The 115343-nt window shown below is 64.1% G+C and carries 96 protein-coding genes (2 of these 96 running past the window's edge); 12 read left to right on the top strand and 84 right to left on the bottom strand.

The features are described from left to right. From GE073_RS12465 to GE073_RS12405, 13 genes are all read right to left on the bottom strand, one after another. Positions 1-251, bottom strand: partial view of an alpha/beta hydrolase gene (locus GE073_RS12465; RefSeq protein WP_228551461.1) — the beginning only. The gene continues 844 nt to the left of window position 1, outside the view; 251 of the gene's 1095 nt are visible here — the first part of the coding sequence; its start codon is at positions 249-251; its stop codon lies off the left edge, out of view. After that, a complete protein-coding gene (locus GE073_RS12460) occupies positions 232-1068 on the bottom strand; it encodes a sugar phosphate isomerase/epimerase family protein (RefSeq protein ID WP_228551459.1) in 837 nt (278 codons plus the stop codon). The genes GE073_RS12465 and GE073_RS12460 overlap by 20 nt, the downstream gene beginning before the upstream one ends. 10 nt (positions 1069-1078) lie before the next feature. Beyond that, positions 1079-2467: an ABC transporter substrate-binding protein gene (locus GE073_RS12455; protein ID WP_028597695.1), complete on the bottom strand. Its 1389-nt coding sequence runs from the start codon at positions 2465-2467 to the stop codon at positions 1079-1081. Positions 2468-2804: 337 nt separating this feature from the next. Continuing rightward, entirely contained in the window at positions 2805-4334 is a 1530-nt protein-coding gene (locus GE073_RS12450; RefSeq protein WP_153783554.1) for a glycoside hydrolase family 43 protein, read from the bottom strand. A gap of 49 nt (positions 4335-4383) precedes the next feature. Further along, positions 4384-5331, bottom strand: coding sequence for a carbohydrate ABC transporter permease (locus GE073_RS12445; protein ID WP_153783553.1), 948 nt, complete (start codon positions 5329-5331; stop codon positions 4384-4386). 15 nt (positions 5332-5346) lie between these two features. Then, entirely contained in the window at positions 5347-6249 is a 903-nt protein-coding gene (locus GE073_RS12440) for a carbohydrate ABC transporter permease (protein WP_228551457.1), read from the bottom strand. Further along, positions 6246-8795, bottom strand: coding sequence for a DUF5696 domain-containing protein (locus tag GE073_RS12435; protein ID WP_153783552.1), 2550 nt, complete (start codon positions 8793-8795; stop codon positions 6246-6248). Before GE073_RS12435 ends, GE073_RS12440 begins: the two co-directional genes overlap by 4 nt. Before the next feature lie 18 nt (positions 8796-8813). Beyond that, positions 8814-9449, bottom strand: a complete 636-nt coding sequence (locus GE073_RS12430) for a Yip1 family protein (RefSeq protein WP_028597690.1) — start codon at positions 9447-9449, stop codon at positions 8814-8816. Then, the gene (locus GE073_RS12425) at positions 9430-10893 is read right to left on the bottom strand and encodes an NHL repeat-containing protein (RefSeq protein ID WP_153783550.1); all 1464 of its coding nucleotides are present in this window, start codon (positions 10891-10893) and stop codon (positions 9430-9432) included. The genes GE073_RS12430 and GE073_RS12425 overlap by 20 nt, the downstream gene beginning before the upstream one ends. Positions 10894-10910: 17 nt before the next feature. After that, entirely contained in the window at positions 10911-11786 is an 876-nt protein-coding gene (locus GE073_RS12420) for a carbohydrate ABC transporter permease (RefSeq protein ID WP_028597688.1), read from the bottom strand. Position 11787: 1 nt separating this feature from the next. After that, the gene (locus GE073_RS12415; protein ID WP_101809135.1) at positions 11788-12750 is read right to left on the bottom strand and encodes a carbohydrate ABC transporter permease; all 963 of its coding nucleotides are present in this window, start codon (positions 12748-12750) and stop codon (positions 11788-11790) included. 17 nt (positions 12751-12767) lie between these two features. Continuing rightward, positions 12768-15665, bottom strand: coding sequence for an extracellular solute-binding protein (locus GE073_RS12410; RefSeq protein ID WP_153783549.1), 2898 nt, complete (start codon positions 15663-15665; stop codon positions 12768-12770). Positions 15666-15751: 86 nt separating this feature from the next. Further along, entirely contained in the window at positions 15752-17140 is a 1389-nt protein-coding gene (locus GE073_RS12405) for an ABC transporter substrate-binding protein (protein WP_153783548.1), read from the bottom strand. A 266-nt stretch (positions 17141-17406) separates the two neighbouring features. On the opposite strand from GE073_RS12405, the gene GE073_RS12400 reads away from it, so the two are divergent. Continuing rightward, on the top strand, positions 17407-18162 hold the full coding sequence (locus GE073_RS12400; RefSeq protein WP_153783547.1) for a helix-turn-helix domain-containing protein: 756 nt from the start codon (positions 17407-17409) through the stop codon (positions 18160-18162). 174 nt (positions 18163-18336) lie between these two features. On the opposite strand, the gene GE073_RS12395 is transcribed toward GE073_RS12400, so the two are convergent. The 12 genes from GE073_RS12395 to thyA form a co-directional block, all read right to left on the bottom strand. After that, positions 18337-19356, bottom strand: coding sequence for an endo-1,4-beta-xylanase (locus tag GE073_RS12395; RefSeq protein ID WP_153783546.1), 1020 nt, complete (start codon positions 19354-19356; stop codon positions 18337-18339). Positions 19357-19408: 52 nt separating this feature from the next. After that, on the bottom strand, positions 19409-20290 hold the full coding sequence (locus tag GE073_RS12390) for an ABC transporter ATP-binding protein (protein WP_028597682.1): 882 nt from the start codon (positions 20288-20290) through the stop codon (positions 19409-19411). Between the two features lie 3 nt (positions 20291-20293). Next, on the bottom strand, positions 20294-23149 hold the full coding sequence (locus tag GE073_RS12385; protein WP_153783545.1) for an ABC transporter permease: 2856 nt from the start codon (positions 23147-23149) through the stop codon (positions 20294-20296). 58 nt (positions 23150-23207) lie between these two features. Continuing rightward, the gene (locus GE073_RS12380; protein WP_228551454.1) at positions 23208-24263 is read right to left on the bottom strand and encodes an efflux RND transporter periplasmic adaptor subunit; all 1056 of its coding nucleotides are present in this window, start codon (positions 24261-24263) and stop codon (positions 23208-23210) included. Next, a complete protein-coding gene (locus GE073_RS12375; protein ID WP_373864107.1) occupies positions 24226-24954 on the bottom strand; it encodes an ABC transporter ATP-binding protein in 729 nt (242 codons plus the stop codon). Before GE073_RS12375 ends, GE073_RS12380 begins: the two co-directional genes overlap by 38 nt. Positions 24955-25141: 187 nt before the next feature. After that, complete coding sequence (locus GE073_RS12370; RefSeq protein ID WP_153783543.1) at positions 25142-26608, bottom strand: glycoside hydrolase family 43 protein; 1467 nt, start codon at positions 26606-26608, stop codon at positions 25142-25144. A gap of 75 nt (positions 26609-26683) precedes the next feature. Continuing rightward, on the bottom strand, positions 26684-28315 hold the full coding sequence (locus GE073_RS12365) for a response regulator transcription factor (protein WP_153783542.1): 1632 nt from the start codon (positions 28313-28315) through the stop codon (positions 26684-26686). 1 nt (position 28316) lies between these two features. After that, positions 28317-30056, bottom strand: a complete 1740-nt coding sequence (locus tag GE073_RS12360; RefSeq protein ID WP_101809125.1) for a sensor histidine kinase — start codon at positions 30054-30056, stop codon at positions 28317-28319. A gap of 78 nt (positions 30057-30134) precedes the next feature. Then, on the bottom strand, positions 30135-31787 hold the full coding sequence (locus GE073_RS12355) for an extracellular solute-binding protein (RefSeq protein ID WP_228551452.1): 1653 nt from the start codon (positions 31785-31787) through the stop codon (positions 30135-30137). A gap of 179 nt (positions 31788-31966) precedes the next feature. Further along, entirely contained in the window at positions 31967-33454 is a 1488-nt protein-coding gene (locus tag GE073_RS12350; protein ID WP_153783541.1) for a glutamate synthase subunit beta, read from the bottom strand. Positions 33455-33652: 198 nt separating this feature from the next. After that, positions 33653-34162, bottom strand: coding sequence for a dihydrofolate reductase (locus GE073_RS12345; protein ID WP_028597675.1), 510 nt, complete (start codon positions 34160-34162; stop codon positions 33653-33655). After that, positions 34159-34953: a thymidylate synthase gene (gene thyA, locus GE073_RS12340; RefSeq protein WP_153783540.1), complete on the bottom strand. Its 795-nt coding sequence runs from the start codon at positions 34951-34953 to the stop codon at positions 34159-34161. Before thyA ends, GE073_RS12345 begins: the two co-directional genes overlap by 4 nt. A 1490-nt stretch (positions 34954-36443) precedes the next feature. Between thyA and GE073_RS12335 the strand changes: the two genes are divergently transcribed. After that, a complete protein-coding gene (locus tag GE073_RS12335; RefSeq protein WP_153783539.1) occupies positions 36444-37703 on the top strand; it encodes an IS256 family transposase in 1260 nt (419 codons plus the stop codon). A gap of 682 nt (positions 37704-38385) precedes the next feature. On the opposite strand, the gene lpdA is transcribed toward GE073_RS12335, so the two are convergent. The 4 genes from lpdA to pdhA form a co-directional block, all read right to left on the bottom strand. Beyond that, a complete protein-coding gene (lpdA, locus tag GE073_RS12330; RefSeq protein WP_028597673.1) occupies positions 38386-39801 on the bottom strand; it encodes a dihydrolipoyl dehydrogenase in 1416 nt (471 codons plus the stop codon). 4 nt (positions 39802-39805) lie between these two features. Further along, positions 39806-41140, bottom strand: a complete 1335-nt coding sequence (locus tag GE073_RS12325) for a dihydrolipoamide acetyltransferase family protein (protein ID WP_028597672.1) — start codon at positions 41138-41140, stop codon at positions 39806-39808. Between the two features lie 132 nt (positions 41141-41272). Next, the gene (locus GE073_RS12320; protein ID WP_153783538.1) at positions 41273-42250 is read right to left on the bottom strand and encodes an alpha-ketoacid dehydrogenase subunit beta; all 978 of its coding nucleotides are present in this window, start codon (positions 42248-42250) and stop codon (positions 41273-41275) included. 69 nt (positions 42251-42319) lie between these two features. Beyond that, positions 42320-43396 carry a pyruvate dehydrogenase (acetyl-transferring) E1 component subunit alpha gene (gene pdhA / locus GE073_RS12315; protein WP_174817673.1) on the bottom strand — a complete coding sequence of 359 codons (1077 nt, stop codon included), beginning with the start codon at positions 43394-43396 and terminating at the stop codon, positions 42320-42322. Positions 43397-43696: 300 nt separating this feature from the next. Between pdhA and GE073_RS12310 the strand changes: the two genes are divergently transcribed. Further along, positions 43697-44428, top strand: coding sequence for an alpha/beta hydrolase (locus tag GE073_RS12310; protein ID WP_153783537.1), 732 nt, complete (start codon positions 43697-43699; stop codon positions 44426-44428). 85 nt (positions 44429-44513) lie between these two features. On the opposite strand, the gene GE073_RS12305 is transcribed toward GE073_RS12310, so the two are convergent. Together GE073_RS12305 and GE073_RS12300 are read right to left on the bottom strand one after the other, a co-directional pair. Continuing rightward, entirely contained in the window at positions 44514-45002 is a 489-nt protein-coding gene (locus GE073_RS12305; protein WP_101809119.1) for a low molecular weight protein-tyrosine-phosphatase, read from the bottom strand. Next, complete coding sequence (locus tag GE073_RS12300) at positions 45002-45652, bottom strand: trimeric intracellular cation channel family protein (RefSeq protein WP_028597667.1); 651 nt, start codon at positions 45650-45652, stop codon at positions 45002-45004. The genes GE073_RS12305 and GE073_RS12300 overlap by 1 nt, the downstream gene beginning before the upstream one ends. A gap of 133 nt (positions 45653-45785) precedes the next feature. On the opposite strand from GE073_RS12300, the gene GE073_RS12295 reads away from it, so the two are divergent. Further along, on the top strand, positions 45786-46439 hold the full coding sequence (locus GE073_RS12295) for a thiamine diphosphokinase (RefSeq protein ID WP_101809118.1): 654 nt from the start codon (positions 45786-45788) through the stop codon (positions 46437-46439). 21 nt (positions 46440-46460) lie between these two features. On the opposite strand, the gene GE073_RS12290 is transcribed toward GE073_RS12295, so the two are convergent. Continuing rightward, on the bottom strand, positions 46461-48500 hold the full coding sequence (locus GE073_RS12290) for an endonuclease MutS2 (RefSeq protein ID WP_101809117.1): 2040 nt from the start codon (positions 48498-48500) through the stop codon (positions 46461-46463). Between the two features lie 547 nt (positions 48501-49047). Between GE073_RS12290 and GE073_RS12285 the strand changes: the two genes are divergently transcribed. Further along, complete coding sequence (locus GE073_RS12285; RefSeq protein WP_028597665.1) at positions 49048-50799, top strand: ABC transporter ATP-binding protein; 1752 nt, start codon at positions 49048-49050, stop codon at positions 50797-50799. Next, positions 50780-52651 carry an ABC transporter ATP-binding protein gene (locus GE073_RS12280; protein ID WP_153783536.1) on the top strand — a complete coding sequence of 624 codons (1872 nt, stop codon included), beginning with the start codon at positions 50780-50782 and terminating at the stop codon, positions 52649-52651. The genes GE073_RS12285 and GE073_RS12280 overlap by 20 nt, the downstream gene beginning before the upstream one ends. Positions 52652-52860: 209 nt before the next feature. On the opposite strand, the gene GE073_RS12275 is transcribed toward GE073_RS12280, so the two are convergent. Genes GE073_RS12275 through GE073_RS12260 form a run of 4 tightly spaced genes read right to left on the bottom strand, consistent with a single transcriptional unit; the run spans position 52861 to position 55948 of the window. Then, positions 52861-53694 (bottom strand): MBL fold metallo-hydrolase, encoded by an 834-nt coding sequence (locus GE073_RS12275; RefSeq protein WP_153783535.1) that lies wholly within the window; start codon positions 53692-53694, stop codon positions 52861-52863. A gap of 2 nt (positions 53695-53696) precedes the next feature. Next, positions 53697-54365, bottom strand: a complete 669-nt coding sequence (locus tag GE073_RS12270) for a GNAT family N-acetyltransferase (protein WP_153783534.1) — start codon at positions 54363-54365, stop codon at positions 53697-53699. Positions 54366-54397: 32 nt separating this feature from the next. Next, the gene (locus GE073_RS12265; RefSeq protein ID WP_153783533.1) at positions 54398-55063 is read right to left on the bottom strand and encodes a GNAT family N-acetyltransferase; all 666 of its coding nucleotides are present in this window, start codon (positions 55061-55063) and stop codon (positions 54398-54400) included. A gap of 24 nt (positions 55064-55087) precedes the next feature. Beyond that, entirely contained in the window at positions 55088-55948 is an 861-nt protein-coding gene (locus tag GE073_RS12260; RefSeq protein ID WP_153783532.1) for a carbon-nitrogen hydrolase family protein, read from the bottom strand. 191 nt (positions 55949-56139) lie between these two features. Between GE073_RS12260 and GE073_RS12255 the strand changes: the two genes are divergently transcribed. Further along, positions 56140-56622, top strand: a complete 483-nt coding sequence (locus GE073_RS12255; protein ID WP_028597660.1) for a C40 family peptidase — start codon at positions 56140-56142, stop codon at positions 56620-56622. A gap of 206 nt (positions 56623-56828) precedes the next feature. Here GE073_RS12255 and GE073_RS12250 read toward each other — a convergent pair whose 3' ends face one another. From GE073_RS12250 to metH, 13 genes are all read right to left on the bottom strand, one after another. Further along, complete coding sequence (locus GE073_RS12250) at positions 56829-58202, bottom strand: HAMP domain-containing sensor histidine kinase (RefSeq protein ID WP_028597659.1); 1374 nt, start codon at positions 58200-58202, stop codon at positions 56829-56831. Beyond that, on the bottom strand, positions 58199-58897 hold the full coding sequence (locus tag GE073_RS12245; protein WP_028597658.1) for a response regulator transcription factor: 699 nt from the start codon (positions 58895-58897) through the stop codon (positions 58199-58201). Before GE073_RS12245 ends, GE073_RS12250 begins: the two co-directional genes overlap by 4 nt. Positions 58898-58929: 32 nt before the next feature. Next, positions 58930-60486, bottom strand: a complete 1557-nt coding sequence (locus tag GE073_RS12240; protein ID WP_028597657.1) for an ABC-F family ATP-binding cassette domain-containing protein — start codon at positions 60484-60486, stop codon at positions 58930-58932. A 106-nt stretch (positions 60487-60592) separates the two neighbouring features. Further along, positions 60593-62218: a serine/threonine protein kinase gene (locus tag GE073_RS12235; protein ID WP_194843352.1), complete on the bottom strand. Its 1626-nt coding sequence runs from the start codon at positions 62216-62218 to the stop codon at positions 60593-60595. Between the two features lie 117 nt (positions 62219-62335). Further along, positions 62336-63352: an SAM-dependent methyltransferase gene (locus tag GE073_RS12230; protein ID WP_228551450.1), complete on the bottom strand. Its 1017-nt coding sequence runs from the start codon at positions 63350-63352 to the stop codon at positions 62336-62338. Next, on the bottom strand, positions 63349-64140 hold the full coding sequence (locus GE073_RS12225; protein ID WP_043110951.1) for an ABC transporter ATP-binding protein: 792 nt from the start codon (positions 64138-64140) through the stop codon (positions 63349-63351). The genes GE073_RS12230 and GE073_RS12225 overlap by 4 nt, the downstream gene beginning before the upstream one ends. A gap of 40 nt (positions 64141-64180) precedes the next feature. After that, entirely contained in the window at positions 64181-65029 is an 849-nt protein-coding gene (locus GE073_RS12220) for a deoxyribonuclease IV (RefSeq protein WP_028597654.1), read from the bottom strand. A gap of 2 nt (positions 65030-65031) precedes the next feature. Further along, a complete protein-coding gene (locus GE073_RS12215) occupies positions 65032-65850 on the bottom strand; it encodes an Fpg/Nei family DNA glycosylase (RefSeq protein ID WP_028597653.1) in 819 nt (272 codons plus the stop codon). A 49-nt stretch (positions 65851-65899) separates the two neighbouring features. Then, a complete protein-coding gene (locus tag GE073_RS12210) occupies positions 65900-66748 on the bottom strand; it encodes an HAD-IIA family hydrolase (protein ID WP_052332982.1) in 849 nt (282 codons plus the stop codon). Continuing rightward, positions 66745-68064, bottom strand: coding sequence for a ribonuclease H-like domain-containing protein (locus GE073_RS12205; protein WP_028597651.1), 1320 nt, complete (start codon positions 68062-68064; stop codon positions 66745-66747). Before GE073_RS12205 ends, GE073_RS12210 begins: the two co-directional genes overlap by 4 nt. Next, the gene (locus tag GE073_RS12200; RefSeq protein ID WP_028597650.1) at positions 68061-70343 is read right to left on the bottom strand and encodes a DEAD/DEAH box helicase; all 2283 of its coding nucleotides are present in this window, start codon (positions 70341-70343) and stop codon (positions 68061-68063) included. The genes GE073_RS12205 and GE073_RS12200 overlap by 4 nt, the downstream gene beginning before the upstream one ends. A gap of 212 nt (positions 70344-70555) precedes the next feature. Continuing rightward, positions 70556-71506, bottom strand: a complete 951-nt coding sequence (rnz, locus tag GE073_RS12195; protein ID WP_028597649.1) for a ribonuclease Z — start codon at positions 71504-71506, stop codon at positions 70556-70558. Between the two features lie 61 nt (positions 71507-71567). Continuing rightward, entirely contained in the window at positions 71568-75008 is a 3441-nt protein-coding gene (gene metH / locus GE073_RS12190) for a methionine synthase (protein WP_028597648.1), read from the bottom strand. A gap of 156 nt (positions 75009-75164) precedes the next feature. Here metH and GE073_RS12185 point away from each other — a divergent pair, with 156 nt between their 5' ends. Continuing rightward, a complete protein-coding gene (locus GE073_RS12185) occupies positions 75165-75707 on the top strand; it encodes a 1,2-dihydroxy-3-keto-5-methylthiopentene dioxygenase (RefSeq protein ID WP_028597647.1) in 543 nt (180 codons plus the stop codon). Between the two features lie 189 nt (positions 75708-75896). On the opposite strand, the gene GE073_RS12180 is transcribed toward GE073_RS12185, so the two are convergent. The 5 genes from GE073_RS12180 to GE073_RS12160 form a co-directional block, all read right to left on the bottom strand. Continuing rightward, positions 75897-76682: an HAD family hydrolase gene (locus GE073_RS12180; RefSeq protein WP_101809110.1), complete on the bottom strand. Its 786-nt coding sequence runs from the start codon at positions 76680-76682 to the stop codon at positions 75897-75899. 39 nt (positions 76683-76721) lie between these two features. Continuing rightward, the gene (locus GE073_RS12175) at positions 76722-77249 is read right to left on the bottom strand and encodes a hypothetical protein (protein WP_101809109.1); all 528 of its coding nucleotides are present in this window, start codon (positions 77247-77249) and stop codon (positions 76722-76724) included. 64 nt (positions 77250-77313) lie between these two features. After that, the gene (locus GE073_RS12170; protein WP_101809108.1) at positions 77314-78312 is read right to left on the bottom strand and encodes an aldo/keto reductase; all 999 of its coding nucleotides are present in this window, start codon (positions 78310-78312) and stop codon (positions 77314-77316) included. A gap of 1 nt (position 78313) precedes the next feature. Beyond that, a complete protein-coding gene (locus GE073_RS12165; protein WP_028597643.1) occupies positions 78314-78508 on the bottom strand; it encodes a DUF896 domain-containing protein in 195 nt (64 codons plus the stop codon). A 158-nt stretch (positions 78509-78666) separates the two neighbouring features. Further along, positions 78667-79149, bottom strand: a complete 483-nt coding sequence (locus tag GE073_RS12160) for a LysM peptidoglycan-binding domain-containing protein (RefSeq protein ID WP_084136657.1) — start codon at positions 79147-79149, stop codon at positions 78667-78669. A 207-nt stretch (positions 79150-79356) separates the two neighbouring features. Between GE073_RS12160 and lexA the strand changes: the two genes are divergently transcribed. Beyond that, entirely contained in the window at positions 79357-79980 is a 624-nt protein-coding gene (lexA, locus tag GE073_RS12155; protein ID WP_028597642.1) for a transcriptional repressor LexA, read from the top strand. Positions 79981-80142: 162 nt separating this feature from the next. Here lexA and GE073_RS12150 read toward each other — a convergent pair whose 3' ends face one another. The 3 genes from GE073_RS12150 to GE073_RS12140 form a co-directional block, all read right to left on the bottom strand. Beyond that, the gene (locus GE073_RS12150) at positions 80143-80721 is read right to left on the bottom strand and encodes a hypothetical protein (RefSeq protein WP_153783529.1); all 579 of its coding nucleotides are present in this window, start codon (positions 80719-80721) and stop codon (positions 80143-80145) included. 176 nt (positions 80722-80897) lie between these two features. Continuing rightward, a complete protein-coding gene (locus tag GE073_RS12145) occupies positions 80898-81167 on the bottom strand; it encodes a DUF6171 family protein (RefSeq protein WP_028597641.1) in 270 nt (89 codons plus the stop codon). A 6-nt stretch (positions 81168-81173) separates the two neighbouring features. Then, positions 81174-82673, bottom strand: coding sequence for an alpha-N-arabinofuranosidase (locus GE073_RS12140; RefSeq protein ID WP_153783528.1), 1500 nt, complete (start codon positions 82671-82673; stop codon positions 81174-81176). A gap of 173 nt (positions 82674-82846) precedes the next feature. On the opposite strand from GE073_RS12140, the gene GE073_RS12135 reads away from it, so the two are divergent. Then, a complete protein-coding gene (locus tag GE073_RS12135) occupies positions 82847-83788 on the top strand; it encodes an ArsR/SmtB family transcription factor (protein WP_028597639.1) in 942 nt (313 codons plus the stop codon). A 113-nt stretch (positions 83789-83901) separates the two neighbouring features. Here GE073_RS12135 and GE073_RS12130 read toward each other — a convergent pair whose 3' ends face one another. The 21 genes from GE073_RS12130 to GE073_RS12030 all read right to left on the bottom strand — a co-directional run bounded on the left by GE073_RS12130 (position 83902) and on the right by GE073_RS12030 (position 106809). Beyond that, positions 83902-84360, bottom strand: coding sequence for a GNAT family N-acetyltransferase (locus tag GE073_RS12130; protein WP_028597638.1), 459 nt, complete (start codon positions 84358-84360; stop codon positions 83902-83904). Positions 84361-84375: 15 nt separating this feature from the next. Continuing rightward, positions 84376-85704 (bottom strand): type I glutamate--ammonia ligase, encoded by a 1329-nt coding sequence (gene glnA, locus GE073_RS12125; RefSeq protein WP_028598351.1) that lies wholly within the window; start codon positions 85702-85704, stop codon positions 84376-84378. A gap of 48 nt (positions 85705-85752) precedes the next feature. After that, a complete protein-coding gene (locus GE073_RS12120) occupies positions 85753-86166 on the bottom strand; it encodes a MerR family transcriptional regulator (RefSeq protein WP_028598352.1) in 414 nt (137 codons plus the stop codon). Positions 86167-86258: 92 nt separating this feature from the next. Further along, positions 86259-87509, bottom strand: a complete 1251-nt coding sequence (locus GE073_RS12115; RefSeq protein ID WP_028598353.1) for a methionine gamma-lyase family protein — start codon at positions 87507-87509, stop codon at positions 86259-86261. A gap of 127 nt (positions 87510-87636) precedes the next feature. Then, a complete protein-coding gene (locus GE073_RS12110) occupies positions 87637-88656 on the bottom strand; it encodes an AAA family ATPase (protein ID WP_153784722.1) in 1020 nt (339 codons plus the stop codon). Positions 88657-88732: 76 nt separating this feature from the next. Further along, positions 88733-89512, bottom strand: coding sequence for a YdcF family protein (locus GE073_RS12105; RefSeq protein WP_228551448.1), 780 nt, complete (start codon positions 89510-89512; stop codon positions 88733-88735). Beyond that, complete coding sequence (locus GE073_RS12100; protein WP_028598355.1) at positions 89509-90066, bottom strand: ribonuclease FAU-1 family protein; 558 nt, start codon at positions 90064-90066, stop codon at positions 89509-89511. The genes GE073_RS12105 and GE073_RS12100 overlap by 4 nt, the downstream gene beginning before the upstream one ends. Before the next feature lie 244 nt (positions 90067-90310). After that, positions 90311-90649 (bottom strand): cytochrome o ubiquinol oxidase subunit IV, encoded by a 339-nt coding sequence (gene cyoD / locus GE073_RS12095; protein WP_153783527.1) that lies wholly within the window; start codon positions 90647-90649, stop codon positions 90311-90313. Between the two features lies 1 nt (position 90650). Continuing rightward, entirely contained in the window at positions 90651-91256 is a 606-nt protein-coding gene (locus tag GE073_RS12090) for a cytochrome c oxidase subunit 3 (RefSeq protein WP_028598357.1), read from the bottom strand. Beyond that, on the bottom strand, positions 91256-93226 hold the full coding sequence (locus GE073_RS12085; protein ID WP_028598358.1) for a cbb3-type cytochrome c oxidase subunit I: 1971 nt from the start codon (positions 93224-93226) through the stop codon (positions 91256-91258). The genes GE073_RS12090 and GE073_RS12085 overlap by 1 nt, the downstream gene beginning before the upstream one ends. Positions 93227-93252: 26 nt before the next feature. Next, entirely contained in the window at positions 93253-94239 is a 987-nt protein-coding gene (gene qoxA / locus GE073_RS12080; RefSeq protein WP_153783526.1) for a cytochrome aa3 quinol oxidase subunit II, read from the bottom strand. Positions 94240-94413: 174 nt separating this feature from the next. Next, a complete protein-coding gene (locus GE073_RS12075) occupies positions 94414-94644 on the bottom strand; it encodes a hypothetical protein (RefSeq protein WP_043111152.1) in 231 nt (76 codons plus the stop codon). A gap of 98 nt (positions 94645-94742) precedes the next feature. After that, entirely contained in the window at positions 94743-95453 is a 711-nt protein-coding gene (locus GE073_RS12070) for a peptidylprolyl isomerase (RefSeq protein ID WP_228551446.1), read from the bottom strand. Between the two features lie 46 nt (positions 95454-95499). Further along, on the bottom strand, positions 95500-98004 hold the full coding sequence (locus tag GE073_RS12065; RefSeq protein WP_153783525.1) for a transglycosylase domain-containing protein: 2505 nt from the start codon (positions 98002-98004) through the stop codon (positions 95500-95502). A 151-nt stretch (positions 98005-98155) separates the two neighbouring features. Next, the gene (gene hfq, locus GE073_RS12060) at positions 98156-98401 is read right to left on the bottom strand and encodes an RNA chaperone Hfq (RefSeq protein WP_028598361.1); all 246 of its coding nucleotides are present in this window, start codon (positions 98399-98401) and stop codon (positions 98156-98158) included. Next, positions 98398-99390, bottom strand: coding sequence for a tRNA (adenosine(37)-N6)-dimethylallyltransferase MiaA (miaA, locus tag GE073_RS12055; protein ID WP_153784720.1), 993 nt, complete (start codon positions 99388-99390; stop codon positions 98398-98400). The genes hfq and miaA overlap by 4 nt, the downstream gene beginning before the upstream one ends. After that, positions 99377-100174 carry a class I SAM-dependent methyltransferase gene (locus tag GE073_RS12050; RefSeq protein ID WP_028598363.1) on the bottom strand — a complete coding sequence of 266 codons (798 nt, stop codon included), beginning with the start codon at positions 100172-100174 and terminating at the stop codon, positions 99377-99379. Before GE073_RS12050 ends, miaA begins: the two co-directional genes overlap by 14 nt. After that, the gene (locus tag GE073_RS26055; RefSeq protein ID WP_416362090.1) at positions 100171-100689 is read right to left on the bottom strand and encodes a DNA mismatch repair MutL family protein; all 519 of its coding nucleotides are present in this window, start codon (positions 100687-100689) and stop codon (positions 100171-100173) included. Before GE073_RS26055 ends, GE073_RS12050 begins: the two co-directional genes overlap by 4 nt. Before the next feature lie 53 nt (positions 100690-100742). Continuing rightward, positions 100743-102341 (bottom strand): DNA mismatch repair endonuclease MutL, encoded by a 1599-nt coding sequence (gene mutL / locus GE073_RS12040; protein ID WP_153783524.1) that lies wholly within the window; start codon positions 102339-102341, stop codon positions 100743-100745. A 52-nt stretch (positions 102342-102393) separates the two neighbouring features. Further along, entirely contained in the window at positions 102394-105135 is a 2742-nt protein-coding gene (mutS, locus tag GE073_RS12035) for a DNA mismatch repair protein MutS (protein ID WP_101809103.1), read from the bottom strand. A gap of 231 nt (positions 105136-105366) precedes the next feature. Then, positions 105367-106809, bottom strand: a complete 1443-nt coding sequence (locus GE073_RS12030) for an aminotransferase-like domain-containing protein (protein ID WP_323744200.1) — start codon at positions 106807-106809, stop codon at positions 105367-105369. 143 nt (positions 106810-106952) lie between these two features. Here GE073_RS12030 and GE073_RS12025 point away from each other — a divergent pair, with 143 nt between their 5' ends. Beyond that, positions 106953-107591, top strand: a complete 639-nt coding sequence (locus GE073_RS12025; RefSeq protein ID WP_028598367.1) for a LysE/ArgO family amino acid transporter — start codon at positions 106953-106955, stop codon at positions 107589-107591. A 127-nt stretch (positions 107592-107718) separates the two neighbouring features. Beyond that, positions 107719-108738: an aminoglycoside phosphotransferase family protein gene (locus tag GE073_RS12020; RefSeq protein WP_101809102.1), complete on the top strand. Its 1020-nt coding sequence runs from the start codon at positions 107719-107721 to the stop codon at positions 108736-108738. Between the two features lie 142 nt (positions 108739-108880). On the opposite strand, the gene GE073_RS12015 is transcribed toward GE073_RS12020, so the two are convergent. From GE073_RS12015 to GE073_RS11990, 6 genes are all read right to left on the bottom strand, one after another. Then, positions 108881-110734, bottom strand: coding sequence for a putative amidoligase domain-containing protein (locus GE073_RS12015; protein WP_101809101.1), 1854 nt, complete (start codon positions 110732-110734; stop codon positions 108881-108883). A 173-nt stretch (positions 110735-110907) separates the two neighbouring features. Further along, positions 110908-111474, bottom strand: coding sequence for an outer spore coat protein CotE (locus GE073_RS12010; RefSeq protein ID WP_028598369.1), 567 nt, complete (start codon positions 111472-111474; stop codon positions 110908-110910). A gap of 188 nt (positions 111475-111662) precedes the next feature. Then, positions 111663-112658 (bottom strand): aromatic acid exporter family protein, encoded by a 996-nt coding sequence (locus GE073_RS12005; RefSeq protein WP_101809100.1) that lies wholly within the window; start codon positions 112656-112658, stop codon positions 111663-111665. A gap of 175 nt (positions 112659-112833) precedes the next feature. Then, positions 112834-113643 carry an ABC transporter permease gene (locus GE073_RS12000; protein WP_101809468.1) on the bottom strand — a complete coding sequence of 270 codons (810 nt, stop codon included), beginning with the start codon at positions 113641-113643 and terminating at the stop codon, positions 112834-112836. Between the two features lie 92 nt (positions 113644-113735). After that, on the bottom strand, positions 113736-114533 hold the full coding sequence (locus GE073_RS11995) for an ABC transporter ATP-binding protein (protein ID WP_028598372.1): 798 nt from the start codon (positions 114531-114533) through the stop codon (positions 113736-113738). A gap of 34 nt (positions 114534-114567) precedes the next feature. After that, positions 114568-115343, bottom strand: partial view of an ABC transporter substrate-binding protein gene (locus tag GE073_RS11990; protein WP_028598373.1) — the 3' portion only. The gene runs 220 nt beyond the window's last position; the window shows 776 of its 996 coding nt (coding positions 221-996); its start codon lies beyond the right edge, outside the window; it ends in the stop codon at positions 114568-114570.

The following is a 115343-nucleotide window of genomic DNA, read 5'->3' as shown; positions in this document are numbered from 1 at the left end:
AGGCTGCAGCGCTTGCGGATCGGCTCTCCGCGCACGACCTCCCTGCCGGCTTCCGCAGGATCGACGAATCTGGAGGAGACGAGCTGGCGGGCCGCATTGATGTAATGGCGCGCTTCATAATCAATTTCCTGGATCGAGCCCTGCCGGTCCGCCGGCAGCGGCTGCGTCAGCCCGTCCGGCACACCCGGCCGCTGCCCGTCCGGCCGCTCCCCGCCGCTCGCTTCCATCCGCCTACGACCAGTCGATTCCATGGGCCTCCAGCTCCTTTTTGAGCGCGCGGCTGGCGATGACGAACCGCTCCGCTCCGCTCTTTCCTTCCCACTCTCCTCGGGCCGGCAGATGAGGCTCGAGCGAGAGGAAGCCGGCATAGCCTTGCCCTCGCAGATGGGCGAGCAGCTCGCTCCACTGGCCGTCGCCTTCGCCGACGGGCGTCACCTGCCCGCTGCCCATCACGGCGTCTTTGACATGCACATAAGCGATATAACCGCTCAGCAGCGGGTAGGCGTCGTCCATCGGCCTGACGCCGCATTGCACGAAGTTCGCCGGATCGAACGCGGCCCGCAGGCGGTCCGAAGCGGCGCTCTCCAGCAGCTCGAGGCAGCGCTCCGCGGTGTCGCCGTAAATATGGCTTTCATTTTCATGCACCATCACGACGCCGGCCGACTCGGCCAGCTCGGCCAGCCGCTTCATCCGGCGCAGCGCCTCCTCGCGATGCTGCTCATGCTCTCCCTTCGGAATATAGAAGGAAAAGATGCGGACGAACGGAGCCTCGAAAAACCGCGCCAGCTCGACCGCGCGCCGAGCCCGCTGAACATGCGGCTCGAACGCCTCCCCGATGCCGATCTTGCCGAGCGGGGAGCCGATCGAGGACACGCCGAACCGTCGCTGCTGCAGCCGCTTCTTCACTCGCTCCGCTTCCTCGTCCGTCAGATCCAGCACGTTTTTGCCCAGAACCCCGCGCAGCTCGAGATAGCGGATCGATTCCGACTCCAGCACGTCCAGCTGCTCCTCCAGATCCGATGAGATCTCATCGGCGAATCCGGTCAACGTCATCCTTGCGATGTTCATCGCCCCCAGTCTACTTTTTCCAAACCTCGTTGATGGCGGCCTGGAACGGCTCCTTGTACTTCTCGATCGCCGTCGATACGGATACGCCCTGCATCAGCTCGTCGACGAACTCGTAGTACGGCATGCTCGGATAACCGTCCTTGCCGTCGACGACATTGATGCTTTCGCCGGCGATCTTCGCGTTGTTGATGTCGTCCTCGCTGCTGAACCAGGTTTCGAGCGAGGATTGCTTCGGATAGTCGTAGACGGAGTCGATGTCGTTCATCTTTTCATAGAGGTAGACCAGCTGCTCGGGATGCTCGACTCCGCTCGGGATCGTCAAGTAGTTCGGAATCGTCAGATGCGAATGGTACGCGGTCGCGCTCGGCCCTTTCGGGAACGGCAGGAAGCCGATGTCGTCCGTCATGTCCTTCTTGAAGCCGTCCATCTCATAGTCGGCGCCGGCGACCATCAGCGTATTGCCCTGGCGGAAAAACTGACCCGGCTCGGTCCAGTCCCCGCCCTCGGTCGGACGCGGGACCTTCTCCGTCACAAGCTTCGAGATGAAGTCGAAGGTTTCCTTCGATTTCGGATCCTCGAGGTTCTGCTTGTCGTCGATGACCAGGTTCGCCTCGTTCGCCGCCAGCGCCTGAATGACCATCGAGGCGCTGGCCAGCCCCCATGTATCCAGCTTTCCGTCATTGTTCGTGTCCTTGTTGCCTTGCTTGGCGACGTCGATGAACGTGTCCCAGTTCCAGTTGTCCTCGTCAACGTATTCTTGCAGCGGCTTGAGGCCGAGCTTGTTCATGAGCGTGCGGTTGTAGAAGATGCCTCCGGCGGCGCCCGCGCCTCCCGCCCGGAAGCCGTAGCCTCTGCCCTCGAAGCTCGAATACACATTCGTGTATTGCGGGAGGAACACGCTTTCATTTTTCGTGTACTCGTCGACCGGCGTGAACAGCTCCTGCTGCACCAGCGTCGGAATCATCCAAGGCCTGGCCACGCGGACGATGTCGCCGATCGGCTCGCCGGCGAGCAGCGACGCCGTCACTTTATTCGAATATTCGCCGTAATCGACCGTCACATATTCGATCTTGAAATTGTGCTTGGCCATCAGCTCGTCGAGCTTCTTCTTGCGCTCGATATTGTCCGGATTGTCTTCCTTGATCGACTCGTCGTACCACGACGCCCATTTGATCGTGCGGCCGCCCATGTCGAAGTCCATCTCGGCCGTGCCGGACGGCTCCTCGGCCGCGGCATTTTCCGCCGGCCCGCTTGGCGCCGGACTCGCAGCCGGCGCATTCGTGGCTCCGCCTGCCTGGCCGCCGTTTCCATTGCCCGAGCCGCTGCTGCAGGCGGACATGAGCGCGAGCAGCAGGCAGCTCGCAGACAGCATCATCTTGCGATTGTAATTGTTGACCATGAACAATCCCCCTTTTGAATCGGCTGCATCTCCGATGCAGCGCTTTCAATACCCCTTGCGAAGACAGCTTTTCTTCATTTTTCGGGTCAGATTTCATTCTTTTAGGTTGGCTTCCAGCCTATTCAAGCCTTGGGGCGCCGTCTATGTTCCGGAAGGCAGCGTCCGGGAAGCCTGCACGTTCAAGGTAACGCCGATGCATGCCTATCCGTTACACTTTTTTGGGCCGCGCCGCATCATGCCATTCACCTCCCCTTCAAGCCGGTGACCCGCAATGCCGTCACGCCGGAAATTCTCGGCTACGTCCGCGACTTCAACCAGGAACGGCCTGGCGCCGGCATCAGCCATCAGCCGCCGTCCGCCCGCTGACCTTGCGATAGCGGAAATAATCCAGGTCGGCGAAGCCTCCCGCATGCTCGGTCGCATAGCAGAACAGCCCGAAGCGGTAGCCCATGAAATGATGGAGCGTATACGCCATCTCCAGCGGCGGGCCAAGCCGCTCCCATGCCGCTCCATCCTCCGAATAGAAAAATTCCGCGATATCCTCTCCCTCCTCGAAGCGGCAGTCAAGCCGCAGAAAAATGCGGTCCTTGGCGTAAGGACGGCTCTCCCGCACAAGCTCCCCTCCGTCCTCGCCCTTCACCGCCATGACGACGCTTCGTTTCCCGTCCGCCTCCGCCCGCAGGCCGATCAGGCCGAACTGCGACGAGAGCGCGGCCAGTCCCGCCCGATCGCCGGGCAGCAGGCCGGCGGCGTCGAGCAGCACGCTCGCGCTGCAGGCCGGTCCTTCGGTCCGCTGCGTCAGCGTATTGCGGGCGTATTCGACGCTGCTGGCGAGCATGCCGGTCCGCAGCCGCAAATAGCCCGGCCGCTCGGTCACCGACCAGAGCCGCGGATCGGGATTATGGTTCCATTGCCAGAAAAGTCCGAGCCGGTCCGAGCCGTAGTCGAACTCGTCGCTTGCGGCAAGCGGCTGCGGCGCCGATGCGGGCAGCCCCGTCGCATAGGACAGCGGCGCCTTGGCATCGACGCCGAAGACCGGCCAGTCGTCCTCCCAGGTCACCGGCACGACGCACGGAACGCGGCCGACCGCGCCATGATCCTGGAACAGCACGGCATGCCAGCCGCCAAGGCCGTCGTCCACGATGCCGCCTTGGGCGACGCCGTTGTTGCGATAGCCGAGATCGTCGTCCAGCAGCTCGCGCCGCTCGTACGGTCCGAGCAGCCGCTCCGAGCGGTAGACGAGCTGGCGGCGCCGGCGATTTCCCGTGCGCGGCCATTCGATGAAGAACAGGTAATAGAAGCCGTTCCTCTGGAAAGCATGGCAGCCCTCGCAGCGCAGCCCGATGCCCTCGGACTCCGTCGCAAGCAGCAGCCGGTCGACGCCTCCCGGCAGCCGCGCCGTCGCATCGGCCGTCAGCTCCGTGATGCGGATGTCGCCGTTGCCGTGGATGACATAGACGCGCCCGTCGTCGAACAGCAGGCTCGGATCATGCAGCAGGCCGGGCATGACATGGCGCTCCCACGGACCGCGCTCGATGTCGCGCGTCCGGTACATGTAGAAGCGGTCCATGTCGTTGCTGGAAAAGCAGACATGGAACCAGCCGCCATGCTGCCTGAGGCAAGCCGCCCAGGAGCCTTTTCCGTAGATGCCCCGGCCGTCCTGCAGGCGATGGGCCTCGTTGTCCTCAAGCGTATCGTAGACGTAGCCGATCAGCTCCCAGTCCCGCAGGTTGACGGACTTCAGGATCGGACAGCCGGGCATCGAGTGCATGCTCGTGCTGACCATGTAAAAGGCGGAGCCGACGCGGATGACGCACGGATCCGGCACATCGGCCCACACAATCGGATTCGAGATGACTGCGCTCATAAGGATGCCTCCACGAAAATCGAATTCAACAAGCCGTCGATGCGCCGCGCTAGCCGACGATGCCGGTCCGCTCGATGCTCTCGACGAAGTAGCGCTGCACGAACAGATAAAGGACGATGAGCGGCAGGATCGCCAGCAGGATGCCCGTATCCTGGACCATGCTCAGATAGAACGGATCCGCCTGCGAAGCATCCCCGTCCTGCAGGAAGATGGCCAGGTTGTAGGGCAGCGACGAGAGCTGCGTCGACATGACCTTGCTCGAGGTGAGGTAGGTCGTCGTGAAGAAGCTGTCGTTCCACTGCCAGACGAACGAGAACAGCGTGACGGTGACGATGGACGGGACGGCGTTCGGCAGCATGATGCGCAGGAACGTCTGCACGACGCCCGCGCCGTCGATGTAGGCCGCTTCCTCGACCTCCTTGGGCACGCCTCGGAAAAATTGCCGGAAAATGAAGATGTACAGGCCGGCCTTCAACGAATTCGCCGTGATGCTCGTCAGGATGAACGGCCAATACGTGTTGAGCAGATTGACCGACTTCCCGGTCAGCAGCGGGACGATGCCCATCAGCGTGAAGTCCTTCAGATTGAGGTAGATCGGAATCAGGATCGTCGTTGGCGGCACCATGATCGTCAGGATGACGCCGGCGAACAGCAGGCCGCTGCCCTTGAACTTGAGCCGGGCGAAGCCGTAGCCGGCCAGCGCGCACGAGGCTGCGGCCAGCACCGTCGTCAGCAGCGACAGCGAGAAGGTGTTGAGCAGCGTATGCCAGTAATCCATGATTGAGATGGCCTGCTTGAAGTTGTTCCAGGAATAGGTTTCGGGTATCCACACGACGATCGGCGAATACAAGTCTTTTTTGTCCTTGATCGCAGTCGAGATCTTTTGAAGGATCGGATACAGGATGACGAACGACAGGCCGACGATGAGCGTCAGCCGGACGATGGACCATGACCAGCGCTTCCAGCTTTCCAGCGAAAACAAGCGGGCGGTTGTCACTTGGCTCTCACTCCCCTACTCTTGATAGAAGACCCGCTTGGAGACGATGTAGACGCTGAGCAGCAGAATGAGCAGGATCGAAGCGAAATAGATCCATGCCATCGCCGAGCTCAGGCCGAAGTTGAAGGTCGTGAAGCCGGTCTCGCGGATCAGGTCGGTCATATTGTTCCTGGCGAAGGAATCGATGATCGTATAGACCAGGTTCACCAGGATGAGCGGGCTGACCATCGGAAACGTAATCTTCCAGAACGCTTCGTAGCCCGTCGCGCCCTCCATCTTGGACGCCTCGTACAGCTGCGGCGAGATCGACTGGATGCCGGCGAGAAAGATCAGGATCTGCACGCCCGACTGGCTGACGATCTCATAGATGCGCCCGACCGCTTCCGTCAAATAAAGGACAATCGTCTCGTTGACGCCCGAGCGCAGCATCAGCCGCGCGAGCTCGTAGGCTCCGAACGAGTTCATCAGCCCGCCGGCCCCGGCCGCCTGGTCGTTGACCGCCTGCACGAGGCTGCTCGACTCCAGCGTCATGATGACGCCGGACGACAGGATGACCGGCAGGAAGAAGATCGAGCGCGCGATCGACCGGCCGAGGAACTTCTGGTTCAGCAGGACGGCCAGGAACAGGCTGAAGATGATGATGAGCGGCACGTTGACGACCATGTTCACGATCGACTCCGTCAGGATGCGGTTGAAGCTCGTATGGACGGTCAGCGCGTTGACATAGTTGGCGAAGCCGGCATAGGTGACGATGATGCCCTTGGAGTTGGCCTCGATCGTGCTGAGGCTGTAGCGGAACGACGTCAGGAACGGCAGCAGGAAGAAAAAGATGAATCCGAGCAGCCAGGGCAGCACGAACAGAAACCCCCACATCGCCTTTTGCTGCGCATAGGAACGCGTCCTCCATCCGATCCTCATGCCTGTCCGCCCCCTGTCGCATAGCTTCGCGCCTCGATCGTCCTGCCTTCGGCCTGCACCGGATGCGCGTTGTAGTTCACGATGACGGCCAGGCCGCTGCCGTACTCCGTCCGATATACGCCGTCCGCCAGCTTTTCATGGCCGACGATCGGGCTTTGGCCGGCCGGCCCGAGCGCCTCGTTCACTTCCTCGTACATCGCGGCGGCCTTGTCGAGCCACATGCCGTAGTTGACCGCGTACAGCCGGTGATAGTCACTGTCCTTGACGCTGCTGTTCGGCGCATAGATCCACTCGAACGAGACGCCCGCGCCGTACTCGATGCAGCGCAGCACATACAGGCGGTCATCCGTGTACGAGGACAGGTTGAACGGCCGGCCGGCGTAGCGGACCGAGCCGCGCACGACCATCTGGTAGAACGGAATCTCCTCGTCCTCCAGCTTGAAGCTGCTGTCGCCCATCGGCGCATGCGTCACGTCGGTCAAATACGGCAGCGCGTAAACGTTGCCTCCCTCGCCCATCATGCTCAGTCCGCGCTCCCGGAATTGCTGCAGCGCATCCAGCGAATAGCGCTCCGACTCGGTGCGGTCGATCTGATCCCGCTTGCGGTAATCGCTGTTCAGCTGGCTGGCCAGATCGGTCAGCGCGACGCCTCCGGCTCCGCTGTCCTTCAGGCTGTCGGCAAGCGTGCCCGCATAGCTCGGCGCGAACCGAGGCGAGACGACGTAGGACGGCTCCTGAGTGCGGTCGCGCCGATTCAGCGCGAGGTCGAGCGGATAGACGCGGGCCGGCACCGCGCGCAGCGTCCGGGCGGCGTCATCCGACTCATCGAAGCCTTTGGTCGTGCGGGCGACAAGCAGCGCGGCGGCCGGATACAGCTCGATCCCCTTGGCCTTGGCGAAGGCCGCGAAGCTCTCCAGTCCCTTGGCTCCGCCGACGGCCCGGTCGACCGAAACGCTCGACGGCACCTTATGGTCGAGACCGCCGTTGAACCAGCCGTCGTACTTCAGCCTGATCGAGCTGATGCGGCGCTCCTGCAGCCGCTCCACGATGTCCTCCGCCTGCTTGAACGTCGTCAGCGGCACCTGCGCCTCATAAGGAATGCCGAGGAGATGCTTCTTCTTGGAGATGCTGCCGACCAGCTGCAGGTAGAACGGCATGTCCTCGGCCTTCGCTTCGGCCGGCTTCGCCAGCGCGCCGCCGTCCAGCAGATAGCTGCGGTAATACCGCGCCATGCCTTCATAGGAGGCGTCCTCGCCGCTCAAAAAGACGTACCGCACCTTGAAGTCGCTTTTCATCGGCGCTTCCTGGAATTTCGGCAGCGAGCGCTGCTGTCCGTTGGCGTCGAGCGTCACTTCTCCCTTGTTGATCACATAGAAGCTCGGATAGACGTTGTTGTAGCTGTTCAGCCGTCCGCTTACATCCGCCTTGACAGCCGCGGCCGCAGCGCCTTCCTCGATGATGCCGAGGAACGCCCCCTTCTCCTTGATCAGGCCGAATACCGGCAGGCGGACCGGCTGCTCGCGGGCGTCGTCCTCGATCCGCTCCATCGTCTGGTCCGAGCCGTACACCATCTGCTGGTATGCCGGGTATTTGGCCTTTCCGTTGTTGAAATGGATCAGCGAGCCGGAGCCGTCCGGCACGAAGATCGAGCCCTGCTCCCGGGCGCTCCCCGCTCCGAAAAAGCTCAGCACGGAAATCGTATTCACCGGATAGGCCGCCGGAAACCGGATCTCGCCGACCGGCACATGCACGAGCAGCGAGCCCTCCTCCAGCGTATAGTTCACCGTCGCTTGGAAGACGCGCGGCGCGGCCTTCTCCTGCGTGAAGCCCAGCTCGGCCATGTCCTGCTCGAGCAGCTCCGGCGTATAGCCGGCCGTCTCCAGCGCCTGCAGCGCGCGCGTGAGCTGCAGGCCGTTCAAGGCGTCGTCGTTCCGCTCGAACACCGCCGTCTCCTTGTTTTCCGTATAGGCGATCTTCAGGGCGCGCTTGCCGGTATTGTCCAGCTTGGCGCTCAGCTCCTCCATCCGCTTGGCGCTCAGCCGCAGCGGCACGTCCTCCGCTGTTTTCTGAGCGGTGCCGAACTGGTAGGTGACGCTGACGCCGCCGTCGATCTTCTCCATCCGGAGCTGCTTGTGCTTGACGCTGTCCGTGAACGAGTTGATCGAGCTGATCTGGCCGAAGCTGTTGTAGAAATCAAGCTGCAGCTGCGAAGACAGCAGCTCCTTGTTGATGCCGGAGGCGAGCGGATCGGCGTCCGCCTCGGCCGGATTGCTGCGCCAGATCTCTCCCGACGCCTGATCGAGGACGGCGATCTCGCCCGTCTCGTCGTTCGCCAGCAGGCGCAGCCTGCCGTTCTCGGCGACGCCCTTCATCCCGCTCAGCCGGCTGTCGGCGAAGGACGCCTGCAGCGGCTTGCCCTTCGCGAACGCCTCCACAGCCGGCGCTTCCTGCCCCGCTCCGGCATCCGCGCCTTCGCCGGAGCAGCCTGCCGCCAGCAGGGCGGCCGCGATCGCGCCGGCAAGCAGCGCTTTTTGGATCTTGCTCATGTCCACCCCTCCTCTCTCTCAGCCGCGAAGCGCGATCTCTTGATAGATGATGCTGACGAACGACACGATCTGCTGGATCAGGCTGAAGAACAGCAGACAGAGGAACGCCATGAAGCCCATCGCGACGAGCGTCAGGATGATCATGCCGATCGTTTTCATCGGCGAATATTGATGCACGGTCATATTTCCGACGAACAGCAGGAACGCCGACCAGAGCAGCGCCACGCTCGTGGAGAACCGATAGAACGGGACCTCCTGCAAGGAGATGACGTTGCTCAGCCAGATCCACGGGAAATGAATGACGACGAGCGGCGCCAGCGCGAAGCAGGTCGAGGCGAAGATGTCGCGGAATTTTCCTTCGCCGTCCATGAGGGTCGTCAGCGACCAGTTGGCGACGCACCAGAACAGCACGGGGACAAAGACGTAGACGATCTCCATCAGGCTGTTGATGCTGTCCGGATAGACGAGGTTCACGACAAAGCCGCTGTACTGCGTCTGCAGGATGTTCGTGAGCGCCAGCAGGCACAGGATGGCGAGCGACAGGATCAGGTTCAGCCTCCGGCTTCGCTCGTACTTGAGGTCCCAATAGCCGTTGAACGGATGCAGGATGACATAAAACGGATAGCGCAGCGCTTCACGATTCCATTGCCGCAACCTTTCCCCCTCCTTTCGCCTTGCGGTATTTGCGGAATGCGACATAGCCGGCCGCCAGCGCGAGCAGGACGCTCATGATCGTCGCGAAGTGGCTGCGCAGCACCTGCTTGCGGTACAGCAGGAAGCTTTTGGAGTAGCCCTCCTGGTCCATGCTCTGCTTGAAGTAGGCCATCGACTCCCGATAGTCCCCTTGCCGCAGCAGCGCCTTGCCGATGCCGGAGTAGGCGAACTCGAGATTGGCGTTCATCTGGATCGTCTGGCGGTACTTCTCGTACGCCTGCTCCTCGTCGCCGCGATAGTAGCTGCGCACCGCTTCGTTCAGCGTGCGCCCGTATTCCGTCGTGCGGAATACGGTCAGCTCGCCGAGCGCTTTGTCGAGTACGAGAAAGTCCTCGCCGAGCCGATCGACGGCGGTCGGGTTTTTGAACTCCCCGAGCTGGTTGCCGATCCCGCCGAACACATACATGAAATGGCCGTCGCCGTTGTAGGTGAAGATCCGTCCGCGGCTCGCATCGAGGATGGAGTACATCTCGCTGTCGCCGACGTCGATGTCGACGAGACGGGCCGGCCCGTCCTCGATCGTGTAGTAGATGTCGCCCTCCGGGGCGAAGTAGCCCTCCCGGCGCAGGATGTCCGTCCCTTGCGCGTTCAGCTTGCGCACGCTGTCGGTCACCTGGCCGTTCGTCGCGTACAGGAAGCCTTCCTCGTCGATGTCGAGGTTCGTATATTCGGTCGGCGTGAACATGACCATCTGGCTGCGCTGCGCCTTGGTGGACAGCATTTTCCAGAGATGGTCCATCGGGTTGAAATAAACGCGGTTGGCGCCGATGAACGACGTGAAGTCTCCGCTCGAGCTGAACTCCATGAAGCCGTCGAACACGCCGGCCGCCATCACGTACATCCGCTGCGCCTTGTCGACGACGACCCGCACCGGGGAGAAGGAGAACCCTTCGGCGAGAAACTCGGAGGTCGGATTTTCGACGACCTGCCGCAGCCCGCCCTCGCGGTCGAGCCGAACGACCCGCTTGTGGCCCGTATCGGCGACGACAAGCTCCTTGTCGTCCGTGACGAACAGCCCCTGCGGATTCGAGAACGTCTCGCGCTTGCCGTCCCGCTCGAACGAGTCGATCACCCGATCGAGCTTGAAGCCGGGACCGAGCACGAGCACCCGGTTGTTGCCGGAGTCCAGCAGGTAGATCTCTCCGTCATCGGTCACATGCAGATCGCTCGGCTCCTTCAGAGCACCGGCGCCGAGATCGTCTCCGCCGAGCAGCTCCGTCGCCTGATAGGCGGCCGGCGCCGACACCGTGTCTCCCCAGAAGGAATAATTGTAGGAGCCCGCCGTATCTTCCGCTCCTGCGATCCCGCCGCCGAGACTGGTCCCCAGCAGGCAGGCCGCGGCGATCAGAAGATGGCTCTTGGTCCTTCGTAGCAATGCCAGCATCGCGCAACGGCTCCTTTCTATTCTTTCATCCCGGAGGTCGCCATCGTCTGGATGACGCTGCTCTGGGAGAGGATGAACAGCGTGATCGGCACGATCATCAGGATCAAGGCGACCGCAGCCCCTACGCCCGCCCGCGCGATTCCGCCCTGCGTGATCTGGCCGAGCGCGTAGTGAAGCGTCTTCAGGTTCTCGCTGTAGATGAAGCTGCCGCCGTCGGTGCCCCACAGCATCGGGAACTGCAGGATCATGAGCGTCAGCCAGGCCGGCTTGACGTTCGGCATGACGATCGTCCAGTAGATCCGGTACTCGTTCGCTCCGTCGATCTTGGCCGCCTCGATGAGCGCGTCGGGAATCTGCTCCATGAACTGCTTCATCAGGAACAGTCCGAGCGGAAAGGCGAGCGCCGGCACGATGATCGACGCATGCGTGTTGATCCAGCCGAGCCACGACATGACCATGTAGTTCGGAATCGCCGTGACGTGGCCCGAGAACATCAGCGACAGGACGACGATGGAGAACAGCGTCTTGCCGCCGGGCATCTTGTACTTGGCGAGCGGATAGGCGGCGGCGGACGCGAGCAGGATATGTCCGGCCGTGCCGACAAGCGTGATGAGCAGCGTATTGCCGATATAGCGGGACAACGGCACCCACGAGCTGCCCATCAGGGCGACCAGGTCGTAGAAATTGTCGAAGGTCGGATTGCTGACGAGGACGCGCGGCGGGAAGATGAACAGCTCGTCGAGCGGTTTGAAGGCGTTGTTGATCGCGTAGACGAGCGGCAGCGCCATGAAGGCGCCGAACACGGCCAGCAGCGCGAACAGGAGGAAGCTGACCGTCAAGGAGCGGTTCAGCCTTTTCGGCGCCCGCAGCGCCGGGATCATTTTCATGCTCATCTCACTCCCCTACCTTGCGCAGCAGTTTTTGCGTCAGCATGTTCGTGCCGATCATGATCCCGAACAGCACGGTCGCGATCGCGGAAGCGTAGCCCATCTCGAAGCGGATCGTGCCGTAGTCCATCAGATGCGTCACGACGGTATGCGCCGCGTAGTTGACGCTCGGGAAGCCGGCCAGCGCGATCGAGATGTCGGCAACCGCGAACGAGGACGTGATCTGCAGCACCGCCCCGAACAGCAGCTGCGGCCGCATCGACGGCAGCGTGATGAACCACAGCTCCTGCCAGCGGTTGCGGATGCCGTCCACCGCCCCCGCCTCGATCAGCGACTTGTCGATCGTCTGCAGGCCGGCGATGAAGGCGAGGAAGCTCGTGCCGAGGCTCAGCCACAGCTGCACGAGGATGACGATCGGCAGGATGTAGTTCTCGTTGGTCAGCCACTGGATCGGCTCCAGGATGAAGCCGTATTTGATGAGGAAGCCGTTCAGATAGCCGTAGCTGTCGCCCGAGAACACGATCAGCCAGATGAAGAACACGTTGCCCGAGATCGAAGGCGCGTAGAAGATGAGCGTCATGACCGCCCGCACCTTCGGCGACAGCTCGTTGATGATCCAGGCGAACAGGAAGCAGGCGACATAGCTGACCGGCCCGGTGATGACGGCGAACAGGAAGGTGTTCTTGAGCGCGATCATGAAGACGTCGTCGTTCAGCAGCAGGCGCGAGTAGTTCTGCCAGCCGACGAACCGCGGAAACTCCAGCATGTTGAAGTAGAAGAAGCTGAGGAGCAGCGAGAAGACGACGGGAATGACGGTGAAGAGGAAAAAGAGGATCATGTACGGACCCATGAGGATATAGGCATGCTTGTGCTTGCCTATTTCCTTGAGCGCGGGGCCGAGCCTGGACTTCTTCTCCGCCTTCCGGGCCAGGCCAGGCACGGCCCCGCTCGGTGTAGTCTCGGCTTGCATCGGACGTCGCCTCCTGACTAATACGGAAGGTTGAATTCCTTCCGCTTGATCTCGATTTCATCGTTGATGTAAAGCAGGTAGTCCGACAGCGCCTCGCGCGGGTTCTCCGCCTGGTTCACGACTTTGCGGAAGGCGTTGTCCAGATGGCGGCCCGTGAAGTAGCCGCCGGGCACCTGCGGGATGCCGCGCACCCACTCCCACTGGCTTTCCAGGTTGCGGTAGTCCTTGACCGGCCACGGAAGCTCCTCGAGCGCAGCGATGTTCGCGGTCGGATAACGGGCGGCCTCGCCCATCAGCCCTTCCATCTCGCGGCCGTAGGCGACCTGCGTCTCCTTGCCGGTCCACCATTTCATGAACGACCAGGAGGCGTCCTTGTCCTTGGCGTTCTGCAGCATCATGACGCCGGTCGTATGGCTCGCGACCTCATGGCTGACGCTGCCGTCCTCTTGCACCGAGCCCGGCACCATCGTGAAGTCCCACAGCCCCTTGATCTCCGGCGCCATGACCGTCAGCGAGTTGTAGGTCGTGTAGTCGGCGATGCCGATCGGCATCTCGCCCGTGCGGAACCGGTTCGGGAAGTCCGCGAGCAGCGGGAACTTGTAGTTCGTATAAAACTTCGTCCACGTCTTGAACGCGTCCATCGAGATGTCGGAGTCGAGGCCGCTCCGCTTGTCGTCGTCGCGGTAAAACTCGCCGCCATGCTGGAACAGCATCATCGAGAACGTCGCGTTCGGGACGAGCGTCGAGTTGTTGTTCACCGAGTCGATCGGCAGCCAGAACTCCATGTTGCTCTTCTGCAGCACCGAGATCAGGTTGTACACGTCCTGCCAGGTTTTGGGCGGCTCCAGCCCGAGGCTGCCGAGGATGTCCTTGCGGTAGAACAGCATCGGGAACGTCTGCTGCTCCGGCAGCGCGTAGAAGCCGTCCTGGAACGCATATGGGGTCAGAGCGCTGTCCCGAAAGCGGGAGGCGACCTGCTCGAAGTCGGCGAACTGCGTCAGATCGGCCGCTGCCGCGCGCATCGCATAGTTGACTGGCAGGTCCTCTCCGATCTGCATCGCGACATCCGGCCCTTCATCGGCCAGCGTGGCCGGCAGCAGGATGTTCGGCGGCACGAGCCGCAGCTTCACCGAGATGCCCGTGTCGGGCGTGAAGCTGTCGTCGATCAGGCTTTTCAGCACTTGCGCCTGGTCGCGTCCGGTCGTGATCCATACCGTGATCGACCGGCCGGAGTCGCCCGTATTGCCGATGCTGTCGTAATCCTCGGTGTACGAGGCGACGAATCCGCCCAGCTCATGCCTCGCCTTGTCCAGCAAGGTCGCCGCCGCATCCGGCAGCTTGCGGTCTGGCGAGCTGACGACGAGATAGTCGAGCGACAGCGGCTGCTCGCGCACGGTGAGGATCCAGGTGCCGAGGCCGCCGACATTGATCTTGTAGGAGCTCAGCCTGCGCGCGACCGTCTCCGGCTCGCTCTCCATCTCGCGAAGCTGGCGCACCATCGTATGGAGCACCGCGACCTTGTCGCTGACCTCGCCGGTCATCTCCTCGAGGTAGTCGGCGACGCTCTCGATCGTGTCCGCCTGCTTGCGGAACACCTCCGTCATTTCCGGAATGCGCTTCTCAAGCTGATAGTCCCGGTACGGGTCGGGCGTATTGGAGGTGATGACGAGAATCTTGCGGTAGATCTCGTTCAGCTGCAGCACGCTCGACTCGATCGTCTCGAGCAGCGGCGCCATCTGTCCGAGCGATACGGTCAGGCGGATGCGGTGCTTGCCTGCCGTCAGATGGAACAGGTACGGCTCCTCGGCGCCAAGCACCTGCATGCGCCAGTCCATGTCGAAGGGAAACGCGATCTCCTTCATTTCCTTGAATGGAACCTCGCCGTCGATCGTCAGGCTGCGCGTGCTGTAGACGCCGCGCAGCTGGTCCTGCTTGCGCTTGAGGGCGATCCGGTACAACCCGTCCGCCGGCACGTCGACCTCCCACTCGATCCATTGTCCCGGCAGCTTCCAGTTCAGGCCGCCGATCGCATTGACGCGGATCTTGGACACATCGTACGGCTCGACCGAAGGGCTCGAGCGGTCGGACAGCGGATACAGCGTCGGCGACGACTTGAGCACGGCATGCTCGGCCTGGATCTTCAGCTGCCGATCCTTCGCTTCGGCCAGCCCTTTCTCGGCGTACTCCTGCTTGAGCTCCGCATAAGTTTTGAGCGGCTGCTCCTGATAGAGCTCGATATAGTCGATGGCCATCGGCTCGCGCGCGGCGGTCAGCGTGAGCGTCTGCTCTCCTTGCTTGAAATGGAACCGGTACGGCTCATCCTCATAGCCCTCGCCGTCCTGGAGCGGCTCGAGCTGCCAGGCGGCCTTCTCGACCTGGCGCGGCCTCAGGTCGTTGCCCCGGTCGTCCCGGCGGACCGCTTCCTCGCGATTGCCCCAGATCCGGTACAGCGACAGCTTCTCCGCGCCGCGGAACGGCAGCTCGCCGCCCAGCGTCAGCTGCCGCTCAATCGCCGAGCTTTTGCCCTCGACCGGGAAATAATGGATCCGAATCTGGTAAAGGCCCGCTTTGTTCACGTTCACATTCCAGCTGATCGAACCCGTCTCGGGCGTGACGACCGCCGTCCCGTCCAGACCTTCATATCCTTGCTCGACCGTAAACCTGCCGCCCGCGGCATGCGAGAAGCTCTCGCCCTCGATCCGAATCGTCGCGTCCGGCCTCTCGTCCGAGGCGTGGCGTTCCAGATAGCGGCCGTAGCTCGCCTCATCCTGCTTGCCGACGATCGCCTCGAAGTCGCTCATCGCCTTCACGCTCGCCAGGCCGCTGCGGTCCGACGGGGCGAGCAGCCCGATCGAGACGGCCGCGACGATCAGCGCCAGCACGGCGATTCCGTATCTCTTTCGTTTCCGGGACATGATCTCTCCTCCTGTTGCGGCATCAGCCGAAGCGCGGACCGTTCCCTCCGCTTTGAAAGGAGACGGCCCGCGATCGGGCGGCTCGATCAGTTTTGGTACACTTCGTCGATCGCGGCCTGGAAAGCCGCCTTGTACTTCTCGACGACGGTCGAGACCGACGTGCCGGCGTTCAGCTCGCCGACGAAATCGTAATACTTGAGGTTCGGGAACGTGTTGTGATCGAGCACGATCATGTTCGGGGCGACCATCTTGGCGTTCTCGATGTCTTCCTCGGTCGTGAAGTTCGTCTCATACGAGCCCTGGTCGGGATAGTCGTAGACGGACTCGATGTCGTGGATCTTTTCCCAGATGTACAGCAGCTGCTCCGGATGCTCGACCGCCTTCGGAATCGTCAGCGACTGGAACAGCGCCTCGGCCGAGTGGTAGCTCGTCGCGCTCGGGCCTTTCGGGAACGGCACGTAGCCCAGCTCGTAATCGGCCATGTCGGTCTTGAAGCCGCCGAATTCCCAGAGCGCGCCTGCGTACATCAGCGTGTTGCCCTGGCGGAAAAACTGCCCCGGCTCCGTCCAGTCGCCGCCTTCCGTCGGGCGGGCCAGCTTTTCGGTGGCGAGCCGGGAGATGAAGTTCAGCGACTCCAGCGTCTTCGGATCGTCGAGGTTCTGCTTCTCGCCCAGCGTGAGCGCCGCTTCGTTCGAATACAGCGCGTGGTCCATCAGGTTCGAGTTGGCGAGCCCCCATGTATCGAGCTTGCCGTCGTTGTTCGTATCCTTGTTGGAGTCCTTGATCACCTGGATGAACGCATCCCAGTTCCACGCGTCCTCGTTCACATAGTCCTGGAGAGGCTTCAGGCCGAGCTGGTTCATTAACGTCTTGTTGTAAAAGACGCCCTGCACGAGATTCGCCTGGTTGTCCGTGAAGCCGTACCCTCTGCCCTCGTACTGCATGTACTCGTCCGTCACCTTTTGATTGAACGCCCGGGAGTTTTTCGTGTACTCGTCGACCGGCCAGAGCAGATCCTGCTTGACCAGCGTCGGGATCGTATACGTCTTGCCGAGCCGGACGATATCGCCGATCGGCTCGCCGGCCAGCAGCGAGGCGACGACCTTTTGCTGGTACTCTCCGTAGTCGATCGCGACGTATTCGACCTTGAAGTTATGCTTCTTCATCAGCTCGTCGAGATTTTTCTTTTTCTGGATGTTGTCCGGATTGTCTTCCGGAATCGTCATGTCCCACCAGGAGACAATCTTGATCGTGCGGCCGCCCATGTCGAAGTCCATCTCCGGCGTCGCAAGCTCCTCCGCCTCGGCTGCGCCTTCGTTTGCCGCCGGCGAGTTGGCGCCGGCCTCGTTGACGCCTGCATTCGCGCTTTCGGAGGCCCAATTCGTCGCGCCTCCGTTCGAGCTCGAGCTGCAGGCGGTCATGGATCCTGCGATGATGAGGCTGAGAAGCAGCGGCGTCCACTTGCTTGCTTTCATGTCCATCCCCCTCGGATTTAGGATTACACAGCAAAGTGTAGCGCTTACATTTGGAGCCATCAACCTGCCTCCCTGCAGGCCCGTCACCTGCCGAACTATAGGTTTCCCGTCCCCGCGCGGCCGCTTGGAATCCGCCTCGGGAAAAAAGTAAAGGATTGGTGAGCGTCCAAAGAAATGCACGTTGTCTGCGTTCGCGGATCGCGGCCATAATAGAACCATCCTTCATGGACGCTTGAAGAATATCGCCAGAAAGCGAGGTTCTTATCGTGGTTCAGGTACTGCTTTTGGATTCCAATGCCCGCTCGAGCCAGGCCTGCAGCAGCCTGCTGGACTGGAGCCAGTACGGCCTCGAATTGAAAGCGCTTCTGCTGCCGACGGTCGAAGCGATGATGGACGCCGTCGAGCCGCTGTCCTGCTCGCTGATCCTGATCGGCATGGGCAACCCCGACTTCGGGATGGAGCTGTGCGAGCGGATCCGCCGCATCAGCCGCGTCCCGATCATCCTGCTCGGCGGAAGAGGCGATTTTCCGCTCATGCGCCGCGCGCTGGCGCTGCAGGTGAGCGACTGCATCCTGCATCCCGTGCAGGCCCGCGACCTGCACGACAGCTTGAAAGCGCTGACAAAGAGGCTCGGCATCACGGCCGGCCCAGCCGCCGCTGACGGCGCGAGCGGCGAGCATGGCGTGTCGGCCGCAGAGCCGATCATCGAGACGGTGAAGCAGTATGTGGAGCAGGAGCTGCATCACAACATCACCCTCAAGAAAATCTCCGCCCTGCTGCATTTCAACTGCGCCTATCTCGGCCAGAAGTTCAAATGCCATGTCCACATGTCCTTCAACGAATATCTGCTGCAGCAGCGGATGGAAAAGGCCAAGGCGCTGCTGGAGAAGACCGACATGCGCATCTATGAAATCGCCAAGCGGGTCGGCTACACCGAGATCGACTGGTTCTACAAGAAATTCAAGGCGTATACCGGCGCGAGCGCCAACGAATACCGCAAGCAGCTGATCGATTCGGCCTGACGGCGCAGCGAAATCGCCCGGAGCAGGCCGCCGCGCGCAGCGCCGGAACGCGGAAGAAGCTGCGGACGTCCGTCGCGTCCATCGCGCGCAGCGCCGGAACGCGGAAGAACGAGCAAGGGGCAGCGCGGCCGGGTCCGATCGACCTGGCCGCGCTGCCCTTCGCCTCCTGAACCCTCAAGTCCGATCCGTGCCGAGCACGGCGCGCAGCGCCGCCTTCGGCCGCTGCCGCTCGTCGAACAGCAGCGGCCAGTTTTTGCGCCCCCGCACCGGAAAATCGTCCAGCCACGTATAGTCGTCGGCCGCCCCCCAGAACGTGACGCCGGTGATCGTGCCGCTGTACTCGCGGAACAGGTCGAAAAACTGGCGGTACCGCTGCTCCTGCAGCCGCAGCATTTCCGCGGTCGGCTCCGCGAGATCCGCGCGCCGGTCCTGGAACGCAAATACCGATACGTCCATCTCCGTAATCTGCAGCTGCAGGCCGAGCGCGGCATAGGCTTCGATCGCGGCCCGAATGTCGTCGAGCGGCGGATCCTGCACATTCCAGTGCGCCTGCAGGCCGATGCCGTGGATCGGCGTCCCCTCGTCCAGCAGGCTGCGCACGAGCCGGCAGATCTTGTCGCGCTTGCCCGGATTGCATTCGTTGTAGTCGTTGTAGAACAGCAGCGCGTTCGGGTCCGCCGCCTGCGCGAAGCGGAACGCCTGCGCGATGTAGTCCTCTCCGATGCCCTTCAGCCAGCGCGACGGGCGCAGCAGCGCCTCGCCTTCGTCCGTCACCGCTTCATTGACGACATCCCAGCCATAGACCGTTTCCGAATAGCGGCCCACGACCTTCTCGATATGGGCCTGCATGCGCTCCAGCAGCAGCTCCCGTCCGGCCTCGCCGCCCTGCCCGTCCTCGAACACCCAGTCCGGCGTCTGGTTGTGCCAGACGAGCGTATGTCCGCGCAGCTTCATTCCATGCTCGCGGGCGAAGTCCGCGATCCGGTCGGCCTCCTCGAACGTGTACGTCCGCTCCTGCGGGTGCACGCTTGCGAACTTCATTTCATTTTCAGCCGTCAAGCTGTTGTACTGCCCGATCAGCAGCTCCTTCTGGCTGACGATCGTGCGCGAGCTGACGGCCGCGCCGATATAAAAGTCCTTTTCGAACGCGCGGGCGAGCGAGCCCTCCGCGATGTTCCTCTCCGTGCTGGCCATGGCTGGATTCCACCTTTCTTCGATTGGGCGCGCCGGTTTCAGGCGACATCCGTCATTCCGCCTCATCCGGCGGGTAAAGCACGATCCGTCCCTCTTCCAGCTCGACGCGCACCTTGCCGCAGTCCTTGAAGCCGTCCGCCTCCAGCAAGCCTGTCGGTATCTGCAGGCGGCCGGCCTTGTCGAGCACGGCATACTCCGTATGGCTGTCCTCCTCCGCCCCGCCCGCGCTCAGCAGCGCCGGCTCCTCGGCATAGGATGCCTTCCGGATCATCTCCGCCGACGTCTTGCCGTCCCGGATCTGCACGACCCGGTCTACCTTGCGGGCAAGCGCCGGGTCATGGGTGACGATGACGATCGTGATGCCGAGCGAGCGGTTGAGCGAGCGGAACAAGTCGAGCACCTGCTCGGACGTCCTGCTGTCGAGCGAGCCCGTCGGCTCGTCGGCGAGCAGCAGCTTCGGCTCGTTGGCCAGCGCGATCGCGATCGCGACGCGCTGCTGCTCTCCTCCGGACAGCTCGCTGAGCCGGTTTTTCACCCGATGGCCGAGGCCGACCGCCTCCAGCAGCCCGAGCGCGCGCTCGCGCCGCCGCTTGCCGCGAAGCAGGATCGGCAGCTCGACATTTTCCAGCGTCGTCAAATAAGGAATGAGATTGCGGGCATTGTTCTGCCAGACGAATCCGACCGTCTCCCGCTTGTACTTCACCAGCTCCTTCTCGCCGCAGGACAGCAGCGGCCGGCCGGCGACGAGCAGCTTGCCGGCGGAAGGCTTGTCGAGCCCTCCCAGCATGTTGAGCAGCGTCGATTTGCCGCTTCCCGAGTTGCCAATGATCGCCATCAGCTCCCCTTGCTCGACGATCAGGTCGAGGCCTTGCAGCGCCACGACCTCGAGGTCGGCGGTCTTGAAGATCTTGACCAGTCCTTCGCAATGGATCATCGCTTACTCCTCTCCCAGCTTGAGCGCCTGCGCGATCCGGATCCGCGACAGCCGCCAGCCCAGCACGAGCAGGCCGACGGCCAGCGTGATGCCGACGAGGCTGTACAGCTGCAAGTAATCGGCGAGCCGGTAGACGACCGTGAACGGAGGCACCTGCGCCGTCGTCGCGAACGACATCTCGAACATCGGGACGAACAGCTCGCTGGACCAGCCTCCGATGAGCACTCCGATCAACGCCGCCGCCCCCGAGGTGAGCAGCTGCTCGCTGACGAGCATGAGGATGATCTGGCGGAACGGGATGCCCATCGCTCCGAGCACGCCGTACTGGAGCGTGCGGCCCGACAGCGTGAGCAGCCAGAACAGGAGGAAGCCGAAGAAGCAGATCAGCATCGAGATGACGAAGCCGAGCGTCATGACGCCGTTGATCGCGAGCCGGAACGGATCGTTGTTCGAGACGGCCAGCTGCCGGTTCGCGTCGGTCAGTCCGGAGATGCTCAGCTTCTGCGCGGCAAGCTCGTCGTAGATGTCCTGGCTGGCCGCTCCGTCGGCCAGCTTGAGCCACACCTCGTACGGCTCGACGGCCAGCCGGTTCTGGATCGCGCTCAGATGGCCCACGACCAGATAGGGAAGCTCCTCCTTGCCGGGCTCTCCGCTTTTAAGCGGACTCCAGCTCGGCCAGTAGTCGACGATGCCGTACACCGTGAACGCCGCCTGGTCGAGCCCGTCCCAGGAGAGGCGGATCGCATCGCCCGGCTTCGCCTTCGCCTTGTCGGCGAGCGAGCGGGAGATGAGCACCGCCTTCGGATTCGGCGCGATCAGGTTCAGGTAGCTGTTGATCGGATGCTCCAGCAATCCGTCCTTCATCCACGCCGTCTCGCCGAACGACTTCGTCTCGATGCCCATCAGCGTCGTTTTCCCGCTCGTCTTTCCGGCGGCGAAGCGCGCCTTGTCGCTCCGGAACACCTTGGCGGCCGATGCGGCTCCTTCCAGATTGGCGAACGGCTCGAACGGCGGCTCCGTATACTGGACTCTGCGGTCCGTCCCGGAGCTGGCCTCCGCCTCCGGTCCAGGCTCCGCTCCGGCCATCGCCGGCGGCGGGGCGTCGCTTGCCCAGCGGGTCGACAGCGCGATATCGGCGCCTGCCGCATAGCGGATCTTGCTTTCCATATTGTCGTTGATCGTACGGGCCGCATTGGCGCTGAACAGTCCGGTCGACACCGTCATGATGAGGAACACCTGGATCGTCAAGTATTGGCCGGAGGAGCGGCTGATCTGCACGAGCGTATGGTACAGCGACGGCGGCCACCAGCGGCGGCCGGCCCGATAGAGCAGGTGGAGGAGCCAAGGATAGACGCGCAGCAGCAGCAGCCCCCCGCCAAGCGCGAACATCGCCGGCATCAGGAACAGCAGCGGATCGATCTGGAGCGCGTCCTGGTCAAGGGCGAGCCGCTTCAGATCCTCCTGACGCTTGCCGAAGTTGTAGAGCAGGTACCCCGCCAGAGCGATCAGCACGAGATCGATGCCGGTCTTGTGCCAGAACGACATCCGCGGTTGGCGGGCGCTGCGCTGCTTGTGCGCCACGATATCGACGCGGGTCGCCAGAAAGGCGGGGAAAAGCACGAGCAGGATCGCCCCGCCGACGGCAAGCGCCGCGATCCGGTAGCTGCCGCTCGTCAGGCTGACCTCCAGCGCCGAGCGCTGCACGAACTCGAGGAATCCGCCCGACGCCCCAAGCAGCTTGGTGAATCCGACGCCGACGAACGGTCCGACCGCCAGCGCGGCCGCGCCGAGCAGCATGTTCTCCGCCGCATAGGCGGCCATGATCTGCGCGCGGCTGGCGCCGCGGCTGCGCAGGACGGCGATCTCGGTCTTCTGCCGGCCGATGACGAGGTTCGCCGCCATGTAGAGGTAAAAGGCGAGCATGAGCATGACCGGCGAATAAAGCGACAGCATCGTCACGTCCAGCCGGGCCTGCTTGCCGGCATACGAAGCGACGGTCGCAGTCGCCGGCACGTTCACCTCCTCGGCGCCGAGACGGCCGCGGAAGTAGCGCTTGATGTCGGTCGCCGCTTCGAGGAAGCGGTCGATCCCGCCGATCGACAGCTGCGCATAGTCGAGGGCGTAGCGCCACTCCAGCTCCGCGACCCGCACCTTGCCGCCCGCGGTGAACTCGCGCTCGAACGTCTTGAACGGAAGGAGCAGGCTGTTCTCGGCCTGTTCCGTCAAGTAGGGAAGATAGGGATCCGCGTCGGCCGACGTCGCCACGAGCCCGACCGGCACGACCCGCAGCGGCGTCTTGTCCGGCGCCTCCGCGATCAGCTCCTCCCCCAGGCTCCGCTTGACCGAGTTCAGGAACTTCTCCGTCACCAGCGCCTCGAGCGCGCCATCCTGCCGGTCCGCCGGAAGGCGTCCTTCGACGATCCGCACCCGCTGCTCCAGGCCGGACAGCGAGGCGAACGCCCCCGCCGTCTTTTGCGTCTTTTTCTCCTGCTCGGACGCATCCGCGCCGTATACCTTCAGCTTGGGCGTGAACCGCTGCTCGTAAAACGCCTGCGCGGGCAGCCCCGTCCGCTCCGGGATCGTCCGCACGAAGCGGTCGGCGCGGCCGATCGCCTGGATCGTCTTGTCGTCCATCTTCGTGGACGAGACGGTAGTCCGGATGCGGACATAGCCCGGATACGCCGAGCTCTCGCCCTGCACGAGCTGCAGCTCCCGCTGCAGCGTCCGCTGCAGAATCGCGTCCGAGTACAGCGGCATGGAGCTGAACAGCGCGACGCACAGCGTCAGCCCGAACCACAGGTTCAGCTGCAGCCATTTGTTGCTTGCCATCTTGCGAAGGATCATCGTCCCTAGTGCCATCCGCGCCACCTCGTCTTCGAAGCCCTCCGCCGAGCCGCAGCCAGCCGCGCAGGAGCCATCAATTGTTCAGGATGACCTGCTGGCCATCCTGCAGCCCTTTGACGATCTCGACTTCCGTCGGCGTCATGAGGCCCACCTCGACGTCCACTTCCTTGCGGCGCTCCCCTTCCGCGACCTGCACGTAGAAGCGGTTCATATAGGTGCGGAGCGCCGCGCGCGGCAGCACGATCGCGTTGTCCCGCTTCTGCAGCTGGATCTCGAGCTGCGCGCTGTGCCCGACCTGAATGCCCGCCGGCGGATCGTCGATGCCGATGTAGAGCGTGACGGCGTTTTTCTCCGCCTTGGCCGGATCGGTTCCGGCCGGCACGTTGCCCGGCGCCTGCAGCACCTTGCCGGTGTAGCTCTTGCCTTTGTAGGTCAGCGAGACCGGCATGCCGGTCTCGACGGCCGCGACATCCTTGCTGCTGGACGCGGAGTACGTCAGCTGCATGTCGGCCTGGTCCGCGACGGTCAGGATCGGCTGATAGCCGTTCACCCGGTCGCCGGTCTGGAGCGTCTCCGCGAAAATGATCGTGCCGGCGATCGGCGCGAGCAGCTTCGACTTGCCGAGCCTTTCTTCCATCGCCTCCAGCGACAGCCGCTCGCGCTCCAGATCGATCTCGCGCAGGCGCAGGTCGGTCGAGCTGGCCTGCGAGGCGCGAGCCTGGCTGTAGAGCAGCTCGGCCCGCTCGACGTTCAGGCGCTGCAGCCGCGTCTGCAGCTCCAGGTCGCCGGTCTCGAGCTCGGCGAGCAGCTCGCCGGCCTTCACCTGCTGGCCGAGCTTGACCGCGATCGACCTCAGCGTGCCGGCGTCCTTGAACGACAGCGCTTTCGTGTCCGCGGACACGAACGTCGCGTTGCCCTTGAGCGAGGTCTGGATGCTGCCGCGGGCCGCTTCGACGAGATCGAGCGCTTCCTCGGCCGGCTGCACGAGCGGCGGCTGAAGCGTCGTCTCCTCGACCGGAAGCAGCGAGCAGCCGGACAGGACGAGCGCCGACAGCAGCCCGAGCGCGGCAATCCGCTGCCGCGGCGAGCGCTCAGGCTTGGCGGGCTTGACGGGCCGTTTTCGAATCAATTCGACCATCCTCCAATGCAATGACATCATCGACGAGCTCCATCATGCCGGGATCATGCGTCGTCATGAGGATCGTCATCCCGGAGCGGCGGACGAGATCCCGGAAAACCTGCATCACCTGCAGGCCCATCACGCTGTCAAGCTCCGCCGTCGGCTCGTCGGCGATCAGCAGGCTCGGCTTGTGGGCGATCGCCCTGGCGATCGCGACACGCTGCTGCTCTCCGCCGGACAGCTCGGTCGGACGATGCTTCATCCGCTCCTTCAATCCGACCCGCTCCAGCGCCTGCTCCGCCGCCTCTTTGTTCCCGGCCTTGGGCGCACCGGCGATGCGGAGTCCGAACTCGACGTTCTCATACGCGGACATGAGCGGGATCAGGCCGAACGACTGGAAGACGAGCCCGATCTCCTTGCGGCGGACCGCGCTTCGCTCGGCTCCCGAGAGCCCGGTCAGCTCCCGATCCCGCAGGAATACCTTGCCCTCGGTCGGCTCGTCGAGCGAGCCTAAAATATTGAGCAGCGTCGTCTTGCCGGAGCCCGAGCGCCCCCGCAGCGCCACCATCGATCCTTCTCGCAGCTCCAGATCGATGTCCGCCAGCGCCGTGAACGCCTGAGCCCCTTTGCCGAACACCCGCTTGATGCCCTCCGCGCGCAGGATCGGCGCTCCTGCCGCCGGCAGCGATTCGTTCTGCATCGGCATACCCCCTCAAGTTGGATTCAACCGAATCGGCTGGGATGTTCCTCTTCGAGTGTAGACCGGCTCCTCCAGCCCGACAATCGGTCAATGGACAGCGAAAGACCTTACGGATTATAGAAGTTGGGCCGCGTCACGCCGCAAAAAAACCAAGGAAGCGCTGCGCGCCTCCTTGGTCCAGGTCGAATCATTCGCTGAATTGCCAATCCAGCAGCTGCAGCAGCGGCGCATCCGGCTCGCCGCGGAATACGAGATACAAGTCATGCACGCCGTCCGCTCCCGCAACGGCCGTCGACCGCAAGCTCCACTCTCCCTCTCCCTCTTCCTCTGCCGGCACTTCCAGCCGGCCGATCAGCGCGCCGTCAGGCTGATCCAGCCGCAGCTCGATCGCCCCGGCCGCGCCATCGCTGCGTACGGTCGCGGCGAAGGCGGACGCTCCGGCGCCGAAGTCGGCGCCGGCAAGCCCGATCCAGCCGCCGTCCTCGATGGCGGCGGCCGCTCTCGCTCCGGCGAGGCGAGGAGCGGGTCCGATCGAGACGCCTGCCGTCCAGGCCGACGTGCTTCCGCTCGTGCGGACATACGGATTCAGCGCCTTGACTGCCGGCACGCCGGCAAGATCGGCCTGAATCTCGCGGATGGCTCCATTCTCGTCGAACTCCACCCGATTCAAATGCGTCGAGCGATAGCCCAGCGGCACGCCCATCGCCTTGGACAGCGTCTGCGCATGGTAGGCCATATACCAGCTGCCTGCGAACTCGAACATCGCGTGATGGTTGTTGCCGCCGACGCCGAAAAACGCCGACGGGTTTCGGAGGATCGAGCGCTCGTACGTCCAAGGCCCGGTCGGGCTGCCGCTCGTCATGTAGGCGATCTCTCCGGCAGGAGGGCTGCCCTCCTCGCGCTCTCCCGGATGGAAGTTCGAGCAGTAGGAGAAATAATAGACGCCGCCGCGCTTGTTGATGCCCGCATCCTCGAACAGATACGGCGCCCGGATCGGCTGCGCCGTGCCGACGACGCTCGTCATGTCGTCGCCGAGCTTCATGACCCGCGCCGTATCGGGCCACTGTGCCCGCCCTTCGGGGATGCCTCCGCCAAAATAGATATAGGCGCTTCCGTCCTCCTCCACCAGCACGGCCGGATCGAACAGCCAGGTCACGTCCTCCACGCCCGGCGTCGAACGGGCGATCAGCGCCTCGCCGAGCGGATCGGCCCACGGACCGGTCGGCGAATCGCCCTCCAGCACGCCGATGCCGCTCGCATTGTTCGCAAAATAAAGGAAGAAGCGTTCCTTGCCGCCGATCAGCTTGCACGCTGCGGCCGGCGCCCACGACTGGGTGGCCCAGACGGCGGCTCCGTCCTTGCCGGCGACATGGACCTCTCCATGATCGGTCCAGTTGACCAGATCGTCGGAAGAAAGGATGCCGATCCGGTCGATCCGTCCATACGTATTGTCCTTCGCGTTTCCCTGCTCGTCGCGTTCCAGAATATCGTTGGTCATGTACAAATAGACCCGTCCGCCATGGACAAGCGCATACGGATCCGCTCCGAAGCGATGGGCGACGAGCGGATTGCCGTTCGGCGGCGTCTTGCCGACCGCCTGCGCAAGCGGCCTCCGAGCGGAAGGCTCCGCTCGTTTCGTTTCCGGTTGACTCATGCTGGACCTCCTTTGAATGTGGACCTGCTGCTGCTCCTGCTTGAAAAATTGCGCCTCGCCTGCAAGCGGCTCCGCTCAGCGGGCCTGCAGGCTGTCGCGGTATTCCTGCGGCGTCAGTCCGGTCGATTTTTTGAAAAAGCGCGTGAACGAGTGGGCGGCTTCATAGCCGACCGAGCCGGCGACCTCGCGGATTTTGAGCTCTCCGTTCCGCAGCAGCTCCTTCGCTTTTTTCAGCCGGCAGCCGTCGATGTACTCGGACAGGTTCATCCCGCTCTCCTGCTTGAAGAAGCGGGACAGATACGATGGGTTGAAATAGTTGATCTCGGCCAGCCGGACGAGCGACAGATCCTCCTCCAGATGCGTCTCGATGTAACGGCAGATGCGGTCGATGACGCTGGAGGCGCGGGCGATCTCGCTGCGATGCTTCAGCTCGAACAGGCGGCCGGCCAGCTCGCGCAAGTACGCGGCCGCCTCCTTCATCGACGCATGCTCATCGAGCCGCAGCAGCTTGCGGCAGTCGCCGATGTCGCGCCCGAGTCCCCAGCGCTGGATCGCCGCATGCAGCAGGAGGGCGACCGAATAGTAGCCCTCGACGGCGCGCTCGACCTGGATCTGCGCATCCAGCAGGCCGTCCGCAAGCTCGTGGAACGCTTCAAAAAAGAGCTCCCTGCGTCCGGCTTCCAAATGGGCCGCGAGCAGCTCCGTCCGCTGCGGCAGCTTGAGGTCGTCCTTGCCGCCGTCGGCTTCATCCGGCTCGAAGCGGTCGATCAGCACGGCCGCCATGCGTCCGGACAGCTTGACCTGGAGCAGCTGGCGCAGCCGGGCCGCCTGCGGCGTGACCGACCGCCACTCCGATGGACTGCCGCCCAGCGCAAAAGCGGCCGTCAAGCCGAGCTGCTTCTGGCAGGCTTCCTGGATCAGCTCCAGCATCCCTTCCAGATAACGCGCGAAGTAGCCGTCGAACTGGCGCTCGAGCGGAACGGCTGGCTGCAGCAGCCAGACCAGCTCGCCCTGCTTCTCGACGATGCCCGCGCGGCGGCTCTGCTCCGCCAGGAACGAGTCCCAGATCCGCTCCGCCGTGCGCAGCAGGCCGCTGCGGACGCTGTATCCGCTATCGTCCGGATACGCCAGCTGCCCGACCACCACATAGACCTGCTGCTGCGGATCGAGCTTGAGCCCCGCCTTGCGGAGCTCCGCGGCGAACGCCTCGCGGTCGCTCGCATGCGCGCCGCTGTCTTGGAGCAGATGGCGGATGAACTCGGCCTGCTCCATCACCTCGAGCGCATAGAGCTGCTCGCGCGACAGCTCGACGAGCGAGCCGATCTGGCTGCTCTCGTCGACTTCGGCGACCACCTCCTCGACGACCTCGATCACCTTGCCGAATCCCTCGGTCTTGAGCAAGTAGCGGGCGCGCGGCATCTGGATCGCCTTGTAGGCGTAGTCGAATTCGCTGTAGCCGGTCAGAAAGACGATCCGGCAGCGCGGCCAGTACAGCTGGATCTCCTCCGACAGCTCCAGGCCGCTCATGCCGGGCATGCTGATGTCCGTCATCACGATGTCGAAACGCGTCCTTTTCAGCCACTCCAGCGCCTCCTTGCCGGAATAAGCCTTGCATACGTCCAGGCGGTCCGGCATCCGCATGCGGAACACCTCGTACAAGCCGTCAGTGATGATCTCTTCGTCGTCTACGATCAGCAGCCTAAGCATTTCATACCGTCTCCTTCAGCCTGATGCGGATCGCAACCTTCAGTCCGCCCAGCTCGCTTCGCGACAGGCTGAGGCCGCTGCCTTCCCCGTAGGTGAGCAGGATCCGCCGGTGGATGTTGATCATGCCGGTCATTTCATACGAGTCCGAAGAGCTGTCGAGCCGCCGGCGCAGCTCCTCGAGCAGGCTCTCCCCGATCGGCTCGCCGTTGTTCTCGACGACGATGCGCGCCTCGTCCTCTTCCCGCTCGAACGATACGCGCAGCAGCCCCTCCTCGGTCACCTTCTCCAGGCTGTGCTCGTACGCATTTTCAATGATCGGCTGGATGATCAGCCGCGGCACGCTGATCGTCCGCATCGTCTCCGGCAGCTCGCCGAACTCGACCGCGATCCGCCTGGAGAAGCGCAGCTCCTGGATCTCGGTATACATGCGGGAATGCCGCGTCTCCTCGGCCAGCGGCACAAGATCCGCTCCGCTGCGCGTGATGAAGCGGAAGTATTCGCCCAGCATGTTCGTGAACTGCTCGATCCGGTCCGTATCTCCCGTGCGCGCGAGCGAGTTGAGGATGAAAAAGCTGTTGTAGAGGAAATGCGGATTGATCTGCGACTGCAGCTGCTTGAGCTCCGCCTTCTGCATCATCAGCTTCTGCTTGAAATCCTGATCGATCAGCATCTGCAGCTTTTTCAGCATGTGGTTGAACCGATGGTACAGATAGCCGAACTCGTCTTTCTGCTCATGCTCGATCGGACTGTCCAAGGCACCGCCCTCCATCCTTCTGAAGCTCTGTACGAGAAGCAGCAACGGCTTGTGCACGAATCGATAGGTGGAATAGGCGTAAATGAGGATCGTCATCAGCGTTGCCGCCGCGAACAGCCAGGCCCAGACCTCGAATTTGCTCAGCGGCTTGGCGACCGTCTCGGCTGGCATATAGATGAAGCCCGTCAGCCCCAGCTTGGCGGAGCTGACTTTGTTGAACTGGTACTCCTTCCCGTCCAGCTCGAGCCGGAACGCGCTTGCGGACGAGCTTCGGGCGAGCGCGGCGGATTGCCTCATCATCTCGCTCGAGCCGGGATCGCTCGCGATCGCGAACGAAGATCTGTCGTCCATGACGAACGAGCCGCTCTCTTCGTAGGAATTGAGCTGTTTCATCGACTCCTTCAGACGCTCGGCATCAAGCACGATCTGGACGATGAACAGCGGCTTGCCCCCCGCTTCTCCGCTGGCCTTCGACGCCCGCAGATGGAAGGTCTGCTGCCAGGTGATGAGCCTCGTCTTCTCCTTGCCGAGCGAGGCGAGCAGATCGTCGAAGCTGCCCTGCTGGAACTCGTACACATCATGCGCTGCGGACACCGTCTTGCGGATCGAATGCAGATGGACGTACACGTCCTTGATGTACGGACTGCTGTTCTTGATCGAGGTCAGGCGCTGGATCAAATAGTTCATGCCCGCCGTCCGCTCCACGCCGTTCATCTTTTCCCAGGCGACGGCCAGCTGGTTCAGCTCGTTGTCCTGGACGAGATCGTACTGCTGGATTTCAAGCCACTCGATCTCGCGGTTCAAGTCTTCCATATAATAGGACAGCTGCGTCGTTGTCGCCCGCGAGATTTCCTCGCGGGCATTTTTCGCGCTCCAATGGTACAGGTAGACGCCGAGCGCCAGAATAGGCAGGATGACGGACAGATAAGTCAGGACGAGCCGGATGAAGATGGAGTTGCGGATGGAGTTGACCGGGAATCGAAACAAGCTGAACCCTCCGTTGCGGCCGCTCCGCCAGCAGGGCGGCCAGTCTGATTGACGGCGACATGTCCTTGGGCGGCCGGTTCAAGGCGCGTTCGATTGCCGGAGCCACTCGTTTACTTCCCTCGTCATCCTCTCTCCCCCCAGGCTGTTCCAATCCTGGACGAACCGATCGAACTCCTCGATCGGGCGGCCCAGGATGATGTTCGCATACGTCTCGATCTGCAAGTTGTACAGCACGGACTGCTTTTCGATCATCGTCGATGTCTGCGGTCCGAGAAAACGCTCGTACAGCAGCTGGTCGTTCCGGATGTACTGCTCCAGGATCGAAAAGGCGCCGTCCGGCCCGTACGTCTTTTTCCAGCCCCAGCCCGCATCGCGGTTTTCCTTGCCCGCTTCGTAGATCTCGATATACTTCTGGATCGCTTTCGCTTCCGCCTTCAGGACGGAGCGGTCTCCCGTGCTGCGGAACTGCTCCAGCTGCCGGAAAGCCTCGAGATTTTTGAGCGCCGGGTACGGCGTGACGGGCGACAGCTTCCATACCGGCTGCGGCGTGCTGTAATACTTCTCATATTCGGCCGTCTCGCCCCAGTTTTTCTCCAGATGAAGGTTGAGCAGCTTGATCAGCGCTTCCGGATGGGGGTAGTCCTTGCGTACGGCCAAGTATTGATAGGTGCCTAGCGGAAGCGGCACCCGGACCGGCTCGCTCGTCGCCGATACGATCGGGTAGGCTTGCCAGTCCGACTCCGGGTCCTTGGAGCGGCTCGCCTGCGCGAGGAACGAGCCCCACTGCTCGCCATAAAACAGGCCGATCTTGCCGTCTGCGATCAGCTTCTCTTCCTGCACGCTGTTTTTGAAGCCGAACTCCGGATCGATCTGCCCGTCCTTGTACAGCCGCTGCAGCACCAGGAGCGCTTCCCGCATTTGCGGCTGGATGCCGCCGTAGACGAGCTGGCCGTCCTCGTCCTCGAGCCACATCGTCGGATAGGCTTCGTAGCCGGCCAGCAGTCCGCTGATTCCCATCAGAGGCGCCAGCAGGCTGCGGGTCAGGGCGATGCCGTACGTATCGTCGCGGCCGTTTCCGTCCGGATCTCTTTCTGTAAACGCTTTCGATATTTCCAGCAGATCGTTCATCGTTCGCGGCGGATCCAGCTCCAGCCGATCCAGCCAGTCCTTGCGGATCCAGATGTATTTCGCGCCCTCGATCGACGAGCCCGTAGCCGGGATCGCCATCAGCTTGCCGTCGATCGTCGCCCGTTGGAACGGGGCGCTGCCTTCCTGGTTCAGAATCGTTTTGGTGAATGGCGAGGCATATTGGTCATAGACCTCCGTCAGCTCCTGGATCAAGCCTTCGTTGTGGAGCGTCCGCAGCTGCTCCGCATTGACCTTGACGACATCCGGAATCGCTCCGGAAGCGAGCGCACCTCCCAGCTTCTGGTCATAGAGATCTCCTTTGGATACCCATTCGTACCGGATGCGTATGCCTAGCTCGTCTTCATACAAACGGGTCCAGCGGTTGTCCTCGAGCGTTTCTCCCGGCAGCTTCAGGATCAGGTCGTCCTCGGTCATGCGGACGAAGCTCAGCTCGATCGGGAGCGGCTCGATCCCTTCCGTCGGCTCTTCCGAAGCGACAGGCTTTACGGTTCCATTCGAATTGGCGTCGCATGACAGCAACACCTGAAGCAGCGCAAGCGCAGCCAGTCCCAGCTTTCCTTTGCTCCGACTCGCGACCTTCACCTGCTGCAGCCCCTTTCAAGGAAGAGTGGACAGAGATCTGCCTTTATTATCCGAGCCCTTTCGGCCCGCAACAACATCCATCTCTTGTTTTCGTTACCCGTTCTTTACCTGAAAGCGATTCCTCGCCGGAACGGGAAAAAGCGCCCGATCGCTCAGGCGCTTGCAGAATAGGCTCCGAATCAAGGAAGCATGCTGCTTCCCATCAAATACTTGTCGACCTCGCGAGCCGCCTCGCGCCCCTCGTTGATCGCCCAGACGACAAGGCTCTGGCCGCGGCGCATATCCCCGGCGGCGAACACCTTGTCGACGCTCGTCCGGTATTCGCCGTAGCGGGCTTTGACGTTCGTGCGGCGGTCCTGCTCGACCTCGAACGCCTGCACAAGCGTGTTCTCCGGCCCTTCGAAGCCGACCGCGATGAACACGAGATCCGCCGGCCAGATCTTTTCCGTGCCGGGAATCTCTTTGTAGATCTTGCGGCCGGTCTCGTCGACGATCCGTTCGATCTGGACGGTGTGGAGCTCCTTGAGTTGGCCGTTCTCGTCGCCGACGAACTTCTTGGTCAGGACGGAGAACGCGCGCGGGTCTTCGCCGTACAGCGCCTTCGCTTCTTCGTGGGCATAGTCCAGCGTGTACACGTTCGGGAACTGCGGCCACGGATTCGTGATCGGATCGCGCTGCAGCGGGGCCTTGGCATGCGTGCCGAACTGCGTGACCGACTTGCAGCCGTGGCGCAGAGCCGTCGCGACGCAGTCCGTGCCGGTATCGCCGCCGCCGATGACGATGACGTCCTTGTCCTTGGCGGAGATGTAGTTGCCGTCCTCCAGGCCGGAGTCGAGGTAGCTCTTGATCGTGCCGTTCAGGTAGTCCATCGCCATATGCACGCCGTTCAGATCGGAGCCTTCGATGTCGACGCCGCGGGCTTTCGTCGCGCCGCCGCACAGGACGATCGCGTCGAAGCCTGCCAGCAGCTCCTCGGCCGCGATATCCTTGCCGATCTCCGTATTCGTCACGAAGTCGACGCCCTCGGCTTCGAGCAGATCGACTCGCCGCTGCACGATCCCCTTGTCGAGCTTCATCGTCGGGATGCCGTACGTCAGCAAGCCGCCGATGCGGTCCGCGCGCTCGTACACCGTCACCGTGTGGCCGGCTTTGTTGAGCTGCGCGGCGCAAGCCATGCCGGCAGGTCCGGAGCCGACGACGGCGACCTTTTTGCCCGTGCGGAGCTGAGGCGGCTGCGGTACGACCCAGCCCTCGTCGAAGCCGCGGTCGATGATTGCCTGCTCGATCGTCTTGATCGTGACGGCATCGCCGATGAGGCCGACCGTGCACGAGCCCTCGCATGGCGCCGGACAGACGCGTCCGGTGAATTCCGGGAAATTGTTCGTCTTGTGCAGGCGCTCCAGCGCCTCGCGCCACAAGCCGCGATAGATGAGGTTGTTCCACTCGGGAATCAGGTTGTTGACCGGGCAGCCCGACGCCCCTCCGGCCAGCTCCATGCCCGTATGGCAATACGGGGTGCCGCAGTCCATGCAGCGGGAGCCTTGCGTCCGAAGCTGATCGTCCGGCAAATGCTTGTGGAACTCGTCCCAATCCTTGATTCTTTCCAGCGGACTGCGGTCTGCCGGCAGCTCGCGTTTATATTCCATGAACCCAGTTGGTGTCGACATCTTTCCCCATTCCTCCATCCTTTAGGTCCCGCTCCGTCTCTCTGTCACCGTTCTTCGGATGCAAGACCCGATGCGTCGCTACATAATATTGCATTCCAGCGCATACTTTGTACAACATCGTAGCATTGTTTCACAACTTAGCATAATGGAGTATGCGTACAATCATTTGCACTTTGTCGCATAACAGCGGCATAGAGATTACGAATTGCGCGCAGGCGCTGTTCGAATATACGTTTGGAAGGCGTAGGTCTCGCCTGCCGGTCCCTTTTCGAGACCGGCCGCGGAATCCGCGAGCTCCCACTCGCCGTCCGGCAGCTCAGGGAAGTAAGCGTCGCCGCCTCCGTAGGAGCGGTCGATCTCCGTCAGCAGCAGACGGTCCGCGCGGCCGAGCAGCAGACGGTAGATCTGCTCGCCGCCGATGACCATCAGCTCCTGCTCTCCGGCGACGGCTTGCAGCGCCTCCTCCGGCGTCCGGAACAGCTCCACGCCATCCGGTGCCTCGCCGCCGCCGCGGGTCAGCAGCAGGTTGCGCCTGCCCTTCAGCGGACGGCTGCCGAACGACTCGAACGTCTTGCGTCCCATCAGCACCGGCTTGCCCATCGTCTGCTCCTTGAAAAAGCGCATGTCCTCCGGCAGCTTCCACGGCAGGTCGTTGCCGCGCCCGATCAGCCGATCGCGGTCCATGCACGCGATCATCGTGATCCTCATACCGACACCTCGGCCTTGATCGTCGGATGATGCTCGTAGCCGACGATCTCGAAGTCCTCGTAGCGGTAGTCGAAGATGCTCGCCGGCTTGCGCTTCAGCACGAGCTGCGGCAGCGGATGCGGCTCGCGCGTCAGCTGCAGCTTGACCTGCTCGAGATGATTCGCATAAATATGCACGTCGCCTCCGGAATAAATGAGCTCTCCGGGCGCCAGATCGCATTGCTGCGCGATCATATGCGTCAGCATCGCATACTGGGCGATGTTGAACGGCAAGCCGAGGAACGTGTCCGAGGAGCGCATCGTGAACATGCAGCTCAGCTTGCCTCCGCTGACCTGGAACTGGAACACGAAATGGCAAGGCGGCAGCTTCATGCCGTCGACTTCGCCGACGTTCCAGGCGCTCACCATATGGCGGCGCGAGTCCGGATTCGTGCGAATCGACTCGACGACCGCAGCGATCTGGTCATGGACGCGGCCGTCCTTGCCTTCCCAAGCGCGCCACTGCGAGCCGTATACCGGACCGAGGTCACCGTTCTCGTCCGCCCACTCGTTCCAGATGCGGACGCCGTTTTCCTGCAGGTACTTCACGTTCGTCTCGCCGCTCAGAAACCAGAGCAGCTCGTGGATGATCGATTTGACATGTACCCGCTTCGTCGTGACGAGCGGAAAGCCCTTGGACAAGTCGAACCGCAGCTGCCGACCGAATACGGCGATCGTGCCGGTTCCCGTTCGATCGGAACGCTCCGTCCCGTTGTCCAGGATATCCTGCAGCAGCTCCAAATAATTTTTCATCGGTTACCCCCTAGCTCAGGACCGGCCGAACGGCCTGATGCCCCTCTATCTCGCGAACCTTTCTGTTAGTTTACCATCTTAAAGGCTCGTTTGTCTCTTATTTGTCTCTTCGTGCGGAACAAAATCAGCGGGACTCGGAATGCCGGAACCGGAATCCGAATCCGGCATTCGAATCCACAGCCGCTTCGCGGAGCGGGGACTCGTTCCGATCTCCCTGAAGCCCAGATTCCTTTGAATGTACTCTTCCGAAGCGGAAGGAATCCGGCCTTCAAGGGAACCGCTGACGCTTCTCCACGAGCCCCCGTCCGTCTTCGCTTTTTGGTTTCACTTCGCCTACGGCTCGCTTGAATGATTTACGCAAGCAAATCCGTTGCTCGCACATTGAGGACCGAAAGCTGCATCCGCATCGCGTAGCGCAGAACGGAAACTGCTATCGCTTTGCCGAATGGAAACTGAAACCGGCATCCGCTTCGCGAGCGGGGCTCGTTCCGATCTCCCTGAAGCCCAGATTCCTTTGAATGTACTCTTCCGAAGCGGAAGGAATCCGACCTTCAAGGGAACCGCTGACGCTTCTCCACGAGCCCCCGTCCGTCTTCGCTCTTTGGTTTCGCTCTTTAAGTTCGCTCGGTGCCTTCGCTCATCACCACTAGGCCCGTCACCAATAAAATCAGTTAGATGCTAATGCCGAACCCACCCTCGCTCCGCTTCGTAGTGACTCGTTCCGATCTCGATGCCCCCAGGATTTCTTTTATCGCATTTTCCAGAACCTTCGAAAGCTTCAATAACGAGCTGGAAAAACTGCAACCCGAATAAATCGGGTTAGAGTTTCTCGCAAGATCGTCTTTTAGGCCCTAACCGGAATAAATCGGGTTACAGCGACTCGACAGCCCGTATTTCAAACTGCAACCCGAATAAATCGGGTTAGAGCTTCTCGCAAGCCCGTATTTCAGACTCTAACCCGATTAAATCGGGTTACAACTGCTCGAACACCCGTCTTTCAAGCTCCAACCCGAATAAATCGGCTTACAGTTACTCACATGCCCGTCTTTTAGGCTGTAACCCGAACAAATCGGGTTACAGCCGCTTGCAAGCCCGTCTTTTAGAATCTAACCGATACGCCTGCCTGCCGGAGTTACTTGAATTGACCTCACAGCTCCGACCGCTTCGGCCTACGCTTGACCGAGTTACTCGGTTTTTCCGTGCAACTCCTTCTGGTTCCGCCCCTGCTTGCTCCAGTTACTCGGTTTTTCCGCGCAACTCCGCCGGTTCGGCTCCCGCTTGCCCGAGTTACTCGGTTTTTCCGCGCAACTCCGGCCGGTTCGGCACCTGCTTGCTCGAGTTACTCGGTTTTTCCGTGCAACTCCTTCTGGTTCCAGTTAAGTCCATATAATTGTGTAAAATGCTCCTGACCATAAAAAGAAAAGCCATGGTAGGACTCTCGGTTAGAATGGAAGTTGTCGAGACCAACATTCCAAGGAGAGTGCCTACACATGACTCCATACCAGATTACCGTAGATCAGGACATTTTGCACCAGCTGTTTATCGGAACCGATCGGGACGCGGGAGTGGCCCGCTTGCTGGAGACGGTGCTGAATCAGGTGCTGACAGCCCAGGCGACGGATCAGCTGGCGGCGCAGACGTACGAGCGCACCAGCGAGCGCAAGGGCTACCGCAACGGCAGCTACGAGCGCGACGTCATTACCCGCGCTGGCAGCGTCACCTTGCGCGTCCCCCGGTTTCGGGACGGCTCCTTTTCTACCGAGCTTTTCGCCCGGTATCAGCGCAGCGAGCAAGCGCTGGTTCTCTCGCTCATGGAAATGGTCATCAACGGCGTGTCGACGCGCAAGGTGACCAAAATCACCGAGGAGCTGTGCGGAACCGAGTTCTCCAAGTCAACAGTCAGCCACCTGTGCAAGCAGCTGGACCCGGCTGTCCACGACTGGAACAACCGCTCTCTGGCCGACCACGCCTTCCCCTTCATCACCATCGATGCGATCTACGTGAAGGTGCGTGAAGAAGGCCGTATCTGTTCTCGAGGCGTTCTGGTGGGCTACGGCGTGAACGACCAAGGCCGGCGTGAGATTCTGGGCCTGCGCGTCGACGACACCGAGTCGGAGGAGAGCTGGGGCGCCTACTTCCGCTGGCTGAAGGAGCGCGGCCTGCACGGCGTGGAGCTCGTGACGAGCGACTACCATGGCGGGCTGGTCAAGGCCATCGAGAAGGAGTTTCAAGGGGTCTCGTGGCAGCGGTGCCAGACGCACTTCATCAAGAACGTGCTGAACGCAGCGCCCAAAGCGCTCCAAAGCGAAATCAAGAGTCGCGTCCGATCGATCTTCGATGCGCCCGACATGAAGACGGCTCGTTCCTATCTCGAACAGACGCTTGAGGCGTATGCCGAGACAGCACCCAAAGCGATGAAAATACTGGAGGACGGGTTCGAGGACGCCGTCGCGGTGCTGGCCTTCCCGGAGGCCTACCGCGTGCGGCTGCGCACCTCCAACGGCATGGAGCGCCTGAACGGGGAGATCCGCAGGCGCGAGACGGTCATCCGCATCTTTCCCAATCGCGCTTCCGTCCTTCGCCTCATCGGAGCCATGCTCATGGAAGAGAACGAGTACTGGATGACGAAGAAGCCGTACATGGACATGACGGACTTCAAGGCGTGGAAGAAGCAGAAAGCCACTCAGGGCGCCGGCTCGGAGGAGCAGGAAACCAGCACCACCATGACGGAAGCGACGGACAGCCTTTAAACCCAATTCCATTTTTTACCGAGAAGTGTTTTTACACACAATTATGGACTTGACCTCTGGTTCCGCCCCTGCTTGCTCGAGTTACTCGGTTTTTCCGCGCAACTCCGACCGGTTGATCCTCCATTCGTCGAGACGAGGGAGTCAAACGTTCTTCGGATCGGGCGAGCGATTTCGATATGCGACCAAGTCGTTACAGCCTGGGGCACTTCCAGCAAGCTGAGAGCTGCTTGCTGACTCTTTCCGCAGCGCCCGTTCATGCTGCCGAGTGCCGAGTATGCGGGAAAGGCGAAGCTGATGGAAAAGGCAAAGCGGAGCGAGACGATGCCTTTCGGTGAAGCGGCAGCGGTCCTCTTGGAAGACGGATGGCCTCCGCCTAGGAGGTCGGGCAATCCGGGCATCCGGCTTCCAGTGGAATCGGAGAAAGGCTCGGCTCGCGCAGCGATGCGCCTGTCCCTAGCCCGCTTTCCGACTCCCGGTCGAGAAAGGCTCGGCTCGCGCAGCGGTTCGCCTGTCCCTAGCCCGCTTTCCGGCTCCCGGTCGAGAAAGGCTCGGCTCGCGCAGCGGTTCGCCTGTCCAAAGCCCCCCTTCTCCGGACGGAGAACGAATGGCACGGCTCGCTGAGCCGCTAGACGGCCCATAAAAAAAGCCGGCCCCAGAAAGGGCCGGCCTGAAAAGCGCGATCTTACTTGACAAACGTATGGATCGGATGGCCGAGCGCGACTTCCGCCGCGTCCAGCGTGATCTCGCCGAGCGTCGGATGCGCGTGGATCGTCAGCGCGATGTCCTCGAGCGTAGCGCCCATCTCGATCGCGAGGCCGAGCTCGGAGATCATGTTGGACGCTTCGATGCCCGCGATGTGGGCGCCGAGCACGAGGCCGCTGTCTTTGTCGGCGACGAGCTTCACGAAGCCTTCCGTCGCGTTGAGGGACAGGGCGCGGCCGTTGGCGACAAACGGGAACTTGCCGACCTTGACGTTGTAGCCTTTGTCCTTCGCTTCCTTCTCCGTCAGACCGACGCTGGCGCACTCCGGATCGGAGAAGCAGACGGCCGGCATGCACTTGTAGTCGACTTTGCTCGGCTGTCCGCCGATGACTTCAGCCGCGACGCGGCCTTCGTACATCGCCTTGTGCGCGAGCGCAGGGCCGGCAACGATGTCGCCGATCGCGAAGATATGCGGGATGCTCGTGCGTCCTTCGTCGTTGACTTCGACGAGGCCGCGGTCCGTCATCTTGATGTTGATCAGGTCGAGGCCGAGCTCTCCGTCCGTATTCGGACGGCGTCCGACCGTGACGAGCAGGTAATCAGCCGTCACCGTCTGCTCCTTGCCGTCGACCGTGTACGTCACGGTGACGTCCTTGTCGGTCTGCTCGGCGCTCTTCGCTTGCGCGTTCGTGATGATTTCCGCGCCTTTGGCTTTGAGCTTCTTGGCCACGAGCTGGGACATGTCCTTGTCGAAGCCGGCCAGGATCGAGTCGAGGCCTTCGATGATCGTCACCTTCGTGCCGAACTTGCTGTACATCTGGCTCAGCTCGACGCCGATGTAGCCGCCGCCGATGACGGCCAGGCTCTTCGGAATCTCAGGCAGCGACAGCGCGCCCGTGGAGGAGACGATGCGTCCGCCGAACGGGAATGCCTTCAGCTCGATCGGGCGGGAGCCCGTCGCGATGATGCAGTTCTTGAAGCGGTAGCGCGGAGCTTCCTGATCGTTGAAGACACGCGCTTCGTTTTCGTTGATGAACATCACTTCGCCGGCGAAGTATTGCACCTTGTTGGCTTTGAGCAGGCTGGCTACGCCGCCCGTCAGCTTTTTCACGACTCCGCCCTTGAAGTCCTGGATCTTGCTCCAGTCGACCTTGACGTCGCCTGCCGTGATGCCGATCGCTTCGGCATGGCTGACGGTGTCATATTGATGGGAAGCGGAGATAAGGGCTTTGGAAGGAATGCAGCCGACGTTCAGGCACACGCCGCCGACATGTTCCTTCTCCACGCAAAGCACGCTTTGGCCAAGCTGGGCTGCGCGAATCGCAGCCACATATCCGCCGGGACCGGCGCCGATGACCAGTGTATCGATATCGAGAGATGCGTCTCCTACTACCATGAGCTTATACCTCCATGATTAGCAGCTGCGGGTCGGCCAGAAGCTGCTTGATGTAGTTCAGGAAATTCTGAGCCGTCGCGCCGTCGATGAGACGGTGGTCGAAGCTGAGGGACAGGGCCATGACGGAAGCGGCGACGATCTCGCCGTTCTTGACGACCGGCTTGTCGGCGATGCGGCCGACGCCGAGGATGGCCACTTCAGGGAAGTTGATGATCGGCGTGAAGAACATGCCGCCGGCGGAGCCGATGTTCGTGATGGAAATCGTGCTGCCTTTGAGCTCGGCGCCGGACAGCTTGCCGTCGCGGCCGCGAGCGGCGAGGTCGCTGATGGAGCTGGCGATCGTCCAGACGTTCTTGCGGTCCGCATGCTCGATGACCGGCACGATCAGGCCGTTGTCGGTATCGGTCGCGATGCCGATGTTGTAGTACTTGCGCAGAACGATCTCCTGCGCTTCCTCGTCGAGCATCGAGTTCATGATCGGGAACTCGCGCACGGCGGCGACGAGCGCTTTGACGATGAACGGCAGGTACGTCAGCTTGACGCCTTTCTTCTCGGCGACCGGCTTCGCTTTTTTGCGCAGCTCGACGAGCGCGGTCACGTCCACTTCGTCCATCAGCGTCACGTGAGGAGCGGTGTACGCCGACTTCGTCATCGCGTTGGAGATGATCTTGCGGATGCCTTTGAACGGCAGGCGCTCTTCCGGACGGTCTCCGCCTTGGCTGGCGACCGGAGCGGACTTGGCTTCGCCTGCGCCTTTTGCCGCGACAGCGGCATTGTCGGAAGCGGCTGCCGCCGGAGCGGACGCGCCGCCTGCGGCTGCCTTCTCGATGTCCTCGCGAGTGATGCGGCCGTTTTTGCCAGTGCCTTGCACGGACGCGATATCCACGCCTTTTTCGCGGGAGAACTTGCGCACGCTAGGCGTAGCGAGCACTTGGCCTTTGGCGGCCGGAGCCGCTGCAGGAGCGGATGCCGGAGCCGCGTCCTTCGCCGTCACTTCGGCGTCGGCCTTGACTGCGCCCGGAGCGACGTTCTGCGCTTCGTCCTTGGCGACTTCCTTCGCGCTGTCCTCGCTCGGAGCGGCGCCTTCCGGCAGATCGCCCTCGGCGTCGATGACGGCTACGACGTCGCCGACATGGCATACCTGGCCGTCCTTGGCAAGAACCTCGAGCACCGTGCCGTTGACCGGGCAAGGAACCTCTACGACGGCCTTGTCGTTCTGCACTTCCATAATGATGTCGTCGTCGGTGACCTTGTCTCCGACCTTGATGTGGATCTTGATGATTTCGCCTTCATGAAGGCCTTCGCCCAGCTCTGGGAACCGGTATTCAAACTTGGCCACGAGGTGAACCTCCTTTTGCATCTGGAGCTGAACCGACCGGGAGCGGACAAGCTGCGGTCCAAGAGGACGCGCAGCCCGCCGCGGCGGCTGCAGGGGTGAAAAGCGTGCAAGCAAATTCCGTTCAGAACGGAATTAGAATTCGAGGACTTTCTTGACGTTCGCGACGACGCGCGCCGGGGACGGAAGCCATTGATCTTCGATCTGGGCGAACGGATACACCGTGTCCGGACCTGCGACGCGAAGCACCGGCGCCTCCAGGTGAAGGATCGCCTTTTCGTTGATCTGGGCGATGATTTCGGCCGCCGCGCCGGAAGTCTTCTGAGCTTCCTGCACGACGATCGCGCGGTTCGTCTTTTTGATCGACTCGACGATCGTGTCGATGTCGAGCGGCATGAGCGTGCGGATGTCGATCACTTCGACGCTTACGCCTTCCTTTTCCAGCTCTTCGGCAGCCTTGACGGACGTATGGACCATCATGCCGTACGTCACGATCGTGACGTCGGAGCCTTCGCGGACGACGTTCGCCTTGCCGAGCTCGACGGTGTACTCTTCCTCCGGCACTTCGGCGCGGAAGGCGCGGTACAGGTTGAGATGCTCCATGAAGAACACGGGATCGTTGTCGCGGATCGCCGCGATCATGAGGCCTTTGGCGTCATAAGGATTGGAAGGAATGACGACCTTGATGCCCGGCGTCTGCAGCGCCAGACCTTCGAGCGAGTCGGTGTGCAGCTCGGCCGCCTTGACGCCGCCGCCGAAAGGGGTGCGGAATACGATCGGCGAGTTGTAGCGTCCGCCGGAGCGGTAGCGCATGCGGGCTGCCTGGATGAACATCTGGTCCATCGCCTCGTAGATGAAGCCGACGAACTGGATCTCGGCGATTGGACGGAAGCCTTGCACGCCGAGGCCGACCGCCATGCCGGCGATCGCGGATTCCGCCAGCGGCGTATCGAAGACGCGCTCCTCGCCGAATTCCTTCTGAAGACCTTCGGTGACGCGGAATACGCCGCCGGTGTGGCCGACGTCCTCTCCGAAGAGCATTACGTTCTCATCCCGCTTCAGCTCGGTGCGAAGAGCGTCGCGGATTGCTTCCAACATGTTCATTTGAGCCATGATTAACAGGTTCCTCCTTAGGGGGAGCGGCGCGCGCCGCCCCGGACTCATCGATCGCTTGGGTTCGGATCAGAAATCGGCTTTTTGCTCTTCCAGGTGGGCGGGCGTATGCTCGAACATCGTGTCGATCAAGCCGGCGACCGTCATCTTCTCGGTCGCTTCCGCCTTCTTGATGGCTTCGTTGACGGCGGCTTTCGCCTCGTCCTTCACTCGAGCCGTATCCTCTTCCGTCCAAAGGCCCTTCTTCTCCAGGAACTTGCCGAAGCGGATGATCGGATCCTTGAGCGACCATTCGCCCTCTTCGTCCTTCGTGCGGTACTTGGTCGTGTCGTCCGCCATGGAGTGGGGACGGAACCGGTACGTGAGCAGCTCGAGCAGCGTCGCGCCTTCGCCGCTGCGGCCGCGCTCAGCGGCTTCGGAGACGGCTTTGTAGACCGCGAGGACGTCCATGCCGTCGACCTGCACGCCTTTGATGCCGGCGGCGAGCGCCTTGTGGGCGATCGACTGGGCGGCCGTCTGCTTCTCGTACGGCGTCGTGATCGCGTAGCGGTTGTTCTGGACCGTGTAGATCACCGGCAGCTTGTAGGCGCCGGCGAAGTTCAGCCCTTCGTAGAAATCGCCCTCGGAGGAGCCGCCGTCGCCCGTATACGTGATGGCGACGCGCTTCTCGCCGCGCTTCTTGAACGCCATCGCGACGCCGGTCGCATGCAGGATCTGCGCGCCGATGATGATCTGCGGCATCAGCACATGCACGTCCTCCGGAATCTGGCCGCCGTGCTGGTGGCCGCGGGAGTACAGGAACGCCTGGTACATCGGCAGTCCGTGCCAGACGAGCTGCGGCATGTCGCGGTAGCCCGGGCAGATGAAGTCGTCCTTGTTCAGCGCGAACTCGCTGCCGATCATCGACGCTTCCTGGCCGGATACCGGCGCGTAGAAGCCGAGGCGGCCCTGGCGGCCGAGGTTGACGGCGCGCTCGTCCCAGGTGCGGGTGAACACCATGCGGTACATCAGTTCCTTCAGCTGGTCGTCGCTGAGGTCAGGCATGAGGTCGGGATTGACGACTTCGCCTTCGGGGGAAAGAATCGTAAGCGGCGTTACGTCCTCGCTATGCACTTCGTAAGAATGCTTGTTCAGCAGCTTGCTCATCAGAGAGGTTCACCTCGATTTGTTATTTGAAACTTGCCTGCTTCTGTTATAGAATTATTATAAACCTGTTGCGCTGAAACGGTCAAAGCAAAAAAGGAAAAAACGTTGTTTTTTCATTACTTTCACGGGTTTTTAACGTTTTGTGTATGTGTAACAGCTAACCGCGACATATATAACAGGATAGTACAAGAGCGGTTACATTCAACGGAGTCTCCGCCGCCCCGCCCGGCTCGGAGCGGTCATCTCCTTATTGTTTACCCCGACCTACGCCGTCCCATGCAGCCAAGGAGGAAGAGAACGATGCCAGACGACATTTATTTGAAAAGAACGATCCTCAAGGAGACGGTGCCGAGCCGCCATCTCGAGGAGGGCTCGCGCGAGCTGCGCGTCTACCTGCCGCCCGGCTACAACGAAGTGCTCAGCTATCCGGTCGTCTACGGCCAGGACGGCGAGGACCTGTTCAACTTCGGCCGCGCGGCGACGCTGGCCAACCGCCTCATCATCGACGGCGAGCTCGAGCCGTTCATCCTCGTCGGCGTCGACGTCGACAAGAAGAAGCGGACGAGCGAATACTCCCCGGACGGCGCCCGCCATGAGGCGTACACGCGCTTTTTCGCCGAGGAGATGCTGCCGTTCGTCGAGGAGAAGTATCCCGTCCGGCGGGAGCGCCGCGAGCGGCTGCTGATCGGGGATTCGCTCGGCGGAACCGTATCGCTCCATCTCGCGCTCCGCTATCCGGAGCTGTGGAACCGCGTCTTCTCGCTGTCCGGCGCTTTTTACGGCGCCTCCCAGGCGATCGCGGCCGAGCAGGGCGACCTGTCCTGGCTGCAGCTCTATCTGTATGTCGGCCTCCAGGAGACCGACTTCGAGACGGATACGGGCGTCTACGACTTCGTCAAGCTGAACCGCGAGATGGACGCCCTGCTCGCCGACCGCGGCGCCGACATCCATTATGTCGAGAAGGACGGCAAGCATCAATGGGGATCGTGGCAGCGCGAGATCCCGGACGGCCTGAAGCATTTCCTGGACTAAAGCCCCAGCCTCGGAGCTGAAACGAAAAGCGGGACGAAAGCCGAATGGTTCGGCTATCGTCCCGCTTTTTTTGCCGCAGCTTGATCTAGGCTGAAAACTCGCGCTCGATCCTGTCGAGCAGCGCCTCGCAGCCCGCGGCGACGAGCCTCCTTGTCTGCTCGAAGTCTCCCGTATAATACGGATCGGGCACGCCGTCGAGCTCCTCGTCCGGCAGCAGCTCCATGAAGCGGAGCAGCTTGCCCTGCGGCACGATGCCCCCGGCTCGGATCAGCTCCCGCACGTCGCGCTCGTTGGCGCGGTCCATGACGACGATATAGTCGGCCCGCTCGAGATCGTCGCGGTCGACGAGCCGCGCCCGCATCCCTTCATAAGAGATGCCCGCGCGGTCGAGCTCACGGCGCGTCCCTTCATGCGGAACGGCTCCGAGATGCCAGTCGCCCGTTCCGGCGCTGTCCACCACGACCGCCTGCTCCAGTCCGCGCCGCGCGGCCAGATGGCGCAGCACCGCCTCCGCCATCGGCGAGCGGCAGATGTTGCCCAAGCAGACGAACACGACGTTCACCTTGCTCGCCATCAGAACATCCCTCCTTCCCTGCGGTCGGCCGACGCCGTCCGCAGCGACCGGCGGGGCAGCCGCCATTTGAAGATGACGGACAGCATCCGCATGACGATGATGAGCCCGAACAGCACGAGCAGCATCGCTGTCCCTTTGAACCATCCCAGCCCGATCGCCGCTCCGCCGAGAATCGCCCAGACGGCATAGATCTCGTCCCGCAGCACGAGCGGCTTGCGCCCGGCCAGCAGGTCGCGGATGATGCCGCCGCCGATGCCGGTCAGCGTCGCGGCCACAAGCACGGCGCTGAGCGGATGCTTCATCTCCGTGGCGTAGAGCGCCCCCTGGATGGCGAAGGCCGACAGCCCGATCGCGTCGAACAGCGCCTCCGCCTTGCGCCAGTGCTGGATCCAGCTGACCGGCAGCAGGAAGATGATCGTCATCGAGGCGAGCGCGATCTTGATGAGCAGCCCCTGCGTCCAGAGCGTCGTCACCGGGATGCCGATGAGCAGATTGCGGATGACGCCGCCTCCGAACGCCGTGACCAGCCCCAGCACGAACACGCCGAGGATGTCGTACTCCTCCTCCATGGCGACGATCGCGCCGCTGACCGCGAAGGCGATCGTGCCGATGATGCTGAATACCGCGAAAATCTCTGTGTACAAGTCGATTACGCCCCCGTATCTATGATGCCGCAACTATCCTACCTATAATAGCCGGGGGAGGGCTATCCCGCAACCGGATTGCGGCTGCACGTTCCCCGCGCTATAATGGGCCGCAGTACATACAGGAAGGAATGAGCCTATGCCGCAGCAGCTGCAGCGGGTCGCCATCGTAACGGGCGGCAGCCTCGGACCGTGGACGGCCGGCCTGCTTCGACCCGGCGACTATATCATCGGCGCCGACGCGGGAGCGCTGTTCCTCATCCGCTCGGGCATCCGGCCGGATTTGTCGCTCGGGGATTTCGACTCCGTGCAGGAGGACGAGCTGGCCGAAATCGAGGCGGGGAGCGCCGAGCTGGCCTCGTTCGATCCGATCGACAAAAACTATACCGACACCGAGCTCGCCCTGAGGCGCGCGCTCGACCTCGATCCGGCGTCCATCCTGATCGTCGGCGCGCTCGGCAGCCGCTTCGACCATTCGCTCGCCAACGTGCATCTGCTTCGGCTCGCGGCGGAGCGCGGCGTCGAGACGACGATCGAGGACGAGACGAACCGCATCCGCCTGATGCGCGGAGGACAGTCGCTGCATCTGCAACGCAGCCGCTTCCCCCATGTCTCGCTGCTGCCGCTCGGCGAGACGGCCTCCGGCATCACTTTGGAAGGATTCCGCTATCCGCTGCGCGAAGCCGAGCTGCGCATCGGGCAGTCGCTCGGCATCAGCAACGCGCTGGACGGCCAGACGGGCAGAGTGTCGCTGCGCCAAGGCTGGCTGCTCGTCATGGAGACATCCGGCTGAACCGATCGCCAGCGCATCCGATCACTCGTCGCCGCCCGGCGTCTCGATCTGCAGCCCGGGCACATGCTTGCGCGACATCCGATGCCTCGCCTTGCGGTTCTCCTTGCTGTCGAACACGATGTCCATATCGTAATCCGCGCCCGGATAGAGGCTGTCCCTGCCAATATAGAGGGACAGCCTTTTGCGGTTGAACGTCCTTTTTTCCTGCTTCACCTGCACGACCACCTCCCCTCTCGCATCCGCTTCCCGGTACACGATCCCCGTCCGCTTGAGCGGATGGATCCACACGCAATCCCCGACCGTGAATTCCTTGGGCTTCGGAGCAGGCTTGGAGCCGCGCAGCGGCTCCGGCTCGCGCGCATTGCCGCCCGCCTTCGGCGCATGGAGGTCCGATCCGGCAGCAGGCGTCCCCTGCACGGCGTCCGGCTGCCCGCCTCGCTCTGGCCGGCGCTCCTCGCGAGACGCCGACGGCTTGCGGCCGTTGTCCGCCTGGGATTGTGGACGCTCCCCTCCGGACGCCGCCGCATCCGGCCGAGCTCCGCCGCGCTTCAGCTCCTCCGCCCTCGCGAGCAGGCTTTCCGGCAAGCCGTACCGCCTCGCGATCGACAGCGCATAGCTGTCTCCCGCCTCGCCCGGCTCGAGCCGGTACAGCGGCCGCAGCGTCTCGGCGTCGAACGCCATCCGCGCGTTCATGCAGCGCGGCGTCCGCGAAGCGTAGGCCTTGATTTCGTTGAAATGAGTCGTTACGGCGACCTTCGTCCCTCTCGCTCCCAGCTCCTCAAGCACCGCGACCGACAGCGCGATGCCTTCCTCCGGATCGGTGCCGGCGGCGAGCTCGTCGAGCAGGACGAGCGTGGAGCTTCCTGCCGCCGCGAGGATCTCGGCCAGGATGGCCAGATGCGACGAGAACGTGCTGAGCGACTGCTCGATGCTTTGCCCGTCTCCGACGTCGGCGAGAATGTCGTCGAACCGCCCGAACTCGCTGCCTTCCTCCGCCGGCAGGAGCAGCCCCGCCTGCGCCATGAGCGCGAACAGGCCGATCGTCTTCAGCGCGAGCGTCTTGCCGCCGGTATTCGGTCCGGTGATGCAAAGCTGGTCCCAGCCGCCGCCGAGCTCCGCGTCGATCGGCACCGCCTGCGCTCCGAGCTTCGGATGGCGTCCGCCGCGCAGCCGGACGATCGGCTCGGACCGCAGCCGCGGCCGAGTGCCGTCATAGGAGCGGGACAGCTTGCCGCGCGCAAGAATGAAGTCGAACAGCGCCATCGCCTCCAGATTGACCGTCAGCGGCTCGGCATGGCTTTCGGCCATCGACGACAGCACGGAGAGGATGCGCGTGCGCTCCCGCTCCTCCTCCTGCTTCCACATCGCCAGCTCCGCCTGCAGGTCGGCGACGTCTGACGGCTCGATGAACAGCGTCTGTCCGCTCGCCGATTCGTCCCACACCGTTCCCGGCACGAGCCGGCGCTGATCCCTGCGGACCGAAAGCACGAAACGGTCGCCCCTGCGGCTGACGATCGCGTCCTGCAGGCTGCTCTTGTACTTGACGAGAGCCGCGTCGAGCTTGCGGCGGATGCGGTCCTCGGCTACTTGGGCGCTGCGGCGGATCCGCGACAGCTCGGGCGAAGCATGGTCGAGCAGCCAGCCGCCGCGGATGCAGCGGTCGATCTCCTCCTTGAGGACGGGACAGTCGCGCATCGAGTCGGCATAACCCGACAGCCGCGGAGCGAGCTCGCGCTTGGCGGCCATGTACCGCTTCATCTGCGCGATGGAGCCGAGCCAGGACGACAGGCCGGACAGCTCCTTTTCGTCATAGATCCGTCCCTTGCCGAGCAGCGCCAGGAACGAGCCGATGCCCTCCATCGCAGACAGCGGCACGCTGGAGCCGGCGCGCAGCAGCGCGTCGGCCTCCGCCGTCTCCTCCTGCCACGCTTCCGCCTGACGGAGCGAAGCCGTCGGGACATGCCGCTCCGCCAGCCGGCGGCCAGGCTCGGATACGGCGAGGTCAAGCAATTGTTGCTGAATGAAGCTATAGTCAAGGCGCATCATCGATGCGTGGTTCATAGGAATTGGCCTCCTCGAAGCAAAAATAGGGACATTCGATGGGTAAAACGGACTTCCGAAGGTTGGACAAGCCGATTCCGTCCGCCTCATCCTCTCGCCGGAACGCAAAAAAGACAGGAACGGAACGCAGAAGCGCTCCATTCCTGTCTCGCAGCGGATGGCCGTCCGCGCGCCGCCCGCTGAAAGAAGCAGGCGGCGGAATCGGACGGAATATCCGTCTATGGTCAGGGAGGATCCTTCGGTTCAGAGCTCGATCATGGACCGCTTCGAAAAAGCCTGCGGAAAGACGGCGCTTGCGCCGGCAGGCAAATCGAAGGCAGTCCTATGAAATTACGAGATCTGAACACCCTGGGTCATCAATAGCTCCCCTTTTCGGAAAAGTGGACAAAAGTCGATCGGAATCGGCCTTCCCTTATCCTACCCAGGTTCTCGGGCAAAAGTCAACCTTTGCTCCCCAGGCACTATTTTGGTACTAAAACGTTCTGCGCGGCTCGGTTGGAGGTATAATGAAGGCGAGGAAACCTTATCCCGAGGAGGAATGCCCAGGATGAAGGAACGCCTGCTGCGCCCGTATCTGGCCGCCAAGGCGCCGCTGTACGGCGCGGCGCTGCTGGCCATCGCGCTCGGCAACATCGTCCAGTCGCTGTACCCTCGCGTGCTCGGCGAATTCACCGACCGGCTGCAGCAGGAGGCGCTGACGCCGGTGCTGATCAGCCGCTCCGCGCTGATGCTCGCCGGCATCGCCCTGCTCTACAGCTCGCTCGCCGGCTCCGGCCAATACCTCATCATGAGGCTTGGACGAAACTTCGAGCGGCTGACGCGCAAGAGGCTGTTCAAGCAGTTCACGCGCCTCAGCGAGGCGTATTATGCCAAGCACGGCGTCGGCAGCATGCTCAGCTACGTGCTGAACGACGTCAAGTCGGTGCGGGAGGCGATCTCCGCCGGCTTCAACCAGACGGCCAACGCCGTCATCCTGCTCGGCAGCGCCGTCGTCATGATGGCGCTGTCGGGCTTGCCGCTCGGGCTCGTCGCGGTCTGCGTCTCTCCGCTGCTGCTCATCCCCCCGATCGTCGTCTACTTCGGCCCGCGCATCCGCGAGCGCTCGCGGCACGCCCAAGAGGAGCTCGCCGCCATGACCGAATCCGCGGAGGAGCAGATCGGCGGCATGCGCGTCACGCAGAAGTTCGCCGTGGAGCCGATGATGGAAGCCCGCTTCGGCGCCCGCGTCGACGGCGTCTACGGCAGCCAGCTGAAGCTCGTGCGGCTGAGCTCGCTGTTCCAGGCGCTGCTGCCGTTCCTCGGCTCCGCGTCGCTCGTCGTGACGCTCGCCGCTGGCGGCTACCATGCGCTCTCCGGCGGCATCACCGTCGGCATGTACGTCTCGCTGACGCTGTACGTGCGGCTCATGATCAATCCGCTCCAGCAGATCGGCAACGTCATCAACACGATGCAGCGCTCGCGCGCCAGCCTCGAGCGCATCCAGGAGCTGCTCGCGAGCCGGCCGGACATCGAGGATTCGCCGCAGGCCGTCGAGCTGCCACAGCGGGCGGACATCGCCGTCCGCGGCCTGACGTACCGCTATCCCGGCTCCTCGCGGCCGGCGCTCGACCGCGTCGACCTCGACATCCGGCACGGCCGCACGACGGCTCTCATCGGGCGTACCGGCAGCGGCAAGACGACGCTCGCCAAGCTGCTGCTGCGCATGATGGAGCCTCCCGCAGGCGCGATCCGGATCGGCGAGGCCGACATCCGGGACGTGACGCTGCGCTCGCTGCGCGGCTCGATCGCCTACGTGCCGCAGGACGGGTTCCTGTTCAGCACGACGCTCGGGGACAATATCGCCTTTTCCAAGCGGGACGCCACCGAGTCCGAAATCGAGAGCGCTTCCCGCCAGGCGATGATCTACGAGCAGGCGCGGCAGTTCAAGGAAGGCTTCGGCACGCGGCTCGGCGAGCGCGGCGTGACGCTGTCGGGCGGGCAGCGCCAGCGCGCCAGCCTGGCGAGAGGACTCGTCAAGGAAGCGCCGCTGCTCATCCTCGACGACAGCGTGAGCGCCGTCGACGCGGAGACGGAATCGGCCATCGTGTCGAGCATCCGCCGTGTGCGCGCAGGCCGGACGACGCTCGTCATCGCCCATCGCATCAGCGCGATCCAGCATGCCGACGAGATCGTCGTGCTGGACGAAGGTCGCGTCGTCCAGCGCGGCACGCATGAGCAGCTGCTGCGCGAAGACGGCTGGTATGCCGAGCTGGCGTCGCTGCAGAAAGGAGGAATGGACCATGGCGGACAAGGCGCCTGAGCCGGACGCGGAGGCGCGCAGGCAGGAGCGCAGGCAGGACCGGCAGGATTCCCCGCCCGCCTCCGGCTCCGCGCCGGATGGAGCCGAGCGGACCGCCTGGCGCGGCCTGCTCTCCTATGCGAAGCCGTACCGCAAGACGTTCGCCGGCGTCGTCGCCTGCACCGTCATCGCGATCTCCGCGGATCTGCTGCAGCCGTTCCTCGTGAAGATCGCGATCGACGACCATCTGATGGGCGGCAGCGGCGAGCTCGGCCCCGTCCTGCTGCTGGCCGGGCTGTACCTGGCGCTGTCGCTGCTCGCCCTCGCCTTCAGCTACTGGCAGAGCCTGCTCGTCCAGCGGGCCGGGCAAGGCATCGTCTCCAAGCTGCGCAAGGATCTGTTCCGCCATCTGTCGCGCCTTTCGCCGTCCTTTTACGACCGCATGTCCAGCGGCAGCCTCGTCACGCATATGTCGGGCGATACGGAGACGGTAAGCCAGTTTTTCACGCAGGTATGCCTCAGCCTGTTCCGCGACGGGCTGACGCTCGTCTTCATCCTGTTCCTCATGTTCCAGCTCGATCCAGTGCTGGCCGGCTACAGCCTGCTGCTGCTGCCGCTGATCGCGCTGATCGCGGCCGGATTCCGCGGCTACATGCGCCGGACGTACCAGCAGTCGCGCACCCGGCTGTCGCGGCTCATCGCCTTCACGGCGGAGAACCTGAGCGGCATGAACCTCGTGCAGGCGTTCCGCCAGGAGCGCGAGCAGCAGCGGCAGTTCGAGGAGCGCAACGGCTCTTATTACGAGGCCAACCTGCGGGAGATCCGCACGAACGTGCTGTTCAACCGCTCGTTCGACCTGCTCGGCAACCTGTCGGTCGCTTTCGTCACCTGGCTCGGCGGCCGGGCCGTCTACGGGGAAGGGCTTGAGTTCGGCGTCCTGTACGCGTTCATCACGTACATCCGCCAGTTTTTCCAGCCGATCAACTCGATCACCCAGCAGTGGAACACGCTGCAGGCCGCCTCCGTCTCGATGGACCGCATCTGGAAGCTGTTCCAGACCCGCTCGGCGCTGCCGGACGACGCATCCGCGGACGCCGCCGAGCTCGAGCGGATCGGTCCCGGAGCGGTGCGCTTCCAGGACGTCGAGTTCGGCTACGATCCGCAGCAGCCCGTGCTGCGGGGCGTCAGCCTCGACGTCGCCCCGGGCGAGACGATCGGCATCGTCGGCACGACCGGAGCCGGCAAGAGCTCGCTCATCAGCCTGCTCTGCCGCTTCTATGACGTGCAGCGAGGCTCCGTTTCGATCGACGGCGTCGACGTGCGCCATATCCCGCTCGCGCGCCTGCAGCGCATCGTCGGGCTCGTGCAGCAGGAGCCGTATCTGTTCTCCGGATCGATTCTCGACAACGTGCGCTTGTTCGATCCGTCGATTTCCGAGGAGGAGGCGCGCGAGGCATGCCGCTTCGTCGGCGCCGACCGCCTCATCCGACGGCTGCCGGACGGCTACGGGACGATGCTGAGCGAAAAAGGCAGCGGCCTGTCGGCCGGAGAGCGCCAGCTGATCAGCTTCGCCCGCATCGTCGTCTTCCGTCCGTCGATCCTCATTCTCGACGAAGCGACGGCGAACCTCGACTCCAGCACCGAGCAGATGGTGCAGCGGGCGCTCGCCGCCGTCTCCGCAGGACGGACGACGCTCGTCATCGCGCATCGGCTGTCGACGATCATGAACGCCGACCGCATCCTCGTCATGCGCAGCGGCAGCATCGTCGAGTCCGGCTCGCATGGCGAGCTGCTCGGCAAAGGCGGCTACTACGCGCGCCTGTACCGCCATTCGCAAGGCCAGCCGGACTCCGGCCGGCAGCCGACCGGCTAATTTTCTCTTGACCGCCGCGCCTGCAAGGCGGCAAGCGAGGGTCCGAACCGGCTGCCGGGCCTAAGCCCGCCCTATCGGCGGAAGGCCGAATCATCCGGAACGGCCGCCTGCAAGCTGCGTCCATGCAAAGAGCCCATCCGCCGGCTGCGGATGGGCTCTTTGCCTATTCAACTCCAGCGCGGAACGGCCGCGGGCGAATGGGGCGCCGCCTACTCCGGCTTCGCCGATCCTCCGAGCCGTCTCGTCAACCCGGTCTCGGCGAACGCCATTCCTGCCGGCAAGCCGTAGTCGCGCATCAGGTCGATGTCATGCGAGAGATGGGTCAGCAGCAGCTCGTCGGGACGCAGCTCCCGCTGCAGCTCGATCGCCTCCTTCACGTCGTAGACGGAGCGCGTCTCGTACGGATGAGGCTCCTCGTAGAAATTCGTGCCGAGGACGACGAGCCGGCAGCCGCGAAGCGGAGCCTTCATGCCGTCGTCGAGGCCGATCGCATCGGAGCAGTACGCCCAGCTTGTTGCCGTCTCCTCCTGGTCGAAGCGATAGGCGTAGGAATAGCCGTTGTAGCCGTGATGGACGCGCCAGCAGCGGATCGTCCAGCTGCCGAGGCGCAGCGGCTCGTCGCAAGGCATGAAGTCGATCCAGCGCTCCAGCCACGGAAAGCGGTCGAGGATCGTCGGGATGACCTCTGCCGGTGCGTAGGCCGTGCCTTTTCGGCCCTCGTAGCGGCAGGCGTCCGCCCACTCGACGAGCCCGCCGATGTGATCGAAATGCGCGTGCGTGATCAGAATGCGGCGCACCGAGCGAAGTCCGGCGGCCTCCATCTGCCGTCCCCAATCGGGACCGCAGTCGATCAGCGTCGCTCCTCCGTCCGCATCGAGTCCGTCCAGCAGCAGCGACGAGCGCAGCCGGCGGTTGAAGCCCGTCTCGCGGGCCTCCTTGCAGACCGTGCAGCTGCAATAAACGCGCGGCACGCCCATCGAGTCGCTCGTGCCGAGAAAACGGAGCTCGAGCGGGCCCGGAGCCCCGGCTTCGGTCGCGCCCATCGCTACAGCGGGAGCAGGGCGACGCGCTCTTGCCGCTTCAGCCCCGCCACCATGTCGTACCACTCCGCCGGCTTGGCCTCGATCGCCGAATAGTAGGTCTCGAGGAACTGCGCCGCCAGCGCGCCGGAGATGCCGTCCAGCTCCTCGTCCTTCGGCAGGAAGCCGAGGTCGAGGCCGCTCACCGCCCCTCCCTGCAGATCCCAGGAAGGATGCACGTAGTCGAGCTCCAGCCGCTTGTAGCCGATATGGGACAGCACCTCGCGGCGCACGATCGGATTCATCGGATCGGCTCCGCCAAAGCCATGCTCCGTGCGGTACGGATCGTAGATCTCCGCGAACATGCCGATCGGCTCCGTGCCGGATTCAGCCGCCAGGCGGGCGAGCTCCTTTTCGCGGCTGCGCAGCAGGAACCGTCCGACGCCGAGGCCGGGACGGCCGATGATCGTGAAATCGGTCATCGCGACGCGCAGCTGAGGATAATAGCGGTATTCGGTCGCGCCTACGGCCTCCCCGTCATGCAGGGCGACGCAGACGTGGATGCCCGGATCCTGAAGCGGCTCCCTCCACAGCTCGTAGGCGAGCACCTCCTCCGGCGGGAACACGTCCTGCAGCAGGCGGTGCAGCTTGGGGAAGTTCTCGTCCTCGATCGACGTGATGCGGTAGTAGTCCATGTCATCGCTCTCCTTGTTCGTCAAGTTCGTCTTCATCTGCGGGAATAGAACGGATTGCGCCATTCCATCATCGCGGCATAGCCGCATGATTCCTCGTCGTCCAAATAATTCGCGGCGACGCCGGCCGGCGTCCGCCCGCAGCGCAGCAGGAAGCTCATCACCGGATCCTGCAGCTCTCCGCGCAGGACGGCGTCGACATAGGCTTCGGCGCTCATCTCCGCCGCATGGCGGTGATAGCCCGGCAGGCGGCCGCCGCCGAGCAGCCGCTCCAGGCCGATATGGACGACCGTCTCGCACATCGTCTGCATGAGCCATCGGCCGATGCCGCTCTTGCGGTACTCCGGCACGACGCAGATGTCGACGACATACAGCGTCTCGCCGTCCGGCTCATGGGTCGAGAGGCTGCCGTCCCCGGTCGCCTCCGCCCAGCTGCGATGCTCGCCGCTCGCGGCATGAAGCCTCATCCCGGTCATCGAGCCGACGATGACGCCGCCGACCTCGGCGCACAGCGCCCCTTCCGGGAAACGGCGGACATGCTCGGCGAGCTGCGGGCGCGTCCAGAGCAGCTCCTGCGGATAAGGCGGCGGGAAGCTCAGCCGCTGCGCCTCGATCAGCCCTTCGGCATCCTCGAGCCGATAGCGGCGGATGGCCGTCTCGACCGGCTTGCCCTCGTGAAGGACGTAAAGCGTCTTGTTCATGTCGCGTCAGCCGCTCCTTTCAGGTCAGAACCAGTCCGGATAAAGATCGGTGCGGCGGTCGCGCCACGTCGTCACCGAGCCGGCCCGGCGCACGTCCTCCAGCAGCTGCAGGTCGAGATCGGCGACGATCAGCATGTCCTGATTGTCGTCGTCCTCGCACAGGATGCCCCGCGGCGGGAACGGAATGTCGTTGGGCGTAAGGACGGCGGCCTGTCCGTAGTTGGCGCGCATGAAGTCGACGCGGCGCAGCGAGCCGGTCGTGCCGGTCGTGACGATGTACACCTGGTTCTCCACCGCCCGCGCATGCGCGCAGTAGCGGACGCGGTAGAAGCCGTGGCGGTCGTCGGTGCAGGACGGGCAGTAGATGACGTCGGCGCCCTTGGCCCGCGCCATGCGCACGATTTCCGGAAACTCGATGTCGTAGCAGGTCAGCATCGCGATCGTGCCGAAAGGCGTCTCGAACACCTCCAGCCCGTCGCCCGGAGCCATGTTCCATTCCTCGACCTCGGTCGGCGTCAGATGGAGCTTGGCCTGCGTGCGGATGCCGCCGTCCGGGTAGAACAGATAAGCGGTGTTGCGCAGCTTGCCGTCGTCCGAGCGGACGACATGCGTGCCGCCGACGATGTGCATGCCGTACTCGGCCGCCAGTCCCTGGAACAGCTGCTCGTAGCGCTCGGTGAACTCCGGCAGGCGGCCGATGCCGAGCGGCCTTCCCTGCTCGTCTCCGATCGACAGCAGCTGGGTCGTCAGAAACTCCGGAAACAGCAGCATCTGCACGCCATATTCCGAAGCATTGCGCACGTAATGCGTCGCCTGGGCGGCGAACTCCTCGAAGCTGCCGATATCCTCCAAGCGGTATTGAACCGCCGAAACTCTCACTTTCACCGCAAATCGCCTCCTTGAAACGCCTTCATGAGAAGATTCTCACGAAGTTCTCATATTGACGGGGGAATCGCGCCAGAACAGGCATCCTGCTCTTACTGGCAGAAATTAGGCTGCTCCCCGTATGGTATAGTAGCCTCAGTCGAAAAACACCCTAGTACACCGTACACCATGATGGAGGGACACCACAAGATATGCGCAAGAGCAACTGGAAAAAAACGATCGCCCGCCTCAGCCTCTGTGCTGCTATCGGCGTGGCTGGCATCCATATCGGATCGCTTCAAACGGCTTCGGCCGCTACGCCCGAGTCGGAGAAGCTTCTCGATTACGGCAAGCAGTACCTTGGCGTTCCTTACCGGCTCGGAGCCCCGAGCGGCGTCACCTACGCGTTCGACTGCTCCTCGTTCACTCAATACGTCTTCGAGAAAAACGGGATCACGCTCCCCCGCACGTCGTCGCAGCAAGCGCAAAAGGGCGATAAGGTCGCCCGCGGCTACCTGAGCAAAGGCGATCTCGTATTCTTCACGAACAGCAACGGCAAAGGCATCGGCCATGTGGCCATCTACGCCGGCTCGAACAAGATCCTGCATACATACGGCAAGACGGGCGTCACCGTCTCCAGTCTCGGCACCTCGTACTGGAACAAGCATTATGTGACCGCCAAACGCGTGCTGTAATTCGCATCGAAGACTTCGCATCGAAGCCTCCGGGCGCCCAGCTTTGCAAGCTGGCGCCCGGAGGCTTGCGTGCGCCGACAGGCGCTTTGGGCATTAGGCGCTCAGGCGCCAGGCGTTTGGGCGTTTTGGGCATCAGGCGTTTCTGGGTACCAGGCGTTTTTGACACCAGGCGTTCAGGCGCCGGCGCAAAAAACACGTCTGGCCGCTCAGCGGCCGGACGTGTTTTTGAGCGTCTGCGGAAATTGCAGCGTAATCGTCGTGCCCTTGCCGGGCTTGCTGAACACGTCGATCTGGCCTTCATGCAGGTCGACGATGCGCTTGGCGATCGACAGGCCGAGTCCGACGCCGCCGGTCGTGCGGCGGCGCGCGCCGTCGACGCGGTAGAAGCGCTCGAACAGATGCGGAATCTCGTTCTCCTCGATGCCGATGCCCTTGTCGGTCACATGAATGCGCACCGACTGCTTGACCGAGCTGACCGTGACGTCGATCGGCTCCTTGCTGTACTTGATCGCGTTGTCGAGCAGGATGACGAGCAGCTGGCGGATCTTGTCCTTGTCCCCGGACATCCGCAGCCCTCCGGCGGACGTATGGACGCGGATCTGGCGCTGGAACGTCAGCTGCAGCATCGAAGCCAGCTCGTCCACCATCTGCACGACGTCGAACGTCTGCAGGCTGAGCCAGTCCTCCTGCTCCGCCTCGGCGAGCATGAGCATCGACTTCGTCAGGTTCTGCAGCCGCTCCGACTCCTTGGCGATCGCCTCGATCGCCTCGTCGCGGATCTTCACGTCGTCGCGGCCCCAGCGCTTGAGCATGCCGGCGTAGCTGCTGATGACGGTCAGCGGCGTCTTGAGCTCATGCGAGGCGTCGGCGACGAACTGCTTTTGACGGGCGAACGTGCGGTCGAGCCGCTCGATCATCTGGTTGAAGGCGCGGATAAGCTGCAGCAGCTCCGCCGACTCCTCCTTGTCGCCGATCTCGATCTTGCGCAGCTTGCCGCTGCGGTCGATCTCGCGCATCGTCTGCACCATGTGCTGGATCGGCGCCGTCAGGCGCGAGGTGAACCAGAATGTGCCGAAGATCGCGAACAGGATCGCCCCGATGCTCGTCACCGACAGCGCGGCGACGAGCACCTTCATGTAGCTGTCCTGCAGGTTCAGCTTGCGCTCGATCTCAAGCATGCCGATGATCTCCGAATCCTCGTACAGCGGCACCTTCATGTACAGGACGCGCGTGCTGCCGACGAACATCTCCCCCTGCACATGGTACGGCTCGAACTTGACCGGCAGCGCGAGCAGGTCGGTGTCGGAGCCCTGCAGGTTGACCGTCTTGCCGTCGGGCGTGATGATGCGGATCAGCTCGTTAACGTTGTAGAACTCCCGCAGCAGGCCTTCGTCGGACAGATGGTCCTTGTCCATGATCTTGTTGTTCTCGAGGATCAGGTTGACCTTGTTCGTCATGACCTGCTGCTCGCTGCGGGTCGTGATCTTGGTCATGAACAGATAGACGAAGATGTTGAACAGGATCAGGATGAAGATGAGCCAAAAGATGGTGAAAAGCGTGAATCGCTTGCGGAGGGTCATGCCTCCGGCTCCTTCATCATGTAGCCGACGCCGCGCACCGTATGGATCAGCTTGTGGCGGAAGCCCTTGTCGAGCTTCTGGCGCAAGTAGCGGATATAGACGTCGACGAGATTCGTCTCGCCCATGAAGTCGTAGCCCCACACCTCGGAGAGGATCTCCTCGCGGGATTTCTCCTCGTTTTTATGCTGGGCGAGGTAGACGAGCAGCTCGAACTCCCGCGGCGTCAGATCGATCGCGAGCTCCTTGCGGAACACCTTGCGGGTGCGGAGCTCGACCGTCAGATCGCCGATCTTGAGCAGGTCGGAGCCTTCGGATTCCTTGGGATTCTGCTGGAAAATGCGGAGCAGGTTGCGCACGCGCGCGAGCAGCTCCTCCATGGCGAAGGGCTTGGTCACGTAGTCGTTCGCTCCGTGCTCAAAGCCGCTTACCTTGTCGGGAACCGTATCGCGGGCCGTGATGAGAATGACGGGAATGGGATTGCCGGCCTGCCGCAGCCTGCGCAGCACCTCGATGCCGTTGAGCTCTGGCAGCATGACGTCGAGCAGGACGAGGTCCCACTCGCCGGAGGTCGCCTGCATGAAGCCGCTGCGGCCGTCCGCGGCATGTCCGACCTCATAGCCTTCATGCTCCAGCTCGAGCTGGAGGATGCGGGCGATGCTCTCTTCGTCTTCGATTACCAGGACGCGTTCATTCATTCTTGGATGTCACCTGCTTTCCGGTTGGATAGCTAGCTTTGAGCCTGCTTGAGCGACCACGATTCGACGTCCCACGTCTTGGTCACCCAGCTCTCGTAGAAATCCGGTTCATGCGAGACGAGCACGACCGTGCCGCGATACCCTTCGAGGGCGCGCTTCAGCTCGGCCTTGGCGACGACGTCAAGATGGTTCGTCGGCTCGTCGAACAGAATCCAGTTGCTCTCGCGCAGCATCAGCTTGCACAGCCGGACCTTGGCCTGCTCGCCGCCGCTCAGCTGGTTGAGGGCGCGGGTAATATGCTCGTTCTTGAGGCCGCAGCGGGCGAGCGCCGCGCGCACCTCATGCTGGTTCATGCCCGAGAACTCGTTCCAGACGTCGTCGAGCGGCGTCATCGTCGGAGCTTTGGCCTCCTGCTCGAAGTAGGCCGGCAGCAGGTAGTCGCCCCGATACACCTCGCCGCCGAGCGGCTCGATGCGGCCGAGAATCGTCTTGAGCAGCGTCGACTTGCCGACGCCGTTGCAGCCGACGATAGCGATCTTGTCGCCGCGCTCGATCAGCATGTCCATCTCCGGCAGCAGCTGCTTCGTGTAGCCGATGCGCAGCCCCTTGGCCTCGAAGATCGTCTTGCCGCTCGTGCGCCCTTCGTTGAACTTGAACGTCGGCTTGGCGGCCTCCTCCGGCTTGTCGATGCGCTCGATCCGGTCGAGCTGCTTCTCCCGGCTCTTGGCCCGGCCCGAGGTGGACGCGCGGGCTTTGTTGCGCTGGATGAAGTCCTCCTGCTTCTTGATGAAGTCCTGCTGCTTTTCGTATGCGCCCAGATGCTGGGCTTTATTCAGCTCGGCCATCTCGAGGAACTTCTCGTAGTTGCCCGTATAGCGGGTCAGCCGCGCGAACTCCAGATGATAGATGACGCTGACGACCGAGTTCATGAAGCCCGTATCGTGAGAAATCAGGAGGAAGGCGTTGGGATAGTTGCGCAGATAGCCCGCCAGCCAGGTGATATGCTCCTCGTCCAAATAGTTCGTCGGCTCGTCGAGCAGTAGGACCGTCGGCTTCTCGAGCAGCAGCTTGGCGAGCAGCACCTTGGTGCGCTGGCCGCCGCTCAGCGCCGTGACGTCGCGGTCGAGGCCGATCGCGTTCAGTCCGAGGCCGTTGGCCATCTCCTCGACCTTGACGTCGAGCATGTAGTAGTCGCCGATCTCCAGCTCCTCCTGGATCTCGCCCATGCGCTCCAGCAGCGCGTCCAGGTCGGCGTCCGGCTCGCCCATGGCGGCCGTCACCTCGGACAGCTCCTGCTCCAGCACGAGCAGCGGCGCGAAGGCGTCGCGCAGCACGTCGCGGATCGTCTTGCCGGCTTCGAGCTTCGTATGCTGATCGAGGTAGCCGTAGCGGATTTTCGGCGTCCACTCCACGCGGCCCTCGTCTTTGAGCTGCTTGCCGGTCAGGATGTTCATCAGCGTCGACTTGCCCGCGCCGTTGGCGCCGACCAGGCCGACCCGCTCGCCTGCGAGCAGGCGGAAGGAGACCTCCTTGAACAGGATGCGGTCTCCGAATGTATGCGATAAATTTTCTACGGTGAGTAAGCTCATGAGTGGTTGATTTCTCCATTCCTTTGAAATGCGAAGGAAACCGGATCAGCGGCCCCTAATAGGTGATTGTACCATAAACCGCCCCTTCTTGGCTCCCCCTCCCGAGCTAAAAGTGCAGCTTCGCGGCGAGACGCTCCAGAAGCGGCGACAACGCTCCGCGCACCGCCGCTGCCGCCGCTCCGCGCCGCGGCAGCGGGAAGCCCTGCCAGAGCAGCTCGTACCACGATTCCGGCTCCAGGAACGGCATCTGGGCGTCCGGCCGGGCCGGCAGCAGGTCGAGCCACTCGCGCCTTCCCGCGAAGCGGACGTCCTTGTTGGCGACCCAGCGCATGCGGTCCGGTCCGAGCCGGGCGGTCAGCTCCTCCAGCCGCTGCAGGCGCTCGCGGCTCCAGCGGGACGGATCGGGATCGGCGACGACGATGACGGCCGCCGAGGCGGCGACGGTTCGCAGCGCTTCGTCCCCGGTCCACCCGGAAGACCAGTCGAGCAGCTGCAGCGCCCCGGCGCGGCTTCTCAGCATGAGGTCGAGCCTCGCCGCCGCCTCGTCCCGCTCCAGCCCTGGAGCGGCAGCCAGCCGCGGCAGCCATTCGACGCCGTCCTGCAGCCAGCGGCCGAAACGCGGATCGAGCGCAGCGGGCAGCGGCTCCGGCGCTCCGAGCAGCGTCCGCCAATGCGGACGGACGCCGTCGAGCTCGGCCGCCTGCACCGGCCAGCCGCGCTCGGCGGCGAGCCGCGCCAGCATGAGGCAGACGAACGTCGCTCCGCTGCCCGGAGACAGCGACAGCACGGAGAGCCTGCCCGGCGCCGCGACGCGCGGCAGCCCCGCCGGGAAGGCGTCTGTCGGCGCGGCGAACGACGGCAGGCCGCCGGCCGCCGGCGCCTCTCCCTCCGCCTCCAGCCAGCTGCGGATCGCCGCCTCCGCCTCGCGCATGCTGGCGTAGCGGCGGCCGCGCTCCTCCTCCAGCAGCCGCGTCAGCCAGTACGGCAGCTCCCTCGCCCGCCCCTCGTGTCCGCGCCGTCCAGGGAGCGCGCCGCGCATGAGGCGCACGAGCAGGCAGCCGAGCCCGTACATGTCGGTGCGGGCATCGCTCTGCTCGCCGGCGAGCTGCTCCGGCGCCGCATAGCCGGGCGTGCCGAGCTGCGTCGTGTCGGACGCCGCTTCGGGCGAGAAGCGGCGGGAGATGCCGAAGTCGATCAGCATGAGCTTCCCGGAGCGCGCGGCCATCACGTTGGCCGGCTTGAGGTCGCGATGGATGATCGGCGGACGCTGCTCGTGCAGGTAGGCGAGCGCGGAGCACAGCTGCAGCGCCGCGGCGGCCGCCTCTAGCGCCGTATAGCCGTCCGGCCTGGCCCGCGCCTCCTCCTCCAGCGTGCAGCCTTCGATATAATCCATGACGAGCATTTCCGGCTGTCCTCCCTCCGCAGGGAAATAATCGTACAGACGCGGCAGATGCGGATGCTCCAGCTTCATCTGCAGCCTCGCCTCGTCGGCGCTCGGACGCTCGCTCCAGCTTCCGGCCGGCTTCAGCTTGAGCGCCCGCAGCGCGCCCCCGAGGCGCAGGTCCTCGGCCGCATACACTTCCCCCATGCCTCCTTTGCCGAGCAGGCTGAGGATGCGGTAGCGGCCTCCCTGCACGTCGCCGGGCTGCAGCCAGCCGTCTTCCTCCCGCTGGCCGAGCGCCTCCGTCTCCGCCGCCAGCCCCGCCCGTCTTCCGTCTTTCTTCCGCAGCATGCCGATTCCCCTTTCCCGAATGAAAAAAAGCATCCCGCCGCAGGCAGACTTCTCCCCATAGAGAGTCTGCCGGCATGCGGGATGCTTTCCCGTTTGAATGATGCCGTTCTTATTATCTTATCGTTTCGTCATGCAGAGGGTCATTTCCTCCCGATTGTGGAAAAGCTGGCGCGCGCCGACGATCTCGAACGCCTCGCCGAAGCGCTGCATCACCTCGCGGATCGTCTGCAGCGGCTTGCGGTGCATGAGCTTGATCGTGACGATCGCCGTGCCTCCGCTCTGCAGCGCCGGCGCGAGATCGAGCACGAGCCGGCACATCTGCATCGGGCTCCAGCTCATGTCGCAGACGAGCAGATCGAAGCTGCCCGGGGCGAACTTGACCTCGGAGGCGTTTTTGCGCAGCACGGTCAACGTCCGGTACGCCTGCAGCGAGGGATGGAGCTCGGCGGGGTCGACCGCCGTCACCTTGAGCCCGCGCTCGAGCAGCAGCGACGTCCAGCCGCCCGGCGCCGCGCCGATGTCGAGCGCCCGCGAGTACCGCGAGTAGTCGAGCCCGAACTCGCGCTCGGCCTCGAGCAGCTTGAACTTGGCCCGCGAAATCTGGCCGTCCTCGCGCTGGAAGCGGACGGCTCCACCCGGCCAGTCGCTCAGCATCTCCTGCGGCGTGCCGATGCCCGCATACAGCGTATCGCGCGACGCGTAGACGGCGACGAGCGCATCCGGCTGCTTGTGCGCCGGCTCCGCTCCCGCCTCGGCCAGCACGGCGTCGAGCACGGCTCGCGCGTCGGCGGCGGAGTAAGGGAACGGGCTGCCCTCCGCCTTGCGGATATGGACGCCGACCCGCTGGCCGGCGAGCTGGCCGCGCGCGAGCCGCAGCCAGTCGCTCAGCCAGTCGAGGTCGTCGGCGTCGAGCGACATCGCGCGCGACGCGTCGACCGGCTGCAGATGGCGCAGGAAGATCGGCTTGCGGGCCTGGATCGACTCCAGCACCTCATCGCGCCCTTGCGGCAGCTGCATCAGAAACGTCTCGCCCGGCGACAGCTGCGAGAGCGACATGCCCTCGAACTGCCGGCGGAGCTCCTCCATCGCATAGGAGGCGTATTGCTTGTTGGCGGTACCTATCCAAACGGTCAATTCTCTACACCATCCGCTCTTACTTTTATCCATGGCCTGCCGTAATCCCAATCCACCTCGATCGGCGCCTCATACGCCTGCGAGAGCACGTCGCTCCGCAGCACCTGCTCCTTGGGGCCTGCATGAAGCAGGCTGCCCTCGTGCAGCAGCGCCACATGGGTGAACAGCGGCAGGATCTCTTCCATATGGTGAGTCACATACAGCACGGTCATCCGCTCGTCCGTCAGCCGGGCGATCGACGCCAGCAGCTTCTCCCGCTCATGCAGATCGAGACCGGAGCACGGCTCGTCGAGAATGAGCAGCTCCGGCGAGCTCATGAGGGCGCGGGCGAGCAGCACCTTCTTGCGCTCGCCCTGGGACAGCGTGCCGAGCGGCTGCTCGGCGGCATGGGCGAGCCCCGCCCGCTCGAGCTGGGCGAGCGCCTTGCTTTTGACAGCGGGGTCGATCTCCTGATAAAAGCGCAGGAAAGCGTATTCGCCCGTCGCCACGACTTCCCAGACGGGATCGGCGAGCGCCAGCTTCTCGAGCAGCGACTGGCTGATATAGCCGATCCGCTTGCGGACCTCGCGCACGTCGCATTCCCCATAGCGGAAGCCGAGCACGTCGAGCGTGCCGCTCGTCGGGAACAGATAGCCGGTCATCATCTCGAGCAGCGTCGTCTTGCCCGAGCCGTTGCGGCCGAGCAGCACCCACTGCTCGCCGCGGCCGATCCGCAGGCTGACCTCGTTCAAAATCGTCCGCTGGTCCCGCTGCAGATGCAGCCGGTCCAGCTCCATGACGGCCGTCATGGGCATCCCTCCTCGAGGTCGATCTTCTTGCCGCAGCGGTTCATCGCCGGCCCTCCGCTTCCGCGCCGAGCAGCCGCTCCAGCTGGCCCTCGTAGCCGCCGCCGTCGTCCTGGCTCGTCTCCAGCACGGCAGGCACGCCGGGAAAATGGCGCAGCAGCCAGCCGAGCCCGGCCAGTCCGAGCTCGCCCTCGCCGATCCGGGCATGCCGGTCCTTGCGCGAGCCGGACGGGTAGACCGAGCCGTTGAGATGAAGCGCTCGCACCTGCCCCCGCGCCGCGGCTCCGGCCGCGGAGACCGACCATGCCGGCTGCTCGCCGCCATCCCAGACGCCGCTCGCGAACAGATGGCAGCTGTCGATGCAGATGCCGAGCTTGTCCGGCTCGCGGCACAGCGCCAGCACCTGCGCCAGCTCCTCCATCGTCATGCCCATGAAGCCGTGGTTGCCCGCCTGATTCTCGATCAGCAGCCGGCAGCGGCCGTCCCAGCGCTCGGTGATGAAGTCGAGCGTGCGGATCATCAGCTTGTACCCTTCCAGCGGGTCGCCGTCCTTGTAGACGCCGAAATGCACGACGACGCCCGAGGATCCGCAGCTTTCGGCGATGTCGAGATCGTTCAGCAGCGAGAGCGCCGTCCGCTCGCGGGTGCCGGCATCCGCCGAAGCCAAATTACACGGATACGGCGAATGGGCGATCGACTCGATGCCCCGCTCGACGCAAAACTCGCGGCAGCGGCCTGCATCGCCGCGATCGAACGCCTTGACGCCGAGCGAGCGCGGATTTTTGGGGAAATACTGGAACGAGCCGCAGCCGATCGCCGCGGCCCGTTCGGCCGCCGCACGGTAGCCGCCGCGCGTGCTCACATGGCAGCCAAGCCTGCCGAAGCGGCTCATCGTCAATGCTCCTTCTGGCAGCTCGGACAGAAGAACACCTTGCGCGACGACTGCTCCTCCTGCACGATCTTGGTGCCGCAGCGCAGGCAAGGCTCGCCCGGCCGGTCGTACACCTTGCACTGGCTGTTGTAGCCGCCCGTCGTCTCGTCGCCGACGCGGAACGGATGCTCCATGTAGCCGCCGAGCGTCTTGGCCTCGGTCAGCACGGCCTGCGTCGACGCGTAGAGCCTCGACAGCGTCGCCGGCTCCAGCGAGCCGATGCGCGCGCCCGGCCGCACTTCCGCCTGCCAGGCGATCTCGTCGGCGTAGCAGTTGCCGATGCCGGCCAGCACGCTCTGGTCGACGAGCGCCGACTTGAGCGCGCTTCGCTTTTTGGCGAGCAGCCGCTGCGCGAACCGCTCCTCCGTCAGCTTCGGATCGAGCGGCTCCGGACCGAGCTCGGCGAGCCTCGCCTCCGCCTCGCGCGCGCTCAGCAGATGCAGATAGCCGAGCCGCAGCCCGATGAAGTACAGATTCCCGCGCTCGAAGCCGAGCCGCACCTGCACCGTCCGGTCCGGCTTTTCCTCCTCCGAGCCGTAGAACATCCAGCCGCCCAGCATCAGATGCGCGAGCAGGCGCTCGCCGCTGTCCAGATGCAGCAGCAGATGCTTGCCCCGGCGCTCGACGAACCAGACCGCGCGTCCTTGCACGCGGCGGATGAACTCATCGGCGGGAACATTCAGCGATTTTTCGCGGCCGACCTCGGCGGAGACGATCTTCTGCCCCGCCAAGGCGTCCGACAGCAGCACGCGGTATCGATCCATCTCGGGATATTCCGGCATGGTTGGCTTCGCATCCTTCCTCATGGTGTAGGGACTTCGCGTCCCGTTCTTATGTCCCGTTCCCGCGCGTTATATACGCGGACAGCTCGGCGAGCCCCTCGCAGGAGGCGAACGGCAGGACGCCCGCCGCCTCGGCGTAGCGCGCATAGCTCTCGGCATCCGTAAGCCCCGTCAGGACGAGGATCGTCCGGCAGCCCGAGCTTTCGCCCGAAGCGATGTCGGTCGCAAGATTGTCGCCGACGACCCACACTTCGTCCGCGGGCCGTCCAAGCCGCTCCAGCGCGTAGTCCATCAGCACCGGAGACGGCTTGCCGATCAGCACCGGCTCCACGCCGGACGCGGCGCGCAGCATCGCGCCGATCGAGCCCGCTCCGGGAAACAGGCCGCCCTTGGAAGGCAGCAGCAGGTCGGGATTGGTCATGATATAGCCTGCCCCGCCGAGCAGCTCGCGCACGGCGGCAGCCGCCTTGCCGTATGTAAAGTCGCGGTCGATGCCCTGCACGACCACGTCCGCGCCCTCGTCCGCGAGCGTCAGTCCGGCCGCCAGCAGCGCCTCGGACAAGCCGCTCTCGCCGATCAGGAACACGCGGCCGCCCGGATACAGCTCCGCCGCATGCGCGGCCGCCGCCTGGGCGGAGGTGCACACCTCGTCCGCCTCGGCGGGAATGCCCATCCGGCGCAGCCGCTCGGCTACGTCCTCGGGGCTGGCCGAGGAATTGTTCGTCACGTACAAATAAGGAATGCGCGCGGCGCGGAGCGATCCGATCAGCTCCGGCGCCCCTTCGATCGCCTCGTCTCCGCGGTAGATCGTGCCGTCCAGATCCAGCAGCAAGCCGGATATCGGCCGGTCCGGCCGGCGCAGTCCGGGAAGCTCCAGCTTCGCCGTCTCGTTCGTCATGCTTCCGCCCCCCTGTCTGATGCCGCCCCCGCCTTGCGGAGCAGGCGGTCCCGGCGCTTGCGCAGCTCCTCGAGCTCCGCTCGGCGCCGGGAATCGCGCCTCTGGAGCGGATGCGCGGAGGCGAGGCCGAGCGCCTCCTCCGCCAGCAGCAGCGCAGCCAGGCTGTCCTTGGCCTTGTGCTCGTAGTACATGGCCAGCTCGACATGCGGGCGCCAGTCGGGCACGGCTCTCGCCGCGCCCACGGCCGCGGCTCGTTGCCACAATACCACAGCGCGTTCCCAATTGCCAGCCTTCTTGTCCCTCATCGCGAGCCCGTGCAGCACGTCCGGGGAGGCGCCGAGGCGGGCGAGCCGCCCGTACAGCCGCTCCGCCTCCTCGGCCTCGCCCATCCGCTCCAGCCAAAGGCCGGTCCGCAGCAGCTCCTCGCCGGCGTCCGGCATCGGAAAAGCCGCTCCGGCCTCGCCGGCGAGCAGCCGGCCGAAGCGGATGCCGAGGCAGGCCAGCGTCACCATGTCCTGCTCGTTGTGGCGGAACACGCCTTCGAGCACGGAGGGGTCATCTTCCGCCAAATAGCGGAAGTACAGCGTCGGAGCCATCGAGCCCGGCACGTCGTCCTCGCGGAAGATGCCGAGCCGCTCCTCCTCCACATGGCTCAGCCGGCAGGAGGCGAGGGTGTTTTTCCAGATGCTGCGCGACGGATGGAGGAAGTCGAGATGCAGCAGCTCCGGCAGCGAGCGGCCGAGGCCGTTCAAAATGAGGCGCGTCTGCACGAGCGGCCAGTCGAACGAGCGGCCGTTGTACGTGGCCAGCCAGCGGAAGCGCGGCAGCAGCGCCTCCAGCTCGGCGAGCATCGCCCGCTCCTCCGCCGGATGGCGGATCAGGAATTGCCGCACGACATAACGGTCCGCCTCGAAGTAGCCGAGCCCCGTCATGAACGGCACGTTGCCGGTCCCGCCGCCGAGCCCGGTCGTCTCGAGGTCGAGGAACAGCACGTCGCCCGGCAGCGGCGCCGCCCCCGCCTCCGGATGAAAAGCGGCCAGCCGGGCGCAGGCATCGGTCCACTCCTGCAGCCGGTGATGGCCGCTGCGATGCGTCAGCGGCAGCCGCAGGCGGCGCTCAAGGCATTCGCCGGATTCATTGACATGCAGCCGCACGCCGAGCTCCGCCCAGCCCGGGCCCGCATCGCCCTCTTCGTAGTGGGCAGCGGCCAGGCACTCCGCCGCCGCTTCCTGCTCCGACCGGCCGGGCGATGCTTCCTGCTCCTCCGCCGGCTTGACGCCGCGCAGCCGGTTCATCCGATCCCGCAGCGAGCTCATGGGCGCACCGCCTGTCCGATGAGCTGCAGCGCCTGCCGCTTGCCGAGCAGCCCGACCTCCTCGATCGGCCCGACGCAGGCCGGACAGCCGCTCAGGCAGCCGCATGAGGCGATCAATCCGCTGGCGCGGGCCAGCAGCTCGTCATGCACCGCGTACAGCCGCTCCGCGAGGCCGATGCCGCCCGGATAGCGGTCGTAGAAATAGATCGTCGGCAGCTGCGTATGCACCGCCTTGACCTGCGGCACGACGCGGATGTCGAGCGGATCGCACATCAGATAGAGCGGGGCGATATGCACGAGCACGTTCGCCAGGCCGAGCAGCGCGAACTGCATGTCGTTCGCGTTCATCCCTTCCGCCGCCTCCGGGCTGAAGCTGAACCAGTAGGCGCTCGTGTGCAGCTCCTCCTCGGGCAGATGGATCGGACCGGAGCCGATGTTCTCGTGCGTCCGCAGCCGGATCTTCTTGAAGATCGTCGGCTTGGCGTTGACCGTCACCTCTCCGTACTGCAGCCGCAGCCGGCCGCTCGTCCGCTCCTTGTCCGCATGGAGCACCTTGAGCTCCACCGCGAGGCTCGCATCCGTATAGTAGTCGACGTCGACGCGGCGCACATAGGCTTTCTTTTCCGGAAAGTCGAGCTTCTCCACCTGGTACTGCACGCCCTCGTGGATGTAGATCGCCTCCTCGTGCACGAGCGTCGGCGCGCTGAAGCGGTCGACCTCGCCGAGCACGCGGCTGCCCTCGCTGAGGTCGATGATGACGACGTTCTCCTGCGCGGCGGAGCGCAGCGAGATGCCGTGCGCGGGAAAGCTCTGCTCCATCCAGTACCAGCGGTCCTTGACGTGATGCAACACCTTTTCCTCCGTGAGGAACTCGAGCATGTCCTCGAGCCGCTCGCCGCCGAACGTGTCGCCCGCGCGGAACGGGAGCTCGTAGGCGGCGCATTTGACATGGTCGATGAGGATGAGCAGGTTGTCGGGATGGATGAGCGCGCGCTCCGGCGGAGCGCTGAAGAAGAAGTCCGGATGCTGGACCATGTACTGGTCGAGCGGATTGCTGCTGGCGACGAGGAACGTCACCGAGCTCGTCTGCCTGCGCCCGGCGCGCCCCGACTGCTGCCAGGTGCTCGCCACCGTGCCGGGATAGCCGTTCATGACGCAAGCCTGCAGCTGGCCGATGTCGATGCCGAGCTCCAGCGCGTTCGTGCTGACGACGCCGCGGATCTCTCCCGTGCGCAGTCCCTTTTCGATCTCGCGCCGCAGCTTGGGCAGATAGCCGCCGCGGTAGCCGCGGATCGTCCGGTCGTCCAGCTTGCCGCGCACCGCGTCCTGCAAATACGTCAGCAGCAGCTCGACCCGCACGCGGCTGCGCGCGAACACGATCGTCTGCACGCCCTGCTGGAGCAGGCGCGCCGCCAGCTTGCGCGTCTCGAGCACGCTGCTGCGGCGGATGCCGAGCTGCTGATTGACGACCGGCGGGTTGTAGAAGATGAAGTGCTTCTCTCCCATTGGCGCGCCGTTGTCGTCGACGAGCGCGACCGGACAGCCGAGCAGCCGCTCGGCATGCTCCTGCGGATTGTCGATCGTCGCCGAGGCGCAGATGAACTGCGGCTCCGAGCCGTAGAAGCGGCAGATGCGGAGCAGCCGGCGGATGACGTTGGCGACATGGCTGCCGAACACGCCGCGGTAGGCGTGCAGCTCGTCGATGACGATGTAGCGGATGTTCTCGAACAGCTTGACCCACTTCGTATGATGCGGCAGGATCGCCGAATGCAGCATGTCGGGATTCGTCACGACGATGTGGCCGGCATTGCGGATCGCCTGGCGCACCTGCGGCGGCGTGTCCCCGTCATAGGTATGCGTCTTGAGCTCGACCTCCATCCGGTCGGCGAGCTGCTGCAGCTCCGCCACCTGATCCTGCGCCAGCGCTTTTGTCGGGAACAAGTAGAGCGCCCGTCCCGCATCGTCCTCGAGCAGCGACTGCAGCACCGGCAGGTTGTAGCACATCGTCTTGCCGGAGGCCGTCGGCGTCACGGCGACGACATGCCTGCCCGCGCGCACATGCCGGTAAGCGTCATGCTGATGGGTGAACAGCGCTTCGATGCCCTTGCACCGCAGCGCCTCGGCGAGCTTCGGATGCAGCTCGTCCGGGAACGGACGCGTCCGCGCCTCGCGGGCCGGAATCGTCTGCCAATGGGTCACATGCTCCATGATTTCGGGGTCATCCCGAAGCTCCAGCAGCCAGTCGTCCAGGCTGTCCGCTCTTCCCGTCCATCGGTTCATGGTCTTCCCTCCGCTCTTTGCTTCAAGTCTTTCTATTGTACAGAATGCATGTTCGGCCCGCAATCCTTTCCTCGGCATCGAATTAATCCCATCTAATTTTAACGAGGTTAATGATTAACGGGGTTCGAACGGAGGAAAGGCAAAAAAATCGGCTCCCTGAAGGAAGCCGACATCAATCGCTTCAAGCTGCGCCGCAAGGCCGGAAGGCTCGCTCAGCAGGTCCCGTCCGTCTCTGGCTCGCCGGGCCTCGGCACTTCGATCGCGAGCAGATCCGCTCCCGCATAACTTTCCGGGAACAGCGTCCGCGCCTCGGCGACAAGGCCGTCCATGTCCTCGTCGCGGTAGCGGCTGCTGAAATGCGTCATGTACAGCCGCTTCGCCCCAGCCTGCCGCGCCGCCTCCGCCGCCTGCAGCGTCGTCGAATGCCCGTAGGCGGCGGCTTTCTCGGCCATGTCGCCCTGGAACGTCGCCTCGTGCACGAGCAGGTCGGCGTTCGCCGCGAGCCGCGCGATGTTATCGCAGGGCACCGTGTCGCCGAGGATCGTGATGACCCGGCCTTTGCGGTCGGGAGCCGTGACGTCCGAGCTGCGCACGGTCCGCCCGTCCGGCAGGCGGACGTCGCGGCCGTTTTTGAGCTGGCCGAGCAGCGGGCCGAACGGGACGCCGAGCGCGCGCGCCTTCTCGGCGTCCAGCGCTCCCGGGCGGTCTTTTTCCGTAAGGCGGTAGCCCCAGCAAGGAACCCGATGCTGCAGCGGATACGCCTCTACCGTGTAATCGTCCTCTTCATAAACGACGCCTTCGACCAGCTCGGTTACGATCAGCTCGTACTCCAGATGCGAGTAGGTCGCGCTGAAGACGGCCTCGAGATAGGCCTTGAGCCCCGTCGGCCCGAACAGGCGCAGCGGGCCGGCCCCAGGATGGTAGGAGCGGCTGCTCAGCAGGCCGGGCAAGCCGTTTACATGATCGCCGTGCAGATGCGTGATGAACACGGCTTCGATCCGGCTGATCTTGATCGGCGTGTTCATGAGCTGATGCTGCGTCGCCTCCCCGCAATCGAACAGCCATGCCGAGCAGCGAGGCGGAGGCAGCGTCAGCGCCATGGCGGTGACGTTGCGCTGCCGCGACGGCCTTCCCGCCCCCGTGCCTAGAAACGTCAGCTCCATCGCTCCCTCCTCCTTTCCTTCCCTCCGGATGCGTCCGCAAGCGGCTCGCCTTGGTTTCGGCTCAAGCTTTGTCTACGTTGAAGTACTGCGCTTCCGGATGCGCGAACACCATCGCGGAAACCGAAGCCTCCGGCTCCATCATGAAGCCCTCGGTCAGCTCGACGCCGATGTCCTCCGGATGCATCAGCTCGAACAGCGGCCCTTGATCCTCGAGATTCGGACAAGCCGGATAGCCGAACGACACGCGGATGCCCTGGTAGCGCGCTCCATGCCGCTGCTTCATCGTCATCTCCGGCGAATCGGGGTAGCCCCAGACGTCGCGCATCATGTGATGGACGCGTTCGGCGAGTCCCTCGGCCACCTCGAGCGCCACCGCCTGCAGCGCATGGGAGCGCAGGTAGTCGCCCTTGTCCTTCCACTCGCCCGCCAAATCCCGCACGCCCGCTCCGGCCGTCACGACGAGGAAGCCGACGTAGTCCATCTCGCCGCTCTCGACGCTGCGCAAATAGTCGGCGAGGCAAAGATGAGGCTCCACCTGCTGGCGCGGGAAGCTGAAGCGCTTCAGCACCTTCGCTTGGTCCTGAGGATCATAAACGACGATATCGTTTCCGTCCGATTGCGCCGGGAAGAACCGGTACATGCCATGCGCCTGGATGATGCCGTCCCGCGCCGCTTCGGCGAGAATGCCGTCGACGGTCTCTTTGAGCGCGACGACCTTTTCATCCCGCTGCGCGAGCAGCTCCTCGACCTTGCCGCGCACGCCGAGATGGTGGCCGAGCAGCATCTGCATGTTCACATACGGCACGATCTGCGGAATCGGCACGCTGCGGAGAATATGGCGCTCCAGATCCGGCGGCACGAATACCGGCGCGTCCTGCGAAATTTTGCTGCGGACCGCGCGCGTCAGCTGCGGCAGCTGCGGCTTTTCCTCGACGGCGACCGCTCCGGACGCCTTCTGCTCCGCATGCTCGGCTTCGAGCGCCGCGCGGTGATCCTTGTTCATCAGCTTGTTGGCGATGTCGAGGCCGTCCATCGCATCCTTGGCATACAGGACGAGGCCGTCGTACTCCGGTCCGATCCGGGTTTTCGTGAACTTGCGGGTCAGCGCCGCGCCGCCGACAAGGATCGGCACGTCGATCTCCGCATTCCGGAGATCCTGCGCGGTGACGACCATCTGCTGAGCCGACTTGACGAGCAGGCCGGAGAGGCCGATCGCATCGGCCTTTTCCCGGCGCTGCGCTTCGATCAGCTGCTCCGGCGGCACCTTGATGCCCAGGTTTACGATATGATACCCGTTATTGGCAAGAATAATCTCGACGAGGTTCTTGCCGATGTCGTGCACGTCGCCCTTGACGGTCGCCAGGATGATCTTGCCCTTGACCGACGACTCGTTCTTCTCCATGAACGGCTCCAGATGGGCGACCGACGCCTTCATCACCTCCGCGCTCTGCAGCACCTCGGCTACGATCAGCTCGTTGTTGTTGAACAGCCGGCCGACCTCGTCCATGCCCTTCATGAGCGGACCGTTGATGATCTCGAGCGGAGCCTGCGCGAGCAGCGCTTCGTCGAGGTCGGCGAACAGCCCTTCCTTCGTCCCCTCCACCACATAGGACGCGAGGCGCTCGTCGAGCGGCAGGCTCGATTTCTTCTCCTTCCGCTCGACCTTCTTCTCGCGGAAGGCGGCGACGAAGGCGGCGAGCGTCTCGTCGTTCGTCCGGTAGATGAGATCCTCCGCCAGCTTGCGCTCATGCTCGGGGATCGAAGCGTAGCGCTCGAGCTTCTCCGTGTTGACGATCGCGTAGTCGAGGCCCGCCTTGGTGCATTCGTACAGGTAGACGGAGTTCAGCACCTCGCGGCCGGCCTCCGGCAAGCCGAAGCTGATGTTGCTGATGCCGAGGATCGTATGGCAGCGCGGCATCGCCTGCTTGATGAGCCGGATGCCCTCGACCGTCTCCTCGGCGGAGCCGATGTACTGCTCGTCGCCGGTGCCGACCGGGAACATGAGCGGATCGAAAATGATGTCCTCCGGCTGCAGCCCGTACTTGCCGACGAGCAGGTCGTAGGAGCGCTGCGCGACCGCCAGCTTGTCCTCCCGCTTGATCGCCTGGCCGCGCTCGTCGATCGTGCCGACGACGACGGCGCCGCCGTACTTGTGCAGGATCGGCACGACCGCCTCGAACTTCTCTTCCCCGTCCTCCAGGTTGATCGAGTTGATGATCGCCTTGCCCTGCGAGTACTTGAGCGACAGCTCGATGACGGCAGGATCGGTCGTGTCGATGACGAGCGGCGCCTTGACGAGCTTGACGACGATTTCCAGGAAGCGCCGCATGTCCTCGCTTTCGTCGCGATCCGGGTCCTGCAGGCAGACGTCGATGACATGCGCGCCTTTCTTGACCTGGGCGCGGGCGATTTCCGCCGCCTCCTCGTACTTGCCCTCGACGATCAGCCGCTTGAACTTGCGGGAGCCGAGCACGTTCGTGCGTTCGCCGACCATGTAGGGCCGGTTGTCCGGCTCGATGTAGACCGTCTCGATGCCGGACACGGCCGGGGCGTGCGAGCCTTTCCGCTGCCGGGGGGCGTAGCCGGCCATCGTCTCCGCCAGCGCGCGGATATGGGCCGGCGTCGTGCCGCAGCAGCCGCCGGCGATGTTGAGCCAGCCGCGCTCGGCGAAGGCGCCCATCTTGAGCGCGAGCGACTGCGGCGATTCATGGTACTGGCCGTTCTCGTCCGGCAGGCCGGCGTTCGGATAGCAGCTGATCGCCGCATGGGCGATGTCGCTCAGCGTACGGATATGGTCGCGCATGAACTCCGGTCCGGTCGCGCAGTTGAGGCCGATCGAGATCGGCTCCAGATGCTCCAGCGAGATGTAGAACGACTCGATGTTCTGACCGGCCAGCGTCGTGCCCATCGGCTCGATCGTGCCCGAGATCATGAGCGGCAGCTTCACGCCCGCCAGCTCGTACGCTTCGCGGATGGCGATGCTGCCGGCCTTGACGTTGAGCGTATCCTGGCTCGTCTCCAGCAGCATCGCGTCGACGCCGCCTTCGATCAGCGCGAGCGCCTGCTCGCGGTAGCTCTCGACGAGGCCGTCGAAGGTGACGCCGCCGGTCACCGACAGCGTTTTCGTCGTCGGCCCGATCGCGCCGACGACGAAGCGAGGATGCTCCGGCGTGCTGAAGCGATCCGCCGCCTGGCGGGCGATCCGGGCGGCGGCCAGATTGATCTCGCGCGCCTTTTCGGGAATGTCGTACTCGGCCAGCACGATGCTGGCTCCGCCGAACGTGTTCGTCTCGATCAGATCCGCGCCCGCCTCGAGGTACTGCTCATGGATGGATCGGATGACGTCCGGACGCGTCAGCACGAGCATCTCGTTGCAGCCGTCGAGCTCCTCGCCGCCAAAATCCTCGGGACGGAGATCCGCCTGCTGGATCATCGTGCCCATCGCTCCGTCCATGATCAGGATGCGCTTTTCCAGCATTTCATGCAAAGTCGGCTTCGACAATTCTCTACACCCTTCCCCCCAAAAATCATTACCGTTTAGTGTAGCAGAAGAAGAGCCGAGTGAAAAGAACTCTCATCGACAAGCTGTGCAAGTTGATTTATAATAGAGGGTATAAGCTTATCCAATACATGCCCATAGGAAAAGAGGGAATTAGCCATGGCTGAAATTCGCATCCGCAATACGGACGAGCGCATCTCCGGCGAGGAGCAGGTCAAAGCATTTTTGGATTCGCAGGAAGTGCTGTACGAGCATTGGAATCCGGACAAGCTGGACGAATCGCTGCGCGAGAAGTTCGTCCTGACCGATGAGGAGAAAGCCCGCATCCTCGAGACGTACGATGCCGAGATCCGCGATCTGGCAAGCCGCCGCGGCTATCAGATCTGGGACATCATCACGCTGTCCGAGGCGACGCCGAACATCGAGGAGCTGCTCGCCAAGTTCGAGAACGTCCATACGCATACCGAGGACGAGATCCGCGCCATTACGGCCGGACGCGGCATCTTCATCATCAAGGGCACGGACGATGTCGGCTACTTCGACGTCGAGCTCGAGGCGGGCGATGTCATCTCCGTACCGGAGAACAAGCCCCATTTCTTCACGCTGATGGACAACCGCAAGATCGTCGCCGTGCGCCTGTTCATCGAGAAGGACGGCTGGATCGCGCATGACTACTCCGATCCGGAGTTTCAAAAGGCCTGATTCCATTCCTGCGGCACAACGATGAAAAAGCGCCTGCTCCTTGCGGAGCAGGCGCTTTGCTGTGCGATGGAATCGGGCGGCTCGGAGGGCCGCCCGCCGCGGCCGCATGAGTCCCGCCGGCCCATGCGGCCCATTGGACTCGTGCGGTCGAACGGCATTGCGGACCCGCAGGTCCGCATGGCACTTCCCTCAGCCGAGCAGCTGAAGCAGCTGGTCGAGCCGCGAGATCTCATGCTGCGGCACGATTTCGTCCGAGCGCGTCTTGCCGTCGCGATTGACCCAGATGCTCGTCATACCGATCGTATTGGCGCCGAGGATATCCGTCGTCAGCTTGTCGCCGACCATGACCGCATCCTCGGGCTGCACGCCGATGAGCTCCAGCGCATGGCGGAACAGGCTGGCGTCCGGCTTGCCGATGCCATAGTTGCCGCTGATGACGATCTCGTCGAAATAAGGAGTCAGCTCCGGCACGCCGAGCAGCTTCTCCTCCTGCAGATCCGGCGTGCCATTCGTCAGCAGCAGCAGCTTGTACTTGCCTTTGAGCGCGTCCAGCACCTCGAACGTCTCCTCATACACGATCGGGCGCTTGCGCCGCTCCTCGGGGAACTTCTCCGCCAGCTCGGCTCCGAGCTCCGGATCGTCCACGCCGAGCGCGGCCAGACCGCGCGTCCACGATTCCCGACGGTAGCTCGGCGCGAGCTGCTCCAGCTTGCGGAACGACTCATGCTCGCCGCCGCTGAAGCGCGCCCAGAGCCCCTCGAACGGGTTGATGCCGATGCTTTTGGTAAACTCAAACGTCTCAAAGGAGCTGTACAGCTCCCGCGCCGCCTCGCGAACCGCCCGCTCCAGGCTGGCGGGATCGACTCCCCGCTTCGCCTCGGCGAGCTCGCATGTGGCGCGGAAGGCCTCCTCCACGCTGCGCTCGTCCCAGAGCAGCGTATCGTCCAAATCGAATAGAACCGCTTGTTTCGCCATGTTCCCGTCTCCCCCCGGCACTCGTCCGAATTGTCTAGGCTAGCTTTTTTGGAAAGGAATGCCGTGCGCCGCAGCCAGCTTCTCCAGCCGTTCGCCCATCTGCTCGACCGGATAGCGGTTCATCAAGCGCGAGAACACCCAGTTGCCGCCTTTGGCCGGCTGGATGACGACATATCCCTTTTGCACCATGATGCTTTTGATCTCATCCTTGCCAAGACGCTTGTCCCCCATCATGCGGCGAGTCTGCACATGATCCGCTCCGACCTGCAGGTACGGGCGCCGCACGAAGAACATCAGCGCGAGGAACGCGTATGCGGCGACGACAAACCAGTTCATCGTCTGGCTCGTGCCGTCTCCCTGATCCTGCATCGGCATCAGCAGTGTATAGGCGCCGACGAACAGCAGCAGCAGGATCGGCGAGATGAAGTTGCGGCCCTTGAAGCGCGTCGTCGCGCTCGAGCTGGCGGCAGAGCTTTTCGCCGCGATCGGATCGATGCCTCTTTTTTTCAAATTCTTGTTGAGCTGCGCCGAATTCCGGCGCACCTTGCGTTCCCAGGAGCGTGACAAATCGGATGACCTCCATCTAGAATTCTTTTCTACTCGTTGAAGAGGGCCGCGCGCGGCCCGCTCGTCATTCGGCCGGGATCAGGCCGCGTTCGAACTTGCGGATGAAGCGCGTCGGATAATCGTCCGGCAGGCGGCTCGCCTCGTCCAGCTCCGACCAGGCGTCCGGCGGCAGCGTCCAGCCCGCGGCGCCCATGTTGTCGCGGAACTGCTCCAGCGTGCTGGCGCCGAAGATCGGCGAGACGACGCCGGGCGCCTGGATAAGCCAGCGCAGCGCCGTCTGGGCCGGGGTCCGCCCCGCCGCCTCGGCGATCTCCTGAAGCTTGTCCAGGATGGCGAAGTTGCGGTCGGTCGCCCGCAGCTCCCATGCGCTCTCTCCCGACGGACGAGACAGCCGGCCTTCCGCCGGCTTGTCCTTGCCGTAGCGGCCGGTCAGGAAGCCCCCTGCAAGCGGCGCCCACGGAATGATGCCGACATTCTCCTCCAGGCTGAGCGACACCAGCTCGCGCTCGATGTCCCGGCAGGCGAGGCTGTATTGAGGCTGCACGCTTACGAAGCGCGACCATCCCCTCGCATCGCTGATGGAGAGCGCCTTCATCATCTGCCAGGCGAGATAGTTGGAGCAGCCGATGTAGCGCACCTTGCCGGCGGCCACGAGATCGTCGAGCGCGCGCAGCGTCTCGTCGAGCGGAGTGAGGCGGTCCCACACATGCACCTGATAAAGATCGATATAGTCCGTGCCGAGCCGCTTCAAGCTTGCCTCTACGTTCTGCACGATATGCTTGCGGGACAAGCCGACGCCGTTGACATGGGGCTCGGTGCGCATCCGCACCTTTGTCGCGAGCACGATCTCGTCCCGATACGGCTTGATCGCGCGTCCGACGATCTCCTCCGAGCGGCCCTGCACATATACGTTCGCGGTATCGAGGAAGTTCCCGCCCTGCTCGCGGAATTCCTCGATCATGCGCGCGCTGTCGGATTCCGACGCGGTATGGCCGAACGTCATCGTCCCGAGGCACAGCTCCGAGACGACGAGGCCGCTGCGGCCAAGAAGACGGTATTCCATGCTATTCCTCCTTCTCCTTTTCCGGTCCGTCCGTCCATTCGATGCTGTCCAGCTGCTGCCTGAAATTGCGCTTGAAATTGTCCAGGTATTCCTTGCGCAGGCGGGTGCGCTCTATGACTTCATCGGGCGTGAGTCCGATCGTCTTATCCTTGCGGGACAGCTCGTTGATCCGGTTGATCAGCGCATTGATATCCACTTCCGATTCCTCCCCCCTCGACCGAAAAATGCTTTTCCTTCTCACTTTGAACGATGAGGGAAGACATGTCAAGAAAGCAGCCCGGCCCTCAGGCGGAGGCCGGAGGGCTGATTGGGGAGTCTCTCATTATGGGGGGAGGCCGCAGCATAGGCTGAAGGTCAGCGGGTAGCCGGAATGATGAGCGTGTCGCCTGGCTCGATCGACGGGGAAGCGAGGCCGTTGCGCTTCTGTAGGCGGTAGACGCCCTCCCGGGTATCGGCGGCGATGGCATGAGCGGAGGCGATCGACCAGAGCGTATCGCCGGCGGTCACGACTACGGTTCCTTCGTCCGGTCCAGCCGGAGCGATCTCGGCTCCCTCGGCTCCGCCGACGCCCCAGAGGCTGACGAGAAGCAGGACAAGCAGCAGCGCCGAGACCGTCCACGGCAGCAGGCGGCGGACCGTCCATGAGGAAGCCGGCCGGAACGAAGCCCGCTCGCGGCTCGCGGCGGCACGCCGCGGCCCGGCGCCGGCACGGGCAGAGGATGCGCGGCGGAGCTGGCTCGCGGCGCGGTCCATATCGGAGGTCATGGGCGAGAGCCCGCCGTCGTACGGCGAAGATGCGGCTTGTCTTGGACTGCTGTATCCCGATAATGTCAACATGAGATCCACTCCCCAAACATTTGTTCTGGCTTCAGATTAGCACGAACGCTTGTTTCCGTCAACGGCATTTTGGAACATTTGTTCCCTTCCCTGCGATCGATCGGGCGAACAGCTGTTTCTCGAACTTATGTTTGTACGAACTCGGGTTCTGTGGTATACTTTTGAAAACGCGTATGGTCTACTATACCTATTCTTGGAGTGAGTGCGATGTCTAAAGTGTCCAACCGCCAGCAGGCGATTCTCGACTTCATCAAAAACGAAGTCCGCGACAAGGGATACCCGCCTTCGGTCCGCGAGATCGGCGAAGCGGTAGGGCTGGCATCCAGCTCGACCGTCCACGGCCATCTCGACCGCCTGGAGAAGAAAGGCCTGATCCGCCGCGACCCGACCAAGCCGCGCGCGATCGAGATCCTCGACGGCGATTCCCCGACGGAGCTGCCCTTCCCGACCGCGGTCAGCAAGATTCCGGTCGTCGGCAAGGTCACGGCCGGCATGCCGATCACCGCTACGGAGAACATCGAGGAGTACTTCCCCCTCCCGGCCCATTTCGTCGGCGACCATGACGTGTTCATGCTCAGCGTCATCGGCGACAGCATGATCGAGGCCGGCATACATAGCGGCGATTACGTCATCGTCCGCCAGCAGTCCTCCGCGACCAACGGCGACATCGTCGTCGCGATGACGGAGGACGACGAGGCCACCGTCAAGACCTTCTACAAAGAGAAGGACCACATCCGCCTGCAGCCCGAAAACGCCTCGATGGAGCCGATTCGGCTCAAAAATGTCAGCATCCTCGGCAAGGTGATCGGATTGTTCCGCGACATCCACTGAGCTTGTCCGTCCTTTTCCGGCCGCTCGTCCCGAGAGGCCTGACGGCGCCGAGTTTCCTTCATTACCCAGCCGCTTCCGCCCTTATTCAACGAAGCGCGCACTCCGACAGAGTGCGCGCTTTTTTGTCAAAGGTTCTCGTTTTTCGCGATGCCGAGGCGGCGTTCAACGAAGCTTCTCCTGGAAAAATTCATTCACATAGACGAGGCGGCTTCCCGGCAGCTTGAAGCTCATATAAAAGCCCGCGCTCTCGATATGGATGCCGGCAAGATAGCGGCTTCGGGCATAAGGCAGCACGAGGCGCCTCAGCCTCCCCTCGTCGCTGCGGCTGACCGCCAGCGCGACCAGCCGCGCATAGGCCGGATTCGACGACAGCCTCCGATAAAGCGGCAGGATCGCACGGCTGATGAGCCGCAGCGCTTCCGGCTGAAAGGTGAACTGCGCCATGCCGGGCACGATCGTCGTCGCGTTGGTATAATGCCCGAACGGCTCCTCGACCCGCACATCCGCGAAAAAGCCGATGCCGTTCGTACTGAACGATTGGATGTCCCGGCGCGGCACGAACCGGGCGAGCAGCTTCAGCAGCGTGTCGAGATCCGCCTCGCGCACCGCTTCGCACCAGCGTTCGGCGAACTTCCTGCTGCGCAGGAACTCCCGGTACAGCGGCAGCATGACGCCGGCCGTTCGGGATAGCGCCGATGGCGGCAGCGGCCCGGACGGGACCCGCCTGCGGGACGAGCTCATGCATGTCACTCCCTTCCGTTGCCGATTCTCTCGGACTCAGCATATGCGGACGTCGAGAGCGATAGACCGGAAGGACGGCAGCAAAAAAACGGCTCCGCAGCCGGAACCGGCGATCCTGCCCGATCGCCCGGTCCAAGCTGCCGGAGCCGTTCCTCCCGTCTGACTGCCCGTCGCCGTTACGGCTCGCTCGCCCATCGCCGCTGCCCCGGCAAAGGACATTCGCGCGCTCGCAGCCAGGCGACAACGGGCATGATGCAGCCGCAGGCCCGGCAAGTGACTCCATCCTCCAGCTTCGCGCACGATCGGCAGGCCTCGAGGCGGCGCTCATAGGTCGCCGCCTCGACCCGCTTGTCCGGGGCGAATGCCGACGTCGCAAGCAGCCTCTGCATCTGCGCCTCGGTCACCCGGTAGCCTTCCCGGCAGCCCTTGCAGTCGGTATCGGCCATGCTGCGTCAGGCTTGGGCCGGCGCGCTCAGCTTCAGCGTCACGACCGACATCGGCGGCAGCGTCACGACCAGCTCCTCGCCCTGCCGCTTGAAGCCGTCGAACGCCTCCGGACGCAAGCGCTCCGGATGCTCGAACGTGTTGTGCGCGTCGATGCTGTCTCCGGCGAGCACGAGGCCCGACCAGCTGCCGCCATCCTGCAGGCCGCGCAGAGACAGCGTCGTCTCCGCCGAAGCATGAGGATCGAGATGGCAGAGGCTGATGTGGACGTTCCCTTCCTGGTCGCGGGTCGCCGTCCCGCTGACCGCCGGAATCTCTTCCTCGCCGAAGCGATAGCTGCCGCTCGTCAGCTGCAGGTCCAGCCGCTCGGCATCCTGATGAACCTTGTACATGTCGAACACATGATAAGTCGGCGTCAGCAGCGCCTTGTCTCCCTCCGTCAGTACGACCGCCTGCAGCACGTTGACCGTCTGCGCGATGTTCGCCATCCGCACGCGGCGATTATGCTCGTGGAAAATATGGAACGTCAGCGATGCGACCAGCGCGTCGCGGATCGTGTTCTGCTGATACAGGAAGCCCGGGTTCGTGCCCGGCTCGACGTTGTACCAGGTTCCCCATTCGTCGACGATGAGCGCCACTCGGGCATCCGGATCATATTGATCCATGATCGCGCTGTGGCGCGTGATCAGCTCGTCCATGCGGAGCGACTTCCGGAGCGTGGAGAACCACTCCGCCTCGTCGAAGCCGGTCGCGTCGCCCTTGTCCTGCCAGCTGTCGCGCGGCAGCGTGTAGTAATGAAGCGTCAGCGCGTCCATGAATCGTCCCGCCTCGCGCATGAGCACCTCGGTCCAGCGATAGTCGTCGGAATTCGCGCCGCAAGCGATGCGCTCGATCCGGTTGCCGCCGTAGTTGCGGACATAGGTCTGGTAGCGGCGGTACAGATCGGCATAATACTCCGGCCGCATGTTGCCTCCGCAGCCCCAGTTCTCGTTGCCGACGCCGAAGTACGTCACCTTCCACGGCTCCTCGCGGCCGTTTTCCGCGCGCAGCTCCGCCATCGGGGAGACGCCCTCGAAGGTCAGGTACTCCACCCATTCGGCCATCTCCTGCACCGTGCCGCTGCCGACGTTGCCGTTGATGTAAGGCTCGCAGCCGATCTGCCGGCACAGCTCCATGAATTCATGCGTCCCGAAATGGTTGTTCTCGACAACGCCGCCCCAATGCGTGTTGATCATGCGCTTGCGCTTCTCGCGCGAGCCGATGCCGTCCTTCCAATGGTACTCGTCCGCGAAGCAGCCTCCCGGCCAGCGCAGCACCGGAACCCGGATCTGTTTAAGCGCTTCCACGACATCGTTGCGGATGCCGTTCGTATTCGGAATGGGCGAGTCCTCGCCGACCCAGAGGCCCTCGTAGATGCAGCGGCCCAGATGCTCCGAAAAATGCCCGTATACATTTCGGTCGATCTTGCCTTTTTGGATGTCCAGATTCAAAATGCCTTTTGCGGTCATGGTTGACGCTCCTTTAATTAATGTTATTATTAATCTAGTAATAGCTACGCGAATAGTATACGGAACGTCTTTCCATCCGTCAACGTGTTTTGCACAGCGGCAAGGCCTTGCTTGTATTTCATCCGCCGCTTCCTTACGATGAAGACAAAATGACTTGAAAAGGATTCGATTCCATGGAACAAGATCTCTCGCTTGACCTGACCGAGGCTTCCTTGCCTGTCTACGAGGCGCTGGCCAGTCCGGTCCGGCTGCGCATCCTGCGGCTGCTTCAGGACAAGCCGATGAACGTCAAGGAGCTGGCGGCCGCCTGCAGCCTGTCCAGCGCCATCATGACGATGCATGTGCGCAAGCTTGCCGAAGCGGGACTGCTCCGTTACGAGCTCGTTCCAGGCAAAAGCGGCGTGCAGAAAATATGCCAGCCTGCCGCCCGCTCCTTGCAGGTCCGGTTTGCCGACGACCTGCCTCCCGTCCGCCGCAAAAGCCACCGGATCGAGCTGCCGGTCGGACATTACTCGGACTTCCGCATCGAGCCGACCTGCGGCCTCGCCACGACGGAAAGCGTCATCGGCAGCTTCGACGATCCGCGCTACTTCTGGGAGCCGGGCCGCATCTCCGCCGCGATCCTCTGGTTCGGCGGCAAGGGCTTTGTCGAATACAAAGCGCCGAACTATCTGCTGTCCAGCCAAAGGCCGCTTGAGCTCACGCTGACGCTCGAGGTCGCTTCGGAGGCGCCCTCGACGAACAACCACTTCCCTTCGGACATCACCTTCACGCTGAACGGCGTCAAGCTGTGCACCTGGACAAGCCCCGGCGATTACGGCGATCGGCCCGGCAAATTCACGCCCGAATGGTGGTCGCCGTTCACGAATCAATACGGCTTGCTCAAGCAGCTGCGCGTCACCGGCGACGGGACGTTCATGGACGGACTCAAGCTGTCCGAGGTGCGGCTGCAGGATATCGAGCTGCGCCGCCGCGAATGGACGCTGCGTCTGTCCGTCGAAGAGGATGCCGTCCATCGCGGAGGCATGACGCTGTTCGGCAAAGGCTTCGGCAATTATGACGAAAACATGGCGCTGGAGGTCGTCTATGAGGACGGCGAGCCTTCCGCTCCTTGAGCAAAGCCAAAAAAGAGCGTTGTCCGCAAAAGGGACAACGCTCTTTTTTATCATGCTGATTCGCTTGCTTCAAGCATCGCGGCTGGCTGACGCAAGCGCGCAGCCGAGTCCGCCTACGCCAGCTCCTTGGTCATGAACAGGCTGTTCGGGTCCAGTACATAGCTCGCGAACGGACCGCATTCGACGAATCCGAACGAAGCATAAAGCCTCTGGGCCGGGAAGAAAGACTCCATCGAGCCGGTCTCCAGGCTGAGCCGCTCGTAGCCGCGGCGGCGCGCTTCGCCGATGATATGCTCCACGAGCGCCCGCGCCACGCCCTTGCGCAGATGACGGGATGCCGTCCGCATCGACTTCAGCTCTCCGTGACGGGCATCGAGCTGCTTGAGCGCTCCGCAGCCGAGCAGCTCGCCGTCCTCCCACACGCTCCAAAAGGTGACCTCCGGCTTTTTCAAGCCGCTCAGATCGAGCGCATGGACGCTCTCCGGCGGAGAGCTGTCCGCCATGTCGCGCAGATGCTCGGCGATCAGCGCCTGGATCTCGGGGCCGTTCAAATCGTCGATGATGATCTTCATCTTGCTAAGCCCTCATCAATACAGCGTCAGATACTGATCGCGCTCCCATTCATGCACTTGCGTCTTGTACATGTCCCATTCGATCTCTTTGAGCTCGTAGAAGTGGGCCAGCGCATGGTCGCCGAGCGCCTCGGTGACGATCTCGCTGCGGAGCAGCTCCGTGAGCGCCTCGCGCAGGTCTTCCGGCAGGCTCGGGATGCCTTCGTCCAAGCGCTCCTCGTCGGTCATGACGTAGATGTTGCGATCGGTCGGAGCCGGCAGCGGATACTTGTTCTTGATGCCGTCCAGGCCGGCCTTCAGCATGACTGCCAGCGCCAAGTACGGGTTGGCCGCCGGATCCGGATTGCGCACCTCGACGCGCGTGCTGAGGCCGCGGGACGCCGGGATGCGGATCATCGGGCTGCGGTTGCTCGCCGACCAGGCGACGTAGCACGGAGCTTCGTAGCCCGGCACGAGCCGCTTGTAGCTGTTGACCGTCGGGTTGGTGATGGCGGCCATCGCGCGCGCATGGCGCAGCACTCCGGCCATGTACTGGCGCGCCGTCGCGCTCAGGCCGAGCGCGTCGCTCTCGTCATAAAACGCGTTCTCGCTGCCGCGGAACAGCGACTGGTGGCAGTGCATGCCGGAGCCGTTCACGCCGAACAGCGGCTTGGGCATGAACGTCGCATGCAGGCCGTGCTGGCGGGCGACCGTCTTGACGACAAGCTTGAACGTCTGGATCTGGTCCGCTGCCTTGATCGCGTCGGCGTACTTGAAGTCGATCTCATGCTGTCCCGGAGCCACCTCGTGGTGGGAAGCCTCGATCTCGAAGCCCATCTCCTCGAGCGTCAGCACGATCTCGCGGCGGCAGTTCTCGCCGAGATCCATCGGCGCCAGGTCGAAGTAGCCGCCCTGGTCGTTGAGCTCGGTTGTCGGCTCGCCTTTCTCGTTCGTCTTGAACAGGAAGAATTCCGGCTCCGGACCGACGTTCATCGCCGTGAAGCCCATCTCCTCGGCTTCCTTGAGCGCGCGCTTGAGGATGCCGCGCGGGTCGCCCGCGAACGGCGTGCCGTCCGGCATGTAGATGTCGCAGATGAGGCGCGCGACGCGATCCTGCGTCACCCAGGGGAAAACGACCCAGGTGCTCAGATCCGGATAAAGGTACATGTCGGATTCCTCGATGCGGACATAACCTTCGATGGAAGATCCGTCAAACATCATTTTGTTGTCGAGCGCTTTTTCAAGCTGGCTGACCGGAATCTCCACGTTTTTGATCGTGCCGAGCAGATCGGTGAATTGCAGGCGGATGAAGCGGACGTTCTGCTCCTGGGCGATGCGGGTGATGTCATCTTTCGTATAGCTCACGAATATCGGCTCCTCGCAGTAGAGTAGGTGGTCGGGAATAGGACTCGGTTATCGTTTGTTGTTGAAAAAGCGGCTGAGCTGGCCCTGGATGAGGGAAGCCTTGCCGGGGCGCTTCTCCTGCAGCTGCTGCTTGAGCAGCAGGCGGAGCTGCGAGTCGCTGAGCTCGCGGCGGCGAACCTCGGAAATTTCGGTCATGACGGTCGCTTCCTCGGATTCCTTGGATACCGGATTCATGACCTGCTTGATGCCGGCGATATTCACGCCCTTCTCGATCAGCGACTTGATCTCGAGCAGGCGCTCGACGTCGTTGAAGGAGAACAGACGCTGGTTGCCGGAAGTCCGCGCCGGCACGATCAGCTCATGCTGCTCGTAGTAGCGGATCTGACGCGCGGTCAAGTCGGTCAGCTTCATTACGATCCCGATCGGGAATAGCGCCATATTGCGGCGTATATCGTCAGCCATGTTCACATCAACCTTCCAGTTTCGATAAGGGATGAGCTTATTGTACCTGCAGGACATGAAGGTGTCAACCGATGTGAGGTTCTTGTGTGAGTTTACATTACAATTATATCCTGCTTGGCCAGACGCTCCAGCGATTGCAGCAGGCCAAGCTTGACATGGGCATAGGTCAGGCCGCCCTGCATGTAGGCGATGTAAGGCTCGCGGATCGGCGCGTCGGCCGACAGCTCGAGGCTGCCGCCCTGGATGAACGAGCCCGCCGCCATGATGACGGGATGCTCGTAGCCCGGCATGTCCCATGCCTCGGGCACGACATGCGAGTCGACGGCCGCTGCCGCCTGGATGCCCTGCACGAACGCCGTCAGCGCTTCCGGACGGCCGAAGCGGATCGCCTGGATGAGGTCGGTGCGGGGCTCGTCCCAGCGCGGCGACGTCTCGAAGCCGAGCCGCTCGAACAGGCCGGCCGCCAGCACGCTCCCTCGGAGCGCCTGGCCGACCAGATGGGGCGCGAGGAACAGCCCTTGGTACATGGCGCGCAGCGTGCCGAGCATCGCGCCGACCTCCCCGCCGATGCCCGGCGCGGTGAGGCGGTACGACGCCGCCTGCACGGCCGCGGCCGTGCCCGCGACGTAGCCGCCGGTCGCCGCGAGTCCGCCGCCAGGATTTTTGATGAGCGAGCCGGCGATCAGGTCGGCTCCGACCTGCGTCGGCTCCAGCCGCTCGGTGAACTCGCCGTAGCAGTTGTCGACGAAGACGAGCACATCCGGCTTGATCGCCTTGACCCGCCGGATCATCTCGCCGATCCGCTCGACGGTGAACGACGCCCGCCAGTCGTAGCCGCGCGAGCGCTGGATGCCGACCACCTTCGTGCTCGGTCCGATCAGGCGCTCCGCCAGCTCCCAGTCGACGTCGCCCTCCGGCGTCAGCGCCGCTTCCCGATAGCCGATGCCGAAGTCCTGCAGCGATCCGGTGCCGTCGCCCGGCTTGCCGATCACTTTATGCAGCGTGTCGTACGGCCGTCCGGTCAGGTACAGCAGCTCGTCGCCGGGCCGCAGCAGGCCGAACAGCGCGCAGCTGATCGTATGGGTGCCCGAGGCGAAGTGCGGCCGCACGAGCGCCGCCTCCGCGCCGAACACCTCCGCATAGACGAGATCGAGCACCTCGCGTCCGCGGTCGTTGTAGCCGTAGCCTGTCGAGCCGTTGAAGTGGAAGTCGCTCACGCGGAATTTTTGAAAGGCCCGGATCACCTTCCACTGGTTCTCCTCCGCCATGCGGTCCAGCTCCTTGAACCGCGCCTCCATCCTATCCTCGGCCTCGCGGGCGAGCTTCATCAGGTTGTCCATCATCGTTGTAAGTTCCGCTCCTTCATTTCGGTTGTACTCCGCAGGAAAAGAGCCCCGCCGGCCGCAGCCGGCGAAGCCCGATTCCTCCTTGCGGCCGGCCCCTCCGGGCGCGCCTCTCGCGCCGCCCGGCTCAGCCGTCCGGCTTTCCTTTGCCGTCCCATCGCATATCCTCCGGACGGAGGCTCATCAGCTCCTGCCTGCCCGGACTCGAGGAGGCGTATTGGTTCAGCAGCCTCACCGCCTGATGGCGGATCGCCTTCTCGATGAGATTGCGCACGTAGCGCGCGTTGCTGAACGAATACAGCGTCGCCGTCTTTTCCTGCATCAGATGCGTCCTGAGCTTGAACACCGTCTGCGGCATGAGGGCGTAATCGCGGTCCTTGGCCATCAGCTCGGCGATCTGGATGAGCTGGTCGACGGTATAGTCCGGGAAGTCGATCTGGATCGGGAAGCGCGAGGGCAGCCCCGGGTTCGTCATTAGGAAATGCTCGATCTCCAGCGGATAGCCGGCAAGGATGAGCACGAACTGGCTGCGATGGTCCTCCATCGCCTTGACGAGCGTATCGATCGCTTCCTTGCCGAAGTCCTTTTCTCCGCCTCTCGCCAGGCTGTACGCCTCGTCGACGAACAGCACGCCGCCGAGCGCCTTTTTGACGAGATCGCGCGTCTTTTGCGCCGTATGGCCGATATACTCGCCCACGAGATCGGCTCGCTCCACCTCGATCAGATGTCCCTTGGACAGCAGCCCCATCTTCTGAAACAGCTTCGCCACGATGCGGGCGATCGTCGTCTTGCCGGTGCCGGGGTTGCCCTTGAAGATCATATGGTACACCTGAGCGCCTCCGGAGAGGCCGGCTTCGGTCCGCATCTGGCTGATCAGCAGCAGAGCATAGATCTCGTAGATGAGGGACTTCACGCCCTCCATGCCGACCATAGGCTCCAATTCCTTCTGGATCTCGAGATAAGGGTCCGCCGAGGGCGGCACCGCGGCCGGACGCGGCAGAGCCGCAGCCGGTTCGTGAGGCGCATCGACGCCGGTCAGCGCCGGAGCCGATGCCCCGAGACCGTACGTCTCATGATGGCGCAGCACGACATTGATCTGGCGGGAGGGCCGGGAGCCCTTGGCTCCCGAAGCGGCGTGTCCGTTCATCTGCGGCATCACTGTCCCTTCTGGTACGTTTCGCTCTCCTAAGCGTATTCGGGACAAAGAAGCGGTATGAACGGATTTAAGGCGCTTTGAGGCCGATCAGCAGCAGCAGCTTGTCCAGCTTCCACTTGCCGTACGCCAGCACCTCCCGCGTCTGGTTGCGCGAGGCGCTGAGCACCTTGGACTTGACCGAGCTGACGACGGGATCGTCGAAGCCGAGGAAGCGGGCCATGTCCAGCGCCCGCGGCGCGTGGTACTCATGCGTGACGATCAGGTAGGAGGAAAGGCCGTTCTTCTCCCCTGCCTCGCGGCTGAACACGAGATTTTCGTACGTGCTCGTCGCGCGGTTCTCCAGGAGGATATCCTCCTTCGGCACGCCTTTGTCGACGAGATAGAGCCGCATCCCCTGCGCCTCCGTCAGCTTCGAGCCGTTGCGGTCGAGGCCGCCCGAGACGATCAGCTTGTCCACCCGCCCCGCCTCGTACAGCCGGAGCGCCTGATCCAGCCTCTCCTGCAGGCCGGGGCTGGGGCGGTCGTTCCAGAGCGCCGCGCCGAGCACGATCGCGGCCTGCCGCTGCGGCACGGGATTCGGAGGATCGTAATGGGTGATCTGCCAGAGCAGCCAGCCGCTTGCCAGGACGCCGACAGACAGCGCGATCAGCATAACGCGCAAAAGACGGCCTGCGAGGCCGCCTCCTCTTGCTTTGCGGGTCGGCCGCCGCTTCGCGCGGACCGCCGCCTTTTGCTTGCTTCCGGCCTTCGGCTTGCCGGCGGCCGCGCCCTTTCGCGCCGGTCCGCTAGAGCTGTCCTTGAGCCCGCTTCCCTTGCGGGGAGCGGGCGGACCCGGGGGACGGCTCATGATTCGCTGACCTCTCCGAGCCGCTCCGCGAGCGTCTTGCGGTGGCGGAGGCTGAGCGTGAAGTAGCGGAAGCGGCCGTTCTTGATCGAGGCGAGCAGGCGTCCGGCCGTCTTGCGGGCCATCGCCGCCTCCTTGCGCGTGATGTCCCCGCCGAGAACCGCGTCCTCCAGCTCATCCTCGTCCATCAGGTACACTTCGCCCGACGGCAGCACGACGATGTCCAGGTACAGGTCGTCGAACCACGGAACCTGCTGGTCGGTCAAGCCTTGCGTTTTGCAGATGTCAATGTACCATTGCACGACCTTGCCCTTGTCGTCGAACATCGTCGTGACGACGAAATGCTCGCCCCGCGGGAAATGCTGCATCCAGAGATAGCCCCGGTCGGCCAGGCAGAGCCGGCGCCCGTTGTATTCCTTCCACAGCGGCTCCCGCAGCTCGTGGATCCGGTAGAACGTGACGAGACCTCGGAAGTCGTCGCCGTCAAGCGTCAGGCAAGTGTAGCTTCTGCGCAGGATACGCCGCCAGTTGGCCCGATCGGAAAATTTTCGTTTCATATGGAACGTACCCTTTCCCCTAAGATGCGGTGCGGCTGCCTTCTCCTGTCTGGAGGGTGGCTGGTGGATCCTTCCGCCCCATCCTTCCTTTAGTTGACAGCTTACCACATCTTCCCGCGCTTCTCCACCCATGCTCCAAATAAGACCGGGCTCCGCCCGTCCCTGCCGCGCCGCCGCGAGGACGTCCTCTATGGAAAAAGCCCGTCTCCGGCTGGCGGAGACGGGCGGCTCGCACGCGCGCTTGCTACTGCACGACCGAGTTGAAGGACATGATCCAAACGGAGCCGGCGACGATCGTAATGACGATGATCCCGCCGAGCACGAGCGCCATGAGGTTGTACCTCGGCTTATCCGCTTCGCGGATGTGCATGAAGAAGATCAGCTGCACGAGCAGCTGCGCGACCGCGGTAATGAGGATCACGAGCAGCGTGGCGGTGCGCTCCAGCAGCCCGTTGAACACGACGACCATCGGAATGATCGTCAGCACGATCGACAGGAGGAAGCCGATCGTGTACGACTTCATCGAGCCGTGGCTGTGCTCCTCGTGGCGGCCGTGGCCATGGTTGGACGAATGCTGGCTCATCTTACATCACCCCCATCAGATAGACGACCGAGAGGAGGAAGATCCAGATGACGTCGAGGAAGTGCCAGTACAGGCTGAAGTTCGTGATCTTGCGCTTCGTGACGGTCGTGATGCCGCGCTTGCGCAGCTGCAGGATCAGGCCGATGCACCAGAAGATGCCCATCGTCACGTGGATGCCGTGCGTGCCGACCAGCGTGAAGAACGCCGACAGGAACGCGCTCGTGCCGATGTTCGCGCCTTCGTGGACCATCGTCATGAACTCCTCGATCTCGAGGAAGAGGAACGCCCCGCCGAGCAGCAGCGTCATGACGAGCCAGAAGATCGTGCCCTTGAGCTTGTTCGCCTGCATCTGCAGCACCGCGATCCCGCTCGTGAAGCTGGAGGTGAGCAGGATGAATGTCGAGGCGACGAAGATCGGAATCTCGAAAAGCTCCTTGCCGGTCGGACCGCCGTTCGTGTGGCCTACGAGGACGACGTAGACCGCGAACAGCGTTCCGAACAGCAGGACGTCGGAAACGAGGAACAGCCAGAATCCGGCTGTCTTGAGCGACTCCTGTTCTTGCGTATGGTGCTCGTGCACTTCAGGCGATACGATGTGCTGCGCCATTATCTCGTCGCCCCCCTTAGCTTCTGTTCCGTTCTCTTGACTTCGTCCACCGGGATGTAATAGTCCACGTCATAGGTGAACGAACGGGCATACAGGCTGCCGAACACGCCCAGGAAGCCGATGATGACCATCCAGATCCAGTCGAACGTGAAGCCGAATCCGACGAGGAACCAGAAGCCGGACATGATGAACGGGATGCCCGAGTTTTTCGGCATGTGGATCGGCTCGAGCTCCTGCTTCGGCCGCTCGATGCCTTTAGCCCGGTCTTCCTTCTCATGCCACCAGTCGTCGACCTTGCGCACCTGCGGCACGACCGCGAAGTTGTAGGCCGGAGGCGGCGAAGGAATCGACCACTCCAGCGTGCGGCCGTTCCAGATGTCGCCGGTCTTGTCGCGCTGGCCGTTGCGCACGCTCCAGGCGATCTGCCACACCTGGAAGATGAAGCCGAGGCCCATCAGGAACGCGCCGATCGTGCTCGTGAAGTTGAGCGCAGCCCAGCCGCGGTCCCACTCGTACGTATAGACGCGGCGCGTCATGCCGTCGAGGCCGAGGAAGTACTGCGGGAAGAAGCACAGGTAGAACCCGATGTTCCACGTCCAGAAGCCCCACCGTCCGCGCTTCTCGTCGAGCTTGAAGCCGAACAGCTTCGGCCACCAGTAGTAGATGCCGGCGAGATAGCCGAACACGACGCCGCCGATGAGCACCTGGTGGAAGTGGGCGATCAGGAAGTAGCTGTTGTGGTACTGGAAGTCGGCCGGAGCGACGGCCAGCATGACGCCGGTCGCGCCGCCGACGAGGAAGCAGGGAATGAAGCCCATCGTCCACAGCATCGGCAGCTCGAAGCTGATCCGCCCTCGATACATCGTGAATAGCCAGTTGAACACCTTGACCCCGGTCGGAATCGCGATCGCCATCGTCGAGATGGCGAAGAAGGAGTTGACGTCCGCGCTCGAGCCCATCGTATAGAAGTGATGGACCCAGGTGAAGAAGCTGAGCACGCTAATGACCATCATCGCGAACACCATCGACTTGTAGCCGAAGATCGTCTTGCGCGAGAACGTCGCGACGATCTCGGAGAAGATGCCGAACGCCGGCAGGACGACGATGTACACCTCGGGATGTCCCCACATCCAGATGAGGTTGACGTACATCATGGACATGCCGCCGCCGTCCAGCGTGAAGAAGTGCGCCCCGAAGTAGCGGTCGAGGAACAGCAGCGCCAGCGTCACCGTCAGGATCGGGAAGGCGAACAGGATCGTGATGCAGGAAGACAGCACGGACCAGGAGAAGAGCGGCATCTTCATGAGCTTCATGCCCGGCGCGCGCATCTTCAGGATCGTGACGATGAAGTTGATGCCGGTCATCAAGGAGCCGATGCCGGAGATCTGGATGCCCCAGATGTAGAAGTCCTGGCCTCTGCCCGGACTGCCTGAGAGCTCGGAGAGCGGCGGATAGCTAAGCCAGCCGGCGTCCGGGGAGCCCCCGATGACGAAGCTGATGTTGAACAGCATCGCGCCGAACAGGAACAGCCAGAAGCTGAGCGCGTTCAGGAACGGGAACGCGACGTCGCGCGCGCCGAGCTGCAGCGGCACGACCATGTTGAACAGCGCGAACATCATCGGCATCGCCATGAACAGGATCATGATCGTGCCGTGCGTCGTGAAGATCGCGTTGTAGTGGTCCGCCTGAAGGAACTCGACCTCCGGCAAAGCCAGCTGCGTGCGCATGAGCAGGGCGTCCACCCCGCCGCGGAACAGCATGAGCAGCGACGCGATCAGATACATGATGCCGATCTTCTTATGGTCGACCGTCGTCAGCCATTCCGTCCAGAGCCACTTCCATTTCTTGAAGTAGGTCAGGACAAAGACGATCGCGACGCTGACGAGCGCGATCGATACGTCCGCGCCGTAGATGAGCGGATCGCCCGTGACGAAGAAATCGCCGGCGAACTCTTTGATGGAATCCCACATATGGATCTATTTCCTCCCCTTGCCGCCTATTGGCTCGAGTCCGGCTGATCGCCGGACGCCGCGGAATCAGCCGCCTGGCTGCCGCCGGCGGAGCTGTCCTGCTTGTCTTTCTTCACCGGGAACGCGCCCCGGATGTCGAGGCCGTTCGCCGGATGGTGATGGCCGCCGTTCTGGATGACGATCGAGTTGAACAGCGTCGGCTCGAGGTCGCCGAACGTCTGGATCGGCGCGGTGCCCTTCACGGCCAGCTGCTGATAAGCCTTATGATCCAGCTTCGCCGGCTCCTGCTTGGACTTCTCGATCCAGGCGTCGAAATCGTCCTTCGTCATCGACGTGACCTTGAAGTTCATCTTGGCGAACTCGCTGCCGGAGAAGTTGGCGCCGGAACCGTAATACTCGCCCGTGCCGTCGGACTGCAGCCACATCCGCATCGCCATCCCCGGCATCGTATACATCATGCCGCCCAGCTGCGGAACCCAGAACGAGTTCATCGCCGAGTTGGAGGTGAGGACGAACTGGATCGGCGTCTTTTCCGGGATGTTCAGGTAGTTGACCGTCGCGATCCCCTGGTCGGGATACTGGAACAGCCATTTCCAGTCCATCGACGTGACCTGGATCGTGACCGGCTCGACATGCGCCGTCTCGGCCGGCGGCTTGATCAGCTTGTACGTGTCGCGCACCGTGAAGTAGCCGAGCAGCGCGACGATGATGATCGGAATCGTCCACCAGATCGCCTCGAGCTTCGTGCTGTGCGACCAGTTCGGCTCGTAAGGCGCCTTGTTGTCCGGCTTGTCCCGGTACCTCCAGACGATATAGGCGAAAATCGCCAGCACCGGCACGACGACGACGGCGCACAGAAGGACGGAGATCCAGATGAGGTCCTTCTGGATTTCCGCGACCGGTCCTTTCGGATCGAGGACGATCGCATTTTCGCACCCGGCCAGGAATACGGCCATTCCGGCTCCGGCCAGGACCGTCCCCAGCCTGCGGAGCCGCTTGCGTGCAGCTTTCATTGTTTCATCTCCTTTAGGCCATCTCCAAGCATATTACCCACAATTCGGGAATGTCCCCTGCCGTCCGCAAAGATACGGTTCCCTCTCTCGCAACCAGCATATCAAAAAGGACGCGTATCCGCGTCCCCGTTAACGAATCCGTCTTATTTTTGTGCGAATTCCGTAATACGTTGTTCAACGAATTGTCTTATCTTGCCCATCCTCCGCGATTTCTTCCGAGAGCGGAAACATGCTTGCCGCGATCATGACGACGGGCGAGGCGACCAGGCAGCCCATCCCGAGCATGAGCGGCAGGTTGCGGTCGTTGAACGGAGTGAGGAAAAAGAGGCAAAGCACGGCTCCTGTCGCGGCCAGCGCCCACGCATAGCCTTGAAGCATGGCCGCCATCGTCATTCGCTTGTCCATGAGGAACTCCCCCTTCTGCTGCTATGGTTCAGCATATGAGGAAATTCACAAAAGGTTCACCCGTTCGGGGGAGATTCGTCACAGACGCGAGGAACGGATCAGCTCTCCTGGATGTCGATGGACTCCATTTTGACGACCGTCGTCGGCTTGCTGGTCTCGCCGCTGTTCGGATCGACCTCGACCGGCGTCGCCGCGATCTTGTCCACGACGTCCTGGCCGCTCTCGACCTCGCCGAAAATCGCGTAGTTCGGCTGGGCGTCGAGGCCGCGCACGCTGTCGCCGGTGCCGATGAAGAACTGGCTGCCGCCCGTGTTCGGACCGGCGTTGGCCATGGCGACGACGTACTTGTCGTACGAGTGGCCGTTGTTCAGCTCATCGGGAATCGCGTAGCCGGGACCGCCGGCGCCTGTGCCTGTCGGATCGCCGGTCTGGACCATGAATTCCTGGATGATGCGGTGGAACACTACGCCCTCGTAGAAGCCCTCTTTGGCGAGGAAGACGAAGTTGTTGACGGTCTGCGGAGCGTCCTTGGCGAACAATCGGATCGTGAACTCGCCTTCCGTCGTCTTGACGACGGCTTTGTACGTCTTGTCCGGATCGATGGCCATGGCGGGAGGCTTGTCCCATTGCTTGGCCGGCTCGGCCGACGGCTCCGGCGAGCTGGCCGGGCTGGCGGTGGCTGGCGGCTCCGCGTTCGAGGAGCCTCCGGCTCCTCCGGTCGCGTTGCCGTCGGACTTGGCTCCGCAGCCGCCCAGCACGAGGGCGGCGGCGAGCAGAAGAGCGGATGTGGAAGCGAGCATGCGGTTCATGGATTGGATCATCCTTTGCTGGTGGGATGGGCTGCTGGCTGGCGAATCAAGGCGAGACGAAGCCGGCGCCTTGGGCGGCCTCGTCTCCGCTGGCAGGACCTTCGCTCGGCGGCGTTCCGCCGTCCGTGGCTGCCTGCTCGGTCGGAGTCGGCATTGGGGTCGGCGTCGAGCCCGGTGTCGGCGTCGGAGTCGGAACGGCCGGCTCGCTCGGCTCCGTGCCCGGTTCTTCGCTCGGGGACGGCTCGGCAATCGGCGGCTCGCTCGGCGTCGGGCTCGGAGACAGCTCGACGCCCGGGATCTCGACGAAGATTTTGGCCGACGGCACGCCTTCTTGTCCGCTGGCATCGTCGTACGCGGTCACGTAATATTCATAGCTCATGCCAGGCGCGACGGCCATGTCCGCCGCTTCCGGCGCGGCCGCATCGAGGATGCGGGCGTATTCCGCCTCGCCGGCTCCCTTGCGGTAGATGCGGTAGCTGATCGACTCGCCCTCGACCGGCGACCAGCGCAGCGCGACGAGCATGGCGTTCTCGTCGTAGCTGCCTTGCAGGTCGAGCACCTGATCGGGCTGCTCGCCCGGAGGCGGCGTCTGCGGCGTTGGCGCAGGAGCCTTGTCGAAGGAGCCGCGCGGAACGTCCTTCATCGCCTTCCGCATCACTTTGGAGAACAGCGCCGCAGCCGCGGAGCTGCTTTTCTTGAGCAGATGGTCCTTGTCGGTCTTGTCGTAGCCCATCCATACCGCGGCCGTCCATTCCGGCGTATAGCCGACGAACCAGGCGTCGCGGTTGTAGCTGGACTTCAGTCCCGGGATGCCGTGCTGGGTCGTGCCCGTCTTGCCGGCGAGCGGGCGGTCGATCGCCGCTCCGGCGCCCGTGCCTCCAGACTGGACGACTCCCTGCATGATCTGCGTCATGTAGGCGGCCGTCTGTTCCTTCATGAGCTGCTTCGGCTTCGGACCGGCATACTCATAGACCGTCGCTCCGTCCGAGCTCTCGATACGTACGATCGTATGCGCGTCGACCGAGCGCCCGTCGTTGGCAAAGGCGCTGTAGGCGGTCGCCATCTGCAGCGGCGAGACGCCCGTCGTCAGACCGCCGAGCGCGATGCTGAGGTTGCGGTCCTTGGCCTTGTCGAGCGGCATGCCGAGCTTCTCGGAGAACGCGACGCCCTTGCTGACGCCGATCTCGTTGAGCAGCCAGACGGCCGAGGCGTTGCGCGACTCCTTGAGCGACTGCGCCATCGTGATCGGACCGATGTACTTGACGCGGTTGGAATCGGTCGGACAGTAGTCGCCGTAGCATTTCTTGTCGTCGCGCAGGATCGAGTCCGGCGTGTAGTCGCCCGTGTCGAGGGCGGGCCCGTACACGGTGATCGGCTTGAACGCGGAGCCCGGCTGGCGCGGCACGGTGACGCGGTTCCAGCCTTTGCGGACGTAGTCGCGGCCGCCGATCATCGCCTTGATCGAGCCGTCGCTATGGTCCATGATGACCATCGCGGCCTGCTGCTTCTGGTCGTCGGGCGACTTTTCGAAGTTGCTGTCGTCGTCGAACGCGTCCTCCACCGTCTGCTGCGCCGTGGCATTGAGCGCCGTGTAGATCTTGAAGCCGCCGAGGCGGATCTCGTCCTCGGTGCGGCCCGTCACCTGTACCGCTTCCTTGACGGCGTAGTCGACGTAGGTCATGAATTTGTTGCGCGAGCTGCCGGTGCTGTAATTGTCCAGCGGCTTGTAGACGACAGCCTTGGCCTGCTCCATCTCGGCCTCAGTGATGTAGCCTTGATTGTTCATGAGCGTCAGCACGACCGCGCGGCGGCCGGCGGAGCGCTCGGCGTCGTCCTTCGGATTATAATAGCTCGGCGCCTTGGGGATCGCGGCAAGCGTAGCCATCTGCCACAGCTTGAGGTCCTCGAGGCTGCTGTTGAAGTAATACTTGGCGGCGAGCTTGACTCCGTACACCCCGTTGCCGAAGTAGATCCGGTTGAGGTACATCGTCAAAATCTCGTCCTTGCTCAGCTGGTTCTCCAGCGCGACGGCGATCGAAGCCTCGGTCGCCTTGCGGAAAAACGTCTTGTCCTGGTTGAGGAACAGGTTGCGCGCCAGCTGCTGCGTGATCGTGCTGGCGCCTTCGACCGCGCTGCGCGCGATGATGTCCTTGACGATGGCGCGGCCGATGCCGATGACGTCGATGCCGGAATGCTCCTCGAACCGCTTGTCCTCGGTGGCGATGAACGCGTTCCGCAGCAGCTCCGGCAGCTCGCTGAACTGCGCGTCCTGCGAGTTGACGGAGGCGAGGCTCGCGATTTTGACGTTGCTTGAATCATAGATTGCCGACGCGTCGCCTCGCAGCAGCACGTCGCGGTTGGCCGCGAGGATGCGCTCGCCGTTCAGGATGACGAGCAGATAGCCGACGATGGCGCAGACGACGCCGAGCGCGCCGGCGAAAAACAATCCGTAAAACCATTTGCGCTTGCGGCTGGCGCGCGAGCGCCCCCGTCCCTTCGCCGATTTGGCCCCGGACGGGCGGCCTTCCCCTTTTTTTCTCTGTTCTGGCATATGGCTCATGACTCCTTCCGGTCGGTCCTAGCTTCTCCCGTTATAGGTATACCCCGCAAACAGAAGAACAACCCTGCCGGAAGAGCGGGTTGTTCTTCGGACCGATATTCAACTAACGAGGAAAAGACGGGAAAGGTTTCATCGGGGGTGCTCAGGCTCCTGCGCCCGGCGTCTCCTGCTGCATCAGCGATACGTTGCGCTGCGGCGTGAACGTCGAGATGGCATGCTTGTACACCATCTGCTGGCGTCCGTCCGAGTCGATGACGATCGTGAAGTTGTCGAAGGCGCGGATGACGCCCCGGATCTGGAAGCCGTTCGTCAAGTAAACCGTCACCGGAATGCTGTCCTTGCGCAGCTGGTTCAGGAACGTATCTTGAATATTGATGGATTTGTTCATTGAGAGTTACCCCCGTCACAAGAAGATTGGTTAGTGGTATATTCAAGACCGCGGCCTAGCTTTCCTGCTAGTATAGCATGGATGCGCTCCAAATTGTTGTGAAAATTTTCCCCCGCGTCGATCCATTCGATGTCCTTCATATGGCGGAACCAGCTCAGCTGCCGCTTGGCGAAGCGCCTCGTGTCGCGCTTCAGCAGCTCCGTCGCCGCCTCCCTCGAGCGCTCTCCGCGCAGCCACGGGATGAGCTCCTTGTAGCCGAGCCCCTGCATCGCCACCGCATCGTCCGGCACGCCGGAGGCGAGCAGCCGGGCGACCTCCTCCGCGAGCCCCTCCTCCATCATCAGATCGATCCGCCGCTCGATGCGGCGGTACAGCTCGGCCCGATCCATCGTCAGTCCCAGCAGACATAGTTCGTAAGGCGATTCCTTTTTCTGTCCGGCGAGCTGGCCGCTCATCGTCTCGCCCGTCAGATGCAGGATTTCCAGCGCGCGGATGACGCGGCGCGTATCGTTCGGATGCAGCCGGGCCGCGCTCTCGGGATCGGCGGCCGCGAGCCGCGCATGCAGCGCCTCCGCGCCCTGCGCCTCCCCGAAGGACTGAAGCTCGGCGCGATAGCTCTCGTCGGACGCCGCCTGCGAGAACCGGTAGCCGTAGCAGACCGACTCGATGTACAGACCGGTGCCGCCGACGATGAACGGCAGCCGGCCGCGCCCGGCGATCTCGGGAATGAGCCGCGAGCAGGCTTCCTGAAAGTCCGCGGCCGAATACGGCTCGCGCGGATCGCGGATGTCGATCAGATGATGCGGGACGCCTTCCATCTCCCCCGGCCTGATCTTCGCGGTGCCGATGTCCATGCCCCGGTACACCTGCATGGAATCGCCGGAGATGATTTCCGCTCCGTACGCCTTGGCGAGCTCGAGGCTCAGCTTCGTCTTGCCGACCGCCGTCGGTCCGAGCAGAACGAGCAGCGGCGGCTTATGCGGGGTCATGCTTGCCAATCGTTATCACTCCATATCCGACAGCCGACGTCTTTTTGCCCGGACAGCGGACGAAGCCGAGCCGGCCGAATTCGGGACTGTGGTTCGTTTCCTTGAGCACGACGGCGCGCCTCGCCACCCGCATCGCCTCGCGGACGGCGTCGGGGTGAAGCGGCTCCGGGTTGGCGAGGCCGCGCAGCGGGCCGATCGAGCTCGACTCATGCACCGGATCGCGGAACATCGGGTCGAAATAGACGATGTCGAAGCTGTCGTCCGGGAGCGAGCGGAGATGCTCCGCATAATCGGCGCGGACCGCGCGGATGCGGCGCAGCGCGGCCGTCACGTCGGGCAGCTCCGTCTCGTACGTCCGCAGTCCGTCGCGGACGACCGCATGCAGCACGGGCTCGCTCTCGAGCGCCGTCACCTCGCCCTCCGGACCGGCCGCGTAGGCGAACACGATCGCATCGCCGGCCAGACCGGCCGTGCAGTCGAGCACGCGGTCGCCCGGGCGGACGCCTGCCAGCTCGACGAGCGGATCCGGCTCGCCCTTGCGCAGCCTTTTGACCCGCACATAGGCCATGCTCGGATGAAAATAGAAGGGCGGCTCCTCGGGGCCGCCGTAATAGCGCAGCTGCGTGCTCGTCACGACGAGCAGCTCGCGGTCGCCCGCCTGGGCGGCAAGCTGGCCGAGCGTGCGGCGGCGGCGCGGCTCCAGCCGCGCGCCCAGCTCCTCCGCCAGGCGCGCCGCCGTCGCCAGCATGTCCGCCGACGGCTGATCCGTCGTCGTTACGATCATGACATCACCCGCTTGAACATTTTTTCCAGCTGATAGACCGAGATATGGACGAGGATCGGCCGACCGTGCGGGCACGTATACGGCTGCGCGCATGCCGCGAGCCTCGCCAGCAGCGTCTCGCCTTCCTCGCGGCTGAGCCGGTCGTTCGCTTTAATGGAAGCTTTGCACGAGCACAGAATCGCCGCTTCCTCGCGCAGCTTGGCGATGTCGACGGCGCGCTTCTCGCGCAGCGCCCAATCGGCCATCTCCTCGACCAGCTCCTGCTCCCGTCCCTTCGGGAACCAGTGGGGATGGGAGCGGACGAGGAAGCTTTGCGGCCCGAACGGCTCGAGCTCGACGCCCGCCTCCGCCAGCAGCGGCAGCCGCTCGGCCAGCTGCAGCGCGTCCGCGCTCGTATATTCCAACGTGAACGGCAGCAGCAGCGGCTGGCTTTCGCCGCTCACCTCGCCGAACTTGCGGTAGTAATATTCGTAGTTGATCCGCTCATGGGCGGCATGCTGGTCGATCAGATACATGCCTTCCTCGTTTTGCGCGATCAGGTACGTGCCGTGCAGCTGGCCGACCCAGCTCAGCTCCGGGAATCCGGAAGCGTCAGTCGCTGGAGCGCCGCCGGCCGCAGGAACGGCCGGATCGGGCGCGAGCTCCGGCGGCGGACTCGCGCTCGCGCCAGCGGCGGCGGCGACGGGGAGCGACGGAGCGCTGTCCGCTGCGGCGGACGCGGAATTGGACGCGGCCGCATCCGGCGGTGAAGGCGTACCGGCCGGATCGGCCGGCGAAGCCGCGTAGCCGGCGGCGGCGGACTCGCGCCAGCCGGCCGCGCCGAAGGCGCCGGCAGCGGGCGCGTACAGCCGCTGCGCCGCATCCGGCGGCACGGCCGGCGGATGCGCGGCGGGCGGCCGCCACGGTCCGGCGGCGACGCTGCCCGGCGGCGGGCCTTTGCGCGCCGAAGCGGACGCGGAGCCGCGCGCGCCGTCCGTGCGCGGCGGGCGCTGCCCGCGGCAGGCGCGCTCGCGGCCGCCGTCTCGGCGGCGGCCATGCCGCCGGAGGCGGCGCCGGCGGCCGGATCGGCCGCCGGCATCCCGGCGAAGCCGGGCTCCGGCTGGTGGAAGCGCAGCTGCTCCTGCCGGTACACCGGACCGGAGCGCTCGCCCCGGCCGGACTCGGGACCTGGAATATGGCGCCTTCCGCCGAGCGCGGCGCGCGCCGTTTCCTCCACGAACGCCTTGAGCTCGGCTTCCTTGCTGAACCGCACCTCCATCTTGGACGGATGCACGTTGACGTCGACGAGCCCCGGATGCATGCCGATCTCCAGCACCGCGACCGGGAAGCGGTTGATCGGCAGCAGCGTGTGGTAGGCGGCGAGCAGCGACGACTGCACGGCGAAGCTGCGGATGTACCGGCCGTTGACGACGGTCGTCAGCGCGCTGCGGCTCGCCCGGGTCAGCTCCGGCTTGGAGATGTACCCGTTCAGCTCGTAGTCGGCATGCTCGCCGCGCAGCGGCAGCATCGCCTTGGCCGTGCCGGTGCCGTAGACGGCGGCGATCACCTGCAGCCGGTCGCCCGTGCCGGACGTGCGGAGCAGGCTGCCGCCGTTATGCGTCAGCGAGAAGGCGATGCCCGGATGGGCGAGCGCGATGCGGTAAATATAGTCCGAGATATGGCCGAGCTCGGTCTGGATGCTTTTCATATATTTGAGGCGGGCGGGCGTGTTGAAGAAAAGGTCGCGGACGGTCATGTCCGTCCCCTGCGAGCAGCCGGCATGCTCGTCGGCGGTCAGCTGGCCGCCTTCCATGCGGATGCGGCGGCCGAGTCCGCTGTCGCCGCTCGCGGAGACGCATTCGACGCGCGCGACGGCGGCGATGCTCGGCAGCGCCTCGCCACGGAAGCCGAGGCTCGCGATCCGGAACAGGTCGCGGTCGCTCAGCAGCTTGCTCGTCGCATGCCGCTGGAACGCCGTCTCCATGTCCTCCGGCTCGATGCCGCCGCCGTTGTCCTGCACGCGGATGAGGCTCAGCCCGCCCTCCTCGATCGTGATGTCGATCGAGGTCGCGCCGGCGTCGACCGCGTTCTCCACCAGCTCCTTGACGACGGAGGCCGGCCGTTCGACGACCTCGCCCGCGGCGATCTGGTTCGCCAGATGCTCGTCCAGCACATGGATCTTGCCCATCGTTCCCCACCTCCCTGGGTTGAAAATCAGCTGCCGACCGAGTCGGTCCGGCTCAGCCGAGCCGGACCTTCTCCTCGTTCAGCCACTGCATCGCCTGCATCGGCGTCAGGTTGAACAGATCGAGCTTGCGCAGCCGCTCCGCCAGCTCGTCCGCCGCGTCGGCACCGCGGCCTGCGCGGCGCTTGCCTCCGCCGGCAGCCAGCGTCTCCGGCTCGCCGAAGATCGACAGCTGGACCGCCGTTTGCGGCGCGGCCGGCCGGTCCGATGCGATCGGCTCTGCCGCGCCCGTCGGCCGCTCGTCCGGGCGCGCCTGCGGCTCGATCGCCTCCTCGTACGCGGCGGCGGCTTCGCGAGCGGCCAGCCCCTCGCCGCGGCCATGCTCGCCGGCGCGTGCGGACGCCGCGGCAGGCGCTTCGTGTCCGGCGAGCAGCTCGTAGGCGCGGCCGATGATGCTCTCCGGCAGGCCGGCAAGCCGCGCGCAGTAGATGCCGTAGCTCGTGCTGGCCGCGCCGGGCACGAGCCTGCGCAGGAACGTCACGTCGCCGCCGCTTTCCTTGACCGCCATGCTGGCGTTGCGCAGGCAGCGGAGCGACTGCTCCAGATGCGACAGCTCGTGGAAATGCGTCGAGACGAGCGCCTTGCAGCCGGTCCGGTCATGCAGGAACTCGATGACCGCCTGCGCGATGCTCATCCCCTCCGCCGTCGACGTGCCGCGGCCGAGCTCGTCGATGATGACGAGGCTGCGGCGGGTCGCCTTGTCGGTCATCTGCTGGATGTCGCGCATCTCGACCATGAACGTGCTCTGTCCGCCGGCCAGATCGTCCGCCGCCCCGATGCGGGTGAAGATGCGGTCGACCAGCGGCAGCCGCGCCGAGCGCGCCGGCACGAAGCAGCCGATCTGCGCCATGATGCAGATGAGCGCCGTCTGGCGCATGTAGGTGCTCTTGCCGGCCATGTTCGGGCCGGTGATGAGCAGCACGCGCGCGCCGTCCTCGCTCAGCTCGGCGCCGTTGGCCATGAACGGCGCGCCGTCCAGCACCGCCTCGACGACGGGATGGCGGCCGCCTTCGATCGACAGGTCGTACTCCTCTCCCATCTGCGGCCGCACGTAGCGGCGCTCGGCGCTGACCGCGGCGAGCGACTGCAGCACGTCGGCGCGGGCGATGACGTCCGCCAGCCGCTGCAGCCGGTGCAGCTGGTCGGCAATATGGTCGCGCAGCTGCAGGAACAGGCTGTATTCGAGGTCGGTCATCTTCTCCTCGGCCTCGAGGATGAGCCGCTCCTTCTCCTTCAGCTCCGGCGTGACGAAGCGCTCGGCGTTGGCGAGCGTCTGCTTGCGCTCGTAGCGGCCTTCGGGCAAAGAGCCGAGATTGGCCTTGGACACCTCGAGGTAGTAGCCGAACACCTTGTTGTAGCCGATCTTGAGCGAGCGGATGCCCGTCGCCTCGCGCTCGCGCCGCTCCAGGTCGGCGAGCCAGCGCTTGCCTCCGCTGCTCGCCTCGCGCAGCTGGTCGAGGTAGTCGTCGTAGCCGGCGCGGATGAGCCCGCCCTCGCGCGTCGACACCGGCGGCTCGTCCACGAGCACCGTGTCGATCATCTCGCGCAGGTCGCCGCAGTCGTCGACGCCGTCCGCGAGCCGGCGCAGCGTCTCCGAGCCGGAGCCGGCCAGCAGCGCCAGCAGGCTGGGCACGCGCTCCAGCGACGCCTTCAGCGCGGCCAGATCGCGTCCGCCCGCCGTGCCGTAGGCGACGCGGCCGACGAGGCGCTCCAGATCATAGATGCCGTCCAGCTCGGCGCGGATGTCCTCGCGCTGGATGAGGTCGGCATGCAGCGCCGCGACCGCGTCCAGCCGCTCCTCGACCGCCGCGGCGGACAGCAGCGGCTTGTCGATCCAGCGGCGCAGCAGGCGTCCGCCCATCGACGTCTTGGTGCGGTCGAGCAGCCAGAGCAGCGAGCCCTTGCGGCTGCGGCCCTGCACCGTCTCGGTCAGCTCAAGGTTGCGCCGGGTGAACGGATCGAGGATGAGATACTGGCTCGGCTCGTAGCCCTGCACCCGGCGCAGATGCCCGAGCGAGCGCTTCTGCGTCTCGGCCAGATAGCCGGCGAGCAGCGAGACGGCCCGCAGCCGCGCCGGCGGCAGGCCGTCCAGCGCGCCGTCCGGCAGCAGCTGCCGCAGCTTGTCCTCGTCCATCGGCAGCCGCTCGGTGTAGAGCGCCGGCCGTCCGGCCGCGGGCGGCTGCGCCCGCAGCCGCTCCAGCACGGAGGCGTCGCCGACGATCTCCGCCGGTCCGTAGACGTTGATTTCGTCCTGCAGCAGCTCGGACGCCTCGTCGAACGACGTCGCGTACAGCTCGCCGGTCGACAGGTCGCAGGCCGCAAGCGCGAGCTGCCCCGCCTCCGCCGCGACGGAGACGATGTAGTTGTTGGCCTTGTCGGAGAGCGACTTGCTCTCCATCACCGTGCCGGGAGTGACGACCCGCACGATCTCGCGCCGGACGACGCCCTTGGCGACGGACGGGTCCTCGACCTGCTCGCAGATCGCCACCTTGTAGCCTTTCTCGATCAGCCTCGCTATGTATCCTTCCGCCGAGTGGTACGGCACGCCGCACATCGGGATGCGGTCCTCGCCGCCTCCCGCGCGGCCGGTGAGCGTAATTTCCAGCTCCTTGGCGGCCAGTACGGCGTCGTCGAAGAACAGTTCGTAGAAGTCGCCGAGGCGGAAAAACAGAAACGCATCCTTGGCTTCTTCCTTTATGGATAAATATTGCTGCATCATCGGGGTCAAAGCGGCCACGTGCGTACCTCCTGGGCAGGCTTCGACGCGTCTCGCCTGCATTCTATGAAAACCGACCTTCATTATACCAGCAGAACGGAATCCTTACAAAAGAAGAAACACGCCAGAGCCGGACCGCATCGAGGCTCGGCCGTGCTTCTGCAGCCGGCGGCGCAAGCATCGCGGGCTCTTGCGACGGACGGAGGATTTACCCGGTTTATGTTTAACCTGACGATCCATTCACCTCGTTAACTAATCGAAAGAACGGATCAGCCCCGCCAGCTCGCGGATGCCTTCGCGCAGGAGGGCCGGCGGCGCATAGGCGAACGAAAGGCGCAGATGCTGGCGGTCGCCGCGGGCGTAGATCTCGCCGGGATGGACCAGCAGGCCGGCGCGCAGCGCCGCATCGAACAGCTTCGGCATCGGAAGCGGGCGGCGCAGCGCCAGCCAGATGTAGAAGCCTCCCTGAGGCACGCTCCAGTCCGCCAGATCGGCTGCATGCTCGCGGAGCGCCGCCAGCGCCAGATCGCGCCGCGCCTTGAGCTCGGCTCTCAGGAACGCCAGATGCCGCTCCTGCTCCCCGCTGAGCAGCCACTCGGCCACAGCATGCTGCGAGAGCGAGCTCGAGCCGTAGTCGGACTGCATCTTGACGTCGGCCAGCCGTTCGATGACCGGCTCCGGTCCGGCGATCCAGCCGATGCGCAGGCCCGGACCGAGCGACTTCGAGACGCTGTCCAGATAGAGGACGAGTCCTTGCCGATCCCTCGCCTTGAGCGCGGCCGGCGGAGGCTCGTCAAGCCACAGGTCGCCGTACACATCGTCCTCGATGATCGGCAGGCCGGCCCTGACGCATGCCTGCAGCAGCCCCTCCCTGCGCCGCTCCGGCATGACGATGCCGGTCGGATTGTGAAAGGAGGGCTGGACGTACAGCATCGACGCCCGATGGCGGGCGGCCAGGCGGCGCGCCTCGTCGTCCCGCATGCCCTGTCCGTCCATCGGCACTCCGACCAGCCGGACGCCGGACGTGCGGAACACTTGGACCGAGCCGAGATAGCTCGTCTGCTCCGCCAGCAGCGTCGCGCCCTGGCGCAGCAGCCCGAGCGCGATCAGCTGCAGCCCCTGCAGCGCGCCGGAGACGATCAGCACCGACGACGGCGAGGCACGGATGCCTCTTGCCTCGAGCCTAGCGCTGACCGCCTCGCGCAGGCGCAGGCTGCCGCGCGGCTCCGGATAGGCGAGCGGCAGCCCCTCCGGCCGCTCGGCCAGCAGCCGCTGCATGGCGGCCGAGGGCAGCAGCTCGGGCGCGAGCTCGCCCGTGCCGAGCCGCAGCAGCGCAGGATCCGGCTCCGCGTCGTTGATCTGCCGGATCAGCTCCAGATTGGGCGCATGCAGGCCGTCCCGCACGTAGCGCCCCCAGTCGGGCGGCGGCGAATCGGCGGCTGCCTTCCAGACATCCGCGGCTACCGTCGTGCCGCGTCCGACCTCCGCCCGCAGCCAGCCGTCCGCGGCCAGCTCGCCGAGCGCGTAGACGATCGTGCTGCGGTTGACGCCGTAAAGCTCCGCCAGCTGCCGCTGAGGCGGCACTCGCGTGCCGGGCGGCCATTCGCCCGTCACGATCTTCGTCCGCAGCTCCTCCTGGATCTGCCGGTAAAGCGGCTCTGCCTCCTTGCGATTCCTTTCTCCGCGCTTCGGCACCGCTGCCACCCCCATCGCTTGATAGCCCTCAGTATAGCAGATTGGTCGGGTTCAATAGCAACCAATTGGTTGGAGACGCCGCCGCGCCGCGCGTCTACACTTGAACGAGACCGATCTTATCGCACACGAGGAGGCTTGTCCGAATGTCGAATGCCGCTTGGCATGCGTTCATCCTTGCTTTTGGGCTCATCCTTCCGCTCGGGCCGCAGAACCTGTTCCTGTTCAGTCAAGGCGCGGCCCAGCCGCGGCTGCTGCGGGCTTGGCCGGCCGTCGCGACGGCCGCCGCCTGCGACACGCTGCTGATCGCCGCGGCCGTTTTCGGCGTCTCCCTCGCGGCGCTGAGCCATCCGCTGCTCGCGGCCGCGCTCTATGCGGCGGGAGTCGTCTTTCTGATCGTCATGGGCTTCTCCATCTGGAACAGCCGTCCGGCTCCCGCCGAGCCGCAAGCAGGCGTCGCGGCGCTTCCGGCGCGCAGGCAGGCCGCTTATGCCGCTTCGGTGTCGCTGCTCAATCCGCATGCGCTGCTGGACACGGCCGGCGTCATCGGGACCGGCTCGCTCGCCTACGAAGGCGCCGACAAGACGATCTTCGCCGTCGTCTGCATCGCCGTCTCCTGGTTCTGGTTCGCCGCGCTGGCCGCAGCCGGACGGTGGGTCGGACGAAGAAAAGGAAGCGTTCGGATCATGGCGGCTCTCGCACGCCTGTCCGCGCTGACGCTATGGGCGATGGCCGCCGTCATGGCCGCCGGACTGCTGGGCCAGCTGAGCCGCCTCGGCTGGTGACGGCAATCGCGCAGAAAGCGATAAAAAATAGGTATAGGCGAACGTTCCTTTGAGTTCTCGCCCAGGAGCGGGTACGTTTGAGGCAGTCATGAACGATCTGCATCCGCAGACGCAAAGGAGATGAGGAATGGACCGCGAAGAAAAAAGAGGAATGGAGCCCGAGCGGCTCGCGCAGGTGTTGAGCCGGATGCTGGGCAAGGAGGTCATCCGCGCCGATTGCCGGCTCGAAAAGCTGCATGGCGGGACTTTAGGCGATGTTCAGCTTGCCGCAGGCATCGCGGAAACAGCCGATGGGAACAAGGAGCCGTATCGGCTCGTTTGGAAGACGCAGAAGAGGTTCGAGCGTCACGGCGATCCGCTTTCATGGCGTAGGGAATATGATCTCTACGCGGCGCCCGATCTAGACAAGCTCTTGCCGAAATCGTTCCGTCGCCCGGCATGTTATCGCGCCGAGCTGAACGACGAGGAGATCCAGCTGTGGCTGGAATATATCGATGGCCGCTCCGGCATGGAGCTGACCACGGACATGCAGGAGCAGATCGCCCGGGAATGGGGGCGGATCCAGGGCAGGCTATACGCGGAGCAGCCTGCGGCATTGCGGAATCTGCCCCATTTGAGCCAGGTCGAATACACGAAAAACGGCTATTTGCGCTATCGGTCCTGGCAGGAGCTGCATGCTCGCATCCGCTCGGATGGATGCGGGCTTCCGAAGCATCTGCGCCAGATGCTGATCGATTTCGACGAGCAGGCGGACGCCGTTTTCAGCCGCATCGAGCAGCTGCCGGTCGTGCTCTGCCATCGGGATTTTTGGGTGGCGAACCTATTCCATACGGATGACGGCATCGTCCTGATCGACTGGGATACCGCCGGATGGGGGTACATGGGCGAGGATATCGCCAGCCTGATCGCGGATGAAGCGGATGTGCCCCGCATGATCGAGATCTACCGGACCTGCGTTCCGGCCTATCTCAGCGGATTCAACGAATGCTCTGGGGCAGCTCCTATTGCCGATCCTTTCATCTACGAAAGAATGCTCATGATGTACGGATACAGGCTTGCCGAATGGCATGAATTCGCCGGGTCGCCGGAGGAAAAGCGGCTGCAGCTGGATACGCTGCAACAAATCTATGACATGAAGCCAGCCTAGTACCCGATTTATTTCGCGGGCAAGGCGTTGGAAAAGATGCTCCTGAGCGAGCTTGCACGCACGCCCTATATCGCCGAAGAGGCCGTCTCCGCCCCAGCGGAGACGGCCTCTTACGCCATTCCTGACGAAGCCTGCGGCCGGATCAGCCGCGTTCGAACAGGTTCGTCTGCGCGCCGGCAGCGCCGCTGGCCGCCTCCGCGCGGGCGGAGGCTCCGCTGGCCGGATGCCGTCCGTCCGCTCGCGCTTGGTCAACCTGCCGTCCGCCCGCCCGCTCCTCGCTTCCCTTCGACGGACGGACGGCAGGCCCATCCTCCGCTCTCGGAATGCCCCAGCGCAGCCGGAGGTCCGCCTTCTCGTCCCAGCTTTTGCCGGCCTCGACCGCCTCGAGAAAAGGCTCCAGCAGCGAGGCGTGCTTTTCATAGGAAGGCGCCGTCCGCAGGCTCGCCCGCAATCGCGGCAAGCAGTCCGCCATCCGCTCCCGATCCCCCGCATAATACGCCTGCGCGTACTCCGGCTCCGCCGCCGGCAGCTCTGCCAGCCAAGCCGCATCCTCTGCCGCCAGCAGGCAGACGGCGAGCGCATAACGCGCCGCGGCCGGCGAGACGAGCCAGCTCGGCAGCGTGCGGTACTCAAAGCCGCCATGCGGCTGCCGCCGGCTGTCGCCGAGCGTGCCGTAACGCGGCCGCCGCCCTCTGCCGGCGGGATCCTCCGCCAGCGCGAGCGGCAGCGCCGCATAGCTGTCGAGCGCGCGCAGCAGCCTCGTCGTCAGCTCGAGGCCGCTGAGATGCACATGCCCGCCGAGCGCGATGCCCGGCACCGGCATGCCGCCCGCCGCGAGCCGCATGCCCGGCTCGGCCGCGCCGCGGCGGGAAGCCAGCGCCAGCAGGCGCCGAATCCGCCGGAGCAGCTCCTCCGGGTCCTCGGCCGGCTCCGGCCGCAGCTCGCCGACCGGCTGGCGCAGGCTTTGCCCGGCGACAAGCACGTCGCTGCCGACCGGACTGTGCAGCCCGCCGAGCCGGGATGCGGAGACGACCCGTCCGTCGGCGCGCAGCAGCAGGAACTCCGGATCCGCGCCGAGGCGCAGCGGACGGTCCGCTTGCCCGCCGGCACGCTGCGCCTCGGCCCGGACGACGGCTGCGAGCCGCGCCGCCGCATCCGCCCAGCGCTCCGCCGCCGGCGGCGGCAGCCGCTCCGCCTCGGGCGGCAGCCCGCCCGGGCCGACGGCCCGAAAGATGCGGCTGCCCGCGAGGCGCAGCCCTTCGAGCCGCATACGTCCGTCGTCGGCGACGCGCACGAGCAGCTCGGCGGCATCCAGGCCGAGCTCGTAGGCCGCGCGCCAAACCAGCCTGCCCGCGCGGCGCAGCTCCGGATCCTGCGCGCCGGTCGCCGCGACGCCAGATGCCGCGTCGTCCGGCGCCAGCGCGGCCGGCAGGCTCGCCCGTCCGATGCCCGGACGGACGCGAGCCGTCCACAGCGTCTCCAGATGGAAGACGCCGATCCAATACAGCCGGCCCGAGCTGCCGAACGCTTCGTCGGCGCGCCCGCTCGTCCCGTCCTGCCGCTGCTCGGCGTCCTCGCGCCCGGCGCGGATGCCGGCATGGCCAAGCCTCCGGGCCATCCGCTCCGGACCCATCGCCGCCGCATCGGCGGCTCCGGCGTTCAGCACCCACGGGCTCCCGCCATCCGGCGCCGTCCATCCGCCCCAGCGCGCGCCTCCCCAGAGCAGCACCGCGTCGTAGCGGGACAGCTCCGTCCCCGGCCGCCAGCGCTCCGCAGGCGGCAGCGGCGATGCTTCCCTGCTCGTACCGCCTTCCGCTGTACCGCCCGTGCCGCCATACGCTGCCCTGCTCGTACCGCCTTCCGCCGCCCTCCCCATATCGCCATACGCTTCCCTGCCGGTACCTCCATACGCTCCCATGCCCGTGCCGCCGACCGCTCCTCCGTCCGCTCCGTCCTCCCCCTCGTCTCCGCAGCATAGCCACAGCCTGCCCGCCATGCCGCATCCCTCCCGTCGTCCCGCCGGCGGACGGGAGGCTCGCGTCTCGCCTCATGCGGCGATCCAAGCCCCGCCGATCCGGGCGGCCGCAGATGAAAAAAAGAGGGCTTTCGCCCTCGAATCGTTCCGACTGCCTGCATACCCTGCAGTAAGCCCTGCAGCAAGCCCTTCGTTTACAGCTCGTCGTCGAGCAGATCGGGGTCCAGATCCTCGAAGCTGCCGTCACCGTCGTCGTAGCCGTATTTGTCCTTGCCGTCGAAGTCGTCGCAGCCGCCCGGGACGACGGCTACGCACACCTTCGTCTCGGCGATCATCTCGACGCTGAACTCGCGCTCCACGCGCACGACGACCGAAGAGCCGCTCGAGGAGATGTTCGCCTCGATGCAGTTCGGCTCCTGCGTCGACTCCGCCGATACTTCCTCCGTCGAAGCCCGGTGCTTCGGGTCGACATAGGACAGCGGAATGTTCTCGACGTAGGAGACCGTCTCCTTCGCGACATCCGTCTGCGAGTTTTTGTTGTACGAATACCAGATGTTGATGTCGTACGATCCGACCACCTCGATGCCGTCTCCCGACCGAACCGCCTCGTATTGGTGGTTGATTACCCAAGCGCCCAGGATGCTGGTGGGGCGGTGAGGGGGAGTGACGGTATGGGACACCGTCGAGAACTTGCGACCTTTCCCGCAGACAGCTTTCGTGATGATCTCTCTAGTCTGAAGCTGTTTATCTGCAATCGTCATTTCGTTTAACCTCCTCCATGCCATCATTCCTTACAAGTGTATGCAGGTCATTCGTCTAGGGTGACTGCTTTCTTCATTCGGACGCCGCAACGAATTATACCTGTTCCATTGTATGGGGCAGGCCGGAGGAACATGACACAGGGGCGGCCGTCGGCCGAAAAAAAGTCTGTCCCGAGCCGCGGACGCGGTCAGCGGCCTGAAGCGGCGGCCTCGTCGCCGCCTTCCTCGCGCCGCTTCTTCAGGCGGCTCGCCGTGTCGAGGAAGCGGTCCAGCTCCACCGTGAACTGGAGCAGCGCCGAGCGGATCTCGAACTCCTCGCGCGTGCGCGGCAGCTCCATCGAGCGGAAGCTCTGGCGCAGGGCGGCCAGCGCCTCGCGCGGCCCGCTTTCATAATAGTCGGAGCGGATCGCCGCCTCCATCGTCTCCAGCAGCTCGGCGATGCGCTCGGCCTGCGGCACCGCTTCCCGGTCGTACGCATGAGCGAGCAGCTCCATCATCGAGCCGATGCTCTCGAGCTGCCGGCGCCTCATGCCGAAATAATCGTTCCAATAAAACCGCGGCGCCCACGGCCGGTTGTGCTGCTCGCGCAGCGACCGCTCGAGCCCTTCCCGCACAAGCCCGTCCGCCTGCAGCAGCTCCGCTCCGTCCCATAGCATGTCGGGCTTGCGCATGACCGCCGCCATGCCGGCGAACAGGCTGGCGAAGCGGTCCTCGACGAGTGTCCGCAGCTCCGCCAGCCGGCTGCGTTCGCCCGGCATATAGGCGTTGTTGATCAAGGAGGCGCAGCCGAGCCCGACGAGCAGCAGCAGCACCTCGTTGACAAGCAGCTCCATCGTCACCTCGCCGGCCGCATACACATGGAACACCAGCACGCTCCCCGGCACGATGCCGCTCTGCAGCTTCAGCCGCGACAGCACCGGGAAGACGAGCAGCACATAGATCGCCGCCGTCCAGATCGCATATCCGATCGCCTCGAACAGCACGGAGGAAGCCGCGAGCGCGAGCAGCGAGGCGCTGACCCGCTCGAACAGGCTGCGCAATCCGCTGCGCCTCGTCACCTCGACGCCGAGTATCGCCAGAACGCCGGCGAACAGCGGCTGCTCCAGGTCCAGCAGCTGCGCCGTCGCGATCGCCGCCGCCACCGCCGCCGCCGTTTTCGCCACTCTCCAGCCGATCCACTTCATGCCGTCACCATCCCGCTTTCCCGCCGCTCTAGCCAAAAAGCTCCGCCGGCAGCCGGCGGGCGGCTGCGGCGGAGCCGCATGGCTCGCCTTTGTTCCATCGTAGATCGTCGCCTGCCGAACGTCAACCGGGTCGAGGCGGTCCGCCCGCCTCGCGCCGCAGCATTCCGGTCAGCCGCTAGTCGCGTCCGCCGGAGACGATCCGCTTTTCCAGCAGCGCCACGGCCTGGTACATGAGCGTCGCGGCGACCGCGATGACGACGAGCGTGGAGAGGACAAGCGTGAAGTTGAACACCTGGAAGCCGTAGATGATCAGATAGCCGAGTCCTTCCTTGGCCACCAGGAACTCGCCGACGATGACGCCGACCCAGGCGAGCCCGACGTTCACCTTGAGCGTCGAGATGATGACCGGGAACGAGCCCGGCAGGATGACGAGGCGGAACAGCTGCCAGCGGGAGCCGCCGAGCAGCCGCACGACCTTCACGAGTCCCGGCTCCATGTCGCGGAACCGGTTGCAGATGCCGATCGTCGTCACGATGACCGTCATCGTCAGCGTTACCGCCAGGATCGAGACGAAGCCCTGTCCGAGCGCCACGATGAAGATCGGCCCCAGCGCCACCTTCGGCAGGCTGTTGAACACGACCAGATACGGATCGCATACCCGCGCCAGAAAAGGAAACCACCAAAGCAGCGCCGCGAGCGCCGTGCCGAGCAGCGTCCCGAGCAGGAAGCCCGAGGCGGTCTCCGCCACCGTCACGCCGACATGCGGCCACAAGGTGCCATCCGCCGACGAGCTGGCGAGCAGCCCGGCGATTTTGGACGGGTAGCTGAACAGCAGCGGATCGATCCAGCGCAGCCTGCCGGCCGCCTCCCAGAGCCCGAGCAGCGCAGCCAGCACGAACAGCTGCACGCCGAGCACGGCGGCGCCGATGCGGCGGCTGCGCTTCATATAAAGGCGATGCAGCTCCGCCAGCCGGCTCTCCGGCATCGACGACAGCGACAGCCGCCTGCGGCCGCCCCTGCCGCTCTTCCGGCCGGAGCCGGGGGAGCCGCCGCTGCCGCTCCAAACATCGAGCTCGTTCATCCCGCCTCTCCCCCTTCCGCTTCTCCGGCGCTCATCTCCAGCCACAGCTCGTCGAACACGGCCTGGAACGCCGGATGCTTGCGCGCCTCCGTCGGCGCCAGCCTCCGCAGCTCCGGCGGCACGGCGATCTCGGCCCGGATGCGGCCGGGATGCGGCGCGAGCACGATGACGCGGTCGCTCATCGCCGCCGCCTCGGCCAGATCATGGGTGACGAGCACCGCCGTCTTGCCGAGCCGCCGCAGCGTCGCCTGCACGAGGTCCTCGAGCTGCATCTTGATCTGCATGTCGAGCGCCGAGAACGGCTCGTCGAGCAGCAGCACCTCCGGATCCGGCGCGAGCGTGCGCGCCAGCGCGACGCGCTGGCGCATGCCGCCCGACAGCTCGCCGGGGTAGCGGCCGCCCGTTCCATCCAGGCCGACCTCCGCCAGCAGCCGTCCGGCCGCCTCGATCCGCGCCGCGGCAGGCGCCCCTCCGATCTCGAGGCCGAGCGCGGCGTTGTCGAGAATCGTGCGCCACGGCAGCAGGCAGTCCTGCTGCAGCATGTAGCCGACCTTGGCGGAAGGCTTCTCGACCTCCCGGCCGCCTACCCGCACCTCTCCGGACGCCGGCCGCAGCAGCCCTGCGAGCAGGCTGAGCACGGTCGTCTTGCCGCAGCCGCTCGGCCCGACGAGGCTGACGAACTCGCCGCGCCCGACGGCCAGGCTGAGCTCCTCCACCGCCAGCGACGCGCCTTGCCGGCCGACATACACATGCGACACCGAGCGCAGCTCCAGCATAACGCTTCTCTCCGCCATCCGCTTCCTCCTCTCCCGCCGCCCTCTCGGCGCTCTACTTGCCGGCCTTCTCCGCGAAGGAGTTGTCGACCAGCTTGCCATGCTCCGCGCGCTCCTTGAGCTCGCCTGCCGACGTCATGACGTCGAGCAGATTGTTCCATTCCTGCTCGTCGATGATCGGGTTCTCGGCATAGGAGCCTTGCTGCTTGTAGCGGTCGATCGAGGAGACGAGGATCGCTTTGTCGGTATTCGGGAAATACGTGCCGACAGCATCCGCGATGTCCTCGGCGCTATGCTCCTTCACCCAGGTCTGCGCCTTCTGCAGCGCGTCCGTGAACTTCTGCACCGTGTCGGCGTTCTTCTCGATATAGCTCTGTTTGCTCATGAATGCCGTATATGGCAGCTTGCCGCTCTCCACCCCGAACGAGGCGACGACCTTGCCTTTGCCTTCCTGCTCGATCATCGACGCCTGCGGCTCGAACAGCTGCACGTAGTCGCCGGTGCCGGAGGCGTATGCGGCCGTGATGTTGGCGAAATCGATGTTCTGGATCAAATCGAGATCCGCGTGCGGATCGATCCCATGCTTTTTGAGCGCGAACTCGCCGGCCATTTGCGGCATGCCGCCTTTGCGCTGACCGAGGAATTTCGCTCCCTTGAGGTCGTTCCAGTCAAGCGGCTTGCCCGAGCGGGACACGAGGAAGGTGCCGTCCGTCTGCGTCACTTGGGCGAAGCTCAGGACCGGATCGTCCGCGCCTTGCTGGTAGACGTAGATCGACGTCTCCGGACCGACGAGCGCCACGTCGACGCCGCCGGACAGCAGCGCCGTCATCG

Source organism: Paenibacillus sp. B01 (assembly GCF_009649995.1).
In the GTDB taxonomy this organism is placed as follows: Bacteria; Bacillota; Bacilli; order Paenibacillales; family Paenibacillaceae; genus Paenibacillus_O; species Paenibacillus_O pasadenensis.
The sequence above is the reverse complement of the archived record's forward strand: the minus strand, read 5'-3'. Positions and strand labels throughout refer to the sequence as shown.

Bases quoted from the DNA above. Each gene is read 5' to 3' on its own strand.
- GE073_RS12460 (WP_228551459.1), bottom strand. From the start codon at position 1,068: ATGAACATCGCAAGGATGACGTTGACCGGATTCGCCGATGAGATCTCA.
- GE073_RS12455 (WP_028597695.1), bottom strand. From the start codon at position 2,467: ATGGTCAACAATTACAATCGCAAGATGATGCTGTCTGCGAGCTGCCTG.
- GE073_RS12450 (WP_153783554.1), bottom strand. From the start codon at position 4,334: ATGAGCGCAGTCATCTCGAATCCGATTGTGTGGGCCGATGTGCCGGAT.
- GE073_RS12440 (WP_228551457.1), bottom strand. From the start codon at position 6,249: ATGAGGATCGGATGGAGGACGCGTTCCTATGCGCAGCAAAAGGCGATG.
- GE073_RS12435 (WP_153783552.1), bottom strand. From the start codon at position 8,795: ATGAGCAAGATCCAAAAAGCGCTGCTTGCCGGCGCGATCGCGGCCGCC.
- GE073_RS12425 (WP_153783550.1), bottom strand. From the start codon at position 10,893: ATGCTGGCATTGCTACGAAGGACCAAGAGCCATCTTCTGATCGCCGCG.
- GE073_RS12420 (WP_028597688.1), bottom strand. From the start codon at position 11,786: ATGAGCATGAAAATGATCCCGGCGCTGCGGGCGCCGAAAAGGCTGAAC.
- GE073_RS12415 (WP_101809135.1), bottom strand. From the start codon at position 12,750: ATGCAAGCCGAGACTACACCGAGCGGGGCCGTGCCTGGCCTGGCCCGG.
- GE073_RS12410 (WP_153783549.1), bottom strand. From the start codon at position 15,665: ATGTCCCGGAAACGAAAGAGATACGGAATCGCCGTGCTGGCGCTGATC.
- GE073_RS12405 (WP_153783548.1), bottom strand. From the start codon at position 17,140: ATGAAAGCAAGCAAGTGGACGCCGCTGCTTCTCAGCCTCATCATCGCA.
- GE073_RS12395 (WP_153783546.1), bottom strand. From the start codon at position 19,356: ATGGCCAGCACGGAGAGGAACATCGCGGAGGGCTCGCTCGCCCGCGCG.
- GE073_RS12390 (WP_028597682.1), bottom strand. From the start codon at position 20,290: ATGATCCATTGCGAAGGACTGGTCAAGATCTTCAAGACCGCCGACCTC.
- GE073_RS12385 (WP_153783545.1), bottom strand. From the start codon at position 23,149: ATGGCACTAGGGACGATGATCCTTCGCAAGATGGCAAGCAACAAATGG.
- GE073_RS12375 (WP_373864107.1), bottom strand. From the start codon at position 24,954: ATGCAGAACGAATCGCTGCCGGCGGCAGGAGCGCCGATCCTGCGCGCG.
- GE073_RS12370 (WP_153783543.1), bottom strand. From the start codon at position 26,608: ATGAGTCAACCGGAAACGAAACGAGCGGAGCCTTCCGCTCGGAGGCCG.
- GE073_RS12365 (WP_153783542.1), bottom strand. From the start codon at position 28,315: ATGCTTAGGCTGCTGATCGTAGACGACGAAGAGATCATCACTGACGGC.
- GE073_RS12350 (WP_153783541.1), bottom strand. From the start codon at position 33,454: ATGTCGACACCAACTGGGTTCATGGAATATAAACGCGAGCTGCCGGCA.
- GE073_RS12345 (WP_028597675.1), bottom strand. From the start codon at position 34,162: ATGAGGATCACGATGATCGCGTGCATGGACCGCGATCGGCTGATCGGG.
- thyA (WP_153783540.1), bottom strand. From the start codon at position 34,953: ATGAAAAATTATTTGGAGCTGCTGCAGGATATCCTGGACAACGGGACG.
- GE073_RS12335 (WP_153783539.1), top strand. From the start codon at position 36,444: ATGACTCCATACCAGATTACCGTAGATCAGGACATTTTGCACCAGCTG.
- lpdA (WP_028597673.1), bottom strand. From the start codon at position 39,801: ATGGTAGTAGGAGACGCATCTCTCGATATCGATACACTGGTCATCGGC.
- GE073_RS12320 (WP_153783538.1), bottom strand. From the start codon at position 42,250: ATGGCTCAAATGAACATGTTGGAAGCAATCCGCGACGCTCTTCGCACC.
- pdhA (WP_174817673.1), bottom strand. From the start codon at position 43,396: ATGAGCAAGCTGCTGAACAAGCATTCTTACGAAGTGCATAGCGAGGAC.
- GE073_RS12310 (WP_153783537.1), top strand. From the start codon at position 43,697: ATGCCAGACGACATTTATTTGAAAAGAACGATCCTCAAGGAGACGGTG.
- GE073_RS12305 (WP_101809119.1), bottom strand. From the start codon at position 45,002: ATGGCGAGCAAGGTGAACGTCGTGTTCGTCTGCTTGGGCAACATCTGC.
- GE073_RS12295 (WP_101809118.1), top strand. From the start codon at position 45,786: ATGCCGCAGCAGCTGCAGCGGGTCGCCATCGTAACGGGCGGCAGCCTC.
- GE073_RS12290 (WP_101809117.1), bottom strand. From the start codon at position 48,500: ATGAACCACGCATCGATGATGCGCCTTGACTATAGCTTCATTCAGCAA.
- GE073_RS12285 (WP_028597665.1), top strand. From the start codon at position 49,048: ATGAAGGAACGCCTGCTGCGCCCGTATCTGGCCGCCAAGGCGCCGCTG.
- GE073_RS12280 (WP_153783536.1), top strand. From the start codon at position 50,780: ATGGCGGACAAGGCGCCTGAGCCGGACGCGGAGGCGCGCAGGCAGGAG.
- GE073_RS12275 (WP_153783535.1), bottom strand. From the start codon at position 53,694: ATGGGCGCGACCGAAGCCGGGGCTCCGGGCCCGCTCGAGCTCCGTTTT.
- GE073_RS12270 (WP_153783534.1), bottom strand. From the start codon at position 54,365: ATGGACTACTACCGCATCACGTCGATCGAGGACGAGAACTTCCCCAAG.
- GE073_RS12265 (WP_153783533.1), bottom strand. From the start codon at position 55,063: ATGAACAAGACGCTTTACGTCCTTCACGAGGGCAAGCCGGTCGAGACG.
- GE073_RS12255 (WP_028597660.1), top strand. From the start codon at position 56,140: ATGCGCAAGAGCAACTGGAAAAAAACGATCGCCCGCCTCAGCCTCTGT.
- GE073_RS12250 (WP_028597659.1), bottom strand. From the start codon at position 58,202: ATGACCCTCCGCAAGCGATTCACGCTTTTCACCATCTTTTGGCTCATC.
- GE073_RS12245 (WP_028597658.1), bottom strand. From the start codon at position 58,897: ATGAATGAACGCGTCCTGGTAATCGAAGACGAAGAGAGCATCGCCCGC.
- GE073_RS12240 (WP_028597657.1), bottom strand. From the start codon at position 60,486: ATGAGCTTACTCACCGTAGAAAATTTATCGCATACATTCGGAGACCGC.
- GE073_RS12235 (WP_194843352.1), bottom strand. From the start codon at position 62,218: ATGCTGCGGAAGAAAGACGGAAGACGGGCGGGGCTGGCGGCGGAGACG.
- GE073_RS12225 (WP_043110951.1), bottom strand. From the start codon at position 64,140: ATGACGGCCGTCATGGAGCTGGACCGGCTGCATCTGCAGCGGGACCAG.
- GE073_RS12220 (WP_028597654.1), bottom strand. From the start codon at position 65,029: ATGAGCCGCTTCGGCAGGCTTGGCTGCCATGTGAGCACGCGCGGCGGC.
- GE073_RS12215 (WP_028597653.1), bottom strand. From the start codon at position 65,850: ATGCCGGAATATCCCGAGATGGATCGATACCGCGTGCTGCTGTCGGAC.
- GE073_RS12210 (WP_052332982.1), bottom strand. From the start codon at position 66,748: ATGACGAACGAGACGGCGAAGCTGGAGCTTCCCGGACTGCGCCGGCCG.
- GE073_RS12205 (WP_028597651.1), bottom strand. From the start codon at position 68,064: ATGAGCTCGCTGCGGGATCGGATGAACCGGCTGCGCGGCGTCAAGCCG.
- GE073_RS12200 (WP_028597650.1), bottom strand. From the start codon at position 70,343: ATGAACCGATGGACGGGAAGAGCGGACAGCCTGGACGACTGGCTGCTG.
- rnz (WP_028597649.1), bottom strand. From the start codon at position 71,506: ATGGAGCTGACGTTTCTAGGCACGGGGGCGGGAAGGCCGTCGCGGCAG.
- GE073_RS12185 (WP_028597647.1), top strand. From the start codon at position 75,165: ATGGCTGAAATTCGCATCCGCAATACGGACGAGCGCATCTCCGGCGAG.
- GE073_RS12180 (WP_101809110.1), bottom strand. From the start codon at position 76,682: ATGGCGAAACAAGCGGTTCTATTCGATTTGGACGATACGCTGCTCTGG.
- GE073_RS12170 (WP_101809108.1), bottom strand. From the start codon at position 78,312: ATGGAATACCGTCTTCTTGGCCGCAGCGGCCTCGTCGTCTCGGAGCTG.
- GE073_RS12160 (WP_084136657.1), bottom strand. From the start codon at position 79,149: ATGTTGACATTATCGGGATACAGCAGTCCAAGACAAGCCGCATCTTCG.
- lexA (WP_028597642.1), top strand. From the start codon at position 79,357: ATGTCTAAAGTGTCCAACCGCCAGCAGGCGATTCTCGACTTCATCAAA.
- GE073_RS12150 (WP_153783529.1), bottom strand. From the start codon at position 80,721: ATGAGCTCGTCCCGCAGGCGGGTCCCGTCCGGGCCGCTGCCGCCATCG.
- GE073_RS12145 (WP_028597641.1), bottom strand. From the start codon at position 81,167: ATGGCCGATACCGACTGCAAGGGCTGCCGGGAAGGCTACCGGGTGACC.
- GE073_RS12140 (WP_153783528.1), bottom strand. From the start codon at position 82,673: ATGACCGCAAAAGGCATTTTGAATCTGGACATCCAAAAAGGCAAGATC.
- GE073_RS12135 (WP_028597639.1), top strand. From the start codon at position 82,847: ATGGAACAAGATCTCTCGCTTGACCTGACCGAGGCTTCCTTGCCTGTC.
- GE073_RS12130 (WP_028597638.1), bottom strand. From the start codon at position 84,360: ATGAAGATCATCATCGACGATTTGAACGGCCCCGAGATCCAGGCGCTG.
- GE073_RS12120 (WP_028598352.1), bottom strand. From the start codon at position 86,166: ATGGCTGACGATATACGCCGCAATATGGCGCTATTCCCGATCGGGATC.
- GE073_RS12115 (WP_028598353.1), bottom strand. From the start codon at position 87,509: ATGATGGACAACCTGATGAAGCTCGCCCGCGAGGCCGAGGATAGGATG.
- GE073_RS12110 (WP_153784722.1), bottom strand. From the start codon at position 88,656: ATGAACGGACACGCCGCTTCGGGAGCCAAGGGCTCCCGGCCCTCCCGC.
- GE073_RS12105 (WP_228551448.1), bottom strand. From the start codon at position 89,512: ATGAGCCGTCCCCCGGGTCCGCCCGCTCCCCGCAAGGGAAGCGGGCTC.
- GE073_RS12100 (WP_028598355.1), bottom strand. From the start codon at position 90,066: ATGAAACGAAAATTTTCCGATCGGGCCAACTGGCGGCGTATCCTGCGC.
- cyoD (WP_153783527.1), bottom strand. From the start codon at position 90,649: ATGAGCCAGCATTCGTCCAACCATGGCCACGGCCGCCACGAGGAGCAC.
- GE073_RS12090 (WP_028598357.1), bottom strand. From the start codon at position 91,256: ATGGCGCAGCACATCGTATCGCCTGAAGTGCACGAGCACCATACGCAA.
- GE073_RS12085 (WP_028598358.1), bottom strand. From the start codon at position 93,226: ATGTGGGATTCCATCAAAGAGTTCGCCGGCGATTTCTTCGTCACGGGC.
- qoxA (WP_153783526.1), bottom strand. From the start codon at position 94,239: ATGAAAGCTGCACGCAAGCGGCTCCGCAGGCTGGGGACGGTCCTGGCC.
- GE073_RS12075 (WP_043111152.1), bottom strand. From the start codon at position 94,644: ATGGACAAGCGAATGACGATGGCGGCCATGCTTCAAGGCTATGCGTGG.
- GE073_RS12070 (WP_228551446.1), bottom strand. From the start codon at position 95,453: ATGAACCGCATGCTCGCTTCCACATCCGCTCTTCTGCTCGCCGCCGCC.
- GE073_RS12065 (WP_153783525.1), bottom strand. From the start codon at position 98,004: ATGCCAGAACAGAGAAAAAAAGGGGAAGGCCGCCCGTCCGGGGCCAAA.
- hfq (WP_028598361.1), bottom strand. From the start codon at position 98,401: ATGAACAAATCCATCAATATTCAAGATACGTTCCTGAACCAGCTGCGC.
- miaA (WP_153784720.1), bottom strand. From the start codon at position 99,390: ATGACCCCGCATAAGCCGCCGCTGCTCGTTCTGCTCGGACCGACGGCG.
- GE073_RS12050 (WP_028598363.1), bottom strand. From the start codon at position 100,174: ATGATCGTAACGACGACGGATCAGCCGTCGGCGGACATGCTGGCGACG.
- GE073_RS26055 (WP_416362090.1), bottom strand. From the start codon at position 100,689: ATGTATCTGATCGACCAGCATGCCGCCCATGAGCGGATCAACTACGAA.
- mutL (WP_153783524.1), bottom strand. From the start codon at position 102,341: ATGGGCAAGATCCATGTGCTGGACGAGCATCTGGCGAACCAGATCGCC.
- GE073_RS12025 (WP_028598367.1), top strand. From the start codon at position 106,953: ATGTCGAATGCCGCTTGGCATGCGTTCATCCTTGCTTTTGGGCTCATC.
- GE073_RS12020 (WP_101809102.1), top strand. From the start codon at position 107,719: ATGGACCGCGAAGAAAAAAGAGGAATGGAGCCCGAGCGGCTCGCGCAG.
- GE073_RS12015 (WP_101809101.1), bottom strand. From the start codon at position 110,734: ATGGCGGGCAGGCTGTGGCTATGCTGCGGAGACGAGGGGGAGGACGGA.
- GE073_RS12010 (WP_028598369.1), bottom strand. From the start codon at position 111,474: ATGACGATTGCAGATAAACAGCTTCAGACTAGAGAGATCATCACGAAA.
- GE073_RS12005 (WP_101809100.1), bottom strand. From the start codon at position 112,658: ATGAAGTGGATCGGCTGGAGAGTGGCGAAAACGGCGGCGGCGGTGGCG.
- GE073_RS12000 (WP_101809468.1), bottom strand. From the start codon at position 113,643: ATGCCGGAGAGCCGGCTGGCGGAGCTGCATCGCCTTTATATGAAGCGC.
- GE073_RS11995 (WP_028598372.1), bottom strand. From the start codon at position 114,533: ATGGCGGAGAGAAGCGTTATGCTGGAGCTGCGCTCGGTGTCGCATGTG.